93 protein-coding genes and 1 pseudogene (2 of these 94 running past the window's edge) are annotated in these 115,343 nt (G+C 63.9%); 32 read left to right on the forward strand and 62 right to left on the reverse strand.

The window, feature by feature from the left end; all coding sequences use genetic code 11:
* From ASD07_RS00450 to queE, 7 genes are all read right to left on the reverse strand, one after another.
* Positions 1–166, reverse strand: partial view of an ABC-F family ATPase gene (locus ASD07_RS00450; protein WP_055923569.1) — the 5' portion only. Its footprint begins 1,436 nt before the window's first position; the window shows 166 of its 1,602 coding nt (coding positions 1–166); it begins with the start codon at positions 164–166; its stop codon lies beyond the left edge, outside the window.
* Between the two features lie 459 nt (positions 167–625).
* A complete protein-coding gene (locus tag ASD07_RS00455) occupies positions 626–1,909 on the reverse strand; it encodes an FAD-binding oxidoreductase (protein WP_055923572.1) in 1,284 nt (427 codons plus the stop codon).
* The gene (gene ldcA / locus ASD07_RS00460; protein WP_055923574.1) at positions 1,909–2,808 is read right to left on the reverse strand and encodes a muramoyltetrapeptide carboxypeptidase; all 900 of its coding nucleotides are present in this window, start codon (positions 2,806–2,808) and stop codon (positions 1,909–1,911) included. The genes ASD07_RS00455 and ldcA overlap by 1 nt, the downstream gene beginning before the upstream one ends.
* Positions 2,805–3,701, reverse strand: a complete 897-nt coding sequence (locus ASD07_RS00465; protein WP_055923578.1) for an alpha/beta fold hydrolase — start codon at positions 3,699–3,701, stop codon at positions 2,805–2,807. Before ASD07_RS00465 ends, ldcA begins: the two co-directional genes overlap by 4 nt.
* 40 nt (positions 3,702–3,741) lie before the next feature.
* The gene (tadA, locus tag ASD07_RS00470) at positions 3,742–4,194 is read right to left on the reverse strand and encodes a tRNA adenosine(34) deaminase TadA (protein ID WP_055923581.1); all 453 of its coding nucleotides are present in this window, start codon (positions 4,192–4,194) and stop codon (positions 3,742–3,744) included.
* 7 nt (positions 4,195–4,201) lie between these two features.
* Entirely contained in the window at positions 4,202–4,645 is a 444-nt protein-coding gene (queD, locus tag ASD07_RS00475) for a 6-carboxytetrahydropterin synthase QueD (protein WP_055923584.1), read from the reverse strand.
* A gap of 14 nt (positions 4,646–4,659) precedes the next feature.
* Positions 4,660–5,292, reverse strand: coding sequence for a 7-carboxy-7-deazaguanine synthase (queE, locus tag ASD07_RS00480; protein WP_055923587.1), 633 nt, complete (start codon positions 5,290–5,292; stop codon positions 4,660–4,662).
* Positions 5,293–5,435: 143 nt separating this feature from the next.
* On the opposite strand from queE, the gene ASD07_RS00485 reads away from it, so the two are divergent.
* Complete coding sequence (locus ASD07_RS00485) at positions 5,436–6,425, forward strand: diguanylate cyclase (RefSeq protein ID WP_082507079.1); 990 nt, start codon at positions 5,436–5,438, stop codon at positions 6,423–6,425.
* Here ASD07_RS00485 and ASD07_RS00490 read toward each other — a convergent pair.
* The 7 genes from ASD07_RS00490 to ASD07_RS00520 all read right to left on the reverse strand — a co-directional run bounded on the left by ASD07_RS00490 (position 6,406) and on the right by ASD07_RS00520 (position 16,651).
* Entirely contained in the window at positions 6,406–7,329 is a 924-nt protein-coding gene (locus ASD07_RS00490) for a diguanylate cyclase domain-containing protein (RefSeq protein WP_055923593.1), read from the reverse strand. The two genes, ASD07_RS00485 and ASD07_RS00490, sit on opposite strands and share 20 nt — an antisense overlap.
* Complete coding sequence (locus ASD07_RS00495; RefSeq protein ID WP_055923596.1) at positions 7,311–11,435, reverse strand: ATP-binding protein; 4,125 nt, start codon at positions 11,433–11,435, stop codon at positions 7,311–7,313. Before ASD07_RS00495 ends, ASD07_RS00490 begins: the two co-directional genes overlap by 19 nt.
* An 83-nt stretch (positions 11,436–11,518) precedes the next feature.
* Complete coding sequence (locus ASD07_RS00500) at positions 11,519–11,701, reverse strand: hypothetical protein (protein WP_055923599.1); 183 nt, start codon at positions 11,699–11,701, stop codon at positions 11,519–11,521.
* A gap of 102 nt (positions 11,702–11,803) precedes the next feature.
* Positions 11,804–12,793 carry a response regulator gene (locus ASD07_RS00505; RefSeq protein WP_055923602.1) on the reverse strand — a complete coding sequence of 330 codons (990 nt, stop codon included), beginning with the start codon at positions 12,791–12,793 and terminating at the stop codon, positions 11,804–11,806.
* Positions 12,790–13,908: a hybrid sensor histidine kinase/response regulator gene (locus tag ASD07_RS00510; protein WP_055923605.1), complete on the reverse strand. Its 1,119-nt coding sequence runs from the start codon at positions 13,906–13,908 to the stop codon at positions 12,790–12,792. Before ASD07_RS00510 ends, ASD07_RS00505 begins: the two co-directional genes overlap by 4 nt.
* Positions 13,905–15,266, reverse strand: a complete 1,362-nt coding sequence (locus tag ASD07_RS00515; RefSeq protein ID WP_055923608.1) for a sensor histidine kinase — start codon at positions 15,264–15,266, stop codon at positions 13,905–13,907. The genes ASD07_RS00510 and ASD07_RS00515 overlap by 4 nt, the downstream gene beginning before the upstream one ends.
* A complete protein-coding gene (locus tag ASD07_RS00520) occupies positions 15,263–16,651 on the reverse strand; it encodes a class I SAM-dependent methyltransferase (protein ID WP_055923611.1) in 1,389 nt (462 codons plus the stop codon). The genes ASD07_RS00515 and ASD07_RS00520 overlap by 4 nt, the downstream gene beginning before the upstream one ends.
* Positions 16,652–16,856: 205 nt before the next feature.
* Between ASD07_RS00520 and ASD07_RS00525 the strand changes: the two genes are divergently transcribed.
* A complete protein-coding gene (locus tag ASD07_RS00525) occupies positions 16,857–17,045 on the forward strand; it encodes a hypothetical protein (protein ID WP_055923614.1) in 189 nt (62 codons plus the stop codon).
* Here ASD07_RS00525 and ASD07_RS00530 read toward each other — a convergent pair.
* Entirely contained in the window at positions 17,042–18,235 is a 1,194-nt protein-coding gene (locus ASD07_RS00530; RefSeq protein ID WP_156397796.1) for a glycosyltransferase, read from the reverse strand. The genes ASD07_RS00525 and ASD07_RS00530 overlap by 4 nt on opposite strands.
* Positions 18,236–18,342: 107 nt before the next feature.
* Here ASD07_RS00530 and ASD07_RS00535 point away from each other — a divergent pair, with 107 nt between their 5' ends.
* Positions 18,343–20,718 (forward strand): diguanylate cyclase domain-containing protein, encoded by a 2,376-nt coding sequence (locus tag ASD07_RS00535; RefSeq protein WP_229207006.1) that lies wholly within the window; start codon positions 18,343–18,345, stop codon positions 20,716–20,718.
* On the opposite strand, the gene ASD07_RS00540 is transcribed toward ASD07_RS00535, so the two are convergent.
* Positions 20,715–21,605, reverse strand: a complete 891-nt coding sequence (locus ASD07_RS00540; protein WP_055923623.1) for a LysR family transcriptional regulator — start codon at positions 21,603–21,605, stop codon at positions 20,715–20,717. The genes ASD07_RS00535 and ASD07_RS00540 overlap by 4 nt on opposite strands.
* A 120-nt stretch (positions 21,606–21,725) precedes the next feature.
* Here ASD07_RS00540 and ASD07_RS00545 point away from each other — a divergent pair, with 120 nt between their 5' ends.
* Positions 21,726–22,865, forward strand: a complete 1,140-nt coding sequence (locus tag ASD07_RS00545; RefSeq protein WP_055923627.1) for a hypothetical protein — start codon at positions 21,726–21,728, stop codon at positions 22,863–22,865.
* 39 nt (positions 22,866–22,904) lie between these two features.
* On the opposite strand, the gene ASD07_RS00550 is transcribed toward ASD07_RS00545, so the two are convergent.
* Together ASD07_RS00550 and ASD07_RS00555 are read right to left on the reverse strand one after the other, a co-directional pair.
* Positions 22,905–23,921 (reverse strand): AraC family transcriptional regulator, encoded by a 1,017-nt coding sequence (locus ASD07_RS00550; RefSeq protein ID WP_055923630.1) that lies wholly within the window; start codon positions 23,919–23,921, stop codon positions 22,905–22,907.
* The gene (locus tag ASD07_RS00555; protein WP_055923633.1) at positions 23,918–24,823 is read right to left on the reverse strand and encodes a GGDEF domain-containing protein; all 906 of its coding nucleotides are present in this window, start codon (positions 24,821–24,823) and stop codon (positions 23,918–23,920) included. The genes ASD07_RS00550 and ASD07_RS00555 overlap by 4 nt, the downstream gene beginning before the upstream one ends.
* A 135-nt stretch (positions 24,824–24,958) precedes the next feature.
* On the opposite strand from ASD07_RS00555, the gene ASD07_RS00560 reads away from it, so the two are divergent.
* From ASD07_RS00560 to ASD07_RS00570, 3 genes are read left to right on the forward strand one after another with little or no spacing between them, the layout of a single operon-like run.
* On the forward strand, positions 24,959–27,451 hold the full coding sequence (locus ASD07_RS00560; RefSeq protein ID WP_055923635.1) for a TonB-dependent receptor: 2,493 nt from the start codon (positions 24,959–24,961) through the stop codon (positions 27,449–27,451).
* On the forward strand, positions 27,451–29,067 hold the full coding sequence (locus ASD07_RS00565; RefSeq protein WP_055923637.1) for a phytase: 1,617 nt from the start codon (positions 27,451–27,453) through the stop codon (positions 29,065–29,067). Before ASD07_RS00560 ends, ASD07_RS00565 begins: the two co-directional genes overlap by 1 nt.
* 4 nt (positions 29,068–29,071) lie before the next feature.
* Positions 29,072–30,403 carry an NCS2 family permease gene (locus tag ASD07_RS00570; RefSeq protein ID WP_055923639.1) on the forward strand — a complete coding sequence of 444 codons (1,332 nt, stop codon included), beginning with the start codon at positions 29,072–29,074 and terminating at the stop codon, positions 30,401–30,403.
* Here ASD07_RS00570 and ASD07_RS00575 read toward each other — a convergent pair.
* On the reverse strand, positions 30,388–30,651 hold the full coding sequence (locus tag ASD07_RS00575) for a hypothetical protein (protein WP_055923642.1): 264 nt from the start codon (positions 30,649–30,651) through the stop codon (positions 30,388–30,390). The genes ASD07_RS00570 and ASD07_RS00575 overlap by 16 nt on opposite strands.
* A gap of 95 nt (positions 30,652–30,746) precedes the next feature.
* On the opposite strand from ASD07_RS00575, the gene ASD07_RS00580 reads away from it, so the two are divergent.
* Positions 30,747–31,208, forward strand: a complete 462-nt coding sequence (locus ASD07_RS00580) for an Lrp/AsnC family transcriptional regulator (protein ID WP_055923646.1) — start codon at positions 30,747–30,749, stop codon at positions 31,206–31,208.
* Positions 31,209–31,220: 12 nt separating this feature from the next.
* On the forward strand, positions 31,221–31,970 hold the full coding sequence (locus ASD07_RS00585) for a YdiY family protein (protein ID WP_055923649.1): 750 nt from the start codon (positions 31,221–31,223) through the stop codon (positions 31,968–31,970).
* On the opposite strand, the gene ASD07_RS00590 is transcribed toward ASD07_RS00585, so the two are convergent.
* From ASD07_RS00590 to ASD07_RS00600, 3 genes are read right to left on the reverse strand one after another with little or no spacing between them, the layout of a single operon-like run.
* On the reverse strand, positions 31,967–34,441 hold the full coding sequence (locus ASD07_RS00590; RefSeq protein ID WP_055923653.1) for a cbb3-type cytochrome c oxidase subunit I: 2,475 nt from the start codon (positions 34,439–34,441) through the stop codon (positions 31,967–31,969). The two genes, ASD07_RS00585 and ASD07_RS00590, sit on opposite strands and share 4 nt — an antisense overlap.
* Positions 34,438–35,370: a c-type cytochrome gene (locus ASD07_RS00595; RefSeq protein ID WP_055923656.1), complete on the reverse strand. Its 933-nt coding sequence runs from the start codon at positions 35,368–35,370 to the stop codon at positions 34,438–34,440. Before ASD07_RS00595 ends, ASD07_RS00590 begins: the two co-directional genes overlap by 4 nt.
* Positions 35,367–35,759 (reverse strand): cytochrome c family protein, encoded by a 393-nt coding sequence (locus tag ASD07_RS00600; protein ID WP_082507030.1) that lies wholly within the window; start codon positions 35,757–35,759, stop codon positions 35,367–35,369. The genes ASD07_RS00595 and ASD07_RS00600 overlap by 4 nt, the downstream gene beginning before the upstream one ends.
* Before the next feature lie 84 nt (positions 35,760–35,843).
* Here ASD07_RS00600 and ASD07_RS00605 point away from each other — a divergent pair, with 84 nt between their 5' ends.
* Positions 35,844–36,680 (forward strand): c-type cytochrome, encoded by an 837-nt coding sequence (locus ASD07_RS00605; protein ID WP_229207008.1) that lies wholly within the window; start codon positions 35,844–35,846, stop codon positions 36,678–36,680.
* On the opposite strand, the gene msbA is transcribed toward ASD07_RS00605, so the two are convergent.
* On the reverse strand, positions 36,681–38,498 hold the full coding sequence (gene msbA, locus ASD07_RS00610; RefSeq protein ID WP_055923664.1) for a lipid A export permease/ATP-binding protein MsbA: 1,818 nt from the start codon (positions 38,496–38,498) through the stop codon (positions 36,681–36,683).
* A gap of 100 nt (positions 38,499–38,598) precedes the next feature.
* Here msbA and ASD07_RS00615 point away from each other — a divergent pair, with 100 nt between their 5' ends.
* The gene (locus ASD07_RS00615; RefSeq protein ID WP_055923667.1) at positions 38,599–39,396 is read left to right on the forward strand and encodes an isocitrate lyase/phosphoenolpyruvate mutase family protein; all 798 of its coding nucleotides are present in this window, start codon (positions 38,599–38,601) and stop codon (positions 39,394–39,396) included.
* Here ASD07_RS00615 and ASD07_RS00620 read toward each other — a convergent pair.
* A complete protein-coding gene (locus ASD07_RS00620) occupies positions 39,383–39,790 on the reverse strand; it encodes a hypothetical protein (RefSeq protein ID WP_055923671.1) in 408 nt (135 codons plus the stop codon). The genes ASD07_RS00615 and ASD07_RS00620 overlap by 14 nt on opposite strands.
* Before the next feature lie 210 nt (positions 39,791–40,000).
* On the opposite strand from ASD07_RS00620, the gene ASD07_RS00625 reads away from it, so the two are divergent.
* From ASD07_RS00625 to ASD07_RS00650, 6 genes are read left to right on the forward strand one after another with little or no spacing between them, the layout of a single operon-like run.
* Entirely contained in the window at positions 40,001–42,238 is a 2,238-nt protein-coding gene (locus ASD07_RS00625) for a TonB-dependent receptor (protein ID WP_082507031.1), read from the forward strand.
* An 11-nt stretch (positions 42,239–42,249) separates the two neighbouring features.
* Positions 42,250–43,050, forward strand: a complete 801-nt coding sequence (locus tag ASD07_RS00630) for a carotenoid biosynthesis protein (protein WP_055923673.1) — start codon at positions 42,250–42,252, stop codon at positions 43,048–43,050.
* Positions 43,047–44,411 (forward strand): oxygenase MpaB family protein, encoded by a 1,365-nt coding sequence (locus tag ASD07_RS00635; protein WP_055923677.1) that lies wholly within the window; start codon positions 43,047–43,049, stop codon positions 44,409–44,411. The genes ASD07_RS00630 and ASD07_RS00635 overlap by 4 nt, the downstream gene beginning before the upstream one ends.
* Positions 44,405–47,860: a hybrid sensor histidine kinase/response regulator gene (locus ASD07_RS00640; RefSeq protein WP_055923680.1), complete on the forward strand. Its 3,456-nt coding sequence runs from the start codon at positions 44,405–44,407 to the stop codon at positions 47,858–47,860. The genes ASD07_RS00635 and ASD07_RS00640 overlap by 7 nt, the downstream gene beginning before the upstream one ends.
* A complete protein-coding gene (locus tag ASD07_RS00645) occupies positions 47,857–48,753 on the forward strand; it encodes a diguanylate cyclase (RefSeq protein ID WP_055923684.1) in 897 nt (298 codons plus the stop codon). Before ASD07_RS00640 ends, ASD07_RS00645 begins: the two co-directional genes overlap by 4 nt.
* Positions 48,753–49,031, forward strand: coding sequence for an acylphosphatase (locus ASD07_RS00650; RefSeq protein ID WP_055923688.1), 279 nt, complete (start codon positions 48,753–48,755; stop codon positions 49,029–49,031). The genes ASD07_RS00645 and ASD07_RS00650 overlap by 1 nt, the downstream gene beginning before the upstream one ends.
* Positions 49,032–49,042: 11 nt before the next feature.
* On the opposite strand, the gene lnt is transcribed toward ASD07_RS00650, so the two are convergent.
* From lnt to ASD07_RS00665, 3 genes are read right to left on the reverse strand one after another with little or no spacing between them, the layout of a single operon-like run.
* The gene (gene lnt, locus ASD07_RS00655) at positions 49,043–51,454 is read right to left on the reverse strand and encodes an apolipoprotein N-acyltransferase (protein ID WP_229207009.1); all 2,412 of its coding nucleotides are present in this window, start codon (positions 51,452–51,454) and stop codon (positions 49,043–49,045) included.
* The gene (locus ASD07_RS00660; RefSeq protein WP_229207010.1) at positions 51,451–52,080 is read right to left on the reverse strand and encodes a hypothetical protein; all 630 of its coding nucleotides are present in this window, start codon (positions 52,078–52,080) and stop codon (positions 51,451–51,453) included. Before ASD07_RS00660 ends, lnt begins: the two co-directional genes overlap by 4 nt.
* Positions 52,077–53,156: an SGNH/GDSL hydrolase family protein gene (locus ASD07_RS00665; RefSeq protein WP_055923695.1), complete on the reverse strand. Its 1,080-nt coding sequence runs from the start codon at positions 53,154–53,156 to the stop codon at positions 52,077–52,079. Before ASD07_RS00665 ends, ASD07_RS00660 begins: the two co-directional genes overlap by 4 nt.
* Before the next feature lie 173 nt (positions 53,157–53,329).
* Here ASD07_RS00665 and ASD07_RS00670 point away from each other — a divergent pair, with 173 nt between their 5' ends.
* Genes ASD07_RS00670 through ASD07_RS00680 form a run of 3 tightly spaced genes read left to right on the forward strand, consistent with a single transcriptional unit; the run spans position 53,330 to position 55,331 of the window.
* Positions 53,330–54,301: a ribonuclease Z gene (locus ASD07_RS00670; protein WP_055923698.1), complete on the forward strand. Its 972-nt coding sequence runs from the start codon at positions 53,330–53,332 to the stop codon at positions 54,299–54,301.
* Between the two features lie 4 nt (positions 54,302–54,305).
* Positions 54,306–54,680, forward strand: coding sequence for a cupin domain-containing protein (locus tag ASD07_RS00675; RefSeq protein ID WP_055923701.1), 375 nt, complete (start codon positions 54,306–54,308; stop codon positions 54,678–54,680).
* 45 nt (positions 54,681–54,725) lie between these two features.
* Positions 54,726–55,331 (forward strand): DUF3617 family protein, encoded by a 606-nt coding sequence (locus tag ASD07_RS00680; RefSeq protein WP_055923705.1) that lies wholly within the window; start codon positions 54,726–54,728, stop codon positions 55,329–55,331.
* Here ASD07_RS00680 and ASD07_RS00685 read toward each other — a convergent pair.
* A complete protein-coding gene (locus ASD07_RS00685) occupies positions 55,328–56,362 on the reverse strand; it encodes a hypothetical protein (RefSeq protein ID WP_055923707.1) in 1,035 nt (344 codons plus the stop codon). The genes ASD07_RS00680 and ASD07_RS00685 overlap by 4 nt on opposite strands.
* Positions 56,363–57,512: 1,150 nt before the next feature.
* Between ASD07_RS00685 and ASD07_RS32260 the strand changes: the two are divergent.
* Positions 57,513–59,069, forward strand: a pseudogene (locus ASD07_RS32260) (DNA translocase FtsK); the annotation flags it as partial.
* Positions 59,070–59,114: 45 nt separating this feature from the next.
* Here ASD07_RS32260 and tssA read toward each other — a convergent pair.
* The 20 genes from tssA to tssB form a co-directional block, all read right to left on the reverse strand.
* Complete coding sequence (gene tssA, locus ASD07_RS00695) at positions 59,115–60,209, reverse strand: type VI secretion system protein TssA (RefSeq protein ID WP_055923713.1); 1,095 nt, start codon at positions 60,207–60,209, stop codon at positions 59,115–59,117.
* 2 nt (positions 60,210–60,211) lie between these two features.
* Positions 60,212–60,862, reverse strand: a complete 651-nt coding sequence (locus ASD07_RS00700) for a formyltransferase family protein (RefSeq protein ID WP_082507081.1) — start codon at positions 60,860–60,862, stop codon at positions 60,212–60,214.
* Positions 60,863–60,869: 7 nt separating this feature from the next.
* The gene (locus tag ASD07_RS00705; RefSeq protein ID WP_055923716.1) at positions 60,870–64,907 is read right to left on the reverse strand and encodes a type VI secretion system protein; all 4,038 of its coding nucleotides are present in this window, start codon (positions 64,905–64,907) and stop codon (positions 60,870–60,872) included.
* Positions 64,901–65,677, reverse strand: a complete 777-nt coding sequence (locus ASD07_RS00710; protein WP_055923718.1) for a DotU family type IV/VI secretion system protein — start codon at positions 65,675–65,677, stop codon at positions 64,901–64,903. Before ASD07_RS00710 ends, ASD07_RS00705 begins: the two co-directional genes overlap by 7 nt.
* Positions 65,678–65,679: 2 nt before the next feature.
* Complete coding sequence (tssK, locus tag ASD07_RS00715) at positions 65,680–67,005, reverse strand: type VI secretion system baseplate subunit TssK (RefSeq protein ID WP_055923720.1); 1,326 nt, start codon at positions 67,003–67,005, stop codon at positions 65,680–65,682.
* A gap of 14 nt (positions 67,006–67,019) precedes the next feature.
* A complete protein-coding gene (locus ASD07_RS00720; protein WP_055923723.1) occupies positions 67,020–67,511 on the reverse strand; it encodes a hypothetical protein in 492 nt (163 codons plus the stop codon).
* A 9-nt stretch (positions 67,512–67,520) separates the two neighbouring features.
* On the reverse strand, positions 67,521–68,930 hold the full coding sequence (locus ASD07_RS00725; protein ID WP_055923726.1) for a cation:dicarboxylate symporter family transporter: 1,410 nt from the start codon (positions 68,928–68,930) through the stop codon (positions 67,521–67,523).
* A 10-nt stretch (positions 68,931–68,940) separates the two neighbouring features.
* Positions 68,941–70,254 carry a dicarboxylate/amino acid:cation symporter gene (locus tag ASD07_RS00730; RefSeq protein WP_055923728.1) on the reverse strand — a complete coding sequence of 438 codons (1,314 nt, stop codon included), beginning with the start codon at positions 70,252–70,254 and terminating at the stop codon, positions 68,941–68,943.
* The gene (locus tag ASD07_RS00735; RefSeq protein ID WP_055923731.1) at positions 70,251–71,099 is read right to left on the reverse strand and encodes an ABC transporter substrate-binding protein; all 849 of its coding nucleotides are present in this window, start codon (positions 71,097–71,099) and stop codon (positions 70,251–70,253) included. The genes ASD07_RS00730 and ASD07_RS00735 overlap by 4 nt, the downstream gene beginning before the upstream one ends.
* Positions 71,096–71,299, reverse strand: coding sequence for a hypothetical protein (locus ASD07_RS00740; protein ID WP_156397797.1), 204 nt, complete (start codon positions 71,297–71,299; stop codon positions 71,096–71,098). Before ASD07_RS00740 ends, ASD07_RS00735 begins: the two co-directional genes overlap by 4 nt.
* A gap of 40 nt (positions 71,300–71,339) precedes the next feature.
* Positions 71,340–71,726, reverse strand: coding sequence for a DUF4280 domain-containing protein (locus ASD07_RS00745; protein ID WP_055925156.1), 387 nt, complete (start codon positions 71,724–71,726; stop codon positions 71,340–71,342).
* Positions 71,726–72,439: a toxin-antitoxin system YwqK family antitoxin gene (locus tag ASD07_RS00750; protein ID WP_055923737.1), complete on the reverse strand. Its 714-nt coding sequence runs from the start codon at positions 72,437–72,439 to the stop codon at positions 71,726–71,728. Before ASD07_RS00750 ends, ASD07_RS00745 begins: the two co-directional genes overlap by 1 nt.
* A complete protein-coding gene (locus ASD07_RS00755) occupies positions 72,440–74,425 on the reverse strand; it encodes a type VI secretion system Vgr family protein (RefSeq protein WP_055923740.1) in 1,986 nt (661 codons plus the stop codon).
* Complete coding sequence (tssH, locus tag ASD07_RS00760) at positions 74,422–77,058, reverse strand: type VI secretion system ATPase TssH (RefSeq protein WP_055923743.1); 2,637 nt, start codon at positions 77,056–77,058, stop codon at positions 74,422–74,424. The genes ASD07_RS00755 and tssH overlap by 4 nt, the downstream gene beginning before the upstream one ends.
* A 3-nt stretch (positions 77,059–77,061) precedes the next feature.
* Positions 77,062–78,087: a type VI secretion system baseplate subunit TssG gene (gene tssG / locus ASD07_RS00765; protein WP_082507032.1), complete on the reverse strand. Its 1,026-nt coding sequence runs from the start codon at positions 78,085–78,087 to the stop codon at positions 77,062–77,064.
* Positions 78,075–79,853: a type VI secretion system baseplate subunit TssF gene (gene tssF / locus ASD07_RS00770; protein WP_229207011.1), complete on the reverse strand. Its 1,779-nt coding sequence runs from the start codon at positions 79,851–79,853 to the stop codon at positions 78,075–78,077. The genes tssG and tssF overlap by 13 nt, the downstream gene beginning before the upstream one ends.
* Positions 79,850–80,308 carry a type VI secretion system baseplate subunit TssE gene (gene tssE / locus ASD07_RS00775; protein ID WP_055923746.1) on the reverse strand — a complete coding sequence of 153 codons (459 nt, stop codon included), beginning with the start codon at positions 80,306–80,308 and terminating at the stop codon, positions 79,850–79,852. Before tssE ends, tssF begins: the two co-directional genes overlap by 4 nt.
* Before the next feature lie 471 nt (positions 80,309–80,779).
* Entirely contained in the window at positions 80,780–81,265 is a 486-nt protein-coding gene (locus tag ASD07_RS00780) for a type VI secretion system tube protein Hcp (protein ID WP_055923749.1), read from the reverse strand.
* A 67-nt stretch (positions 81,266–81,332) separates the two neighbouring features.
* The gene (gene tssC, locus ASD07_RS00785; RefSeq protein WP_055923752.1) at positions 81,333–82,823 is read right to left on the reverse strand and encodes a type VI secretion system contractile sheath large subunit; all 1,491 of its coding nucleotides are present in this window, start codon (positions 82,821–82,823) and stop codon (positions 81,333–81,335) included.
* Between the two features lie 45 nt (positions 82,824–82,868).
* Positions 82,869–83,411: a type VI secretion system contractile sheath small subunit gene (tssB, locus tag ASD07_RS00790; RefSeq protein WP_055923755.1), complete on the reverse strand. Its 543-nt coding sequence runs from the start codon at positions 83,409–83,411 to the stop codon at positions 82,869–82,871.
* Between the two features lie 212 nt (positions 83,412–83,623).
* Here tssB and ASD07_RS00795 point away from each other — a divergent pair, with 212 nt between their 5' ends.
* Both ASD07_RS00795 and ASD07_RS00800 read left to right on the forward strand, forming a co-directional pair.
* Entirely contained in the window at positions 83,624–86,899 is a 3,276-nt protein-coding gene (locus tag ASD07_RS00795; protein ID WP_229207012.1) for a winged helix-turn-helix domain-containing protein, read from the forward strand.
* A gap of 11 nt (positions 86,900–86,910) precedes the next feature.
* Positions 86,911–87,312: a hypothetical protein gene (locus ASD07_RS00800; protein ID WP_156397798.1), complete on the forward strand. Its 402-nt coding sequence runs from the start codon at positions 86,911–86,913 to the stop codon at positions 87,310–87,312.
* Here the strand turns inward: ASD07_RS00800 and ASD07_RS00805 are convergent.
* Together ASD07_RS00805 and ASD07_RS00810 are read right to left on the reverse strand one after the other, a co-directional pair.
* Positions 87,288–88,070, reverse strand: coding sequence for a hypothetical protein (locus ASD07_RS00805; protein ID WP_057246715.1), 783 nt, complete (start codon positions 88,068–88,070; stop codon positions 87,288–87,290). The genes ASD07_RS00800 and ASD07_RS00805 overlap by 25 nt on opposite strands.
* A gap of 198 nt (positions 88,071–88,268) precedes the next feature.
* Entirely contained in the window at positions 88,269–90,608 is a 2,340-nt protein-coding gene (locus ASD07_RS00810) for a family 43 glycosylhydrolase (protein WP_055923765.1), read from the reverse strand.
* A 136-nt stretch (positions 90,609–90,744) separates the two neighbouring features.
* Between ASD07_RS00810 and ASD07_RS00815 the strand changes: the two genes are divergently transcribed.
* Complete coding sequence (locus ASD07_RS00815) at positions 90,745–91,245, forward strand: arsenate reductase ArsC (protein WP_055923768.1); 501 nt, start codon at positions 90,745–90,747, stop codon at positions 91,243–91,245.
* 49 nt (positions 91,246–91,294) lie between these two features.
* Here ASD07_RS00815 and ASD07_RS00820 read toward each other — a convergent pair whose 3' ends face one another.
* The 4 genes from ASD07_RS00820 to ASD07_RS00835 are packed head-to-tail and all read right to left on the reverse strand — an operon-like array spanning position 91,295 to position 96,600.
* Positions 91,295–92,050 carry a hypothetical protein gene (locus ASD07_RS00820; RefSeq protein ID WP_162246520.1) on the reverse strand — a complete coding sequence of 252 codons (756 nt, stop codon included), beginning with the start codon at positions 92,048–92,050 and terminating at the stop codon, positions 91,295–91,297.
* A 38-nt stretch (positions 92,051–92,088) separates the two neighbouring features.
* A complete protein-coding gene (locus ASD07_RS00825) occupies positions 92,089–92,880 on the reverse strand; it encodes an SDR family NAD(P)-dependent oxidoreductase (protein WP_055923774.1) in 792 nt (263 codons plus the stop codon).
* A gap of 12 nt (positions 92,881–92,892) precedes the next feature.
* Positions 92,893–93,528 (reverse strand): response regulator transcription factor, encoded by a 636-nt coding sequence (locus ASD07_RS00830; RefSeq protein ID WP_055923776.1) that lies wholly within the window; start codon positions 93,526–93,528, stop codon positions 92,893–92,895.
* A 33-nt stretch (positions 93,529–93,561) separates the two neighbouring features.
* Positions 93,562–96,600: a sensor histidine kinase gene (locus ASD07_RS00835; protein WP_055923779.1), complete on the reverse strand. Its 3,039-nt coding sequence runs from the start codon at positions 96,598–96,600 to the stop codon at positions 93,562–93,564.
* A 47-nt stretch (positions 96,601–96,647) separates the two neighbouring features.
* On the opposite strand from ASD07_RS00835, the gene ASD07_RS00840 reads away from it, so the two are divergent.
* The 5 genes from ASD07_RS00840 (at position 96,648) to ASD07_RS00860 (ending at position 101,098) form a co-directional block, all read left to right on the forward strand.
* On the forward strand, positions 96,648–97,589 hold the full coding sequence (locus tag ASD07_RS00840; RefSeq protein WP_307142626.1) for an alpha/beta fold hydrolase: 942 nt from the start codon (positions 96,648–96,650) through the stop codon (positions 97,587–97,589).
* Between the two features lie 106 nt (positions 97,590–97,695).
* Positions 97,696–98,412 (forward strand): hypothetical protein, encoded by a 717-nt coding sequence (locus ASD07_RS00845; RefSeq protein ID WP_055923785.1) that lies wholly within the window; start codon positions 97,696–97,698, stop codon positions 98,410–98,412.
* A gap of 44 nt (positions 98,413–98,456) precedes the next feature.
* Positions 98,457–98,804 carry a hypothetical protein gene (locus ASD07_RS00850; protein ID WP_055925167.1) on the forward strand — a complete coding sequence of 116 codons (348 nt, stop codon included), beginning with the start codon at positions 98,457–98,459 and terminating at the stop codon, positions 98,802–98,804.
* 5 nt (positions 98,805–98,809) lie between these two features.
* The gene (locus ASD07_RS00855; RefSeq protein ID WP_055923788.1) at positions 98,810–99,520 is read left to right on the forward strand and encodes a hypothetical protein; all 711 of its coding nucleotides are present in this window, start codon (positions 98,810–98,812) and stop codon (positions 99,518–99,520) included.
* Positions 99,521–99,649: 129 nt separating this feature from the next.
* Positions 99,650–101,098 (forward strand): hypothetical protein, encoded by a 1,449-nt coding sequence (locus ASD07_RS00860; RefSeq protein ID WP_055923791.1) that lies wholly within the window; start codon positions 99,650–99,652, stop codon positions 101,096–101,098.
* Positions 101,099–101,125: 27 nt separating this feature from the next.
* Here the strand turns inward: ASD07_RS00860 and ASD07_RS00865 are convergent, their stop codons facing one another.
* Positions 101,126–103,744 (reverse strand): M1 family metallopeptidase, encoded by a 2,619-nt coding sequence (locus ASD07_RS00865; protein ID WP_055923793.1) that lies wholly within the window; start codon positions 103,742–103,744, stop codon positions 101,126–101,128.
* Between the two features lie 265 nt (positions 103,745–104,009).
* Between ASD07_RS00865 and ASD07_RS31990 the strand changes: the two genes are divergently transcribed.
* On the forward strand, positions 104,010–104,489 hold the full coding sequence (locus tag ASD07_RS31990; protein WP_255356969.1) for a glycine zipper 2TM domain-containing protein: 480 nt from the start codon (positions 104,010–104,012) through the stop codon (positions 104,487–104,489).
* Positions 104,490–104,498: 9 nt separating this feature from the next.
* Here the strand turns inward: ASD07_RS31990 and lpdA are convergent, their stop codons facing one another.
* The 4 genes from lpdA to ASD07_RS00890 are packed head-to-tail and all read right to left on the reverse strand — an operon-like array spanning position 104,499 to position 109,499.
* Positions 104,499–105,896, reverse strand: coding sequence for a dihydrolipoyl dehydrogenase (lpdA, locus tag ASD07_RS00875; protein ID WP_055923799.1), 1,398 nt, complete (start codon positions 105,894–105,896; stop codon positions 104,499–104,501).
* A gap of 3 nt (positions 105,897–105,899) precedes the next feature.
* Complete coding sequence (locus ASD07_RS00880) at positions 105,900–107,231, reverse strand: dihydrolipoamide acetyltransferase family protein (RefSeq protein WP_055923802.1); 1,332 nt, start codon at positions 107,229–107,231, stop codon at positions 105,900–105,902.
* A gap of 2 nt (positions 107,232–107,233) precedes the next feature.
* A complete protein-coding gene (locus ASD07_RS00885) occupies positions 107,234–108,265 on the reverse strand; it encodes an alpha-ketoacid dehydrogenase subunit beta (RefSeq protein WP_055923805.1) in 1,032 nt (343 codons plus the stop codon).
* A gap of 1 nt (position 108,266) precedes the next feature.
* Positions 108,267–109,499: a 3-methyl-2-oxobutanoate dehydrogenase (2-methylpropanoyl-transferring) subunit alpha gene (locus tag ASD07_RS00890; RefSeq protein WP_055923808.1), complete on the reverse strand. Its 1,233-nt coding sequence runs from the start codon at positions 109,497–109,499 to the stop codon at positions 108,267–108,269.
* Positions 109,500–109,710: 211 nt separating this feature from the next.
* Here ASD07_RS00890 and ASD07_RS00895 point away from each other — a divergent pair, with 211 nt between their 5' ends.
* Positions 109,711–111,123: a hypothetical protein gene (locus tag ASD07_RS00895; protein ID WP_055923811.1), complete on the forward strand. Its 1,413-nt coding sequence runs from the start codon at positions 109,711–109,713 to the stop codon at positions 111,121–111,123.
* A 3-nt stretch (positions 111,124–111,126) separates the two neighbouring features.
* Here ASD07_RS00895 and ASD07_RS30580 read toward each other — a convergent pair whose 3' ends face one another.
* Positions 111,127–111,402: a hypothetical protein gene (locus tag ASD07_RS30580; RefSeq protein ID WP_156397800.1), complete on the reverse strand. Its 276-nt coding sequence runs from the start codon at positions 111,400–111,402 to the stop codon at positions 111,127–111,129.
* Positions 111,403–111,519: 117 nt separating this feature from the next.
* Complete coding sequence (locus ASD07_RS00900; protein WP_229207013.1) at positions 111,520–112,290, reverse strand: ABC transporter substrate-binding protein; 771 nt, start codon at positions 112,288–112,290, stop codon at positions 111,520–111,522.
* A 138-nt stretch (positions 112,291–112,428) separates the two neighbouring features.
* Here ASD07_RS00900 and ASD07_RS00905 point away from each other — a divergent pair, with 138 nt between their 5' ends.
* Positions 112,429–113,553 carry a PHB depolymerase family esterase gene (locus tag ASD07_RS00905; RefSeq protein WP_082507033.1) on the forward strand — a complete coding sequence of 375 codons (1,125 nt, stop codon included), beginning with the start codon at positions 112,429–112,431 and terminating at the stop codon, positions 113,551–113,553.
* Here the strand turns inward: ASD07_RS00905 and ASD07_RS00910 are convergent.
* Positions 113,522–115,343, reverse strand: partial view of an AAA domain-containing protein gene (locus ASD07_RS00910; RefSeq protein ID WP_055923817.1) — the 3' portion only. Its footprint extends 902 nt past the window's final position; only the last 1,822 of its 2,724 coding nucleotides appear in the window; its start codon lies beyond the right edge, outside the window; its stop codon occupies positions 113,522–113,524. The genes ASD07_RS00905 and ASD07_RS00910 overlap by 32 nt on opposite strands.

Genomic DNA, 115,343 nt, shown 5'->3' on the forward strand with positions numbered 1-115,343 from the left:
CGGCAGACGGTTCGAGGTCGCCACCGAGGATTTTCATGAAGGTCGACTTGCCGCAGCCGTTCGCTCCGATCAGGCCGTAGCGGTTACCGTCGCCAAACTTGACGGAAATGTTCTCGAACAGCGGCTTGGCGCCGAACTGCATGGTGATGTTAGCGGTAGAAAGCATGCTGGAATAAATGTGGGTAAAAGCGAATCGGGCATTATACCCCGCCCACCATAGGGACGCATAGGAGCGGCCCTCGGTGGTGATGCAAAATAATCATCAAAAACATCACGAGACGCTACGGGATAGTGCCTCTTTCCGATTTCGCGGAAAACTCTTAAACGCTCTTGACCACTCTTGTTTTCTCTTATTTACTCTTATTCGCTCTTAAATTTCCTTACTTTCTTGCGCAGGAACATCGCCGGCTGCCATTCATTGTCATTTGGAAAGCGGACCCAGATGGTCGTCCATGCATTCCTGAACGAGCCGCCCACGGCATTCACGAACTGTACTGGCGAAACACTTCGTCCGGCGTAGCGCAGTGCCAGCTTCGACCAATTTAAGAGCGAATAAGTTCAATCAAGAGGCAATAAGAGTGATTAAGAGCGAATAAGAATTTTCCTGTATTTCGCGAACACCCCTCTATTGCCGCATCCAGTCGCGCAATTCGTAGTACCAATACGTCATTTGTGCAGCCAGCAGCCCGGCCGGGCCGCCGGTGGTCGGCAGGCCCCAGGCTGCGAACTGCTCGACCTTACTGAGTTCGCCCATGAGGGCAGCCGACAGGACATCGCCGGCCAACGATGTCGGCCCCACCCCGTGGCCACCGAACCCCATGCCATACCAGACCCCATTTGGCAGCTTGCCGAGTTGCGGCATCTTGTGGCGGCCATAGCTCATCAAGCCGCTCCAGGCGTAATCGACCCTGGTGCCCGCGAGCTGGGGATAGACTTTCAGCATATCGTCATACAACAGGCGCGCCACCTCCTCCGGACTACGCGATCGAACCGAGATGCGGCCGCCCCACAGCAAGCGGCTGTCCGCCAGTGGACGGTAGTAATCGAAGGCGAAACGTGTGTCGTAAATGGCCGCATCAGTGGCCAATGCCTGCGGCATCCGGCCGCCGAGCGGCTCGGTCACCATGACATACGTCGCAATTGGCAGGATCGCGCCGGCCAGCGCAGGATACAGGCGCTCGAGGTAGCCGCCGCAGCAGACGACAACTTCCTCGCACAGCACTTCGCCAGCCGCCGTCGCGACACGCCAACCCTTGCCTCCGGCGGCCCGCGGCAGCGCCTCGATCGAGACCACACGGCTGTTTTCATGCACACGGATGCCGCCAGCCTGCAGCGTGCGCGCCAGGCCCTGCGCGTACTTCAGCGGATGAAAGTGGAAGGCGTTTTGCTCGTACAGGGCACCGAAATAACGCTCGCTGCGCGCCCGCTGGGCGAAATCGGCCGGCGAAATCCGTTGCCACTCGACGCCCAGGTGGTCGCGCATGAAGTGCTGGCGCTCATCCAGCACGCGCGGATCGTCAAACCAGTTGGCGAGGTAAATGCCGCCATGCGTAGCGTCGCAATCAATGCCGTACTGCGCGATACGACGGCGGATCTGGTCGACAGCGCCAAGCGTGAGCTGGTAGAGCCGCCTGCCCTGCTGCGCGCCAACGGTCGCCAGCAAAGCCTGTTCATCGAGCGAATAGCCGCCGAACACGAAGCCACCATTGCGGCCGGATGCGCCGTGGCCGACCTGTTCGGCTTCCAGCAGGACCACGTCGCGCTCGCCATGCTCCATCAGCGACATCGCCGTCGCCAATCCCGCAAAACCGGCGCCGACGATGCAGATGCGCGCCTGTTGGCGGCCCGCCAGAGGCGCGCAGGCATCGCCGGGCGCGGTAGCGCGGTAGTAGCTCTCCGCGCCGTTCATCACAGCGTTGGATAGCCGCTTGCCGTCAGGTCAAAGCCTTCGCCGTCGGAAACGAGATGCGCCCGCCCCCCGAATGGCAAGGTGCAGCGCGATTCTCCGTGGCCGAACGGCAGGCCGGTCAGCACCGGCACCGGCAGCAGGCTGCGGATATACGCCAGCATCGTGTCGAAGTCGTAACCGTTATCGTGCGGCGACAACCGGTAACCGGAAAAATCACCCAGCACGATGGCGCGCTGGCGCTCCAGTACGCCGGCAAAATGCAGCTGCAGCAGCATGCGCTCGACACGGTATGGATGTTCGCCGATATCTTCAAGGAACAGGATGCCGCCATCGATCTGCGGCCAGTATGGCGTACCAATCAGGTGGTTGATCATTGCCAGGTTGCCGCCCCACAACGTGCCCTCCACGTCCAGCTGCGGATTGCCTGCCCCCGTGCCGCGCACGGAATGGGTCGGCCCCTTCAGGCAATCCCAGAACTGTTTCAAGGTGTACGCAACCGGCTCCTCGCGAACCAAGTCCGCGCTCATCGGCCCGGCGAAACTGATGCGGCCTGTCGCCTGGTACAGGCCCATATGGAAAGCCGTGATATCACTGAAACCGACAAACAGCTTCCCGCTGTCGGCCATGCTGCGAAAATCAATGTGCGGCAGGATGCGGCTGATGCCGTATTGGCCGCGCAAGGCAATCACGATCTGGCATTCGGGGTCGGCTGCGGCGGCGTTCAGCTGCGCCAGGCGCTCGCCATCCGAGGCAGCGAAGCGCTCGAATTTGCGCTCCGCGTCGTAGTAATTGTGGACGATATAGCCTTGCGACTGGAGGCGGGAAATGCCGCGTGCCAGCGCGGCGTCATCGATGGGGTAGCCGCTGGTTCCGGCAATGGCAATTCCGATATTTTTCACCCGGCCATATTACCCCGGAGATGTTGTTCTAGCAAGGCAAGCAGGCGTCCCACCAAGACCGGCGGCATATCATGGCCCATGCCTTCAATCAGCTCCAGCCGCGCCCCCGGGATCTGGCGCGCCGTGTCGATGCCGCAGGCGCATGGCACCAGGGGATCGGCATCGCCATGGATCACCAGTGCCGGGCAGCGGATCTTGCGCAGCAGCGCGCTGCGGTCGCCCGAAGCGGCAATCGCCACCAGTTGCCGCGCCACCCCGTCACCACTCACGCTGCGCGCCACTGCCTCACCGGCCATCTGCCGCAACAAATCGTCCGGCATTGGGAACGCCGGACTGCCAATGGTGCGGAAGGTATCGACCATCTGCTCCACCACGCGCGCCCGGTGGTGCGCACTTGCCGTGCGGCGCAGCAGGATGCGCCGCGCCGCCGGCGTCGGCCCCGGCAGGCCGCGGCGGCCGCTGCTCGACATGATGGAGGTCAGGCTCAGCGTGCGCGTCGGATAGCGCGCCGCCATGATCTGCGACACCATGCCGCCCATCGACACACCGACAATATGCGCTGCCGCCACGCCCAATGCGTCAAGCAGCCCGAGCGCATCGCCGGCCATATCGTTCAAGGTATACGCCGCGCTCTGGGGCCAGCCGAACAGGTGGCGCAGGTAGGCCAGCCACAGGTTGGGCGCGCCAAGATGGTCGAGATGGGAAGACAAGCCGGCATCGCGGTTGTCGTAACGGATCACATGGAAGCCGCGCTGCACCAGCCCGTCGACCAGTTCGCCCGGCCAGGAAATCAGTTGCAGGGCCAGCCCCATGTTCAGCAGCACAGCCGGGCCGGCCGGGTCGCCGCTGGACTCGTAGGTAATCGTAATACCGTTTATATCAACGCTGGACATAGCTCAGCATAGCACCGCCAAAGCGGCGCGTGGCGCGCGCTCAGGCGACGTTGTTTTTGCGCAAAGCGCGCCGTTCGGCGAAGAAATCCTTCAAGACCTGGCCGCAGTCCTCGGCCAGCAGGCCGCCTTCCACCTCGGCGTGGTGGTTCAGCTGTCCGCTCTCGAAAACATTGACCACCGAACCACAGGCGCCGGTCTTGGGATCGGTGGCGCCGTAAATAATGCGCGACAGGCGGGCGTGCATCATGGCGCCGGAACACATTACGCATGGCTCGAGCGTCACATACAGTTCGCAGCCCGGCAGGCGGTAGTTGCCCAGTGCTTCGGCAGCGGCCCGCATCGCCATGATTTCAGCGTGGGCGGTCGGGTCGTGGCGGCCGATCGGCTGGTTGTAGCCGCGGCCAATCACCACGCCGTCCTTGACGACGACGGCGCCGACCGGCACCTCGCCTTCCGCCCAGGCGCGACGCGCTTCAAGCAGCGCCTCGCGCATGTACAACTCATTCGACAATTTCAGCCCAGCAGTTAGGGGTTTCGTGCAGCACCAGCTTGTGCAGGTGCAGGCCGGTGCCGTAACGGTCCTTGAAGGCGGCCTTCAGGATATCCCAGGCCACCGCCGCGAGGTTTTCCACCGTCGGGATACGGTCGATCACTACGGTCTTGTGGCTCGGCAGCGAGGACAGGAAATCCTTCACCGCGGCGTCCTTTTCGTACACCAGGAAGGCGTGGTCCCAGACATCCACCAGATGCTCTTTGGCGATGGTCTTGACGTCCGAAAAGTCCATGATCATGCCATTGTCGGAATTGCCTTCCGAGTCGATCACCTTGCCGGTCAGGGTGATTTCCAAGGTGTAGCGGTGGCCGTGCAGGTTGCGGCATTGGCTCTTGTGGTCCGGAATGCGATGGCCAGCATCGAATTCCAGTTTGCGGGTAATAGTTAACATCGAGTCAGCAATACTTAAGGTATGTTCAACAGTTTATGGGTTTGCAGGCTCAGTTTCCATTTAGGATTGCGCTTGCAGGTCTCGATCGCCAGCGTGGTATTGAAGGCCGCCAGCGGGCCATCCATCGGCTGCACGAAGAAATTCTCGAAATCCAGGCCTTCATAGGCGGCCAGGTCCTGGTCCTTCTGCGGGATCACAACCTTGATTTCATTGCCTTTGCTGACCACCAGCTGCGCGCCCATTTTCGGGCTGACGCAGATCCAGTCCACGCCCGCCGGCACTTCCATGGTGCCGTTGGTTTCGATGGCGATGGTAAAGCCCGCCGCATGCATCGCGTCGATCAGCTGCGCATCGAGCTGCAGCAGCGGTTCGCCGCCGGTGAACACCACATATTTATGGCCATGGCCGGCCGGCCACAGGCTGTCGATTTTCTGCGCCAAGGCCGCCGGCGCGGCGAATTTGCCACCGTTTTCGCCATCGGTGCCCACGAAGTCGGTGTCGCAAAACTGGCAGACGGCGCTGGCGCGGTCTTGTTCGCGGCCGGTCCACAGGTTGCAGCCGGAAAAACGGCAAAACACGGCGGGCCGCCCGGCGTGGGCGCCTTCGCCCTGCAGGGTGTAGAAAATTTCCTTGATGCTATAAGTCACGGGTGAATCCGGTGGTCGGCAACCCTACATTATAGCGCGTTTCACGAAACGAAATGCCTTTGCGCTTCGTCAACATTTGCCTCTTGCGGCGGCGGCACAATCAAGTTCCCGACGCAGTGAACAACAAACAGGGCCGCCGCCAAATGAATAGTCTCCTCCAGAGCTCCCACCTGATGGAAGCCCCCTGCCCGGACCAGCCGCAGGGTTTCGCATTGAAGCTGATGGAACTGCTGGTCATTCCCACTTTTGTCCTTGACCCCCAGGGCCGGGTCATCATCTGGAACCGCGCCTGCGAGCGCCTGACCGGCGTCCCGGCGCACGAGCTGCTTGGCAGTAGCGCGCACTGGTGCGCCTTCTACGCCAACCAGCGCCCGACCCTGGCCGACCTGGTGATCGCCGGCCGTACCGGCGAGATCCTCGACCTGTACGACGGCCAGTCGCGCGGCCCGGCCGGGACCAGGGACAACCTGTGTGCGGAAAACTGGTGCGAAATGCCGCGCAGCGCCGGCCGCCGCTACCTGGCCGCCGATGCCAGCCCGATCTACGACAGCGACGGGCAGCTGGTGGCCGTGGTCGAGACCTTGCGCGACCTGACCGAGGAAAAGCAGACCCAGATCGCGCTGGAGCAGCTGGCTACGCGCGACGGCTTGACCGGGCTGGCCAACCGGCGCTGCTTCGACCATACCTTGCTGGCCGAGTGGCAGCGCGCCCTGCGCCAGGCGCAACCCCTGTCGCTGCTGATGGTCGACGTCGACAACTTCAAGCAGTACAACGACGCCTTCGGCCATGTCGGCGGCGACGATTGCCTGAAGCGCATCGCCAGCGCAGTAGCGAGCGAAATGCGCGCCAACGACCTGGTGGCGCGCTATGGCGGCGAGGAGTTCGCCGTGATCCTGCCCAACCAGTCGCTGAAAGGCGCCGCCATCGTCGCCGAGCGGATCCGCTGCCGCATCGAAGCGCTGCGCCTGCCCAACAGCGGCGCGTCCCAGCGCTACGTCACGGTCAGCATCGGTGCCGCGACCGCGATCGCCTCGCACGAGCAGCAGCCGGCGCAGCTGGTGGCCACGGCCGACGCGGCGCTGTACCGCGCCAAGCATATGGGCCGCAACCGGATCAGCCTGCCCGGCACTTAGCGCGCTGCGCTCCGCCCAGCATGGCGCGGTTGCGGCCGGAGCGCTTGGCTTCATACAGCGCCTTGTCGGCCGCCTCCAGCAAGCTGGCCGGCGTGTCGTCGGTGTCGGGGGGCAGCGAGCACAGGCCGACGCTGATGCTCACATGCGGCGCCACCAGCGAAGCGGCGTGCGGCAGATGCAGTCCCGCCACGTGCTCGCAGATCCATGTGCCGTAGCGCTGCACCTCTTCCTCGCAGCTGTTGGGCAGCAGCACCACGAACTCTTCGCCGCCGTAGCGCGCCACCAGTTCGCCCGGCCGGCGCGTGCACTGGGCCAGTGCCTGCGCCACCGTGCGCAGGCACTCATCGCCCACCTGGTGGCCATAGTGGTCGTTGTACAGCTTGAAATGGTCGACGTCGACCAGCGCCACGCCCAGTGCCGCGCCCTGGCGCCGGTGCCGCGCCACTTCGACCGTGAACTGTTCGTCGAAATAGCGCCGGTTGTGCAGGCCGGTCAGGCCATCTTTGTGCGCCAGCGTATCGAGGCTGGCCAGCGCCGCCTGCAAGCGCAAATGGGTGCGCACGCGCGCCTGCACCACCGGCCCGCTGAGCGGCTTGGTGATGAAGTCCACCGCGCCGGCATCAAGGCAGGCGATCTCGTTTTCCACGCCGCTGCTGGCGGTCACGAAAATCACCGGGCAATGCCGCAGGTCGGGATCGGCCATGATGCGGTCGCATACGGCAAAACCGTCCATGCTCTTCATCTGCAGGTCGAGCAGGATCAGTTGCGGGCGCTGGGCCCGTGCGATTTCCAGCCCCGCCATGCCGTTGGTGGCAAACAGCACCCGCGCCTGCTCGCGCAGCATGGCGCTCATCAGGCGGATGGTGTCGGGGTTGTCGTCGATGATCAGGATGGTGCTTTCCATGCTTCCTCACTCAACACATCAAGCGCGGTACCGAAGTCCAGCGCCTCGATCGCCGTTTCCAATTGCGCCGCAGCGTCGTCGCCGCGCTCGCTGGCCAGTTGCGGCCGCAGCTGGCGGAACTGCTCCAGTGCATCCAGGTCCTGCCGGCGCAGCATTTCGGCCAGGGTATGCATGGCCGCGTGCAAATCCTGCTGCACGCCGGCCGCGCGCGCCGGCTGTTCAAGCTGCAGCCAGCGCGCGCCGGCCTGCAGCGTCGCCGACAGCGCCATCTGCGCCAGTTCGAACTGGCGCCCGGCCTCGGCCCCATCGCCGTTGCGCAGGGCCGCCTCGGCCGCCAGTGTGGCGTCGGCGAAGTTGCGCGCGCCCAGGCTGCCCACACCGCCGCGCAGCGCATGCAGGCCCGCCGCAGCGGCCACCGCATCGCCATCCTGCCAGTGCGCCCGGGCCGCGTCCAGTTCCCCTTGCGACTGGCGTACCACGCGCTCCACCAGTGAAACAATGTTCTGCCGCTGCGGGCCGTGCCCGATCACCGCCAGCAGCTTGCGGATGGCGAACACGCCGGGTTGCTGCTCGGCGTCGCTGTGCGCCGCCGGCGCTGCTGCCGCCTGCTGCAGCAGGGCCGGCGGCGGTGGCGACGGCGCCCGCGCCGCGGCGCCGCCCAGGTGGGCCGCAATCGTGGCCAGCATCTGCGTGTACTCGACCGGCTTGGGAATGAAGCCGTCCATGCCGCATTCCTGGCACCTGGCCTGCTCGGTATCCAGCACACCCGCGCTCATCGCCAGGATCGGCAGGCGCAAGCCCATTTGCGCGCGCAGGATGCGGGTCGCCTCGAAACCGTCCATCACCGGCATCTGCACATCCATCAACACCAGGTCGAACGCCGCCGGCTCGGCGCGCAGCATGTCCACCGCCTGCTGGCCATGCTCGGCCACCGTCACCAGCGCGCCGGTCGGCTCCAGCACGCCGCGCGCCACCACCTGGTTGGTCAGGTTGTCTTCCACCAGCAGGATGCGCGCGCCGCGCAGCACGCTGGCATAGGCTGCCTGCGCCGCCTCCGGCGCCAGTTGCGGCACGGCGCCGCGCTGGCGCAAGCCCTGCAGCAGCAGGCGCAGGGCGCCGGGCATGACCGGTTTGGCCAGCGCTGCCGCTTCGCCCGCCAGCGAATGACGGTCCAGGCTGCGGTTCAGCGCTACCAGGCAGAGGCCGTCAAACGGCGCCGTGCCCTGCGCGTCCAGCAGTACCGAGTCGACCAGCGCCACGTCCCAGTTGGCGGCATCGGCGGCCGGCGCCGCCGCATGCGCCTCCACCACGCAGCCCCAGCCCCGCAATTGCGCCTCCAGGTAATGCAGCGTCGGCACATGGTCATCCACCAGCAGCACGCGCAGGCCGGCCAGCGCGCCGTCTGCGCAACCTTCCAGGCGCTGGCGGCGCGCCACTTGCAGCGGCACGGACACCACGAACTCGCTGCCGCGACCCGCTTCGCTGCTGACCGTGATGGTGCCGCCCATCAGCTGCACCAGCTGCTGCGAAATCGACAGTCCCAGCCCGGTGCCGCCGAAGCGCCGTGCAGTCGAACTGTCGGCCTGTTCGAAAGGATTGAACAGGCGCCCCAGCTGCTCGCCGCTCATGCCAATGCCGCTGTCGCTCACCACCAGCTGCAGGATTTCCATCGAACTGCCCGGCGCACTGCTGCCGATATGCACCCGCACCTCGCCTTCGGCAGTGAACTTGATGGCATTGCCCACCAGGTTGAGCGCCACCTGGCGCAGGCGCTGCAAGTCGCCCACCAGGCTGGGCGGCAGGTCCGCATCCAGCGTCAGCAGCAGGTCGAGGCGCTTGCCCACGCTGGCCGACTGCATCGCCGCCGCCACCGCTTCGGCCAGCTCGTCGACCTGGAACGGCGCGGCCACCACGGCCAGCTTGCCCGCTTCGATCTTGGACAGGTCGAGGATGTCGTTGACCAGGGCCAACAGCGCACTGCCGGAGGCGCGGATCAGGCGCACGTATTCCTGCTGTTCGGCGCTGAGCGGCGTGCGCTCGAGCAGTTGCCCGATGCCCAGCACCGCGTTCATCGGGGTGCGGATCTCGTGGCTCATATTGGCCAGGAAGGCGCTCTTGGCGCGGCTGGCTTCCTGCTGCTGCAGTTCGGCCTTCTTGCGCGCCGTGATGTCCAGCGCCACGATATGGAAGCCGCACACCTCGCCCTGCACATCGGTGTCAGGGATGTAGTCGGTCATGAAGTGGCGCTGCCAGCCGGCGCGCTCGGTATCGGTCTCGAAGTGCACCCGCTCGCCGCGCAGCGCCGCCGCCGCCTGCGGCTCGATCTGCCGGTACAGCTGCTCGCCCAGTACTTCCTTCATGCTGCGCCCGATCATGGCGGCCGGATCGATCCCGAGCAGGGTCTGGTAGCTGCGGTTGGCGAAGCGGAACACCTCGTCCTGGTCGACGTAGCCGATGGCGGCCGGATTATGGTCGGCCACCGTGCGCAGGAAGCGCTCCTTGTCCGCCAGCTCCAGCTGGGCACTGGCCAGCGCCGACAACTGTTCTGCCGCCGCCTCTTCGCTGCGCCGGCTTTGCGTGGCGTCGGTCACAAACACCGCATACGCTTGCGCGCCATCGAGCGCATGGCGCCGCAGCGTCAGTTCGGCGTCGAAGCGCGTACCGTCGCGGCGCCAGCCCGTCAGGGCCACCGGCTGGCCGACGCTGCCGTCGCCCAGGCCGGCCAGCAGGCCGGCGCTGGCCTGCAACAGCTGGTCGACCGGCTTGCCCAACGCTTGCGCGCGCTGCCAGCCAAAGATTTCGCTGGCACGCCCGTTCCAGTCGCTGACGATGCCGGCTTCGCTCAGCCCGATAAACGCTTCCTGCGTCCCATCGAGCATGGCATGCATGCGCGCTGCCAGGGCCCGCCCGTCGCCCTGCGCCAGCGCCAGTTCTGCACTGCGCTCCTCCAGCTGCAGTTGCAGTGCGCCCTTGTCGCGCTCGAGTTGCTGCAGCAGATCGCGCTGGCGCAGCAGCGCGCCGTTGCACGCCAGGCGCAGGCTTTCCATTTCGCCGAAGCTGCCCGCCAGCGGCGCCACTTCGCGCGCCGTGCCCTGCTCCACCGCGTGCAGCGCCGCCGTGGCCTGCTGCAGCGGCCGCAACAAGGCGCGCGCGGTGCGCCAGCCCAGCAGTGCAAACAGCAGCGCCAGTACCATCCCGCCCAGTGCCAGGGCGGCCTGCAGGCGGCGCACCGGCGCCAGTGCGCTGGCCGTATCCTGGCGCACCAGCACCGTCCAGCCGAGCCCCGGATAGCCGTCGTAGCCGCGCGTGCGCCCATAGCCGACCAGGTAGCTGCGCCCATCGGCCCAGCGTTCTTCCACATAGCCGGAATGCTGCAAGCGCGCCTGCGCCAGCGCGCTGCTTGGCAGGGTCTGCTCGAGCAAGCCGTCCGGGCCCGCCAGCACCTTGCCCTCGCGCGCCACCACCATGGTGTTTTCCGCCAGCAGTTCGCGCGCCCAGTTCCAGTGCAATTGCACCCCCAGCACGCCCGCCGGGCGGCTGGCGCCGTCGTAGTAAGGGAAGGCCAGGTCCAGCACGCGCAGGGGGCGGCCACCGTTGGACGGCAGCAGGCGTCCCAGCAGCGGATCGGCATGCACATCGTGCACATACACTCCGCTGGGCGCCTCGGCCCACCAAGGCTGTTTCGAAACGTCGGCGCCTTCCAGCACGCCGCCGGTGGCGGCGCTGACTTTGCCTGCCGCATCGGCCAGGCCGATCCAGGCATACAGGGGATAGGTGCGCTGCAGGTCTTCCAGCAGGTGGCGCCGCTGCGCCGGCGTGTGCTGCTCTGCCAGCGCACCGGCGCGCCGCGCCAGCAGCTGTATTTCGCGATAGCGCTCGAACATGGCGGCGTCGAGCTGGTCGGCGCTGTCGCCGGCACGCTGCGCCAGGCCCTGGCCGATGCTGTGTTTGAGTTCGCCGGCAGTGCGCCAGCCCAGCAGGGCCGCCGCCAGCAAGGCCAGCAGCAGGACCGAGATTGCCATCAGTCCGGCCAGCACCGTCCCCAGGCCCGCCGGGCCAATCCTGTGTCGCAGGTCAGGACGTTCGGGCAAGGCATGGTCTGGCATGGCAGCTCCGGTTCTCCGAAGCCCCGAGTATAACCGACTCTCCAGCGCAAAGTTGCCAGAAAGTCTTGCTCAACGTGCCTTCATTAATGCACTTTACGTCCCGAACGCGACTTCTGCGCCTTGGTTTCGCCGTGCTCGCGGCGCTGCTTGTTTACAATGCGCGCTGCGACCTCTTCCTCGCGGCCGGGGTAGCGGTGCTCTTCCTTGAACTCTTGCTTGAGTTCCTTGTATTCGCGCTCCCGCTTCGGGCTGGCTCCTTTTGGCATGACTGGCCTCCTGATGTCCGTTGCTGCCCCCATGCTAGCCAAGCCTTGCCAGGCACAGCGCACGTAACGAGAGCGGCTCCCGGCGTGCCGGCGCTGCACCGCTCAGAACTGCTCGACCCAGGCCGCCAGCTGCGACGGCGTCAGGGCGGCGTCGGCCTGCACCAGGCGGCATTCGACGCCCAGTACATTGCTGGCCATTTGCAGCGACGCGCCGCGCTTGCCCAGCCACAGCAGGCATGCCAGCCAGAACGCGTGTTGCGACGAGACCGGCGCGCTGGTTGGCGTTTCCAGGAATTCGGTGAGCTGGGACGCCTTCAGGAACAGTGCATGGCTGGCATCGACCGCGCGGAAGGTCGGGCCGAAGGCCTCCCCCAGCAGCGCAAAGGCATGCGCCGGGTCGGCATCGGCATAGCGCTGCTCCAGCTCCAGCAGGTGGTCGCGCACGGCGCAGCCGAAGGCGGCGCTGCGGAAGGCCTCCGAGCTGATCAGGTCGGAATGGTCCAGCATCAGCCAGTCCGGTTCCGGCGGCGTCATGCCGGCGCTGAGGGCGCCTGCCAGGTAGCTTTCCACCGGCACGAAGGACGGCCCGGCCGACAGGCTGGCCGCCAGCGTGTACAGGGTGCCGATGCGGCTGGCCACGGCCTGCTTCTGGCGTACCAGCAGCTTTTCGCGCAGCAGTTGCGAATGTTCCTTCTGCAGCTTGGCCAGGGCCAGTGCCTGTTTCAGTTCCATGCGCAGCGCGGCAATATCCCATGGCTTCTGGATATAGCGGTGGATCTGGCCCTGGTTGACCGCGTCCACCGTGTGCTCCAGTTCCGAATAGGCGGTGGTGAGGATGCGCACGATATGCGGGTAGCGGTCCCAGGCGTAGAACAGCAGCTCATTGCCATAGGCGCCGGGCATGCGCTGGTCGGACACCAGCACCGCGATCTCGTCGGCGTGCTCGTCGAGCATACGCTTGCCCTCCTCCACCGACTCGGCCACGTACACGGGCGCCAGCGCGCCGAGGGCGCGCTGGAAATATTTGAGGGCGGTCGCCTCGTCGTCGACGTAGAGGATCGCCGGCGTTTGTTTGGTCGGTTGTTCTGTCATGCTCGTTCCTTCTCTAACTCCGGGAAATTCATGGTGACGGTGGTGGCGCGACCCGGTTCCGACTGCACCCGCAGGTTGCCGCCGAACGATTGCATCACGCGGTTGCAGAAGATCAGGCCCCAGCCGCTGCCGCCTTCGCTGCCGTGCATGGACACCGGGTCCAGCAGCAGGCGGTTCAGCAGCGCCGGCGCAATGCCGGGGCCATTGTCCTGCACGATAATATACGGCCGCTCGGCAACGCCCACGGTGAGCCTGATGCGCGGGCCGGACTGGCCCTGCAGCGCGCGCAGCGCGTTGCTGAGCAGCGAGGACAGCACCAGCGCCACGCAGTTCGGCGAGGCGCGCACATTGAAGTCGGCCTGCACATCGACTTCGATCATCTCGCGCTGGCCGGGCGCCAGCGGATACACGCCCAGCAGGGCCGCGACCATCTGCTGCGCGCTGCCGCTGGCCAGGCGCGCGGTCGGCACCACGCTGGCGCGCTTGACCGATTCGACAAACGAAGCCAGCACCGACAGGCAGTAGCGCGCATTGTCGTTCATGTGCGCCGCGGCGTTGCCGATATCGGCCCGCAGCGGCAAGCCCTTGTCTTCCGCCTGGGCGTTGACGCGGCGCTGGATATTGCGCGCGAAATTGGCGATGGTGGCCAGCGGCGTATTCAGTTCGTGCGCCAGGAAGGCCACCGTCTCCTCGATCGCCAGCAGGCTTTGGCGGCGCATGGCGCGCTCGCGCGCATTTTCACTGGCCAGGCGCAGCGCGTCGCGCACCATATTGGCGTCCAGCGGCTTTTCCAGGATGCGGAAGATGTCGCCGCCGTTGATGGTTTCCAGCAGCACCTCCTTGTCGGCATAGGCCGTGACCAGGATGCGCACCAGGTGCGGGTAATCGCGCTCGACCTGGCGCAGCAGCTCGCCGCCGACGCGGCCCGGCATGCGGTAGTCGGTGACCAGCACGTCGATATCGCTGTCGGGCCTGGCCAGGATCACGAGCGCCTCGTCCACGCTGGGCGCGGTCAGTACCGTGAAGTCGTTCTCCACCGCGCGCGCAAAATACTTGCGCGCCAATTCCTCGTCGTCCACATACAGCACCGTTGCCTGCTGGCTGCGATCGCTCATTTCTCGCCTCCGCTCACGCGCGGCAGGTCAAAGGTAAACCGGGTCCATTCGCCCGGCACGCTTTCCGCCGCCAGTTGGCCGCCGTGGCGCTGGATCACGCTGTAGCAGATCGACAGGCCCAGGCCCAGGCCCTGCCCCACTTCGCGCGTGGTGAAAAACGGTTCGAAGACGCGGCCGATATTCTCCGGCGCGATGCCCGGGCCGTTGTCGCGCACCGTGATCTTCAGGCGCTCGCCGCGCGCTTCCGCATAGACATCGATGGCCGGATCCTGCGTCGCGCCCTTGCGCATGGCCAGCGCCGCATTGCTCAGCAGGTTGATCAGCACGCCGATGATGGCCGCTTCGTCGCCGCGCACCAGGGTATCGGGCTGCAGATGGCGATTGACCTTGATGCCCTTGATCTCGTGGCCTACCAGGCGCACCGACGATTCCAGTGCGCGCTCGAACAGGAATTGTGCGCTCTCGTGGTCGCTGCCGGACTTTCGGTAGGCGAAAGTCTTCAGGTCGGACACGATGTACTGCACGCGCTGCATGCCGGACTTGGCATCGGTCAGGCATTCCAGCAGCACTTCGCTGCCTTTTGCGCCCGGCTCCTCCATCGCGATGTCGATCGCCATCATGCAGAAGTTGACCGGGTTGTTCACCTCGTGCAGCAGGCCCGCAGCCAGCGTACCCAGGGCTGCCATCTTTTCCTGCTGCAGCATCTGGCCCTTGATCTCGGCCAGGCTGCGGTTGTTGGCTTCCAGCTGGGCGTTCTTGTCGGCCAGTTCCGCCTTCAACTGGAACAGGTTGAAGCGCGCCTGCTCGTTGTAATAGGTGCAGACCGCGCTGGCAATGGCGCTGAAGGCCAGCAGCAGCGAATTGACGGCAAAGGCGCCGCCCACCGGCGCCTGGCCGTCATGCACCCAGCAGGCGGCCGCGTACAGCAGGTAGGTGAGCAGGCCCAGCGTCAGGTTCTGCCACATGCGGAAGGCAAACGCGATGGCCGAGGCGAACACGCCCAGGTTCAGGCCCGCATAATAAATCGAGGAGGCGCCTTCGGTCACGGCAATCATCCAGGCAATCATGATCTGCGGCAGCATCAGCCAGGTGAAGCTCATCGCTTCCACATGGCGCGCGCCCCAGGGCTGGCGCATCAGGCCGATAATGCCCAGGATGGCCAGGGACACCAGCACCCGTGCCAGCGTAAAGGACCCCAGGTGGTCGGGATACAGGCTGAAATCGAGGCCGATGCCAAGCAGCACCAGGCCGATCGCGGTCCAGGCGCCGCCGCGGCTGAAGCGCAGCCGGTAGGCGCGCAGGTCCGACTCATAGGCCGCATGCAGGTGTGGGCTCACGTAGGGTGCCGGTCCGGTCATGGCAGCGACGCTTCGGCAAACACATTGACGCCGGTCGCATCGACATAGGTGAGGCGCGCGCGCGATTGCGGCGGCAGCAGTTGTTCCATCTTGGCTTCGTCGCGGTAGATCAGGTACCACTCCAGCAGGTGTTCCATGCCGGGGCGCTCCGGATTGTTGCTGTGGACGTTGGTCACCAGCAGGCGCCCGCCGCTCTTCATGCAGGAAGCGAAATAGTTCAGCAGGCGGTGGCAGACCTTGTCCGACAGGTAGTCGAACAGGCCGGCGCAATACACCACATCGAAGTCGGCCCCCGCTTGCGGACCGTCCACGCGGCGTTTCAGCAGGTTGTGCACGGAGTCCTGCACGAAGCGGATGTCGGGCTGGCGCGCCAGCCCGGCGCTGATGCCGCTCAGTTGGCCGCGCGTCCAGGCCAGGGTTTCTTCGCTGAAGTCGACCAGCTCGAACGACAGCCAGTGCGGCTCGTCGTACTCGCGCAGGAAGCGCTGGATCTCCTGCGCCGGCCCGCAACCCACGTTCAGCACGCGGTAGGGGCGGCCCACGCGCCGCGCCGCGTCGGCCTGGCGCTTCAGGAACTCGACCAGGATTTCGATGCGGTTGCGGTGCGCCACCGCCACCGCCGTCTGCAGGAAGGCGGCGTTGACGATCTGGAAGTAGGTGCTGGGGCCCTGGCGCGGGTCGCCCAGGATCTGGTTCACCATCTCATAGTCGCCGGCATAGCCGAGCGGCTTGCTGAAGGTGCGGAACACGAACGGCGCGCGCAGGATCAGCGGGTGCAGCGCGCCCTGGGCAAAAGCGCGGTGGGCCGCAGCCGCATCGGCCTCGACCAGGGCGGCTTCCTTGTTCAGGTCGTCGAAATAGCGGCGCACGCGCATGATCAGCGGCTCGGCCAGCTCGGCAAAGACGTCGGCGCGCAGGCGGCCGCCCTCTTTCGGCAGCGAATCGGACAGGTCGACCTGCTCCACCCAGCGCGCCACCTCGGCCAGGTAGGCGCGCGACTCGTTGACGGCAATCTGGTAATCGCGCCGGATGCGGAAGCGCTCGTCCCAGTCCGCCACGAACTTGCTCGCTTCGCGGCCCACTGCGCCCGGCAGCATCACCACCTCGCTCAGCTCGCGCCATTCGTCGATCAGCGTCACCGACACCACGGCAGTCAGGCCGGTGTTGACCATGCTGATCACTACCGCCTTGCCGATGTAGGCGCTGGCCGTTCCCATGCGTACCGTCAGCTCGCTTAACACTTCGCTGACCTGCACGATGGAATACGGGTTATACACTTCCATCACCAGCGACTTGCGCTGGAGCGTCACGATGGTGCCGCGGACCGCTTCACCTTGCGTGTTCAGGAAACTGACGACCGGATCGATTTGCGCCTGTGAATACACTTTTATTCGGAACTTAAATGGTTGCCGTGAATTAAATTGAGTGTACTGACTTGTGGCGCAAATCGCAACGTTTCACTATGAAGAATTGGCTGCATAACAGTAAGGCTTATATAAATGATAAGCGTACCCACTTGCCAACAGTACGCTGCCGCACAGACGCGACCATTTCCCGCTGCCAAAATGGGCCCAAGTCTTGGAGAATACGATGGAGCAGTCACGCAAGCAGCCACGCAAGCAGCCGCCCGCCGAACTGGAGCGGGTGGAATTCCACGAACGGTTTGCCCGCAGTTTCACCGATGCACGTTTTGACGGACTGCGCGACGCGGTGGCCGCGCTGGAAGAACTGGCCTGGCGCCAGTATTGCGATCAGCACCGGCCAGGCGCAGCACATTAAGCGTTCGCCGCCAGCAGTTCGAGGCGGGCAGCCAGCCGGTCGGCCATCTGCGCCGGCGTGAAGCCGGCATAACGGTTGGCGACGCCGCGCGCCGCCATCAGGGTACGCCCGTCCATCAGCAAACTGCGCACCACGCTGCGCCAATCCACCGCCCCCGGCAGGCGACCGCCGTTGACCGCCACGCCGGCCTGTTCCAGGCGCGCCGCCAGCAGGTAGCGCTCGAGCTGGGTCGGCAACAGCAGCATGGGCACCGCGGCCAGCAGGGAATGCGCGATGCTGCCCTCGCCCGCCTGGCTGACGCAGATGCGCGACTCGGCCAGCGCTGCCGCCAGGTCGACCGGCCCGCGTGCATATGCCAGGCTGGTGGCATGTACCGGCGGCACCGCGCCGGCAGCTACTTCCGGTTGGTAGCAGAGCACCCGGCAGCCTTCCATCACCAGGGCGTGCAGCACCGCGACGTGGGCCGGATGTTCCTGGCGCAGGTAGACGAATACCTTGTGGCCGTGGCCGGGCGGCCACTGCGGCGCTTCGCCAGCCGGCGCCACGAAGGCGGGGCCGTACCACTGTTCGCGCTCGGGCGGGCGCCCATAATGGTCCAGTTCAGGCCAGGCGCACAGGAAATGCTGGCGCCCCAGCAGCGCATCGGCCGCCTGCACATATGGCACGCCGCCATGGTGCACCAGTACCGTATTCATGACTTTCAGGGCATGCATTTCGGCCGCAGCCAGGCGCTGCAGGTCCATCGCTTCCCACGGGCGGAAATTGGGCAAGGGCTGGCCCGGCGGCGGCAAGGTGAAACCGGCACCGATTGCCGCCGAAGGAATGTCCAGGGTGCGCGCCGCCAGCAAGGCCGTGGGCGCAAACTCGGCCACCACCACGTCGGGCTTCAGCAACTGCAGCGCCGAGCGCCAGCCGCGTACCAGGCCGTCCAGTCCCTGCGCTTCGCGGTAGCCGGAACTGAGCATGATTTCGGCCAGGCTGGCCGCATGCTGGGCGGCGCCGTGCAGCCAGAGCGGCGCCTGCAGCATCGTCACCTCGAGTCCGCCCAGCAGGCGCCGGGCCTGGCCCAGGTCGCGCACCGACAGGCTGACCGCATGGCCGCGTGCCAGCAGGGCTTGCGCAATGACCCGCAAGCGTCCTGCATGGGCCAGGTCCCCCCCTAATTCCCAAGCCAGGTGGAAATGAGCCATTCTCAGTTCACCCAGCCAAGTGTCATTGCATTTTTCACATTATTTCCAGTTAAGGCTGTGCCTTGGATTTTAGAACACACTCGCAAACAGGTGTGCAATACTAAGCCATGGCCCTCACCCGACTGCTACCCCAGAGCTTGCGTGCGCGCATGACCTGCGTGGTCATCTTGTTCGTGCTTGCAGCCACCAGCATCGTGACCTGGCTGGCCCTGTCGATGTCGGAACGGGACATGAAAAGCGTGATCGGCCAGCAACAGTTCAGCCTCCTGTCGGTCGCCGCCGCCCATATCGACGAGCAACTGGCCAGCAAACGCCTGCTGCTAAGCTCCATCGCGGACGCGATTCCGGCGACCCAGCGCACGCCCTCCGCGATTCACGCCGCCATCGAGCGCCATGCCTCGGCCTCCGCCGAATTTGCCAACGTGGCGGCGTTCGACAGCAATGGACGCTACCTGGCCAGCCTGCGCACGCCGCAGCAGGACAAGCCCAACGTGGCCGACCGCCCCTATTTCGTCCAGACCCTGGCGCAAAAGCGGGCCATCATATCACCGCCCCTGCGCGGTCGCGTGTCCAATTTGCCCGTCGTCGTATTGACCCATCCCATCATCGACAGCGGCGGCGACGTGCAGGCGGTCCTGGTGGGCAGCATCGACTTGCTGAACTCCGACTTCTTCCACCATTTCAATACCATGAAGCCGGGCAAAACAGGCTTCATGTTCATCATGACCACCGACGGCCTGCTGGTCAATCACCCCAACAAGTCACGCCTGCTGGAGCATATCAACGCGCGCCCCGGCCTTAACCTCGGTACCCAGCGCGCGCTCGATGGCTTTGAAGGGTGGATGGAGGCGAGCAACAAGGATGGCGTGGACGGCATCTATTCCTATAAGCGGCTGAACGCCACCAACTGGATCGTGGCGGCGCGCTACCCGACTGCCGAAGCATTCGCGCCCATGATCAGCATGCGCCAGCAAGCGGTGCTGGCGGCAACGGTGTTTGCGGCGGTGGCCGGGGTGCTGAGCTGGCTGATGATCAACGCCCTGCTGTCGCCGCTGCAGAAACTGCGCGCCAACCTGCATGCCATCCGCAACCGCGGCGGCGATATCAGCCTGCTGCGCAGCGGCGGCAAGGACGAGATCGGCGAGCTCAGCGAAGCCCTGTATGAACTGACGGCGGAACGCCAGGCCGCGCAGGACCGGCTGGCCGCAAGCGAAAAACGGGCGCGCGTGATCGCCGACAACATCCCGGCCCTGGTGGCCTATATCGACCGCGACCTGCGCTACCATTTCACCAACGAGCATTACGAATTCCTGCTCGGCATCGACCCGCGCACCATGCTCGGCAAGCGTTTCGATGAAGTATTTGGCACCGAAGCCTGCGAACGCTGGAAGGATTGCTTCGATATCGTGCTGGCCGGACGCCGCGTCCACGTCGAGCGCCCCGGCGAGGAACTGGAGCGCCACCTGCACCTGATGGCCGAACTGGTGCCGGACCTGGCGCCCGATGGCAGCGTGCCTGGCTTCTACATGATGTGCACCGACATCACCGAGCGCAAGACTGCCGAACTGGCGCAGGCTGCCAGCGAGAAGCGCCTGCGCCTGATTGCCGACCATTTGCCGGTGATGATCAGCGCCATCGACCGCGAGCACGTCCTGCAGTTCGGCAACGCCACCTACCGCCGCTGGCTCGATACCGATCCCGATACCCTGCCCGGGCGCCCGATGGCCAGCGTAGCCGGCGGCAGCGCCTACCAAGAAGCGCGCCCCTGGCTTGACCGCGCCTTCAGCGGTGAAGTCACGGAATACGAATCGACCGCCCGCCTGCACGGCGAGCCGCGCGTGCTGGAAACCATTTTCGTGCCCGATGTGCGCAAGGACGGCAGCGTACCTTTGGTCTACGCCCTGACCACCGACGTTACCCGCAGCCGCGAGGTGGAAGCGGAATTGCTGCGCCAGGCGCGGCGCGACCCGCTGACCGGCATCCCCAACCGGCGCCAGTTCGAAGACGTGCTGGACCAGGCCATCGAACGCGTGCGGCGCCAGGACAGCCAGATGGCGCTGGCCTACCTCGACATCGACAATTTCAAGCACATCAACGACAGCCTGGGCCACGCCGGCGGGGACGAAGTGTTGAAGGAATTCGCACTGCGCCTGTCCGGCAGCGTGCGCACCACCGATACCGCGGCGCGCCTGGCTGGCGATGAATTCGTGATCGTGTTTGAAAATATCCGCCATGCCGGCGAGGTCCAGCTCCTGGCGGAGAAGGTCATGGCTGCCGTGGCGCACGATTTCACCGTGCTCGACGCGCCACTGCGCGTCACCACCAGCATCGGCATTGCACTGTATGCCGGCGGCACCGAAACGGCGGGCGGCCTGATCGGGCGCGCCGATATGGCGCTGTACGATACCAAACGCCGCGGCCGCAACGGCTTCACCATCGACAATGGCCGCGGCCTGCCGGAAGCGGCGATATCCCAGCCCTAGGCCGCGCGCAGCAACTCAATCAAGCGGCGCCCGGCCGGCCCCGGCGGCAGGTCCTTGCGCCAGCTTGCATACATTGAAAATGCCTGGCCCAGAACCGGACTCGCTTCCAGCGACAGCTCGACCAGCGTGCCGCGCGCCAGCTCGTCTTGCACCATATGGCGCGGCATGCCGCCCCAGCCCAGGCCCGCGCGCAGGAAAGCATGCTTGGCGCCCAGGTCCGCCAGGCGCCAGCCTTGCTGGTTGACCACACCGAATTGACGTCCCGCGGTGAGCGTCGAGCGGTCGCTCAAGATCAGCTGCACATGGCGCGCCGCCTCGCTGCGCGCAATCGGCGCAGGCATGGCGGCCAAAGGGTGGCCGGCCGCCGCCACTGCCACCACCGGCACCTCGAACAGGAAGTCCGTTTCGCACTCTGGCGGCACATCGGGATAAGAACCGATCACGGCTAGCCGGCAGCGCCGCTCCAGCAAGGGCTGCACCACGGCGCCCAGGGCTTCCACATCAAGGCGCAGCGGCGTGCCGGGAAACTCGTGATGGAAGACCCGCACCGCCTCCGTCAGCCGCCCGATCGGGAACATCACGTCGACCGCGACCGACAGTTCCGCTTCCAGTCCCTCGGCTAGGGTACGGGCCCTGGCCTTGAAGCCATCCATGCTGCTGGCCGCGGCGCGCGCGCAATCGAGCAAGGCGCGCCCCTGTTCCGTCAATTGCGGATAGCGGCCGCTGCGGTCAAACAACTGGAAGCCGACTTGCATTTCGAGGTTGGCGAGGGTCTGGCTGACCACCGATTGCGCGCGCCGCAGCTTGCGCCCCGCTGCCGAAAAACTGCCCTCTTCGGCGGCCGCGATGAAAGTACGCAGCTGGTCCATCGACATTGCGTCAAGCATGTGCGATCCTGTGTTTTACCAATGGCGGCCGATTTTACACGACCATGTAAGACTGGTCCGACATGGCGGCGCGCTTCTCTCTGCTTGGAAACACTGCCTTGCAATTGGATACTGGTTGACATGATGACCACACTTCCACTTAGCCGTAGCCCCCAGGCCGCAGCCAGCGGCCCCTCGCAACAGCTGTATATGCTGCTGCGCGAGGCGCCCGACCGCGCCGCCGCAACTGGCTACCTGCAGCGGCGGTTGGCCGAGGCGGCAGCCCTGCCATCATCCTGGAGCGGCGGCCTGCACGGCCTGGAAGAATGGCTGGAACTGCGCAGCCGCAACCGCGCCGAGGAGTTCCGGCAATACCAGCAAGGACGGCAGGAAGGCGCCCCGCGCCGCCACTTTGCGACGCTGGCCCAGGCACGCCGCTTCCTGAGCGTGCAGGCGCCCGGCTTGCTGGTCGAAGGCGCCTGGCTGCATAGTGTGCTCGACCATTGGCGGCAGGCGGCCTATATGCCGCTGGTCAAGCTTTACCTCGATTACCTCGGCAAAGGCATTCCGGCGGCTAATCATGTTGCGCAAGTGCGACAAGTGCTTGCCGTCCAGGCCTGCAGCACCTGGCAAGACCTGGAAGACGGCGGCTTCGTGCAAGGCGCTATCCGGCTCGCGCTGGCCAGCGCGGGCGAACCCTACGTGGCTGAGCTGCTTGGCTATCAGCTCGCCGTCGCGGACCAGCCCGCCGCCCAGCCTTCGCTGCTGCTTGAACTGGCAGAACTCGGCATCGCATTGCCGCCCCCGCCGCCTTCCGACAGCGTCATCCTCAATGTGCTGCGCGCCATGCTCGGCGAGGCGCCTGAAACAGCGGCCCAGTTCATGCAGCAAGTCGAGCTGGGCTATGCCCTCGGTCGCATCGGCCTGCAAACCATGCCGGCGACGCCGGAAGACGGCGCGCCACAGGACCCGCCGGTTGCCAACGGATCCGCCATGCCTGCCATCTTCGCTGCGCCTGCGGCCGGCATTACGGAGGCCGCCGAGGCGCCGCCGGTGCCGGAAGACCCCCGCCCCATCCTGCGCCACCGCTTCGACGGCGACGAGCACGCCTGGGAAACCATCTCCAGCGAGCTTGGCCTGCTGGAAGCCCAGATCGCAGCCTGCGGCGGCAAGGCCGAAGCCATGACCCTGCTCGCCCGCCACATGGGGCCAGCCGTGCATCACCAGCCGCTGGGACTGATGGCAGCCCGCGTCTATTCGCAATTGTTCGCACTTGCCTGAGCCTCGCCCCGGCGGGCCAATGCTTCCGGCATGCCGGTCCTAGCCCGCCAGGGATGCCCTCAGCAATGCCGGTGTCAGCCCGGTCCAGCGCTTGAAGGATCGACGGAAATTGGCTGCATCATGGAAGCCCAGGTAATCCGCTACTGCCTCATTGTCGGCCCGCCGCGATTGGAAAAGGTACAAGGCCACGTGGGTGCGGACCTGGTCCAGCTCCGCCACGAAGTGCGTGCCGTAGCGAGCCAGGTGTCGCTTGAGCGTCGCAGGGCTGACACCGAAAGCCGCACTCGCACTTTCCAGCGTGGGAGCGCAGCGTACTTCGGCCAGCAGGTAGTCGTACAGTGCATCGGCCAAGCTGGGCGCGCGCCCACGCCCGCCTGCGGCAGCCAGGCCGGCCGCGCATGCATCGGCATTCCCGCCCGGCCATGGCTGCGACAGCAACGCAGCATCCAGCAGCATGGCGTCGAGCTGGCAATCGAAACGCAGGTCGCCGCCAAGATGCACCTCATGCTGCTCGATGTGGCGCGGCCGGGCGCGGTTAAAACAGAAGCGCCACGGCAGGCGGCGGCCGCCCAGCCAGCGCGCCAGCGACACCACGGCCGTCATATGCATCTCCACCAGCGCCGCGCGCAGGCCGGGCGCGCCATGGCTGTCGCTCCAGTACAGCACAGCCTGGCCGTCGCCAACGTGCAGGCGTGGGCGCAGCAATGGCGATAGGAACGACGGCCACTCGCACAGGATCGCGAGCGCCTGCCCAAGCGACGCGGCCTGGCGCAGTGCGCCCGACAGAGCGGGATCTGCGCCGGGCAGCATGTGTTGGCCGAGCATAAAGCCGGTGTCCGGGCTATCCAGTTCGCGCAAAGTGTTGCCGAGCAGTTGCAGGCATTGCTGCGGGCTCAGCAGCGTACCCTGTAACGGCGCGCCGCCATCGCCGGGCATGCCTGTGCCACGCGCGATCGGCGCCGGCAGCGCATCGCGTTGCAGTGCGTATTTCAAAAAGTGCCATGGCACGCCTTGCGCGGGAATGGTCGCCTGGTCCGGCAGCGTGTAGCGGATCACGACGCGTAAGCCGCCTGCGACCGCGGCAAAAGGACCTCCCCGGCGCCATCGACTGCGGCGGACAGGCGCGCCAGCAGGCAATCTGCATCGCCTTGCGCCGCATCGCTCGCAAAACGAAGGCTCACCGGCAGTGGACCTTGCGGCCCATGATGGCGCATCGCCGCCACCATGCTGCACAAATGCTGTGCCAGCGCGCGCGCCTGGTCGTCCTTCATGCCGGGCAACAGCAATGCAAATCGGTCACCGGCGTAGCGGCACAGCAGGTCTTCATTGCGCAGGTTAAGCAACAGCATGTGCCCAACCGCCTGCAACACGCGATCGCCCTCGCGCGCGCCATGTTCGCGGTTGATCCGGTGGAAGCCGTCGATGTCCAATAAGACCAGCGCGCATTGGCCGGACGGGTCGCGTTCCTGCTCCAGCCGGATCTGGTGCCGCATGTAGGCAGCATCGGCCAGTTGCGTCACGCGGTCGAATGCGCGGTGCTGGCGGAACAGCCGTTCGCGCTTGGCCAGGTGGTCGTTCAGCATGAACTGCTCGTGGCGCCAGTAATAGATGCCGGCCGTCAGGACCAGCATCCCGAATGGCACCAGGGCCTCCAGCCAGTTGTCCCAGCTTGCTGCCTTGTCGATACGGAAGAATTCATCGAGGCAGTCGGCCCAGGAGCCGAGCATGATGGCGGCCAGCCCGCCGGACAACAATCGCGTGACCAGCCCTCCCGGCCGGCTGCTCAGGGTCATGACGAACCACAGCCCCGCCATGGCCGCCATGCCGCCTTCGGCAACAATGTCCATCCAGCGCCACGCGTTGAACGGTTTGGCCTGGCCCGCGCCGGCATACAGCAGCAGGCACGCAATCACGGCAAGCGCCGCGGCCACCAGGGAATGTCGATGAAGTTTCAGCATAACCGCGCAGCTTAGTCCTGCCGTGTGACCGGCGCATGACAGGCACGGGGTCATTTCAGCTCACCGCCGGGTAACCAGGCTGTCATCCAGGCTTCACATAATCCGCTGCATTCTTCCACTCCAAACAGAATGCAAATGAAAACCCAATTGAGCGCTCTCGCCGCCGGCGTCCTGACACTGGCCAATGCCATCGCCGCCGAGGGTGCGGATGCTTCGCTGGCAGGCGCCAGCGTCGTCATTACCGGCCAGCGCGCAGTGCTGGCCAAGTCCATCGCGGCCCAGGACAAGGCTGACAACATCATCAACGTTTTGAGCAGCGACGATATCGGCAACCTGCCCGACAAGAATGCCGCCGAAGCGCTGGCCCGCCTGCCGGGCGTCTCCGTGCAGCGCGACCAGGGCGAAGGCCGCTATATCACCGTGCGCGGCCTGGGGCCCGACCTGAACGCGGTCACCATCAACGGCGCGCTGGTGCCGTCGCCGGAAGCGAGCCGCCGCGCAGTGGCGCTCGACGTGCTGCCGGCGGGCCTGATCCGCTCGCTCGAAGTCACCAAGACCCTGACGCCGGAACAGGACGCCAGCTCGCTTGGCGGCACCGTCGAAGTCAAGTCGCTGTCCGCCTTCGACCTGCCAGGTTCACTGCTGACCGTGAACGCGGCCGCCTCGCACGACCAGAACACCGGCAAGAACAGCCCCAGTGCAGGCATGTTGTGGGCGAGCCGTTTTGGCGACGGCAAATTTGGTGTGGCGGTAGGCCTGGGCGGAGAAAGACGAAAATTCGGTTCCGATAACGTGGAAACGGGCGGTGCGTGGGACGGCGAACGCCTGTCGGGCTTCGAACTGCGCGACTACCTGCCGGTGCGCGAACGCCGGGCTGCGGCACTGAACCTGGACTACCTGCCGCAAGCCGGCAATAGCTGGTTCCTGCGTACCTTCCTGAGCCGCTTCAGCGATGACGAGGTGCGCGACCGCCTGACCGTCAGCAACGTCAGCGGCGGCACCCTGGCCGAAGGCGTCCCGGCCAGCGCCCGCCTCGAGCGCCGCATCCGCCAGCGCAAATATACGCAGGAAATCCAGTCTGCCGTCCTCGGCACCCAGCAAAAACTCGGCGCCTGGCTGCTCGGCGTCCAGGCCGGCCGCAGCAAGGCTGACGAAGATACGCCGGAGGCGCTGAACGATGGCCGGTTCCGCGGCGCCGCCAATTTCAAAGGCATCAGTTTCACTAACGGCGAACGCCCGGCATTGACTGCGCCGGCCTCCGCCTACGATCCGTCCAGCTACAGCCTGAACGCGATCACGCTGCAGCAGCGCTACTCAAAGGATACCGGGCAGCACCTGAAGTTCGACCTCGGGCATGTCTTCGAACTGGGCGAAATGCACGCGGCGCTGAAATTCGGCGCCAAGGCAAGCCGCCGCGAAAAAACCAGCGACAGCAACCAGTGGAGCTACGGCAGCAAGGCTGTCAGCGGTTCCCTGTCGATGGCATCGTTTGTGCAAGGCCGCCAGCTTGATTACCCGTTCGGCCAGATCGGGGCCGCCATCGATCCGGCCGCGATCCGCGCCCGCGTTGCAGGGCTGGACCGTAATGCCGCCCGCCTCGCAGCCGAATCCGCCATCAACGACTTCGCCCTGAATGAGGATATCGATTCCGCCTACTTCCAGAACACCCTGTCGCAAGGCGACTGGCGCCTGCTGGCGGGCGTGCGCGCCGAGCACACCGCTTTCGACGCCTCCGGCGTGCGCGTCAATGGCAGCGCCATCACGCCGTTGCGGCGCAGCCGGTCCTACACCAGCTGGCTGCCATCGCTGCAACTACGCTACGATCTGGACCGCAGCACCAGCCTGCGCAGCGCCTGGACCAATTCCGTCGTGCGCGCCAACTTCAGCCAGTTGGCGCCCGGCGTCGCGCTGGCCAGCGCGACCGAAGCCACGATCGGCAACCCCGACCTGAACCCGCTCAAATCGCACAATCTTGACCTCGGCGTCGAACGCGTGATCGGCAACGATGGCATGCTGTCGGCCTACCTGTTCTACAAGGACATCAAGGATTTCACCTATACCACCAATCTCGCCGGCAGCGGCCAGTGGGCCGGCTACACCAGTGCCACCACTTACGCCAATGGCGACACGGCCAAGGTGAAGGGTCTCGAGCTGTCCTGGCAGCAGCCGCTGCGCATGTTGCCGGCTCCATTCAATGGCCTGCTGGTCGGTGCCAATGGAGCCGTGACCGGCTCGCGCGCCAATATCGCACGTTTCGACAGCAAGGCCGGCGCAATGCTCGGGCGCCGCATCCCGATGCCGGGCCAGTCTGATCGGGTCATGAACCTGATGCTAGGCTACGAAGCCGGCCCGGTCAGCACCCGTATTGCGCTGAACACCAAGTCGCCCTACCTGCTGGAACTGGGTTCGGACCTGCTGAACGGCGCACAGGACCGCATTGTCGATACACAGAAGCAGGTCGACTTTTCCCTGTCCTGGCAGTTGTCCAAAGGCTTGCAACTGGGATTCGATGTCGCCAACCTGGGTAACGAGAAGTACTACGTTTATCAGGGCGTCAAGTCGCACAACGCCCAGTACGAGCAATACGGCCGCACCTATAAGCTGGGCCTGAAAGCGAGCGTGTTCTGATGCGCCGTCTCTCTTGCCTCGCGTTCCTGCTGGCCTGCGCCTTGCCCGCTGCCGCGGCTGACACCATTGCCCTCCCAGGCGGCGCCACCCTGTCGCTCGACAAACAAGGCCTGCATTTGCGCGCCGCGGATGGCGCCGAGCGCGCCCGGATGGCCTTGCGCGGCCGCCATCTCGATTACCGCGCCGGCACCGCGCTGGTCGTCGACGCCAATACCGAGCGCGCAATCGCCGTGGCAGTCGACACTGCCAGCGCCACGCTGGCAGGCAGCGCGGTACTTGACGGCTCCGCCCTTGCTCCCGAAGCCGCCTGCCTCTACCGCGATGGCCAGGGCCTGCTGTACGCATTCCTGGCCGGGAAAGACGGCCAGGCCGAGCAATGGCTGCTGCACGGCCGCCCACAATTGCTGCGCAAGCTTGCCCTGCCTCCGCACAGCGAACAATGCGTGGTGCACGATGCGAGCGCCAGCCTGGTCGTTGCGGAAAAAGGCATGGGCGTCTGGGCCTACAATGCCGACGCAGAAGGCCCCCCTGGGCGCCGCGCGCTGGCGATTGGCGCGGCCTACGGCCTGGCAGCAGCCCGGGAAGGCGTGTCCCTGCTTGGCCGCGACGGAAAGGTCCGCCGCACCATTGCGTTGCACACCGACTTGCCGCCAGCAGTCGTCGTGCAAGCGCAGGTGCAGACCGAAAACATGCCGCGCATGGGCGATGCGGCCGACGATCCGGCGATCTGGATCGATCGCCAGCATCCCGCCGAGGGCCGCGTGCTCGGCACGAACAAGAAGCAGGGGCTGCATGTCTACGACCTGCAAGGCCGCCAGCTGCAAATGCTCGAATCGGGCCGCCTGAACAACGTCGACCTGCGCCAGGGCGTCATGCTGGACGGCCAAGCCTACGACCTCGCCGCTGCCACCCAGCGCGACGAGAACTCGCTGGTGCTGTACACCATCGACGCCGCTGGCATAGTGGCGGAAGCCGCCCGCTTCCCGACCCCATTGGAGAAGATTTACGGCATCTGCCTGTACCAGCCGGCCAGCGGCGGCCTGCAGGCCTTTGTCAACGACAAGGACGGCAGCTACCTGCAATACCGCATCGGGCGCCAGGCCGGATCCTTCACCGCCGCCGAGGTGCGCCGATTCAAGCTGGCGACCCAGCCTGAAGGCTGTGTTGCCGACGACCGCAACGGGCGCCTGTTCGCCGGTGAAGAAAAGCGCGGCGTCTGGAGCATCGACGCCCGCGCAGATGCCAAGGCAGAGCCGAAAATGATCCTGCCGGTCGGCGGCCCGCTGCGCGCTGACGTCGAAGGCATGGCCATCTACCACGGCGCCAGTGCCAGCTACCTGGTCGTCTCCAGCCAGGGCAGCAACAGTTACGTGGTGGCCGACGCCATGCCCCCGCACCGCATCCGCGGCAGCTTCCGCATCGGCATGAACCCCGAAGCAGGCATCGATGGCGCCTCGGAGACCGACGGCCTGGATGTCACCTCCGCCAACCTCGGCGGCCGCTTTGCGCGCGGCATGCTGGTGGTGCAGGACGGGTACAAGCGCCTGCCCGATGGCGCACAAAATTTCAAGTATGTTGCATGGGACGATATCGCCCGCGCGCTGGGCTTGCTGTAGTGGTATGCTCCCCGGTAGTTCAAACCGGGGAGCAGTCGTGTCGATTGTAGAAAAACTATTCAAACTCAAGGAAGCCGGCAGCGACGTGCGCACGGAAGTGGTGGCGGGGATCACCACCTTCCTCACCATGGCCTATATTATCTTCGTCAATCCGGCCATCCTGGGCGACGCCGGCTTGCCGAAAGAAGCAGTGTTTGTCGCCACCTGCCTGGCCGCCGCACTCGGTACGGCCATCATGGCCCTGTACGCCAACTACCCGATCGGCATGGCGCCAGGCATGGGCCTGAATGCCTACTTCGCCTACGCCGTGGTACTCGGCATGGGCATCAAATGGCCGGTTGCATTGGGCGCCGTCTTCATTTCCGGCTGCCTGTTCCTGCTTGTCAGCCTGCTTGGCCTGCGCGAAGCCATCGTCAACGGCATCCCCCGTTCGCTGCGCATCGCCATCACCGTCGGCCTTGGCCTGTTCCTCGGCCTGATCGCCTTGAAGAGCGCCGGCATTGTCATGGCCAATCCAAACACCATGGTCACCGTGGGCGACCTGCATAAGCCTCCTGCACTGCTGGCCGTAGTCGGTTTCCTGCTCATCGTTACGCTGGACCGCCTGAAAGTCAAAGGCGCGATCCTGATCGGCATCATGGCCGTCACTGTGCTGAGCTTCTTCTTCGCCGGGAATCAGTTCCATGGCGTGTTCTCCGCGCCGCCATCGCTGGACGCCACCTTGCTGAAACTGGACGTGCCGGGCGCGCTCGGCGTCGGCGTACTGAATGTGGTGCTGGTGTTCTTCCTGGTCGAACTGTTCGACGCCACCGGTACCCTGATGGGCGTCGCCAGCCGCGCCGGCTTGCTGGTCAGCGGCAAGATGGAACGCTTGAATAAAGCCCTGCTGGCGGACAGCACCGCCATTGTGGCCGGCTCCATCCTCGGCACTTCCAGCACCACCGCATACCTGGAAAGCGCCTCGGGCGTGCAAGCTGGCGGCCGCACCGGCCTCACCGCGCTGGTGGTGGCATTGCTGTTCCTGGCGGCCCTCTTTATTGCCCCGCTGGCGGGCGTGGTGCCTGCCTATGCCACGGCGCCGGCGCTGCTGTTCGTCGCCTGCCTGATGCTGCGCGACCTCGGCGACTTCGACTGGAATGAAACCACCGAATGCATTCCAGCCGCGATTACCGCCCTGCTGATTCCCTTCACTTATTCGATTGCACACGGCATCGCCTTCGGCTTCATCACCTACGCCGCACTCAAACTGCTGACCGGCCGTTTCCGGGAAGTCAAGCCGATCGTGTGGGTCATCGCCATCGTCTTCAGTTTCAAATACGCTTATATCGGCGCGTAGGCGCGCGGCTGCACGCGAATTTTCAGCACGCCGATCAGGTTACACAGGCGCATCCGGGCCAGCACGAGGGCATCTTCGCCCTCGGCTGCCACATCCAGGTCCAGGTTCATGCCGTGCACACCCGGTGCCATGCGCATCGCATGGAGCTGGACGCCGCCGCGGCGCAGCGTCGCCAGCACCGCCTCTGCAGCATCCATGGCGGAGCAGCGGTCGAGGCGCAGGCGGAAGGTTTTCTTTTCGGTATTCATATGAAGATTATCCGGCTGGCAGGCCGGAATAGGCATCCAAACTTTGCCCCGATTTCCATGTAAAATAGAAGAATCTTCTTCATTTATCCGAATTCATGGAACACCTTGATGAAATGGACCGCAAAATCCTGCGCGAACTTCGCCGGGATGGCCGTCTAAGCAATACCAAGCTGGCCGAAACCGTGGGCCTGTCCACCACTCCGTGCTGGAACCGCGTCAAGGCGATGGAGGAGCGCGGCGTGATCGAGGGGTATACTGCGCTGCTCAACCAGCAGGCCCTCGGCCTGCCGGACACCGTCATCATCGAGGTCACACTGGACCGCCACGACGACGACATGCTGCACAAATTCGGCCTCGCGCTGGCCGAGCTTCCGGAAGTGATGGAGGCCTACCTGCTGACCGGCGAATACGACTACCTGATCAAGGTTGCCGTGGCCGGCACGGCGGGTTACGAAGAGTTCCTGCGCCGAAAATTGTATAAACTGCCCGGCATTCGCCACAGCCGCTCGACCTTCGTGTTGCGCTGCCTGAAGCGGGCACATTCTGTAGAGCCCTGATAGAATTCAGTTATGAAATACCTGATCCCCCTGATTTTCGCCTCCGGCCTGGCCGCTGGCAACGCACTGGCAGAAGACAACGAAGTCGATCACACTGGCAACCTGATGCTGTCCGCCGAAATCGGCGCGATTACCACCAGTGGCAATACTGCCGGTACATCCGTCACCGGCAGGTTCGAAGTCCTGCACGATACCCTCCGCTGGAGCAACGAGTACACCGGCAACGGCTACTTCAAGGAAGACCGCGCGCGCGTCAACGGCGAAGAGACCAGGCAGCGTTCGGCTGAACGCTACCAGTTTGGCGCCAAGGCCGGCTACAAACTGCTCGAAGAAAATTCCACCCTGTTTGTCCTGGGCGCCTTCTCCGAAGACCGCTTCGGCGCATACACCCGCAGCGCCAGCGTCGGTGTCGGTCATGGCTTCCGCGTCTACCAGAGCGACAACAAGACCCTGGACATGGAAGCCGGCCCGGGTTTCTTCAAAGCGACACGCGCAAACGGCGAGGAAGATCGCGGCCTGGTGCTGCGTGGCCGCGCAGCTTTCCGCTGGAAGCTCAGCGACAGCGCGACGTTTGCGCAGATGCTGACGGTGGAACGCGCCTCCTGGAACACGCACTCGACTTCCGAAACTTCGCTTAGCGCGCGCATCAACGGTTCGATGCACATGAAGGCCGCTTTCAGCGCCATCAACGACTCCACCGTACCGATCGACAAGCAAAACACCGACACCCAGACATCGGTAACGCTGGTCTACTCTTTCTAAAGCCAGTACAGCAAAGCCAGCCCTGCCAGCGCCTGCGCAACGGCGCAGTGCCACAGCAGGATCGTGTTATCCAGCGTGGCACGGCTGGCCGCCCGCAGTTTCCCCCGTGCCGCAAGGTAGATCGCTGCCGGCGCCAGCACGGACGCATGCAGGCCTTCGTAACACAATAAAGCTGCCACAGAGGCACTCCAGGCATCGCCCGACGGGGCAAGGCCAGCATGCCGGTGCGCTCCCAGGTCTGCCGCAAAAGCACCCAGCAGGCACGTCGCCGCCGCCAATATCGGCCACCATTGCAGCGGCCGGCGCCCGCTCCACCAGGCCAGGACCGAACTGGCCGTGAGCAAGGACGCCTGCAGCCATGGCCACGGCCTGTCCGGCAAGTGCGCGCCCGGCGGCGGACACACCTCCAGTTTCATCGACAAGTGCACCAGCGTGAAGGCCAGCGAAGCGAAAATCGCCACATCCACTACAACCAGCACCCAGGTCGCCCACCAGGAATGCGATGCACGCCCTTGTGCCCCGATCGGCACCGCCACACCTTCTGCGACCAACGCCTGGGCAGCAGCGGGCGGCCGGTCCGCCGCCCACAGCCAGGCCACGAGCGTCGCGATGGCAAGGGCCCCGAACAGCCAGGCGGCGATGGCTAGCTGCAGCGTCAACAACAGGAAGAATGCCGCCGTGCCGAAGGCGCAAAGGAAAGGCAGCCAGCTATCGCCCGGCAGCACCAGCAAATGCCTGGGGCGCGCATCGCGCCAGCCGGTCACCAGCGTCTCGCGCCTGCCGGTCACGCTGCCTGGCAGCCAATGCATGCCTGTCTCCACCTCTTGCTCCAGGAGCGGCTGCCGCCACAGCGGTTCCGCCGAACGCACTTCCGGCTGGCTGCGTGTCGCATATTCATCCTGCGGCAGCCACTCCAGCGAACTCGCTCGCCATGGATTGCCGTGCGCCCGTTGCGGGCGGCGCAGGGTTCGCACCAGGTCGATCAGGAACAGAGCGGCCCCGCCAGCCAGCAGCAAAGCGCCCACTGTGCTGGCCATGTTCAGGCCCGTCCAGCCCATTTCCGTGCCATAGCTGTAGACCCGGCGCGGCATGCCGAGCAGCCCCGATATGTGCATCGGGAAGAACGCCACGTTAGTGCCGCCAAATACCAGGCCAAAGACCCAGCGCGCCCATGGCTCCGACATGCGGTGCCCCTTGAACAAGGGCATCCAGAAATAGGCGGCCGCAAACATGGGGAACACCAGCCCGCCCACCAACACGTAGTGAAGGTGGGCAACGATGAAGTAGCTGTCATGCGCCTGCCAGTCGAACGGCACTGCTGCCACCATCACGCCTGTCAGGCCACCGAATACGAACACCAGCAGGAAACCGAGAATGAACAGCGTCGGCGCGTTCAGCTGCACCCTGCCCCGCCATAGCGTCGCAATCCAGGCGAACACCTGTACCGCGGTCGGAACCGCAATGGCCATGCTGGCAGCCGACACCAGGGAAGTTTCCAGCTGCCCAAGGCCGGCCGTAAACATGTGGTGCATCCAGAGGGCGAAGCTCAGCGTGCCAACCGCCGCCAGCGAGACAATCACGGCACGGCGCGCGACCAGGGGTGTCTGCACCAGCGCAGGCAGCATCGACGACACCATGCCGGCCGCCGGAAGGAAGATGATGTACACCTCCGGATGCCCGAAGAACCAGAACAGGTGCTGCCACAGCACGGGATCGCCGCCGCGCGCAGGGATGAAGAATGGCCAGTCGTAAGCCCTTTCCAGTTCCAGCAGCGCAGTACCGGCAATCAGTGGCGGGAAAGCGAAAACCACCATCGCGGCCACCACCAGCATCGACCAGGCGAAGACCGGTATCCGCGCCGGTGTCATACCCGGCGTACGGGTGAACAGGATGCCGATGATCAGCTCAATTGCCCCCGCAATCGCGGAGATCTCGATGAAGCCGATGCCGAGCAGCCAGAAGTCTGCATTCAAGCCGGGTGAATATTCCTTGCCGGTGAGCGGCGGATACATGAACCAGCCGCCATCCGGCGCCAGTCCGAAAGCCAGGGTCGCGATGAAGCCGGCGCCGCCAAAGGCATAGGCCCAATAGGCATAGGCCGACAGGCGCGGGAATGGCAAGTCCCGTGCGCCCAGCATGCCAGGCAGCAGGAACACCGCAATGGCCTCCACCATCGGGATGGCGAACAGGAACATCATCACCGTGCCGTGCATGGTGAAGAACTGGTTGTAGGTGCCGGGCGCCAGGAAGTCGTTGCCGGGGACGGCCAGTTGCAGGCGCATGGCCAGCGCCAGGGCGCCAGCAAACAGGAAAAAGCCAAACGCGGTTGCGAGGTACAGGCGGCCGATCCGGGTATTGTTGACGGCGGTCAGCGCGCGCCAGCCGGCCGGTTTGCGCCATGCGCGCTCAAGCGCCTCGTACTCGCCGGGCGGGCGCGGGAGGCTGTTCGGAGTAGCGCGCGCTTCGCTCATTGCAAGGTCTCCAGCCAGCTGGCCAAGGCTTGCAGTTGGTCCGGCGGCAGACGGCTGTGCGGCATGCGGGCACCGGGTTTGGCAGCCTGCGGGTCAGCGATCCAGCCGGTCAATGCGGCGCGGCTCAAGGGCAGCGCACCGGCCGCAATGTGGCTGCGGCTCGCCAGGTGCGTCAGGTCCGGCCCCAGTGTGCCACCCTCGCTTACGCCGCGCACCGTATGGCAGGCATTGCAGCGCGCCGCGAGAAAGACTTCGCGGCCGCGGCGCGCAACAGCTCCCGCCGCCGCGCCGCTTACGGCAGGGGCAGCCTGGCGCGCCAGCCAGCCATCGAAATCCCCGGGTGCGAGCGCCACCGCATCCAGCGCCATGGCGGCATGCTGGATGCCGCAATATTCGGCGCATTGGCCGCGATAACGGCCGGGCGCATCGGCGCGCAGCGTCAGCCCATGGATGCGCCCCGGCACCATATCGACCTTTCCCGCCAGCGCCGGCACCCAGAACGCATGCAGCACGTCCACCGAAGCAAGCGCAAGATACACCCGCTCGCCTACCGGCAGCCGCAGCTCATTCGCAAGTACCGCCTCCCGGCCAGATACCGTGTCGCGGTAGCGCACCTCCCACCACCACATGTGCGCCGTTACGGTCACCTGGATGCGGGTCCCCGAGAACGGCCAGGAGATAAGCGAGGCCTGCCAGCCCGACCATCCCATGAGCGCCGCCAGCAAGGGCACGGGCACCAACAAACCGCCGCCCACCACCAGCCTGCGCGACCACGACCTGCCGCGCTTGCGAACAACGCTTGCCAGGACCAGCAGCGCAACCAGCAGGAAGATGAGGGTTCCGGCGCCAAACAGCATCCAGCCAAAGCGGCTAAGCAGCGCCGCATCCGGCCCTGCGGGCGACAGGACCGATTGCAGGGCCGGCGTCATTTGAGCGAATAGAGATAAGCCGCGATATGGCGGGCGTCGTCGGCAGACACGCCCATGTCCGGCATCAGGGTCGCGGGATCCATGCTTTGCGGCGCAGAAATCCAGCGCACCAGGTTGGCCTGCTGGTTCGGCCAGCGCCCGGCGATATAGCTGCGCAAGCCGAATTCGGCGAGCGATGGTGCGGCTTTGCCGCGTGCCGCCTCCACATCCGGAATAAAGTGGCAGCTGCCGCACTGGAACTGCGCAAGCAGGGCCTTGCCACGCCGCGGGTCGCCGCCGTCACCGGCTGGCGGGTACGGCTTGCGCGGCTGGCAGGCACACAATGCGAACGGCAGCAAAAGCGCGGCCATGGCGGTGCGCGCCGTCAGCCCCTTTTTCCATAAACGCATAGTGATTGCTTGCACGAATCGTCCCTGCCTTCCCGCTGCCGGCCCCTATAATTCATTCAAGACATCATCGCCCCTTTCCCGATTGTGCGTCGCCTTATTGCTACCGCCGCTGCGAGCTTGTGCCTGGCCCTGCTGGCCGGGGCGCTGGCGGCTGCGCTGGTGCTGCAAGCCGGCTGGTATGACGCTTCGGCGATAAGGCCGCATTTCCAGTTCGTGCACACCCTGATTGAGCGCGGCATGCAGCAGTCGGTGCGCTTCCATGCGCGCGATATCGTTGCGCCGCCGGCGGCTGCGGGAGCCGTAGCACGTGGTGGCGCCGTCTTTCGCCAGCACTGCGAGCAATGCCATGGCGGGCCTGGTATGCCGATGGGCGTGATCGGATTGAGCATGCAGCCGGTGCCGGGGCCTTTGGCCGATGCGGCGCGCCGCTGGAAGGCGCGTGAGATGTACTGGATTACCTCGAATGGGATCAAGATGAGCGGGATGCCTGCCTGGCGCTTCCACCTCGGCGAGCAGGAAGTGTGGGACGTGGTCGCCTTCCTTGGTGCGCTGCCGGCCATCACCCCCGCAGAATATGCCGCCATCGCAAAGCCGGCACCGCTGCCGCGGCCAGGAACGTTGCAGGCGCCGGCCGGCGCGCCGGATCGCGAGCGCGGCAGGCTGGCGCTGACCCAGTTTGCCTGCCAGTCCTGCCATCACATCCCCGGAGTGACCGGCCCGCTCACTTACGTCGGACCCGACCTGGGCGGACTGGCGCACAGGAGCTTCATTGCCGGCAAGCTGCCCGCAACGCAAGAAAACCTGGTGCAATGGATCCGCACGCCGCAGGAGGTCAAACCCGGCACCGCCATGCCGCAGCTTGGGGTGCCGGAGCGCGATGCGCGCGACATGGCGGCCTACCTGCTGCAGCCCGCCAGGTGATTATTGGTCCAGCTGCTTCTGCGTCTGGTACAGGCGCGCATAGATGCCGCCTTTCGCCAGCAGCGCTTGGTGGCTGCCCTGCTCAGTAATCGAGCCGGCCGCCATCACCACGATGCGGTCGGCGTTCTCAATGGTGGACAGGCGGTGCGCGATGACGACCGTAGTCCGGCCTTCCATCAGCTTTTCCAACGCAGCCTGCACCTGCCGTTCGGTCTCGGTATCCAGCGCACTGGTCGCCTCGTCCAGGATCAGGATCGGCGCGTCCTTGTACAAGGCGCGCGCGATGGCCAGGCGCTGGCGCTGGCCGCCTGACAGGCGCGTAGCATTCTCGCCGACCTCGGTCTGGTAGCCCTGCGGCTGGCGCATGATGAAGTCGTGCGCATTTGCCGCACGCGACGCCGCCTCAACCCGCGCCATGTCCGGCGCAGGATCGCCGTAAGCGATATTGGCCGCCAGCGTATCGTTGAACAGCACCACATCCTGGCTCACCAGCGCGATCTTGCTGCGCAGCTCGGGCAGGCTGTATTCGCGCAGGTCCACGCCATCCAGCAGGATGCGGCCGCTGCCAACGTCGTAGAAGCGCGGCAGCAGGCCGGCCAGCGTCGTCTTGCCGCTGCCCGAGCCGCCAACCAGCGCCACCGTTTCGCCGGCTGCAATGTCGAGCGACACGGAACGCAGCGCCGGTGCAGCTTCCGGGTCGTCCACGTTGTAGCGGAAGCCGACGTCGACCAGCTCGATGCGGCCTTTGACGTTTTCGGCGCTGCGCGTACCGGTATCCGCCTCCATCGGCGCATCGATCAAGCCGAATACTGACTCCGCCGCAGCCAGGCCGCGCTGCAGCGGTTCGTTGAGCTTGGTCAGGTTCTTGATCGGGCCCTGCAAGGACATCAGGCAGGTGATGAAGGCAACGAAAGCACCCGGGGTCAGTGCGCCGGCCTGCGCGCGCAGCAAGGCGTAATAGATCACGGCCGACAGCGTGGCGCCGACCATCAGCATGATCAGGCCCGAGTTCATCGCGGCGGTCGAGGCGTGCTTCACCGCCAGTTGGCGGTTCAGCTTCACGACTTCTTCAAAACGCTTTTCCTCGTAAGGCTGGCCGCCGTAAATCTTCACCACCCGCTGGCCGCCGATGCTTTCGTCCAGCACGCGGGTCAGTTCGCCCATTGCCTGCTGGGCGCTGGAGCTGAGGCGGCGCATGCGGCGCGCCGCAATCGTCACCACCAGCGCCACCAGCGGCAGCAGCACGAGGCAGAACAGGGCCAGTTTCCAGTCGATATCGAACAGGTTGCCGAGGAAGCCGACCACCGCCACCGTATCGCGCACGGCGATGGTGAACACGCTCAAGCCGGCCTGGGTCACCTGGGTCGCATCAAACGCAATGCGCGACAAGGTGGTGCCGGTCGAAGACTGGTCGAAATAGCGGTTCGGCAGGCGCAACACGCGCGCGAACATCTTCTCGCGCACATTGGCCTGCACGCGTTGCGTCAGCCACGCCGAGCCGTAGTCGCCAATGAACGTGCTGACCATGCGCAGCAGCGCAAGAGCCATGATCAGGGCCGGGATCGCCCACATGGCAGCAGCGCCGGGGTCGCTCGGCAGGATGCGCTCAAGCCAGCCATGGATGGTCGCCAGCGCGCCGCTCTGCGGCGCGGCGCCAGCCGCGCCCGGCTGCACCGCGTCGACCACGTTCTGCAGCTGGCGGATCAGCAGCACATCGGTCAGCGAAGCCACGCCCACGCCGACCAGGGTCATCAGGGCGGCCCACTTATAGGGGAGGAATTCCTTGAGCAGGCGGACGTAGAGTTGGCGGCTTTGCACTATGGTGTGGGGAGAGATTGGCAAGCCCGAATTGTACCAAAGCAGGAATGCGGGAACCGTGGCAGAATGGCCTGCTCCCCAATGTTAAGGAAAAAACCACATGCGCAACGACACCCAATTCCACGCGCTGCACCAGGATGGCCTCCTGCTGCTCGCCAATTGCTGGGACGGTGGTACCGCCCGCATCGCTGCCCTGGCCGGCGCCAAGGCGCTTGCCACCAGCAGCGCCGCCGTCGCCTGGGGCCACGGCTACGCCGACGGCTCCCAGCTGCCGACCGCCCTGCTGCTGGAAACCGTACGCGACATCGTCCGCGCCAGCGCCCTGCCGCTGACGGTCGATATCGAAGACGGCTATTCTTCCGATCCGGAAGTGGTCGGCCAGTTTGTCGGCCAGCTGGCACAGGCCGGCGTGGTCGGCATCAATATTGAAGATGGCAGCGCAACGCCAGAGCTGCTGGCGCGCAAGATCAACGCGGCACGCGCGGCGGCCAAGGCGGCCGGCATCGACCTGTATATCAATGCCCGTTGCGACGTCTACCTGCGCGGCTTGGCCGAGCCGGGCGCGCGCGTGGCGGAAACGCTGCGCCGGGCGGCCCTGTACCAGGAGGCAGGCGCCAGCGGCCTGTTCGCGCCGGGCGTGAGCGACGAAGGCGAAATGGCCGCCCTTGCCAAAGGCACAACGATGCCGCTCAATGTGCTGGCCCGGCCGAACCTGCCCGCGCCGGCGCGCCTGGCAGAACTGGGCGTACGCCGGCTCAGCGCCGGTTCGGCCCCGGCTGAGGTAATGATGGGCCGCTTGCGGGTGTACATGGAACGCTTTCACCAGACCGGCGCCATCGACGATGAGCAGGCCTTTGATTACGGCCCGCTCAACGCCTTGATGTCTACTGCACGATAGTGGCTGGTTCGCTCCAGTAGAAGTACAGGTCCTTGGTCCGTCCCGGCTGCACTTGCACCTCGCGGCGCTGGACCTGTCCATCGGCAGCCGTTGCCGTCACCCGGTAGCGGCCGGGTTCCAGGTTGACAAACATCAGCGGCCCGGCGTCATGGGCGTTGACGTTGGTGTGCCCCTTCGTGTCGGAGATTTCAACCTGCACGTCGGAACGGTACTCGCCGGTGCCGCGCGTCGCGAAGGTCATGCGCACGTTGTAATCGGGCTTACTGGCCAGCATCTGGCCGCGCTCTTCAAGGCCAACGCCGCCGGTAACGAATTGCGGCTCATCGGCCGCCACTGCTGCGCCAAGGGCGCTGCAAGCCAGGGTGAAGGCGAAAGTTATGTTTCGTACAAGCATGATGCACTCCTTTCCTTTTTCAGGCCTGCCGCCAGTATTCGCCCGTCGCGGCCGGCACGCTATCAGCCATCGTGTCGTATCCATGTCGGGGAAAGCCTACATAACCCTATTTCCGGAGTTGCCAAACTGATAGACTCTTGAACTTTGCTAGCAACAGTTTTAATCAACGTTGCAAAAATAATCATATCCAGCAAGGCACTAGGGGTAATCATGTCGAATTGCGGGGCGAATCTGCGCCCGACCATGCTGGCGGCCGCCGTCTCCAGCATACTTTGCGCGCCGGTACTGGCGCAAAGCCAAACCGAAGAGCCGCTGCCGGAAGTCCTCGTGACGGCCCAGCGTGTCGTTGCGCCCGAATCGCGCACGCCGGTCGCGATGTCGGTGCTGACCGCAGGGCAACTCGACAAGCTCGGCATCGACAATGCCGCCGGCATCGGCAAGCGCCTGCCCAATGTGCACCTGGACGGCGCCCCGGACGGCCTGCGCATCACGATTCGCGGCGTATCGAATTCCGACGTGACCGAAAAAGGCGACCCTTCGGCCGCCTTCATGCAGGACGGTATTTATATCGCCCGCCCGCAAGCCCAGACCCTGGGCTTCCTCGACGTCGACCGCATCGAAGTATTACGCGGCCCGCAAGGTACCCTGTACGGCCGCAATACGACGGCCGGCCTGGTGAACGTGATCAGCAATGCACCGGTCCAGCATTGGGAAGGCGCGGCCAGCCTCGCGCTGGGCAATTTCAACGCGCGTACGGCATCCGGCATGTTGAATGTCCCGCTCAACGACAAGCTGGCGCTGCGCGCCGCAGTCGCGGTCAACAAGCATGCCAGCTACCTGCGCAACGGCCAGGGCACCGGTTACGAACTGGGACAGGACCGCGACGACCGTGCGGCGCGCCTGTCGGCCAAACTGGCGCTGGGTCCTTCGGCCTCGCTGCTGCTGCGCTATGAGCATGCCACGCAAAACGGCAATATCGACAACGTCGTCCCGGACAGCAATTTCTACAAAGGCGTCGGCGCGGGACAGCCGCAATGGTTCGACGCCGGCAGCGATGCGCAGCTTACCAACGCCTTTACGCCCTTCAATACGCGGCTCGAACAAGGCTACAGCCACAAATCGACCGACAGTCTTGGCGCCGAACTGTCATGGAAACTGGGCCCGGCTACGCTGGATTACCTTGGTTCGCACCGCAAGAATGACCACGACTTCCTGGCCAATTTCTATTACCGCGTGCTGCCGACCCTCGCGATCGGCGTGCACGAAAATTTCTGGGGCGACCAGCGCCAGGATTCCCACGAATTGCGCCTGTCGTCCAACGGCAGCGGGCCGCTGAAAGCCCAGGGCGGCGTTTACTACTTTCGCGAAGAGTCGCACCAGCTCTATGTCTTCCGCGACCTGCAGCTGGTGAAGCTGCCGCCGTATTACGTCTTCCCGCATGGTCCGACCGTTTCGCGCAGCAAGGCCGCTTTCGGACAGCTCACTTACAGCGTGACGCCGGCGCTGCGCGCCACTGCCGGCCTGCGCTACACGGATGACGAGAAATCGCGCGTTGGTTCGACCAATTTCCAGCAGGCGCGCGAATTCAACGCCGCCACCGACTTCAAAATGCTGAACGACGCCAAACTGGCCACGCATAAGGCCACCTGGAAGCTTGGCGCCGAGCTCGACCTGGCCCCGGCGACGATGGCCTACGCCAGCGTCGCCACCGGCTACAAGTCCGGCGGCTTCAATGACGGCTGCCTGGCAGGATCAAGCGCGCTGGGCATTCCCTGCCCCGCGGTGATCGCAGTGCCGGCGGAAACCCTGTTCTACCAGCCGGAAACGCTGAAATCCTGGGAAGCCGGCCTTAAAAGCCGTTTCTGGAACAGGCGCGCCAGCCTGAACCTGGCGGTCTTCCATTACGACTACACCAACCTGCAATTGTCCGGCGTGGCCATCGTTGCCGGCGCGCCGCGCTTCGTGACCCGGAACGCCGGCGCCGCCAGCGTCAGGGGGCTCGAACTGGACGGCCAGCTACGTGCGACTTCCGCCGACAGTTTCAGCTATGCCCTGACGCTGCTCGATGCCCATTACGTGAGCTACAAGCCGGATGGCGTGGTGTCATGGGCCGGCCAAGCGCTGGACCGGGCGCCCCATTCGGTCCTCTCTCTTGGCTGGGACCATACTTTCCGCGTGCCTGGCGCAGCGCTTACCTCCAGCATCAATGCACGGCGCAGCGCGGCTTACAACATCAGCGTCTCCAGCCAGCTGCTGCAGTACCGCGTTCCGTCGCGCACCTCCGGCGACCTGTCGCTGGCGTACCGTCCCGATGGCGCCAGCTGGAGCCTCTTGGCGCATGTGAAAAACCTTGGAAACAAGGTGCAGCCTGTCACCATCGACAGCTTCGGCATGGCTGCCCCAAGCGAACCAAGGACGTTTGATATTCGATTCGACTACCATTTTTGACCCGGAGACTTATGAAGTCGCTGCTGAACCAACTACCCCGCCTCACCCTCGTTCTCCTGGCGGGCTTCCTGGTCGCGCTTGCATCGCGCAGCTGGGGTGAGACGACGACGCTGCTGATCGTCAGTTCGATCCTGATGTTTGCCTGCTGCTGGGCGAGCGCGAGCCATTTCCTCGGGCATGCGCCGGCTTTCCGCTTCGTCGTCATCGGCCTGGTGGTGGGCTGGTTCGCCGAGGAGATGGGCGCACGTTATGGCTGGTTCTTCGGTTCGTACACTTACACCGAGGTGCTGGGCCCGAGAATCGGCTCCGTGCCTTTCATCATTCCGCTGATGTGGTTCGCCCTGTGCTACGTCGCTTATGTGATCGCCAACCTGATCGTCTGGCAAACGCCGACCGACGGCGTGCCATCGACCCTGATGACCTTCATCATGGCCTTCCTTGGCGCCATGATCGTCACCGCCTACGACCTGGGCGCCGATCCCTATATGGTATTCACGCTCAAGGCCTGGATCATGACCAGGACCGATGGCGGCTGGTTCGGCGAAACCCTGCAGGGCTTTGTCGGCTGGATGACTGTCGCATTCGTGATCATTTACGGCTTCCGCCTGACGTTGCGCAAGAAGCCGTCGGTTCCAAGCAGCCGCATTACGCCGCTCTACGCACTGGTGCCGCTGCTGATTTACGGCGGCAGCATGGTATTCCAGGCCCTCAAGGGCAATCCGATCGAGACCCGCACCATCGCGCTGTTCGCCATGGGCATTCCAGTCCTGACCGGCCTTTGCGGCTGGATGCGCTGGAAGGAAGGAAAATGAACGCACCCGTTGCGATAGCGCCTACCCTGCGCGCCGATCCGCTCGCCGATGACACCATAGCGGCTATCCTGCATGGCCATGACGGCAGCCAGTGGGACGCCATTGCAATCGTCAATCGCCTGCTCGGCCAGTGGCAAAGCAACGCCATCATCGGCGATTGGCGCGCGCCGGAAGGCACGCCGGCTCCGATTGCCTCGGCACTGGAAGCCTTCCTCGCCGCCGGCTCCAGGCTGCCTGAATGGGCCGATGGCGCCCGCATTGCACGCGCGGAAGAACTGTTCTTCGACATGAGCATGCTGTCCTGCAGCCTGCTGTTCTGCGCCAGCCTGCCCGAATGCTATGTGGTGCCGGACCTGGCGGGCGTGCTGCACGTCGCCGGCCAGCTTGAGGCGCACACCGATTACCGCGTGCGCGCCACTGCAGCCATGATCTTCCCGGTCATGATGCACGGCGGCCTGACCAGCGCGGAAGGCGGCGGCGTGGCGCAGATCCTCAAAGTGCGCCTGATCCACGCCACCATCCGTCACCTGATCTTGCGCGGCAATCCTTCCGACGCCGTGCTGGATGGCGGTGGCGCCGTGGCGCCGATGGATGCGCCTTGCCGCAATGTACACGACACGCTGTATAACCATGGCTGGGATGTCGCGGCCGACGGCCTGCCTTGCAACCAGGAAGAACTGGCCTACACCCTGCTCACCTTCCATTACATCTTCCTGCGCGGCCTGCGCAAGCTTGGCCTTGGCTTGCCGCAGCAGGATGAGGAAGCCTACCTGCACACCTGGAATGTGGTCGGCCATATCCTCGGCATCGAGTCCAGCCTGATGCCGCAGACCATGCAGCAGGCCGAAGCCAGCTTCAACGAAATCCAGGCCCGCGCCAGGCTGTCGCCCTACCTGCCCGATACGCGTCCGGAGCTTGGTGCGGCCTTGATGAAGGCCATGCAGGACCAGATCCCGCTGCGCATCCTGAAGCCGTTCCCGGTCCTGCTCACCCGCTACCTGTGCGGCAAGTCCGCCCGCGCCGACCTGGCGCTCAACCAGCGCGTCAACCTGCTGTCGCGCGCCCTGTTCATCAGCGGCATGCTCGCGGTGCGCGGCGTGGACGCCCTGGTGCGGCTGGTGTTCCCCAACTTTTCGATCTGCCGCATGATTACCCGCGTCTTCGGCTACCAGTTCACCGTGAAATTCCTGATGGACCAGACCCGCCCCCTGAAACTCCCGCCCGCGGTCCTGAACCAGGTCGACCACGCCGTGCGCGGCTGGGGCAAGGATCCCAAGGCTCCGGCCTGGATGAATGCTTTGGAAGCGCGCCTGGCCGGCCGTGGCCCGGCCAAGCCGGCAGGAGACCAGCAGCCATGCTGACGCGTTTTTTCCTGGCGTTGTTCCTGGCGCTGGCGACAACCCTTTGCCAGGCCGACGCCACGGCTACCGCACCGGCCGCACCCCTGGTGCTCGACGAACAAGCCGGTTCGCACGACGCCTGGCCCGCAGCCACGATTTTGAAAGACCCGGGCGGCACCCTGAGCGCGGCCGAAGTGCTGGCCGCCGTTTCCGGATTCAAGAAGCCGCAATCGGCGTATGCCACCCTGGGCGTCAACAAGGGCACCGTCATCTGGGTCCGCATCCCCGTATTCGTACCGGCCGACGCCAGCGGCGAATGGACGCTGAACATCGATTATTCGCAGATCAACCGGGTCGACGTGTTTGCCGCCACCGATGGCGCGCTGCACAGCCACACGGTGACCGGCAACCTGCAGCCGGTAGTCGCCCCGGGCGGCGGCGGCCGCACGCCGGCGGCGGCGCTGCGCCTGACGCCCGGCGCCGACCATGTGGTCCTGCTGCGCGTTGAGAACGTCGGCTCGATGATCCTGCCGATCCACTTTTCCAAAGCCGCGGTATATCACGCTTCGGCGCTTGCCGAGCAGATGCTGCAAGGGATACTGATTGGCCTCAGCCTCTGCCTGCTGCTGTACAGCATGGCCCAGTGGGCCAACCTGCGCGAGCCGCTGTTTGCCAAATATTCGCTGCTGATCGCCGGCACCACCCTGTTCTCCTTCGAATTCTTCGGCCTTGGCAGCCAGTACATCTGGCGCGACAACGTCTGGATGACGCTGCACGCCGGAGGCCTGTTCGCGCTGATGGCGTCCTGCGGCGGCTACCTGTTTGTCGAACAGTCGCTGGCGCGCCCTGGCGTCGACCGCACGTTCTCGATCCTGATGAAGGCCGGCGCCGCGCTCGCCGCCCTGTTCGCCGTCGCCTATTGCCTCGACGTGATCAGCGTCGAAGGCCTGGTCATCATCGTCAGCACCCTTGGCCTGCTGCCGATGCTGCTTGGCTTGCCGGGCGCTTACAAGCGCGCCCGCGCCGGCGATTCGGTCGGCATCTACTTCATGGTGGGCTGGGCGGTCAGCTTCCTGTCGTCCGTCGTCCTGAGCCAGGTGATCAGCGGCAAGCTGGCAGCCAACTTCTGGACCATGCACGCGCTCCAGTTCGGCAACGCCTTCGACATGGTAGTCTTCATGCGCATCCTCGGCCTGCGCACCAAGGCCATGCAGAATGCCATGCTGCGCGCCGAAGCGGCCACCCGCCTGAAGTCGGATTTCCTGGCCAATATGAGCCACGAAATCCGCACCCCGATGAATGCCATTATCGGCATGAGCCGCCTGGCGCTGATGACCGACCCCAGTCCGAAACAGCGCAACTACCTGGCCAAGATCCTCGGCGCGGGCGAGCACCTGCTCGGCATCATCAACGACATCCTCGACTTTTCCAAGATCGAGGCCGGCAAGCTGGCTTTGGAAGCGGTGCCGTTCAGCCTGGATGAAATGCTGGACCACCTGTCCACCCTGACCGCCATCAAGACCGATGCGCGCAAGGTGGAGCTGGTGTTCCGCGTCGAACGCGGCGTGCCGCAAAAACTGGTCGGCGATCCGCTGCGCCTGGGCCAGGTGTTGATCAACCTGACCAACAACGCGGTCAAGTTCACCGAACGCGGCGAGATCGTGGTCGCCGTCAGGGCTGCCGAACGTTCGCCGGATGGCGTGGTGCTGCAATTCAGCGTCAGCGATACCGGCATCGGCATGAGCGAGGAGCAGCTTGCGCGCCTGTTCCAGTCCTTCAACCAGGCGGACAGTTCGATCACCCGCAAATACGGCGGCACGGGCCTGGGCCTGAGCATTTCCCGCCAGCTGGTGGAACTGATGGGCGGCAGCATCAAGGTCTCCAGCACGCCGGGCGTCGGCAGCCGCTTCAGCTTCACTGTCAAACTTGGCGTCGGCGATGCGAGTGCGGAGCCGCTTTCGTCGCCGACCGGGGGCCTGCAGCAGGCCCGCGTCCTGGTGGTGGACGACAGTGCCACCGCGCGCGAAGCGCTGGTGGAAATGCTCGGCACCTTCGCCGTGGCAGCGCACAGCGCGAGCTCCGGCGAACAGTCCCTCAATATGCTGGTGCGCGGCGTCGAAACCGGGATGCCTTACCAGGTGGTGCTGATGGATTACATGATGCCGGGATGGGACGGCGTTGAAACCATCCACCGCATTCATGCCGACCCGCGCTTCGCCGCACCGCCATCGATCCTGATGGTCAGCGCCTGCACCCGCGAAACCGTGCTGCAGGAAGAAGGCGAACTGCCGCTGCAAGGATTCCTGACCAAACCGGTCGGCCCGGCGCTGCTGTATCACAGCCTGCTGCAGGTGCTGCGCCCGGAGATCGCACAGCCCGCTTCCCTGCAGGGCGAGCAGCGCGGCGTGCCGGCCGAGGAACTGGCCAGGCTGCGCGGCGCCCGCGTCCTGCTGGTGGAAGATAATGCCAATAACCGTGAAGTGGCGGTCGATTTCCTGGAAACCGTACGCGTGCACGTCGATGTTGCCGTACACGGCGGCGAGGCTGTGCAGATGGTGCAGCAAGGCGACTACGACCTGGTGCTGATGGACGTGCAGATGCAGGTGGTCGACGGACTGAGCGCCACCCGCCAGATCCGCGCCATCCCGGCGCTGCGCGACCTGCCGATCCTGGCCATGACTGCCCACGCCATGCCGGACGACCAGGCCAAGAGCCTGGAAGCAGGCATGAACGCCCATATCACCAAACCGATCGACCCGGACGTGCTGTTCCGCGCCATGCTGAAATGGATCGATCCGTCGCGCCTGGTGGGGCGCGCCATTCCCGGTGCCCCGGCGGCTGAAAGCGGCGCGGACCCGGTCGCCGTCGCCTATCCGCCGCTGGCAGGCGTGGACTGGCAGTACGCGCTGGCGCGCGCCGACCGCGATCCCGCCATCCTTGCCAAACGCATGCGCAGCTTCTGCAGCGAATATGGCGACGGGCCTGCCTTGCTGACTGCTGCGCTGGCCGACGGCGACTGGGCCCAGGTGGAACGCCTGGCCCACAACCTCAAGTCAAGCGCCACCTATCTTGGCGCCATCGGGCTCGCCCAGCTTTCCGACATCGTGGAAGCCGGTATCCGCGACGGGCGCCCCGAGCGCTGCACCCGGGAGGCGGCAGACATGGCCAAGACGCTGGGAATCATCCTGGCCGGCTTTACCAATGCCCTGCAGCCGGCAGCCGGCGCCGGCGCAAGCCAGGCCGCCGATTTTGGCCGCCTGCTGCGCGAACTCGATGGTTTCCTGCGCGCCGACGACGCCCGCGCCGAAGACTTGCTGACCGAATTGAGCGCCCTGCTCGCAGGTTCCACCCACGCTGCCCTGCTGGCGCGCATCCAGCGTGCGGTGGATGAAATCGAATATCATGATGCCCTGAAACCGCTGGCCGAACTGGCGCAGGCACTCGGCATCGACATGGAAATGAACGCATGAACCAAAAGGTCTTGATCGCGGATGATGACGGAATCAACCGCCAGGTTCTCGCCACCTTGCTGAAACCGGAGTACGTCGTATTGCTCGCCAAGACAGGCGAGCAGGCCATCGAGCGGGCGCAGCGCCACCTGCCCGACCTGCTGATGCTGGACGTGATGTTGCCCGACATGGACGGCTACGAAGTATTGCGCCGCCTGCGCGCCGATCCTGCCACCGCCCAGATTGAAGTCATCTTCATCACCGGCATGGGGCGGCCTGAGGACGAGGCACGCGGCCTCAAGCTGGGCGCCGCCGATTACATCACCAAGCCCTTCAACAGCACGGTTGTGATGGCGCGCGTCGCCACCCACCTGGAAGTGGTGCGCCAGCGCCGCATGCTGGAACACCTGGCGCATATCGATGGCTTGACCGAACTGGCCAACCGCCGCCGCTTCGATGAAGTCTATGAAAGCGAATGGCAGCGCGCCTCACGCCATGCGCACACGATTTCAGTAGCGCTGCTGGACATCGACTGCTTTAAGCAGTACAACGATCATTACGGTCACCCGGCCGGCGACCGCGCCCTGCGGGCCGTGGCCCGCGTCGCACGCAGCGCCATGCGCCGTCCATGCGATGTAGCGGCCCGCTACGGCGGCGAGGAACTGGTGGTCCTGATGCCGGAAACCGATGCCGCGCAAGCCTTGTATGTGGCTGAAGGCATCCGGGAAGCGGTGGCACAGCTCCTGATTCCCCACCAGCAGTCCATCGCCAGCCCGGTCCTGACCGTCAGTATCGGCGGCGCCACCCTGCCCGCGGGAAGCCAGGAAACGGCGCCGGCACTGTTCGATGCCGCCGATGCTGCCCTGTACCGCGCCAAGGAGGCCGGCCGCAACCGCGTCAACTGGAGGATGTGATGGCCAAGCGATTGATGATCGAAGGTCTGGTGCAAGGCGTCGGCTACCGCTACGCGCTTGCGGAACGGGCAACCGCGCTCGGCCTGGCGGGCTGGGTTCGCAACCGCGCCAACGGCGCCGTGGAAGCCAGCGTGCATGGTCCAGCCGACGCCGTGAAAGCCATCATTGAATGGGCGCACCGTGGCCCGGGCGCTGCGCGTGTCAGCCACGTCCATGTCGCGGACGACCCGGAAGCGGCGCCGCCGGGCGCCACCTTCGATATCCGTCCCACGCTCTAGTACGCCAACGCCTAGCCGCTGAACACCCGCAGCAGGAGCCAGCCCGGCAAGGCAAGGTAGAGCGCGAAGTGCCCTGCGCGCTCCAGTCCGTGCCGGATGCCAGGCGCATTTCCAGGCCGCAGCGCTTCCGCCAGCAGGGTTACCGATTCAATTACCGTACGCAGCAAAGCAGCGCCCAGTACCACTCCAATGGCCCAGGCTGCCCACCACATTCCAAAGGCGCCCAGGTAGGCAGCCAGGCCAAAACTGTAGAATTCGCCCAGTGCGCTGCCATACGCAATGTGCTGGTGCAGGTGGAAGGCCGGAAGCGCCAGCGCAAACGGCAGCAGCACGAACTTGGCCAGCGGATGATCGAGCCGCGTTCCCGGCGCCGCTAACGTGCGCCAGCGGCGCGGCTTGGCAGGCATGGGACCGCCGGCGGCCGCCAGACCAGCGGAGAACGCGGCTGGGTCCGGCAGCGCCAGGCCAAAGTTCGAATAGCGTCCAGAGCGCAGCCGCAGCGTCACGCCCGGGCCCGGCACGGGCAAGCGCCAGGGTTCAACTGCAGCCAGCTCGGCCAAAGCGAGTTCAAGCTTCTGCGCCCCGCGTTCCAGCACCAGCCGCCCGTCGACAATTGAAGCCCGCGCCGAAAATGCCATCAGCACGCACCACGCTATCGCTTCCGGCAGCAGGAAGAACAGGGTAAACATGCGCATCTGCGCCAGGGTATTGGTACGCAGCGGCTCGTTCAACAGCAGGGCTGCACACATGCCCAGCAGGCCGGCACGTGAAGTCACGCGAAGAACACCCGCCACGATGCGCGCCGCAGCCGGCAACACGGCCAGCCGCACCGGAAAAGCCGGCCGTGACGCACGCGCCCGTGCTCCTTCAGCATGCGGCCGCCACAACTGGCTGAGTGGCCTTACGGTCAGCACCAGCAACATCGCGCAGCAGGCCAGCCCGACCCAGTCGCCCCACAGCACCATCAGCGTCGGCGCCGGTGAGCGCACCGGCAGGTCGGCAATCACGATACCTGGTTGGCCGACGCCGGTTCCGGCCAGCACCTCGCCGTATTCATCGATCGCGGCGCTGAAACCGTTGGTCGTCACGCGAAACTGCGGCAAGCGCGTTTCAATGCTGCGGAACGCTGCCGCCGCCTGGTGCAGCCGTGCCCCCGGTCCGTCGCCACTGAACCAGGAATCATTCGACATCGTGAAGATGACCTGCCCGCCAAGCCGCGCGCCGGCGATGGCCAGGCCCGGATCGACATCGTCGCGGCAGATCAAGGGCAACACTGGTATTTCGCGGCCGTCGGCAAGACGCAAAGGGAAGACCCGCGCGCCGCTGCCGGGCAGCCAGTTGCCGGCCCATGGCAGCAGGGTTCGTACCGATGGGCGGTCCAGCAATGGCGGCAGGTACTCGGTGAACGGGAACAGCCGCGACTTGCGGTACATGCCCACCAGGCCGCGGCCGGGCTGCACAAAAGCCGCGGCGTTGTACTCGCCCCGCTCATCGCGGTCGTAGGTGCCGAATACCAGCGGCACCGCTGCCGCATTGGCGTATTCGCCGATCTCCCGGTCGAACTCCGCTCCCGCCGCGCTTTTGGGCTTGCCGAATGTAGTGGGATAGGCGGTTTCGGACCACAGCAGCGCCTCCGCGTGCTGGCGCGCGACCGCGTCGTAACCCATCGCGAAGTGCCGGTCCAGCACTGCGCGCACAACCGCGTAAGTGCCCTTCTCCTGCCGCTGCCGTTCGTAATCCGCCATATCCGCCTGGATCAAGCCCATGCGAAGCGGCTTGCCTGCAGCTGCCGGGCTGCCCGACAGCGCCAGCGCGCCGTAGGCGGCGAGGACTGCGGGAACCAGCGCCGCCATCGCCAACGGCCTGGCGAATGCGCGCCATCCCTCACGATAGCGCGCCAGGCTGGCGGCCACGCCCTCATTGGCAAGCAGGAGCAAAAACGTCAAGCCAGCCGTCCCGCCCACATCGGCCGCCTGCCGCAGCAAGCGCGAGGGATACAGGCCATAACCAAGCGTATCGCCCAGCATGCGCGGCACCAGCCATTCCGTCGCGCCCCAGGCCGCGGCCGCCGCCAGCGCGCTCACGGCTCGCCCGTACCAGCGCCGCGCCGCGTAGCGTGCCAGCGCATAAGCAAAGAACTGCGGCTGGAAGAGCGGCGCGGCAAGCAGCAGCAAAGCGAACCCGGTCGCTTCCCCGATCTGCGTATAGCGCCCAAAGGCCGCGCCGAACCACGCAAAGCCGGCTGCCGTGTAAGCCAGCGACATGATCCAGGCGCAGAGCAACGTCCAGCTAAGCGAACTGCGTCCGTCGAGCGCCCGCAGCCATGGTACGAGCAACACAAAACCCAGCACGCAGGCCGCGCCGCCGCGCGCATACAGGGCAGTCATCGCAGCACTGGCGAGAATGCAGGCAAGTATCTTCATTTTCCGGAGCTGTCGATCGGGGGAGGAATCACAATGCGCCGCAAAGGCAGTCCGGGCGGCGCCAGTTCAGGAGGAACGACGCGGTCTTTCGGCATTTCGAGCGGCCGGTTCGATGCATCGTAGAGCTGGAAATCCGGGGCGAACATCAAGATGGGCTCTATGTTCTGGCCGTCGTCGGTCACCTGGTGGTGGCGCACATACCCCGGCGGCAGCGCGAAATCCTTCGGTACCGCCAGCCCTGCGAGCGGCGGGTTCGTGCCGGGCGGGTTGAACGCGCCCAGGCCGGTATGCACGCCCTGCTCGTGCAAGCGTTTGATGACCTCATTCATGGTCGGCTTCTCGCCCCGCATGACGTAACTGCGCAAGTCGCGCGTTGGATCGGCATCGCCTTCAGGCGCAGGCTGCATTTGGCGCCGGGGCGCTTCGCGCGCAACCGGTGGCGCGGCTGTGGCAGCCAAGGCTGGTCGTCCGGCAGCCGCCACATTTGCCGGGGCCGGCGGTTGGCCCGCCCCGGCTGCCGCGTCACCGCGCGCAAAGTACCAAAGAAAGAAAGCCAGGCTGGCCGCGCCAACGGCCAGCAGCAGCGCCGCCGCCAGGTAACCCGGGCTGGGGCGCCAGGAACTCACGGCGTTGGCGAGTTGAAGACCGAGACCGCCCACCCCATGCGTTCATGCCCGAACTGGTTCCAGATCGGGTTCTTGCCCGAACTGAAGGAAGTGTAGCGAGGCGCCCCGCTGCCGGTGGTGCCGCCGAACAGCCCTGCCGTCACAGTGCTGCCGGTGTAAGTCGGGTGGGTATCGTCCGACTGGATGTAGTCGTAGCTGCTGCCCGCCGACACGAAGTGCGTATTGGCGTCGCGCAGGGTCGAACGCAAGGTCGACGTGATGCGCGTGACGTAACTGGCCTGGCTTTCACCCGCCACATAGCGCAGCGCGTCGGAATCGGCAATGCCATCGCCATTGCTGTCGTAATCTGCGCCCATGTACTGGGCGAAGTTGTCAGCGCACTGGAAGCCTTTCTGGCGCGCCGTATCGCACATCATGAAATTCATACGGGCCAGTGCAGGCAGGAACTTCTGCTGCATATTGACGGTGGCGCCGGTGTTCGGATCCTTGCAGGAGCTCTGCACATTGTCGGCCGTGTAGCCCGGATAGTGCAGGTTCGAGATGACCTTCACCTTCACGCCCGAATAGGCGTTGGCATTGATGTAGTCCATGGCTGCGGCAACGTAGGTCTTGCAGCTATTCTCGGCAGCCGTCAGCACCGAGTCATCGCAGGTACCGCTCTGGCCCTTGAAGGCGGAGCGGGCCTGCAGCCCGTCGTTGCCGCACATTTCGAAGGTGACCACGCGCGTATTGCTGGCCTGCATATAAGATCGCTCGGCGACAATTTTATTGTTGTAGACATCGGAGGCCACGGCGCCGGATTTGGCGCGGCGTACGCTTTCGATATCGGCATTCCATGCTGCCGACAGGTATTCCGCATCAACCGTCGGTGCTGAATACTTGGCCGCGCTGGTGATCGAGCCGTTATATCCCGCATAAATTGAATCGCCATAAGCGACAACGCGGTACTTGGTGCTCGTGCCGGCACGGTCGATGGTCCAGGAAACGTTTTGGGTCAGGGTGTTTGCTGCTGCCTGTCCCCCTAGGGTAAACAAGACTACTGCGGCCAAAAGCGTACTGCGGATGCGAGTTTGCATAGAGTGTCTCCGATCATTGAAGTATTTTTCGAATCGACCAGCCAACAACTCATCTTAGCGCCGGCCTGCGCGGCAACAACCCCGTGGCTCGCAGGGACAAGCAAATGGCCTGGAAGGCCTTAGCGCTTGTCGCGCGCTGGCCACGAACCGGCGCCGATGCGGCATAATATGGCATGCTGAAACTGACCTTCCTTGGCACCTCATCCGGCGTGCCAACTATCCGGCGTAACGTAACTGCGCTGGCCTTACATACAACAATGAACCGCGACTGGTGGCTGGTCGATTGTGGCGAAGCCACCCAGCACCAGCTGCTGCGCATCCCGCTCACCGTGCATGACCTGGCGGGGATCTGCGTCACCCACATCCATGGCGACCATAGCTACGGGCTGCCGGGCCTGCTCGCAAGCGCATCCATGAACGGCCGCAAGAAACCGCTTATCCTGATCGCCCCGGCCCCGGTCAAGGCCTGGCTCGATGCCACCATGCTGCATACCGAACTCTTCCTGACGTTCGAGATCATCCACATCGACGTGGCTAGCGAGCAGTCGGTCTACCAGCAGGATGGGCTGACGATCGAACGCTTCCCGCTCTCGCACCGCGCTCCCAGCTTCGGCTTCAAGTTTAGCTTCGAAAAGACTACATGGAAGGTTGATAGTGAGGCGCTGCGCGCGCGCGGCGTGCCGCCCGGTCCGGCCTGGGGCCAGCTCCAGCATGGCAAGGACGTACATATGGACGACGGTACCGTGCTGGCCGCAGCCCGCTACCGCTCGCAGCACACCGAACGGGCGACCGCGGTCATCGGCGGCGACAACGATACGCCGTCGCTGCTGGCCAAGGCTTGCCAGCATGCCGACGTGCTGGTCCACGAGGCTACCTACACCGAGGCCGTGCTGCAAAAAGTCGGTCCCGGCCCTCAGCACAGCTCGGTGCAGCGCACCGCCAGCTTTGCCGCCGATGCGCAAATACCGAACCTGGTCCTGACCCATTTCAGCGCCCGCTACGACAGCCTGGAAGGCATGGCTGAGGTGGCAGCCGAAGCGCGCCGGCATTACAGCGGCACGCTATTCCTGGCGCAGGATTTCAATACCTATGAACTGAGCAACGGCGCCCTGGCGAAACTGCCCCCAGCGCCGCGCGCAAAATAACGCCATGACAGCAATCACCGAATTCCGCACCGCATCCCCGGCACCTGAATACGACCATCCGCGCGAAGAACGCCGGCTGGAGGGGCATCCACAGCGCACCACCTGGAACCATTTCACCAATGCCAGCGGCGAAGTCCATGCCGGCATCTGGGCCTGCGAAAAAGGCAGCTGGCGCATAGAGTTCGCACCTGGCAAGGATGAGTATTTCCATGTCCTCGAAGGCCGCTGCCGCGTGATTGACGAGCAAGGCCGGGCCGCCGAAGCGGGACCGGGTGACGCGCTGGTGATACCGGGCGGTTTCAAGGGGGTGTTCGAGGTCGTCGAACCGGTTCGCAAGCACTATGTGATCGTAGAGCGCAACACGGGCGCCGCATCCTGATGTTTTTTTGCTATTATTCGCTCCTTTTCCCAACAGGAGCATCGAATGAAACTCACTATCCGGGCACTGGCCCTTACTGCCGGCCTTGCCACCGTTTGCCTGACTAGCCACGCCGAGGTGATCCCTCTCAAACTGGCCCCGGGCCTGTGGGAAGAAACCCGCGTCACCCTGATCAACGGCCAGAACGTCGAGGAAGCGATGCGCAAGGGCCGCGAAAAGATGATGGCGCGCCTGACGCCGGAACAACGCAAGCAGATGCAGGAACAGATGGGTCGCGGCAGCAACGCTGGCGGAACCCAAACCTGCCTGACACCGGCACAAGTGGCCAAGGGCGTCGACACCGAAGTCATCAAGCGCAAAATGGAACAGTCGTCCCAGGGCTGCAAGCTGGACATCATCTCGGCCAGCAGTTCCGGCGCCAAATTCAAGGCCGCTTGCATGGGACCGCAGGGGAACAACTACAACGGCAGCGGCGAGTATATCGTCGCCAATAGTAAGGAATGGCGTTTCAAGATGGTCGGCGACGGCAAGGTCACCGGCCCGAATGGCGCCCCCGTGCCGCAAGCGGGCGACTTCCATGCCACCCAGGAAGTGACCGCCCGCTGGAAAGGCAGCGACTGCGGCAACGTGCCGCCGCAGCAGGAGGGCTAACGCCCTATTTTAATGGTAAGCGGAGGGATCTTTTTCGGCGACTGGGCCTTAGCCGGCAAATACTCAGGAAGAGGAACCTGCTTGAAGATCGCCGCTGCCTCATTGGTAAGCTCTTTGCCGCTGGCATTGATCATGATGGTGGCGGTGCATCCCTCTTTCACCTTTTCCACAACCTCTTTCAGCTTGCCCTCCGAAATGCCCTGATCGTCGGAATTATTCAACAGGTAGTCCCGGAAAATCTTGCCGTGGTCAAGCGCGAAGGATTGACGTAGAGATCCATCTGAGTCCTTTTCATTTCCAATTTCCTTCAGCACTGTATCCAATTCTTCATACAGGATGGGGTTGTCTTTTGGCCTGGCTTCGGTCGGCATCGCGGGCCAAGCCACATAAAGAATAGATGGTCGGTTCTCGTCACCATCGAACTTTTTCATTAACGCTATAAGCCTGGTCAACTGCCAGTTCGGTGTCTCTAGTTGATTTTCGAAGGATTTCGAGGACAATGCCGCCCTGAGATTACAGTCAGCCTTTGCCTTCCAATCCTCTTCGGCGTCCTTGCTTCTGGACTTCGAGAAAGCTTTACGCTTCACATTAAGGCGCTCCGGCTCGAGTGCATCCAGCCTTTTGGCCTGCACGACAATCACGCGATACCGAGTTCCGCCCGACGGAGCATCGATGATCACCATGCAGAAGTCAGCACCAATGACCGTCTCGCTCTTGTCGTTAAAGTGCGTCCAGACCAACTGATAGTCGGTGGGCGGCTCTTTCCAGATCCAGTGCCTGCGCCAAAGTACTGCGGCCGAAGCAAGCGATGCGGCGAAAGTGGCGGTAACGCCCTCTTCTCCTAACCCTGAATAAAGTGAGCTCGCATGGAGCATAGCGAACGCTTCTTCAATAATTAATTGCCCTATCGCACAGGGTGCGGCGGCTTCCTGCGCTTTTTGCGTGACGCCCGTAACCGCATCGACTGCCGCTTTATACGGGGACGGGAAGTCTGTGCCTAAAATTTCCGAAGTTTCATTACTCATCTTCATTTCATATTCATCTCGAATTTGACTTTAAGTTAATTGAACTTACTTTTTAACAAGTATGACCACGAATTAACCGCCCGTCCATACCGACTCGCGCCAGATCTGGGCCTAATGCAAACATTGCTCATGTTAAACTTCAATGCTTGGCGCCCCTGAGTTGAGAAGAAGGATTTGAATGGCAGTGATGTCGTGGTTTGGCTGGTCCGTGCTGTGCACCCTCCCCCTGGTCTGGCGCCTGGTGAAGGTGTTTGTGCTGAAGAGGGCAACCCTGCTTGGACAAGGCTTCATTCGCCTGGTCCTGGGCACCCTGCTTATTTTGCTGGCCAACGCGATTGCCGCCTCGCTCAGCCGTCCTGCCGGGATAGCCATGGTCCTCGCCACGGGGATCGTGGCCGTTCCCTGGCTGTTCGGCTATCGGGCCCTCGAATTCCTGGCTTGGTGCAGCCGCCTCGCGCGCTTGTCCAAGCGCCCGGCCGGGCCAGACCGGCGTGCGGCGCCGAGACCTGGCCCCGTCACTGCCGCGACGGCTACCCCGCAGCGCACGAGCGACCGTTTTATCGACAAACGTCCGGCGTGGGAAGCTCCCCCGGACGCACCACCGGCGCGCTTCTTCGGAGCGGATGCCCTGGAGAAGGCGCGCGCCGCTGCGCCCCGTCCGAGCGAAGAATGGGCGGAAGTCGAAAGCCTGCGCCCAACCCCGGCAATGCTGGCCCGGGCCAGGGCCAGGGAAGAATCCGAGACGCGTCCCAAGCAGGCACAAACCATCAGGATCGTGAAGCTGCCGCCGGCGTCCGAGCCGGTCCGCACCATGAAGGCCGCTTCCCCGCCGGCGCCGGGCGTGCAAGCGGCGATGGTACAAGTACAGCTGGTGCAGACAGCTATAGAAGTGCGCACGATTGCCGCTACAATGCCCGAGCCGGCTTGGCTGAGCGACATGGCAGGCGTGCAGTCCACGCTGGAACATGCGCCGCACATCACCGGGCAGCCGATCGAAGTCGAATACACGCCGTTTGCGCCTGTGCCGGATGCTGCGCCGCGATTGGACTGGCATCCGTCCCCTCCAGTCATTCAAATTGAGCCTGTGCCGCTGGTTGCTGTGCCGAACGTGCAGCAGCTGGAACCGTCCATCACGGTTTTCGCCCCGCCTCCCGCCGCGCCAGAGCCCGCGCCGGCATCCGCTCCGCCAGCCCCGCCTGCCGAACCGGCCGCGCACTGCACGGCGTCGGAGTTCGATATCGAAATTCCTGGACTGGACCTGCTGGACGCCTTTTCCGAAGCCAGGTTCGAAGTGTCCTCCACCGAACTGGAGGAGACGGGCCGTCTGATCGAACAGCGCCTGAAGGAATTCAAGGTCCCGGTCACCGTACTTGGCGCCTCCGCCGGTCCTGTCATCACCCGTTTCGAGATCGAGCCGGCGGTGGGCGTGCGCGGCGCGCAGATCGTGGCGCTGGTGAAGGACCTGTCGCGCGCGCTCGCCGTGACTTCGGTGCGCGTGGTCGAGACCATTCCCGGCAAGACCTGCATGGGCCTCGAGCTGCCCAACACCCGCCGCCACATGATCCAGCTCTCCGAGATCCTGGCATCGGATGCCTACCGCGCCTCCCGTTCGCAACTCACGCTGGCGATGGGCAAGGACATCACCGGCGCCCCGGTGGTCACCGACCTGGCGCGCGCGCCGCACATGCTGGTTGCGGGCACCACCGGTTCCGGCAAATCGGTGGCAATCAATGCCATGATCGTATCCCTGCTGTACAAGGCCACGCCAACCGATGTGCGCCTGATCATGATCGATCCGAAGATGCTGGAACTATCGGTCTACGACGGCATCCCGCACCTGCTGGCGCCCGTGGTCACCGACATGAAGCTGGCGGCCAATGCGCTGACCTGGTGTGTCGCCGAAATGGAAAAGCGCTACCGCCTGATGTCCGCCCTGGGTGTGCGCAACCTGGCCGGCTTCAACCAGAAAATCCGCGACGGCAAGGCGGCCGAGAAATACATCACGAATCCGTTCTCGCTCACACCGGACGCACCGGAACCGCTGTCGACGCTGCCGACTATTGTCGTAGTCATCGACGAGCTGGCTGACCTGATGATGGTGGCCGGAAAAAAAATTGAAGAATTGATCGCGCGCCTGGCGCAGAAGGCCCGCGCAGCCGGCATCCACCTGATCCTCGCGACGCAGCGCCCTTCGGTCGATGTGATCACGGGCCTGATCAAGGCCAATATCCCGACCCGCGTTGCCTTCCAGGTGTCGTCCAAGATCGACTCGCGCACCGTGCTTGACCAGATGGGGGCCGAGACCCTGCTGGGCCACGGCGACATGCTGTTCCTGCCGCCAGGCAGCGGCTACCCGCAGCGCGTGCATGGCGCCTTCGTATCCGACGAAGAAGTGCACCGCGTAGTGGACTACCTGAAGCAGTTTGGCGAACCCGAATATGAGGAGGCGATCCTGGCCGGCACGCCAAGCGAAGAGCCGGCAGCCGACCTTCTCGGCGACGTCAGCGCCGGGGAAACCGATCCGCTCTACGACGAAGCGGTGGCCTTCGTCATCCGTACCCGCCGTGCCTCTATTTCTTCGATCCAGCGCCAGTTGCGGATCGGATACAACCGTGCAGCGCGCATGGTGGAAGACATGGAGGCAGCCGGCATCCTTTCCTCCATGTCGACCAACGGCAGCCGCGAGATCCTGCTCCCTGTCTCAGCGGAATGAGCAAGCGGTTGCGGCACGCTGGTGCGGCCGCGGCTCGGGCCGGCACTAGAACTTGATGCCGATCACGTTCATCAGGCGATTCAGGTCTCCTTCTTCCTGCATGACTTCAGCCAGGACTTCCGGCAGGGGCATGCGGCCCCACCGGGCGGCACGGCGCAACAGGAACGGCGTTGGGCTGTGCGGTTCCACCGCCACCAGGTAGTCGGCCAAAGCATCCAGCGTCACATAGGCTTCGTTGCGGTCCCGCCATTGGCCGACGACGATCGGCTCCTGCTTTGGCGCTGGTTCCGGCGCCGTTTCAGCAGCCGGCGCTTGCGGCGCTTCCCCAGCGGCGGCTGCCGCGACACTTTCCCGCTGCTCCGGCTGCAACTGCTGCAGCACGCGCTGGACGGCTTCCAGCGCGCCTTGCAGCTTGCCCAGTTTGGGCGACTGCTCCTGCAATTGATCGTGCAGCATGGCCGACATCGAGTGCAGGTAGTCCAGGCTATGCAAAACGGCGGCCCGCGTGACTGCCATTTGCGCACCTTGCGCCGCACCAGCGGCCAGTACATCGGCGCGGGTCGCCACCGGTTCGCCGCCCGGCGCATCGGCGCCCGCTTCACGCGCCGTCGCCATGCGTTCCCAGTCGGCCAGCGTAGCGCGCGGCGGCTTGAAGCCTTCCAGCATCAACAACGGCGCCTGGACGCGTACGCTGACGCTGAGCGAGTCGTTCAGCCACTCCAGCGACGCCAGCCGCGCATCGCAATCACCGTCGTCCTCGATCAAGGGATGCAGCACCGGCCAATAGCTGCGCAACAGCGCATCCAGCAAACGCAGGCCATGCAGCAAGCCGACGAAGCCGCGCTGGCGCATCCACGCTTCGGCCAGCCAGACGGCAAGCTGCAAGTCTTTTGAGCGCGTGGCGAGCATCGTGCCGCAGCGCTGTGCCACCTGGTCCCAGTCGGCGTATTTCAGCGGCCGGTCCCAATGGCCCATGGGCAGGCTCGGGTCGTCCTCTTCGCGCAGCAGGCGGATCTCGGTAAACGCGGAGTCGTCGCGTGCCGGTGGACCGCATGGCGCGTCTTGCGACACGGGCGCCAGCAACTGGTCCAGCAATTGCTGTTCGGAGGCGCTGACCAGGAAATCGGGGATCGCTTTCATCGCTAAGCCTTTAGGGAAGTGACGGCAAGCAGCTTGCCAAGTTGTTGCACCAGGAATTTGGCCGCCAGCGGAGAGGTGCACTTGTGCAGGTCTACCACCGAAGCGGCGGGCGGAAAGTAGATCCGCTCCGACAGGGCCACCAGCCGGCCGGTATCGAAACCTTCGTCCACCTCGTGCAAGGCGATCACGGCATGGTCGGAACCATCGTCCAGCAGCGCCTGGAAGGGATTCGGGCCCGCATAGCCGGATGGCCAGCCGTCGTCGATGCAGGGATGCAGGTTGAAGAAGCCGAAACGGGGAAAACTGCGCAGGCGGGCATCGATGCGCTGGCCGAAAGTGGCGGCAATGCACAGGTCGGGGCGCCATTCCTCTTCATATTCACGGTAGAAAAGTTCACTCTTGACGCGCCCTTTGTAGACCGGCAGTCCATGTGCACCCGCCAACGTCTCCACCATTGCCGCTTCGCAGGCGCTGTGTGGATAAGCCCAGACGCGGCGCGCGGGGCTGACAAAACTGGCGCCGGCATCGTCGGTGGCAACACCCACCACCATTACCTGCAGCCCGACCGGGCCTTTGAGCAGTTCGCTCAGCACATGAAAACCGCGATAAAAGCTGCCGAACAGCGCGATCCTGGCCGGCCTTGTCATGTCCATGCTGCCCTCACTCGGCCAGGACCGCCTGCGCCGTGCGGCGCGGCGCTTCATTGGCCCGGGCCGGCTCATCCCAGGCGGGCGCCTGCGTCGGCCACGCCAGCGGCCAGGCCAGCGGCGCACGCTTGCCCGGAGCGCTGACCAGCAGGCGCACGAAGACGCGGGCGCGTGTATCAGGCGCGGCCGGTTCGCTGTGCGCCAGCGGGAATTCGAAACGCAGCAAGGGAACCCGGCCGTCGCCGGCACTGGTGTCGCCGTCGCGGTAGGCGCCGATAAGGCTGAACAAGGCCCACGGATCGTCGAAGCGGTAGCTGACCGTGCGCGCCTCCACCGTCATGTTCGGATGGCCGGCTTCCGCCTTCGGGACCACGGTGCCATCGCGCGCCAGGCGCAGGGTCAGCAGCACCGGCATGCCCGGCTCCCAGCGCAAGGCGCGCACCTCGCCCTGCCTTACCGTATTGGCGCCGATCGCCAGGCTCCATTCGATGATCTTGTTTCCTTCCGACTCCGCCGCGACGTTGACGCGGAACTGCGCCGTCACATCCAGGCCGCCGGCCTGGCCTTCTTCCGCCGGGAACAGTGGCGCCAGCACCTCGCGCACGCGGCGCCATTGCAGGTCCGCCTGGCGCACCGCGGCACTGGCCACCGGCGCGCCGGGATCGCGCTCGGCGCGTGCACCTGCGGCGCGCACCCGTTCATACTGGCGCAGCGCCGCCCCTACCTCGTCGACGGCGGCAGCGGGAGTCTCGCTGCCACTGCCGGGCCAGGCCACAAACGGCAGGCGCTTGCCGAGGTCGCGGTTATAGGCGTCGGCAAAGCGCTCCCATTCCACCTTGTACTGGTGGGCAGACAGCTCGCGGCAGCGGGCTTGCAAAGCGTCCTGCAGGCTGGCCAGGCGTTCGGCGAACAGGTCGGCGCCGCGCCGCTGCGTCGCGCGCCCTGCCAGCTTGTCCAGGCAGTTGCCGGCCTCGATCTCGCTGCCGCCCTGCAGGATGAAATGCTCCAGTGCGATCAGCGAACTGGTCGGGCTTTTCAGGCGGTAGCGCCGCAAGTCGGCGGCGATACCCTGCCAGCGCGCCAGCGCCGGTGCACCGGCTGCAGTGGCGCCGGCCAGCGGCAGCACGCCTTCCACCTGTTTGCCGGCCACCTCGATGAACTCCAGCTGTTGCGCGACGTAGTCCGGCAGGGCGCCTGCATCGCCGCCGGCAAAGGCGTCGGCCAGCGGTCCTTTACCGCCTTTCCACGACAGGAAGCTGCGGTCGCGCGGCTGGAACACTTCGGCCGCCGTAAAGTAGTCGTCCATGCGCTGCAGGCGGGTCAGCGCGTCGCGCGCCAGCGCCGCATCCAGTTCGGCCAGCGCCGCGCGCGCACCCAGTTCCTCAAGGAAGGCGCGCACGCGCAGCGCCGCCGCGCGTTCGGCATCGCTGGCCGCGCCTGGCAAGGCTGCCGGGGCAATACTGGCCGCCTGCGCCAGCGCATTATGCGTGCTCTCGGCCAGCGCCAGGTCGACCAGGGCTGCGCTGGCGGGCTGCAAGGCGGCCGGCAAATGCAGATAGCTGCCGGCTTGAAAGGCTTTGCGCGCCTCGGCCATGCTGGCAGCGCGTTCCAATTGGCCTTTGTCCCAGGCCAGCGTGGCGCCGGGCGGCACCTCCGGCAAGCGTGCAGCGGCGCCCTCTTTCATGTAAGGCTGCGCCAGCAATGCCGATACCGTCTCGTGCAGCAGTTTGCGCTCCGGCGTGAAAGCCCAGTGTCCCTCGCTCCAGGCCAGGCCGGTGCTGCCGCCATCGATTGCCAGCGGGGTCGCCAGCAGCCCGTCCCATGCAGTCTTGAAGGCCGCGAAGCCTTGCGCCGCCCGTTCCTTCAACTTGCGCGCCGGCTCCGGCCCGAGCAGCCCATTGCCGGAAATGCGCGCCAGCAGCGCATCGTGGGTGGCCCCCAGGTTGACTGTGCCTTCGCGCATCCAGCCGCCCTTGGCCGTGGCCAGCATGGCTTTTTCATCGTCCAGGGCGCCCCGCAGCGCTAGCCAGAGCTGCAGCTGCCCCCCCAGTTCGGGGGCGCGGGGCGCGGTCTCCAGCAGGCCGGCCGTGCTGGCCGCAACTGCCTGTTCGGCACGCAGCAGGCCATTGCCCTCGAACAACCGCCGGTAGAGCGCATGGCTGGCCAGCTTCAGCGTGCAATAGGCGGCCTGCTGCATCACTGTAGTGTCCAGCGCCGGCAGTTTCTGCGCGGTGGCGCGAAACATCGCTGCCGTGCGCGGCGGCAGCCCTTGCAGCTGCACGCCGAGCAGGTCGCGCACCGCCAGCGCCAGGTCGTCGCTGGTGGCCGGCGGCGCGCCGGGATCCTGCAGCCGCCGCAGGGCCTGCAGTGCGCCGTCCAGCCGGTCGAGCTGGTCCAGGTACTGCAGCAGGCCAAGGTACTGCGGCAAGTCTTCCAGGTTGAGGGCGCGCGCCGATCCGGCCGACTCGCTCCAGCGCGCCGGCAGGCTGCATTGCGCGCCAGGGATCAGCTGTCCGGCAGGATCGCGCGGCACGCCGGTCAGGACCGAAGCCTGCGCCAATGCTGCGCGGCGCAACGGTTCGAAAGCATGTTCGGCAAAATCCCTGGCCAGGCGCCGCTGCAGCCGCACATGCAGGTCGTCGAATACGGACCAGGAACCGGGCATGAAGACCGAGGAGAAACGGCGCGCCCCCAGCTGTTCCAGGCTGCGCAAGGCGTCGACTGTGCGCTGCTGGCCGGCTTGCGCGCTGGGCGTGTCGGCGGCGCCATCGGCCAGCGCCTGGCGCTGCAGGTACTCGTGTGCCGCGCTGCCTTGCTGCGACAGCTGGATGGTGGCGACCACCAGCCCGACGCTCCACGCCGCCGGCAGCGCCCACAGCGCAAGCTGGCCGGCACGGCTCAGCGCCGGTCGCCGCAGGCGCGAGGCGCCGCGCAGCAGGCCCATCTCAGGAAAGATCTTGCGCTCGAAGATATCGCGCAGGAAGGCCGGCATGCCCGGCGCCTGCTCCAGCGCCGCCGTGCCGCCCTGCTCCGCCGCCCGGGCCTGGCCCGCCGGCATGGCCGCGCTGCAATCGCCGCTCAGGAAGATGCCGCGCAACAGGAACGGCTCATGGTAGGCGCTGGGGCGCATCAGCTCCCCGCAGAACAGCTTCAAGCCGGCACGCAAGCGTTCCAGCTGCGCCGGGAGCAGGAAATAGGCGGAGCTGCCGCCATCGCCGCCCTCCAGCGCACACAGTTCGGCGCAGGCGTCGGCTACGCTGCCGGTCACCTGGTCCATGGCGGCGTCGACCCATGTTTCCCGGAACGGCGCCACTACTTCATACGGCGCGGCCCAGCCCAGCATGCAGCGGCGCAGTACCTCGGGCAAGGCGGCGGCAAAGCTGGCAAAGCCGGGCACCTGCTCGCATTCGGTGATGACCAGGTGCAGCGGGAAGCGCAGGGCCAGCCGGTTTTGCGCCAGCCACAGGCGGCGGTGGATCGCCTTGGCGCGCGCGGCCAGTTCCTGCTGGCCTTGCGCATCGCCGGCCAGCAGGGCCGAACAAGGCAGGGCCAGGACGATGGCGTCGAACGGCCGCTGCGGGCGGTACTTGCGGCACAGCGCAATAAAGTCGTCCCAGATGCCGGTATTGGCGGCACTGTCCGGATCGGGAGAACCGAGCTGGCTGGCCTGCAACTGCGCCACCACGCCCTGGTCGAAGAAATGCCAGCTTACCCCGAGCGCTGCGGCGCGCTGGCTGCTGTCGGCGCTGAGTGCGCTGGGCAGGCCCGATTGCGCCAGCGGCAGCCCGGCGCCGCTGCCTTCATCCAGCACCAGCGTCCAGCATAGCTTGTAACGTTCGGCACGCGTGGCAAGGCTGCCCTCGATCAGCTCGAGCGCGGTGCGGAAAGACTGGCGCAGCGAATCGCTGCCGAGTTTTGCGACGGCGGCGCCGGCAGGCTGGCCGGGCCCGCGCAGCGCGGCGCTGACCACCACCGCCAGCAGGGCCAATACCAGCAGCGTCACCAGCAGCAGGCTGACGATGGCCAGGTTATCGGACAGGAAGTTCAGCATGGCAGCCCCCTTGCCGCCGGTGCGGCGGACCAGGCAACTGCCGGCGCCGCAAGCGCGTCACGCACCGGCCACGATTGCCACAGCCAGAACACCTCGGACAGGCCGAGCAGGATCAGCAGCACCAGTCCCAGCGCCAGGTAGCGCCGGCTCAGGCTCGCCAGGCGCCGCGTGCCCAGGTGCGCCAGCGTACTGGCATAGGGCTGGTCGCTCAGCACCGCGTCGCGCCCGCCCAGCCCCGGCGCACGCTGGTAGGCGAATTGGAACAGTTCGCGGCGGTAAGCGGCCAGCGGGGCCAAGGTCGGTCCGTCGCGATAGCTGCCCTGGAATCCGAGCGCCAGCACGTGCAGGAACATGCGCGCCTGGCTGCGCTGGGCCGGCTCGCGCTCGCGCAGCAGCTGGTCGATGTCGGCAAACACGCGCTGGCCGGCCTGGCTGCTGTGGAACAGCAGCGCCTCCAGCAGCACGTGCTGCCAATACTGGCGGCCGGCCCAATCGGTGTGCAGCAGCACTTCGTCGGCCAGGGCCGCCTTCAGGTAGCGCGCCTGCGCCGCCGCGTCGGCGCCGCTGCGGCCGGCGACCCGGCCCGCCTCGCGCGCCTGTTCCTCGATCAGGGCACAAAGGCGCTGGCTCAGCGCATCGGCGCCGGCGCGGCCGTCCGCTTCGCCCAGGCGCACGGCAGCGGCCACCTCCTGCTGCAGCACGCCGACGAAGGCGCGCAACTGGGCCGAGGCAAAGTCGTCGCCGCCGGCACTGGTGTCGTGGGTAGCCATGTTCAGTCTTTCACGAAGAGCACCACTTCGCGCGGGCGCCCTGCTTGCGAATGTTCCAGCAGGTTGCTAAGCAGCAGGTCCTGGCCGGCGACGATAAACTGCGGCGCGGCTTCAATGGCAAACAGGTTCCAGCCGGCGCCGCCGCGCAAACCCAGTTCCGGTGCGCAGTCGATCGACCAGCGGGCCGCACCCGGCACCCGGCGTTCGGCCAGCGAAGTCGAAACGGTGCGCGAGCCGATCACTGCGCGCTCCATCCAGTCCTGCAGGCCGCGCTCGTCCTGGCCGCGCAAGCCGACGACCAGGCGCGCGCCCAGCCAGGCTTCCTCTATCGGCAAGGCGAATACGCGCCCCTCGTCGCGGAAGGTGTGGCTGCGCCATTCCTGGCTCACCTCGCAGGCCAGGTCCTCCAGGTTGTCCAGCACTTGCTGGAAAGCGCCGTGGCTGTCGGCGTGCACGTACACGGGAGGCACCAGCGGCACGGCGCCGGGGCGCAGCGCGCACAGCGGGCCCAGTTGCGCGCAGAGGGCCAGGTAGAGCGGCAGCGGCTGCACCTGGGGCGCAAAGACGGCCGCTTCCAGCAGCGGCAGGTGCAGCGTCAGGCTGGCCAGGCGCGAGCGCAGTTCCAGCAAGGCCAGCCTTTCTTCCGGCAGCGACGACCCGGCTGCACTCTGGCGCGCCAGGAACAGCGCCTTGCTGCGCATCTGCGCTGCCAGCGCCTTGGCGCGTTCCAGCAGCGGCGCCTGCGGCGCCACCGCCAGCTGCGCCGGCCAGAACGGGGCGCGCCGCACCTCTTCGTTCTCGCGCAGCAGTTGCATCAGCTGCAGCGAAACGTAGGCTGCGCCAGGCACCGTGCCAGCCATCAGCGCCAGGTTCGACGCCATGCGCGGCACCTCTTCCGCCAGTGCCTCCGACACCTCGTCTTCGACCAGGCTGCCGGCGATGCGGCGGAAACGGGCCGGCTGGCCCGCCAGCCGCAGCGAGCGCGCGCTGCCCACCGCCAGGTAGACCGGCACTGCCTGCTGCTCCATGGCGCCGCGGTATGGCGCCAGGTCCAGTTCCAGCGCATGGCCCTGCGCCAGCGCCGCGTTGTAATGCACCGCCATGCCGTCCGGCAGGATAGCCTCGATGGCAGTGATGCGCAGCAGGCCATTGCCCAGCAGCGCTTCGTCAACCTCGAGGCGGCGCACGCCCCAGGCAGCGGGCTGGCCGGCAAGGGTTTGCCAGCCCACCAGGGCGTCGACCCGCGCGCTCTCCTGCTGGAAGTGCTGGGGCGCCAGCAGCATGCCCTCATGCCACTGGATATGTTCGGATAAGCGTGCTTCGGCCATGGCACTTTCCTCCTCTAGTGGGCTGTACCGGGCTGGATGTCGCTCGCGACAAAGCCCTGGGCGTTCAATTGCAGGACGTAGCCGCCGCGGTCAAGCAGCAGGCGCGCGCGGTGTTCGCCCGGCACGGCGTAGTTGGCAAAGGCCAGCGCGGCCCAGGCACGTTCTGCGCCGAAGCGCTTTGGCTCGAGCTGAATCACCTGGCCCGGCGTTATTTCCACCGCCAGCACGGTCAGGGCCTCGGGAAAAGTGCGCTGCAGGTCGGCGCGCGCGGCAAAATAGCGGGCGGCAGGCATCGCGGCCAGCGTCTCGAGCACGCTCTTGTCCTTGACCAGCACCACGTCGACCGCCAGCGCACTATTGCCGTTGGCGTTGTCGGCAGCGGCCAGGGCCAGCGTTTGCCAGCGCGGTGCCTGCGGCCGCGGACCGCCGGCAAGGTTGGCCAGCGTGCTGCAGCCGGCCAGCAGGATAGCCGCCAGCAGGGGGACGGCAGGCTTCGCATGTTTCATGGCGCCTCCTTAAAAAGTAGCCAGCAGGTTCTTGCGCAGTCCGGCGCCCATGCCGGCGCAGAACACCAGCAGGAACGTGCCGCCCAGCAGCAGCAGGCTGAGGACCGCCTCGCGCCGCCCCAGCACCAGCAGCACCGGTGCCGCTGCGGCGCTGCCGCCCGCTGCCGCCGCCGGCATCCGCCCGGGTTCGGCCGACAAGGCAACCAGCGCGGCGGCAGCCAGGTAGGACACCAGGCTGCGCGTGCCTTGACACAGCAATTCCACAGCCACCATCACCGGCAGCAAGGCATCGAGCGGCAGGCCGAAGCGCGCTTGCAGCACCCCAGCCCACAGGGCTGCCTTCGCGCCCGGCAGGCCGCTGGTCGCGAGCGTGAACCAGCAGGACAAGATGGCCATCAGCACGATCTCCTGCGCGCCCAGCGCGTGGCCATAGAGATTGGCTGCATACACCGCCAGTACCGCGTAGAACAGCGCCTCGCCGCTGCGCACGAACACCGGGAACGCGGACGCCAGCAGTTCAACGCTGCCGCGCGCAAAGCCCAGCCTCCCGCTGAGCGCGGCGATGAATTCCGGCAGTGCAGCGGTACCTACCGGCGAGAACAGGCAGACCGTCAGCGGCGCGCGCAAAGCCGACAGCACCGGACCCGGGGCCGACTTGAGGCGCCAGCACAGGGCGGCCAGCGCCAGGCTTGCTGCCAGCAGCGCCGCCACACCCCAGCTGGCGAGGAATCCGCCCAGCAGGCCGGCTTCATTGCCGGCAGCGCCGACGGCTGCCGCCGCCAGCACAAAGGCGATCAGCGGCAAGCCGCGATTGACCAGGCCAATCACCCCTTCCAGGCCGCGATAGACGGCCTCCAGGATATGGCCAAGATGCGCTGCGCGCTCCATTTTTTGCGCGGCGACGGCTGCGCCAAACAGCAGCACGCCCACCAGCACCGATGGCACGGCACCCGCCGCCAGCGCCGCGTACAGGTTGGACGGCACCAGGTCCGGCGCCACGGGCATTGCCGCTTGCGCCGCGTCGGCGCCGCGCAGGCTGACCGGGGCGGCAAGTTCGGCCTGCAGCGTCAAGCGTCCCAGTGCTGCCGCCTGCCCGGGCGCCATGCCGGCGCCGCCGGCCGCCGCGCTGGTCAGCAAGGCTCCCGCCAGGGCGCACAGGAACATGCCGCCCACGCCGGCCGCCAGCAGCAAGGCGAAGCGGCCCCACGGCGCGCCGCCGGCAACGCTGCGCTGCAGGCCGAAATACACCGCCAGGGCCAGGAACGGCAGCGTGGCTGCCTGGACCAGCGACAGGTAGAGCGCTGCCAGCGCCGCCAGCACGGGGCTCGCTCCCGGCCACGCCAGGCCGCACCACGCGCCCAGCAGCATGGCGGCCAACAGGACCGCTGGCTGGTGCAGGATCGCCTGGAGCAGCTTCATGGTGTTTCCCTCACAAACTGAGTGGCCGTGCGCAGATCAGCGATACCGCCGCGCAACTCACCAGCACGCTGACCGCAGTACGCGCCATTGCGCACAGCGGGTCGACCGCAACGAACAGCACGAACGCGGCCTCGAACGGCAGCGACAGGCAGGCGCATACCGTGCCCATCAGCCCAACTGTCGCCACCCCGCCCATGCCGGACGAAGCGAAACCGGTCAGCGCAGCCACCGCGGCCAGCAGCGCCAGTTCGCCGCCCCCCAGCGTGCGGCCGTACAGCGCCGCGATGAACATGGTGCCGCTGACGAAATACACCACCGGTCCGGCGCGCAGCAAGGCCGTACACAGGGGCACCAGCAATTCGACGCGGGTGCGCGCAAAACCCAGCGGCCCGGCCAACGCCTGCACCATCGCCGGCATGCAGGCGGCGCTGCTGTTCGTGGCCACCCCGAGCGCAAACGGTTCGCGCATGGCTTTCAGGACGGGTTGCAATTCGCCCCCTGCGCGCTGGCGCAGCAGCAGCAGGGCCAGGCAGATCACCAGCACGCTGGCGAACAGGAAGCTCACCACGTAACCGGCCATCGCAGCCATGGCGGCGACGTTGGTATGCGCCACCTGGCCCGCCGTCATGCACACCACTACCAGGGGCAGCGGCAGGTTGATCCAGCGCGTCAAGGTCTGGCAGGCCTCGTACACCGATTGCAGCGCCTGCTGCAGGCCGCCGGCTATGCGTTCCGGCACCTGGCCCACCGACATCCCGAACAGCAGCGCGAAGATCAGCACTTTCAGGGTTTCGCCTTCGGCCAGGGCGGCAAAGATATTCGACGGCACCAGGCGCCGCACGATCTCCTGCGCATTGACCGTTGCCGGCGGCGAATCCGGCTGGCGCAAGGCCATGGCAGTGTTGGTCTGGTCGGCGGCGCCGCCGACGATCTGCCCCAGTTCAAGCCGGGTGGCATCGGACAGGTTGTCGCCCGGATGCATGGCCAGCGTGCCCGCCGTGGCCAGCATCGCCGCCGCCAAGGCAAGCAGCACGAAAACCGCCACCACGCGCTGGGCGATCCTGCTGGTCCCGCCTTCGCGGTACAAAGTCTGCAAGCTCAGGACCACGGCCGAGATCATGAACGGCAGCACCACCATGGTCAGCAAATTGACGTAAATGGCGCCAACCAGCGCCAGGCGCTGCCCGATAGCCGGCGCCGACCAGCCGATCGTCCCGCCCAACAGCACGCAAGCGAGAACCACCAGCGGATTGGTGGCGAGGGACTGCACGCGGCGCCATGCCGCGGCCGGCGGCGCTCCTGCCGGTTGTACCAGGGAGCTCATGGTTTCATTCTCCGCTCTTCAGGCTTGCGCCGGCTGGCCTGCATCGCAATCACCTCGTTGACGAAGGACAGCAAGGTGCCGTCGCGCACGCCAACCATCACGCTCAGCGCGGTTTGCGCGTCGGTAAACGTCACGGTACGCAGGCTCAGGGCCAGGCGCGGGTCCTGCTCCAGCACCTCGCGCACGGCCAGCTCGTCGCGATAGGCCGCCAGCACTTCGCCATGGCGCACCGCCTCGACCAGCGCCTGCCAGCTTGGATATGGCTGCAATTTTGCTGCCGGGAAGTCGCGCCGGGCAAACTCCACCCATGACGTATTGGCAATCACGCCCAGCGGTCCTTCGAAGCTGCGCAGTGCTTCCTTGAGCGGCTGCTTGCCGTATTTTTCGGCGAAGCGCACCCGGTGAATCAGCATCGCGTGGCCCAGCATCCGGTAAGGCGTGGAGAACGCCACCATCTGGCTGCGCCGCAGTGTACGGCCGAGGCGGCTGATACCCAGGTCGGCCTGGCCGTTGCCGACCATTTCCACCACCGCATCGACAGTGGCTGAAGTGCGGTCGAAGCGGACTTTCACGCCAAGTTCACCGGCGATTGCCTGCGCCAGGTCGATATCGATGCCGCGCAGGACGCCATCCTTCTGCGCGTAGAACGGCGGACTGTCGGTCTGGTACATGGCCACAACCAGTTCGCCGCGCTCGACGATGCGCGCGATTTCGGGCGCCAGCAGGCGGCCGTCGGCGGTCCGTACCAGCGGCGATGCCGCCGCTGGCGCCGCATTGGCAGCCAGCGCTGCCGGCGCGACCAGCAGGCAAGCCACTATCGCCAGCCAGGCCAGGCGCGCGTTCATGGCGACTCCTGCCCGGCCGCTGGCGGCGTCGCCGCTTCGACGTTTTTGAATGCCTGCGGCGCAGCAGCCAGCACTTGCGGCGGCTCCGCGGTCTGCGCCGACATGCGCAGGCCGACCTGGAAACCCAGCGCAAACAGCAGCACCAGCAAGGCCAACACGCCGCACAGGCCGACCGCCAGCAAACGGGGAGTAAGGCTCAATCGGTATTCCATCATCGCACCTGTCAGTTGGAATTGCAGCTCAGGGGACCGCCACCGTCGCCTGCCCCGGCATGCATACTTCGATCACGCCGCCGGCCATGCACATCAGCTTGGAGGCATTGTTCAGTGCCGGCAGCTTGCCCAGCAAAACAGTGGGCGAACCCGGCATCCACGGTGCGCTGGTCATCGGCACGCACGGCATTGGCGTCAGCACGCCCAGGGCCGCCGCCGTGGCAGCCGCCACCTGCGGGTTGCCCAGCGAGGTGCACATGCCGAACGGCAGTATGTTCACCATCGGCTTGCAGTCCATTACATTCGCGTCCGGCATGGTCGACATGACCTGGCTGGCCGGAGGCACCATCAGCGTGCCGGGCGCCATCCCGAACGAGCATTTGAGCATCGCTCCAGCGCATACTTGTTGTCCCATCATTCGCCCCTCAAAAGTCGTTTGATGCGCTCCATCAAGGCCGGCGCCGCCTCGGCATTGCCCAGGCGCCCCCCCTGCGCATTGAAGCGCACCGGTACTCCCACCGGCACGCCGTCGTGGTACAGCACTTCCTCCATCAGCGCCCCGTTCGGCCAGTAGCGGCGCAGCGAACCATGCAGGAGGTTGGCGCGGTAGCTGCAGCGTTGCACCACCTGGCCCTCGGCGTCGAGGTCGACCGACTCGCCCTCCAGCAAACCGCCCCGGTACACCGAATTGCGTACCTGCCTGCCTTCGTGGAAGAAGGCCGCGGGTCCTTCAATCTGGCCGGACTGCAGCGACAGGCGCGCCGTGACCTGGCCCGCCTCGTCATACGACAGCGACGGTCCGCAGGCAATGCCTTCGGCCATGGTCTGTGCCATCACGCGCCGGCCATGCACATAAGTCTCCACCACGCCATGCGCCAGGCCGCGCTGGAAGGCGCTGCGCTGCACCAGTGCGCCGTCGGCGTCGTACAGCGTCATTGGACCGTGCAGCTTGCCGTTCTCGAAATTGGCCTGCATTGCGAGCTGGCCGCCGGGCCAGAACTGTTCCAGCGGCCCATGCAGCACACCGCTGGCCATGGCGCTGCGCAGCAGCACATTGCCGTCGGCATCGTGCTCCTCGACCACGGTCGGCGCCGGGCTTTCGTTCACTGCCTGCAGTTGCGCTTCCATTCAGTTCACCTTCGCCATCGCGCCTTTGAGCGTCAGCACCGCGCCCGCTTCCACGGTCTGGGTGGCATCGGCCTTGCTGTTGATGATCGGCGCCTTCTGGTCGATCTGCAGGCCGGCCTGCAGCAGCAAGGCCTTGCCGGCCTTGCTGCTCAAGTCCGTACCGGCTTCGCACTGCAGCGCGGTGCCTGCCTTATTGCTCAATTCCGTGCCCGCCTTGGCCGACAGTGCTTTCGCCGCCTCCAGCGCCAGGCTGTCGTCCGATACCAGCTTGATGCCGCCTTTGACCGAGATGGTCAGGCTGCCATCCACCGTGAGCTGGTAGTCGCCTTTGACGGTATGGGTGAAAGCTGCCTGGTTCGCATGGCTCTCGGCCCCTGTCACAGCCAGCTCCCGCGTACCGGCCACCTGGCGCAACTCCTTGCCTTTTTTCAGCACAATGGTGCGGTCGCCCTCTTCCAGCGTGCGCAGCTCGGCGCCCTTTTTTACCGTGGTCGTCAGCGCGTTCTCGATCTCCACGTCCATATCCTTCTGCGCATGCAGGTAGAGCTGCTCGGCGTCCTTCTTGTCCTCGAAGCGCAGTTCGTTGCCGGCGCTGCCCTGCTTCGACGACAGGGTGCGCAGGATGGATTGGGTCTGGTTGGCGGGCAGCGTCGCCGGCGGCATGTTGTTGCCGTTATAGACGCTCCCGGTCACAAGCGGGCGGTCAGGGTCGCCGTTCACATAGCTGATCACCACTTCATGCCCGACGCGAGGCAGGAAGAAGGCGCCGACGCCCTTGCCCGCCGTGGCCTGCGCCACCCGTATCCACGGCGCCCGCTTGTCGTCGGCAGCCGCGCGGTCCCAAGGGAAGCGCACCTTCACGCGTCCATGCTTATCGGTCCAGATTTCTTCCCCCGATGGCCCAACCACCACGGCCGTTTCGCAGCCCGCGACACGGGGAATCGGCGCCTGGCGCGGCGGACGGAATGGCACCGGGGCCGGAAATGCTTCAAAGGCATTGCTGTACAAGTCGCCGCGTACCGTATGTTGTACCCGGCGCAGCACGAAGGAGGCATTCAAGGCAGCGACGAAGTGCCCGGCCAGCGTAAAACGGGTGCCGGCACTGAACGGGTAGCAGAAGCTGTCGCCGTGCAGTACTTCGGAGGCGCACTGGCTCTCCTCCACCTGCAGTTGAGCCAGGGCCCGGCCTGCGTCGACCGTCGCATGCCCGGTGGCGAATTCGTAGCTGGCGCCAACACCGCCCGTGGCGGAGAAATCGCCCTCCAGCGAAGTATCCGGCGTATCGAAATCGTAATCGCTGACTGTCGCCTGCTGCAGCACGATGCGGTGCTCGTGGGCAAAGCGCGAGACCGCATCGACCGGCCGCAGCATGCCCGTTTCAGGCCAGAAGCGCACCTTGGCGCCACCGCTGCAGTCGGCAAACTGGCTGGAAGTATCGGCCAGCACCATGGTGTGCCCGCTGGCGCCAAAGGTGAAGAAGTAGCAGATGCCGGCCTGCTCCATCAGGCGCGAAACGAAGTCGAAAGCGGTTTCGTCGTATTGCACGCAATACTCACGCTTCGCGTAGCTTTTGCTGAGCCGGGAGTCGAATGCCACGCCAAAGGCAGTCAGCACATCCTTGATAATGGCATCGACGCCGAGATTGGAGAAAATCTTGCGGTCGCGCGACAGCGTCAGCTTCCACAGCGTCGGCACCAGTTCCGCCTCGTAGAGCGAAAAATCCTTATCCTGGCCGCTCTGTACGAAACGCATGACCATGCCGCTGATATGGCGCGTGCCGCCCGACCCGCCGATGCTCACCGTCATTTCCTTGCCGACGGCCGTTGCCGCACGCAGGCTGGTGCTGGAAGAGCGCATATGCAGGGTGAACTTGAACAGCTCCGACAAGCCTTCGCTGCCCGCCAGGCTATCCAGCAGCAGGTCGTTGGCGCCGAACGGCGACGTCAGGTGCATCAGGCCGCCGGCCTGTTGAAAACCGGTGTTCATGCCGCCCTCCCGATCGGACTATCGCGGAAAATGTAGGAAAATTGCGTGCCCGCCATTGCCATGTGCACCCCCGAAAATGCCGAGGCGGTGGCGATGCGTTCCAGGACCTGGCTGGCAAGCTGCGGCAGCACGGTCTGGGTCAGTATGAAATCGATATTGCGCGCACCGCTGTCGACCTCCGTGCAGCGCGCTGCGATGGCAGCCGTTACCGCATCGTCCCAGCTGAAACGCGCATGATGGTGGGCGGCAAAGCGTTCGGCCAGCCGGGCCAGCTTCATGTCGACAATCAGGCCGATGCCGGCATCGTCCAGCGGGTAGTACGGGACCAGCACCACCCGTCCAAGGAAGGCAGGGCTGAACTGGCGCAGCAAGGCCGGCCGCAGCTGCTCCACCAGGGCGGCGGGATCGGGCGCCACGCCATTCTGGCAGGCACGCGTGATCACATCCTGCGCTGCATTCGATGTGAGCAGGATCATGCAATGCCTGAAGTCGATCGGCACGCCCTCGCCATCTTCCATGGTGCCCTTGTCGAACACCTGGAAGAACAGTTCCAGCACGTCCGGGTGCGCCTTTTCCATCTCGTCCAGCAGCACCACGCTGTAGGGCCTGCGGCGCACCGCCTCGGTCAGCACGCCACCCTTGCCATAGCCGACGTAGCCGGGCGGCGCCCCCTTCAGGCTGGAGATGGTGTGCGCCTCCTGGAATTCCGACATATTGATGGTGATCATATTGCGCTCGCCGCCATACAGCAGCTCCGCCAGGGCACAGGCGGTCTCCGTCTTGCCAACGCCGCTTGGCCCGACCAGCATGAACACCCCGGCCGGCTTGCCAGGATCGTCGAGCTCCGCGCGCGAGGTGCGCACCCGGCGCGCGATAGCGTCCAGCGCCTGGTCCTGGCCGACGATGCGCTCGCACAGGCGCTCGTTCAGTTCCAGCACCGTGTGCACTTCGTCGGCCAGCATCCTGCCCACAGGGATCCCGGTCCAGCCGGCAATTACACCGGCCACCATGGCCGAATCGACACAGACCGGCACCAGCGGTTCATCGTCGCGGATAGCCTCCAGCCCTTTTTGCAAGCGTTGCAACCGGGCGGCCTGCGCCAGCTGTTCTTCATCCCCGCTGCCCCCGGCATCGGCACAGGCAGCGATCTCGCGCCGCAGCGCCAGTATCTCCTCGACCGCGTGCCGCTCCTCGCCCACCTTGGCCAGGACGCTTGCATGGCGCGCGGCGAGGCGTTCCAGCGCGCCTGCCAGTTGTGCCGCCGCGGCGGCATCGCCTTCGCCGCGCCCGAGCTCCTGGCGTGCCAGGCGCAACCCTTCCTGTGCCAGCACTATCTCGTGCTGAAGCGCTTCCAGCGCCGGCGGCGTGCCCGCCTGCGCGATGGCCACCCGCGCGCAGGCCGTATCCAGCACGCTGATCGCCTTGTCCGGCAACTGCCGTCCGGCGATGTAGCGCTGCGACAGGCGCACCGCATCGCGCACTGCTTCGTCCAGGATTTCCACCTTGTGATGCCGCTCGAGCGTAGCGACCATGCCGCGCAACATGCTGACCGCCGCTTCCGGTACCGGCTCATCCACTTTCACCACCTGGAAGCGCCGTGCCAGCGCAGGATCGCGCTCGACATGCTTCTTGTATTCGGCCCAGGTGGTCGCCGCAATCGTGCGCAGTTCGCCGCGCGCCAGGGCCGGCTTGAGCAGGTTGGCGGCATCGCCCTGCCCCTCGCTGCCGCCGGCACCGATCAACTGGTGCGCCTCGTCGATAAACAGGATCACAGGAGAGGCGGCGGCGCGCACCTCCGCGATCACCGACTTCAGGCGCTGTTCGAATTCACCGCGCACGCCGGCGCCCGCCTGCAGCAGCGCCAGGTCGAGCGCGCATACGCGCACATCGGCCAGTACGCCCGGCACGTTGCCGTCGGCGACGCGCTGGGCAAAGCCTTCCACCACCGCTGTCTTGCCCACGCCTGCCTCGCCGGTGAGGATGGGATTATTCTGGCGCCGCCGCAGCAGGATATCGATGATCTGGCGGATTTCGTCATTGCGGCCGCGCACCGGATCGATGCGGCCCGCGCGCGCCAGCGCCGTCATATCGACCGTGTACAGGTCCAGTGCGGGCGTCGTTGCACTTGGCAGCGAGGCTGCTCCGCCCTGTCCTGCGCCGCCGGCGCTGCCAGCCAGCAGCGTGGCCAGCTCGGTCTTCAGGCGTTCGCGCGGGATCTCGAGCAAGGCTGGTGCAGTTTCGATCAGCATGCCGCGCAGGCTGTCCAATTCCAGCATGGCCAGCAGCACCACGCCGGAGCGGATCTGCTGCGTGCCCAGCAGCATGGATCCAGTCAGCCAGGCTTCACGGAACAAGGGGGCAAAATGCGGCGAAAGCGCCGGCGTACGGCCATTGCCGCGCTTGAAGCCATCCAGGCAGTCCTGCACCTGGCGCCGCACGGCGTCGCCGCCCACGCCATAGTGCCGCAGCAGCAGCAGCAGGTCGGAGGCGCCGCCATCGATCAGCGCCGCCAGGAAGTGCTCCACCTCGACGTTGAAATGGGTCTGCTGGACACACAGTTCGGCAGCGGCATCCATCGCCCGCCGGCATTCCGGGTCGAGGCGTGTCAACAGGCTGCGGATATCGACTTCCATGCCTCAGCTCCCCGGTGCCGGCAGCACGAAACGTGCTGCCTGGTATTCGCATTCCCGGCGCCCCGGGGCGGCACGGCCGCACAGCCATGCACTGCGCCCCAGCCGCGGCGCAAGGGCATCTGCCTGCCGGGCCCCGAGGCGGGATTTCGGGGAAGTTGCCAGCTTCAGCTCCAGCGTCACCTTCATATCGCGCTGCAGGTGCCGCGCCACCAGCCAGGCCAGCAGCCCGCACTGCCGCCCACCGGGCAGCAGCTCTGCGAACCGCTCGTGCGCCAACGCCGGGGCACCAAGCGCGATACCGGCGCACTGGTCCCAGGCGCGCGCACCAAGGCTGCCGCCTCCACCCAGGCGTTGCGCCAGGTGGCCGCCGCCCAGTCCCTGCAGGCGCGCACGGTCGCTAACTGCCAGCGGGTGCCAGCCTCCGACGAATTGCTGCCCTTCGAACTGGACGCCGAGGCGATCGCGTAACAACGCCAGCAAGCTGGCCAGCGAACGCGGTGCGGCCCCCTGCAGGCCCGCATGGCGCAACCATGCCAGTTCGCCGCCCGGCCCGTGGGCGCCTTCCGCCAGGCCAAGCCCCGACAGTGCATCCAGGCTGTGCGGAAGCGGCGCCGGGCTGGCGATGCCCTGCAGCGGCAGGTGGTGCTTGCAACGGGCGCGGTACCAGAATCCGATCAGGCGCTGGTTGAAGATGTCCAGGAAATCCAGCCCGGCGCCGTCACGCGCTCGGCGGCGCGCCAGCAGCAGCTCGGTGAACGCCGCTGCCAGCGGTCCCTGCGCGCCGGCCAGGGACAAGGCTGGTGTGCGCAAGGTCAACGGCGGTCCGGGCCTGGCACTCTCGTCCAGGCTGGCGATATCGCTCGGCGCAAAAGCCATCCCGACCTGCGCCGCCAGCCGCAGTGCTTCATTGGCGCCGATACCGCGGCCAACCCGTGCGCGCGCCGGCTCGCTGCGCTCCAGCAGGCTGATGGCCTGGAACAGGTTGAAGTCATGCGGCGCTGCCCGCAGCTGTGAGATCAGGTCAGGCATTGCCGCCCCGCCATCGCAGGCCACTGCTTCCAGGTCTCGCCGGTGCGCTGCACGGACAGGCGCACGAAAGAATTGGCCGTGGTGTACATCGCAAAGAAGCGCGCCAGTACGCCCGCCAGCACCAGCGGCGAAGTACCGTCGAATGCAGCGGCATCGAATTCCAGCGTGACGTCGGTGCCGCGGCAATGCCCGCGCCAAGATTCGCTGCCCAGGCGTGCCGTAGCTGGCTGGGCGTGCAGGCGCTTGATGCCGCGCACCTGCAACTGGTCGCGCGCACTGCTGCCGGCGAACAGCGACAGCATTTCGCGCAGTGTGGCAGCCCCGTTCGAGCCGTCGGCCAGCGAGCGGTGATTCAGGCGCAGCAGCCCCACCAGGGCCCACAACGCATCATTGCCAAGTGCCGGCTGGCGCTGAGCGCTGGGCTGGTAGACGGCGCGGACCGAGGTCGAAGCGGCGACTCCATCGCCCCGGAAACGCGTGCCGGGTGCGACCTGCTCGGCCAGCAGCCGGTTGGTGCATAGCAGGCTGGCGTAGACTACAAATTCGCCAAGTTCCGCGCGCACATCGCCACGATCGACAAAACCGAGGTAAACGTCGCTGCCGTTGATACCCTTGCGCAGGCTGGCTTCGCGCCGCATGCTCCAGCATACCTCCGCGCCGCCTGCGCCGGGCTCGGCATCAGCGAACGCGCTAGGGATTTCCAGGCTGCGCTCCCCGCGCGGGTCGGCCGCACTGACCGAGACGATCGAATGCACTTCCAGCACCGCGTCGCGGCGACGATCCGGGATCAACAGGTACTCATAGTGGCGCCGGTCAAGCACTATCGGCTCGCTGGTAACAGGGAACAGGTTCAGAGCCGGCACACATCCCAGAAGCACGTTCTCGGGACGCAATTGAGACAAGACTGCCGCGCTGCGGGTGAACACCAGGCGGACCGAAAAGCCGGTTCCCCGGCCGAGGCGCCCGCGCAAACCGGATAAGTCGAAGAACTGGAATTTACGCGGGAACGCGAAGTACTCCTGCAACAGGCAGTATGCGGGATGGACGTGCGCCGGCCGCGCCAGCAGCGCTTCATCCTCGGCGAAGCCCACATCCACCAAATGGTGCGCAGACATGCGGTAAACGCCCGCACTGCCGACCACCTCGATATATTCCAATGCACTGATCAGCAGTTCGTGCAGCGGCATTGTAATCAGCAGGTCGCCCGACAAATGCAGGCGCAGCGTATCGAGCTCCAGCTCCGCCACGTCGACACCGCCTTCGCACAGCAGGTCGAGGCGCAAGGTTCGCGCGTCCTCCTGCATGATGGCGCCAATCCTCAGCGGCCACAGGATCGTGTTCCATCCCACCTGGAAGCGGCATTGTTCTCCCGTCGCGGCGGTCGCCGACAGCATTGTGCCGCGCTTCACCGGCATTCCCGCCGTGACCTTGCCCTCGCTCGGGTCGAGCGCCATCTGCATGACCGTCATGGCAGGAACAGGCTGGGTCAGGCTCGGACACAGGTTGTCGAGCATGGCGGCAGCCACGGTCGGAAAGTCGCGCTCCAGTTCGCGATGTACGCGCGCATTCAGGTAGGCCACCGACTGGATCAGGTGTTCGGTATGCGGATCGGCCGCTTCGTCACCGGTCAACACCAGCCGATGTGCGACCTTCGGGTAGCGCGCCGCGAAGTCAGCCGACTGAACGCGCAGGTAGGCGAGTTCGCGGCGGTAGTACTCCAGCAGGTCGTCCTGCGCGCGCATGGCAGGCTTCTCCCTCGGGTTCATGCTGCCGGCTCCAGCGAGGCCGCACGGCCGTCGAGCAGGCAGTCGAAATGCACCTGGCGCTGCTGCAGCCCAAGCGTCACGGCACCACCGATCCGGATACGCGCAGCGACCGGCTTGCCGGGATCGCGTTCCACCTTCACGACCACCTGCGACAGGCGCGGCTCGTACAACGCCACTGCACGCGCCACCACCCGTTCCCATTGCGCCAGGTCGGCCGCCGACTGCGGCGAAAGGCGCAAGGTGTCGGGCAGGCCGTAATGCAGGGAGCTCGCCTGGTCGCCGAGGAATTGCTCGATCGTCAGGCCGTTGCGGGAGTTGAATAGCCGGGACAGATCGGTCAGCACCGACTGCTGCAAACCGTCGGCGTCAAGCAAGCGGCCGTCACCTGCCGCATCGGATATTCCCGCGAGGCGGTCGAACAACGGTGAAACGGAATTCGCTGGCATGAGCTTCATGGGGGCACCAATTCAAGGCTGCATCGGTCAAAAGGGCTTGAAGTGATGTTAGGGTTGGCCCGGTACGTTACACAAGTATCACGTGGGTAACATCGGAGTTTACAAGCCGGAATTTGCGGAGGTTGCTACCAGCCTGCAGGCCCCGGATTCGGAACAGCGGCTCGTGTTCCTCCTCCGGCTAACGCCGCGGGCGAATTCCCTGAAGATTGGAAGAATTGTTGAGTTGGTAGCATATGTAGCCCACGATTTGTCTCCGCATGAGACCGTACTCAGACTTGCCAGTCCAGCGAGGTATGCACTGCGATCACCTTGAGCAAAGGCTGGCGGAAATGTTGTTGAGCCCGTCCGCCTTGAAGTTGGCGACGATGCTTTCGTGACCGCTGCGATCGGGTAATGAATTTTTTGGGAGTCAAAACACGGCGCTGCATCTCTCGATCCTGCCGAAAGATGCAGGCCATCCGCGGATCCTGGTTAATCCGCCTTCATCGTCTCCAGGTTCCAGTTCCAGGTACCGGTACCTTTGGACGTCGAATCGGTTTTCTGCTGCGTGAAATCGGCCTTGATCTTGGTGAAATTCACCGAGAACGAGTCGTTCGGGATACCGCCGCCGCCGCTGCAGCTCATTTGCGAGACCATGGCGTTATCCATCACATAGGTCATGAAGTTCATGTAGGCGCCATTCTCCACCCGGCCGATGTTCAGCTTGGCCGGGCCGATCTTCGTACCTTTCACGCAAGCCTTGAACAACTCGGTGGTGGACAGGTCGGAAGACTTTGAAAAAGACATTTCCGACAGCACGGCACGGCCCAGGGTCCGTTCGGTATTGCCGGCGTCGCTGCCCATCGGCAGGTAGGCGTTGTGCGAGAACGAATGGACGATGATCTTGTCCGTAAAGCCGGTGATGGTGCAGTTGCCCTTGATGTCGGCACCCAGGTCGAGAATCAGTACGTCTGACATAGCAAGCTCCGTAAAGTGAATGCGGCGGCAGCGACTGGCGCATGCCGCGCGCAGGATCGATGGTCAATCAGGCAGCCGCGGCGGGCAGTTGCGCCACCAGCCGGATCGAGGTAGTCAGCTCCTCCATCTGGAAGTGCGGCCGCAGGAATACCGTGGCCGAATAGGCCCCCGGCTTGCCGGGCACCTCGGTAACGTCGACGCGACCTTCCGACAGCGGGAAGCGCGCCTTCTCGCCCTGCGAAGCGTTCGGGCTCAGGAGGACATAGTCGCTCAGCCAGTTGTTGAGGAAGTTCTCCACGCTGCCGCGGGTCTGGAAGCTGCCGATCTTGTCGCGCATGATCACCTTGATATAGTGCGCAAAGCGCGAGGCGGCCAATACATACGGCAGGCGTGAAGACAGCGCCGCATTGGCGTTGGCGGCATCCTTGTTGTACAGCTTCGGCTTGTTGACCGACTGCCCGCCGAAGAAGGCGGCCATGTCCGAACCCTTGGAGTTGACCACGGCGATGAAGCCAAGGTCGTTCAATTCCTTCTCGCGGCGGTCGGTGATCGTTACCTCGGTCGGGCACTTCAGCGCGATGTCGCCTTCGTCGGTCTTGAAGGTGTGCGCCGTCAGGCCCGTAATCTTGCCGCCGCCTTCCACGCCGCGGATTGCCGTGGTCCAGCTATGTTTGGCGAAAGCATCGGTGATGCGCAGGCCTAGCTGGTAAGCGGAGTTCGCCCACAGGTATTTGTTGTGGTCCTTGCCGTCCACATCTTCTTCGAAGGCGAACTGTTCGACCGGATTGGTCTTTGCGCCGTAAGGCAGGCGAGCGGCGTAGCGCGGCAGCACCAGGGCGATATAGCGCGAGTCTTCCGTGTCGCGGAAGCCGCGCCAGGAGACCAGCTCATCGCTTTCGAAAATCTTCGCCATGTCGCGCGGCACGCCCAGTTCGGTGAACGAACCCATGTCGAACAGCGAAGGCGCTGCAGCGGCAATGAACGGCGCGTGCGCAGCCGCGGCGACTTTTGATAAGCGTTCCAGTAGCGCGATGTCCTGCGGATGGCGGCCGAAGTAGTAGTCGCCGATGAACAGCGAGTAAGGGTTGCCGCCAAACGTACCGTATTCTTCTTCGTAGACTTTCTTGAACAGTACGCTCATATCGTGATCGACCGCGCCTTCCAGGTCCTTCAACAATTCCTTCTTCGTCACGTTGAGCAAGCGCAGCTTGAGCATGGTGCCTGTCTCGGTACCGAACACCATGTCGTGCAGGCCGCGCCACGATCCTTCGAGCGCCTGGAAACGCTCGTCGTGCAGGATGGCATTGACCTGGTCGCTCAGGATCTTGTCGATCTGTGCGACGCGTTCATTGATCATGGCAACGACGCCCGCGTCGGGCGCCTTCTTCATGCCTTCGTCCAGTACCTGGGTGGCGAACTGGCCAAGAAGTTGGCGTGCGTACTGGCTTTGCGATGGCTCGACGGCCATTTTTCCTTCTTGGACGATGCGATCCAACAGGCTCGATTCCTGGTTGGTCGTACTGGCACCGGCCTGGACTTCCTCTTGATTGCTGGCCATTTTGGACTCTCTCTGAATGGTAGGGAAAACAGCGCGCTGGCGCTATCAGGACTGGACTTCTTCGGCTTTTTCTTCCGCTGCAGGTTCGCCCGCGGAAGCAGCACCGCTTTCGGCCTTCAGCGCCTTCAGTTCTTCCGTGTTTTCGACAATCTTCTCGAGCAGCGTATCCAGTTCATCGTTGCCATCGAGTTTGCCGAGCAGGTCGCGTAATTGCTGGCGCACCACCAGCAGCTTCGCCAGGCGTGGCACTTGTTGTGCAATGGACTCCGGATGGAAATGATCGATCTCGCTGAACTTCAATTCGATCTTCAGGTTGCCGTCTTTCTTGTAGGTGTCCGGCACCGACAGGTCGAGGCGCGGGGCAATCTTCGCCATCACTTCCTTGAAGTTGTCGCGGTCGATTTCCACCAGGCGGCGCTGCTTCAGCTTCGGCAACGGCACCAGTGGCTGGCCCGACAGATCGGCCAGCAAGCCCACCACTAAAGGCAGTTCCTTCTTCTCGACCGCGTCGCCGATTTCCACATCGTAGGTAATTTGCACGCGCGGGGGACGGTTCCGTCCCACCCATTTTTGCAAGCTGTCTGACATCACGCCCTCACTGGAAATGTTATAGGGGACAAACCGGGTGTTTCGGTTTTGAGATTAGGACTGCGCGCTCGCGTAACACAAGTATCAGCGCAGTATCAAGCGATATTGGCCCAATTCTGCGTCGCAACTTTTGAGGGCAATCGTGTTAGCATGCGGCTTCGTCCCTCCAGCGATCTTCCGACATGCCCGACGCTAGTGTTGCAGCAGCAGGATTGAAAGGAACAAGAAGCCCCTTCCGCTTTGGTGCATGGCTGATCGACCCATCCACCAACTCGATTGAGGGCACGCAAGGCAAGCGCCAGATGGAGCCGCGCACGATGGATGTATTGCTTGCTTTGTGCAATGCACGCGGCGCGGTGGTCAGCGCAGAAGAATTGCTGGAGCAGTGCTGGGGCAACGTCGTCAACAGCGACAGCTCCCTGCACAAGAACGTCGCTCAGTTGCGGCGCCTGCTCGGCGACGATGCAAAATCCCCCGAATACATCGAGACCATCCGCATGCGCGGCTATCGCGCGGTGGCCCCGATCGACTTTGAATCGGTAGGCGCCAGGAGCTGGCAAGCTGGTTCGCCGTTCCGTGGCCTGATGGCCTTCGACGAAGCACATGCGGATGTCTTCTTCGGCCGCGACGAAGCAACCCGCAACCTGCTTGAAACAGTGATGGAACAGGCCAGGCACGGTTTTTCCCTGACGATGGTGCTCGGCCCCAGCGGCGTTGGCAAGACGTCGCTGATCCAGGCCGGCCTGCTTCCAGCCTTATCGGACCTGGCATCAGGTCACGAAGTCGGCGTATTGGCTGCGACTGGCTTCGACCTGGTGGAACTGGGCGAGCAAACCCTGTTCACCGGCCTGGCCGGCGCCCTGCTCGACCTGCAGTGGGGCGAGGACTGCGCCTTCCCTGGCGAGAACGCTATTTCCTTGGGCATCCGGCTGCAGCAGTCCTGCGACTCGGTGATAGCAGGAATGGAAGCTGCGCTCGAAGCGCACTCCCAGCTCCACAAGCGACTGCGATTCGCCATTTTCATCGACCGCTTCGAAGCCTTTTTCAACGAAGGCCGCATCGCCGAGACTGAGCGCCGCGCCTTCCTGTCGGTGCTGGGGCAACTGGCACGCAGCCATGCCGCACTCCTGGTGATCGCCTGCCGTAACGACTTCTATCCCAGCATCGCCAAATACGCCTTGCTAACCGAAGGCAAGCGGCACGGCGGCCACTTCGACCTTGGCGCCCCTGGCTTCAGCGACATCGCGCAAATCATCCGCCGGCCGGCGGCGGCGGCCAAACTCAGTTTCGGTATCGACCCGTTGACCAATGCGCGGCTCGACGACGTGTTATGCGAGAGCGCGACAGACAGTCCGGACGCCCTGCCCCTGCTGCAGTATTGCCTGCAGGAGCTGTACCGCCTGCGCACGGAGCAAGGAGTGCTCAGCTTCGAGGCCTTCCACCAGCTGGGCGATCTTGAGGGTGCAATCGGCCAGCGCGCCGAACAGGTGGTACTGGAGCTCGACGACGCCCAGCGCGCGACCATCCCGCACATCATGTCGCTGCTGATTGTGCTCTCGCTCGACGGCGACACTGCGACCAGCCAGCGTGCCCCGTGGTCGGCGCTGCGCAGCACAGCCGCGCAGGAAGCGGTGCGCGCGCTGGTCGAAGCGCGCCTGTTCGTCAGCGACCTGGCCGACGGCAATCCAGTCTTCGGTATCGCGCACGACGCCATCCTGCGCCGCTGGCCGCGCATGACCGACTGGATAGCGGCGCACCGTGTTGCCCTGCGCACGCGCGGCCGCCTGGCGCAGCAGGCGACACGCTGGCGCGACGAAGGGCGGCCAGCCGACTTGCTGCTCCCGCACGGAAAACTGCTGGATGAAGCACGCGACCTGCAGCACGCCGGCGTGCTCTCGCTGTCCGAAAATGAGTCGGAGCTGATTCGCGCGTCGCACCAGCGTGCACGCCAGCGCGAGCGCCTCCGCGTGCTGGCGATGTCGGCAATTGTCGCCCTGGCTCTACTGGCCACGGGCCTTGGACTCAGCGCCATGGCCGCCAAACGTTCGGCGGAGCTGCGCCGCAACGAGGCGGAAAGCCTGATGGACTTCATGCTCGGCGACTTTGCCGACAAGCTGCGTCCGCTGGGCCGCCTGGACTTGCTGGAAAGCGTCAGCGGCAAGGCAATGCAATACCTGCGCGGCTCGGATGGCGAGGACCTGAGCCCCAATGCCCTTACCTTGCGTGCCAAGGGCTTGCAGGTAATCGGCGAGGTTGGCCGTTCGCGCGGCGATTCCAAAGTAGCCATTGATGCGCTAAACCAGGCCAATGTGATCCTGACACGCCAGCACCAGGCTGCGCCCAAGGACATCCAGGTGCTCAAGAGCCTGGGAGCCAACGCCTACTGGGTCGGCCAGATGCACAAGGACCGCAACGACTGGCAAGCGGCGGGAGAAGCGTGGCGGGACTATCTCACCTATTCCGACATGCTGCACCAGATCGAGCCGCAAAATACCGAATGGCTGATCGAGCAGTCGTATGCCCACAATAATCTCGGTAACCTGGCCTTCAAACGCGGCAAGCCAGCATTGGCGGTTCCTGAATTTGTGGAATCAATTGAGCTGAAACGCAAGGTATTGGCCATCAGACCAGACCTGTACCCGATCGTCGTCGAGCTGGCGAGCAGCTACTCCTGGCTGGCTTCGGCCAAGGAAGCCTCGGGCGAGCTGCAGGAAGCGCAACGCCTGTATGCGCAGGAGATGCAATTGATCACCCGGTTGCGTGAACGCTTCCCGAGCGAGACCATGTGGGTGCACAGGCATGCCTTGGCCCTCCAGCACCGTGCCAGCATCGGCCTGGCGCTTGGCATGGATAAGGAAGCCCTGCGCGATTATGAGGAAGCAAGGAGCCTGCTCATGCAGGTGACGGCGCAGGATCCGAACAACCGCGCCTGGCAAGTGGAGCTGGCGAGCCTGGACCTCGAACTGCTGCGCATCACCGCACGCCATTCCCCGCCCGATGGATTGCTGCCCAAGGTAGCGGACTCACACCGCCGGTTGCAGGCAATCCTGGCTCTCGACCCCAGGAATTCGGACTGGAAGCGCCGCGAAGCCACCGCGCGCACACGGCTCGCGACGCTGCTGTTTGCCAGTGGCAAGGCGACCGCGGCGGAAGAGGAAGTCAAACGTTCGGTCGCGAACCTCGAGGCGATTTACGCCAGCAATCCGTCGAACCTCAATGGCAGGCTGGCATTGATCGAAGCCTTGCAGCTGCAGGCTTCGCTCCAGCAACAGCAGAAAAACACACAGGCTTCGGTTGCGACTTGTTCGCACATCCGCGAACTGATCGCAGGTGAAGCGGCAGAGTCAATGAACCATCAAATCCTTGATCCATGGGTGCGGGTGAATGCATGCTTGCAGAATCAAGTCATCTTCCAGAAAGGAGCAAAACAACTTAAAGAGATAGGCTACCGTGATAGTTCGTACTTCCAATTTGTTTCTAGCCATTAGAAGGGAAATACATGCAGCCAATTGACAGACCAACTGTTCAACGACTCATCGTTGTCAGTATCTTTGGTATCGAGAACGATGCCAATGCAACGTACACATACACCGAACCGGTTTCCGGCATATTCCACGATCGGTCCGACCGGTGCGACATGCAGATCAACCGCCCGACAATATGCAACTTCGTGCTGGACGACGATGCATCGGTAAATGGCTGGACCATTACCAAAATCTCGCCCAAGCCTGAAAATGCCGAGTCGCTGCCGTTTGAGAACGGAGCTTACGGCTTGTCGATCGCCACCTACAATGACCACGGCAACCATTCCGAAGTGTTCAATTACTACATACACTTCTACAATTCGGTGACTGAGGCCAGGTTCAAGGAAGACCCTCAGGAAGCTAACATCCCGCCTTGATAGTCGGCGAGATAGTGCCGTAGTTCGTCACAGATCGCCGCGGCCAGCTCCTCCTGTAATGACATGCAGAGCTCGCCGCAGCGATCAAATTGCGAAAGCCAGGCGATGCTGCCGGCCACAGGCTCCACCAGCCTGATTGAAGCACGCACATGCTTGTCTTCCACGCGTACGCTCCCTTCCAGCCTCGGAGCCTGGCTGGCATTGCCGGCTTCGCACATCGTGCCGGCGGCGCTGAATTGCACACCATTGCCAAGCGACTGGAACAACCTGGAGCCGAGTTCCTCGTCAAGTCCGCAAACAAAATTGCTGCTTGCACCGGGGCCGGTCAGGTTTCGTAACGGAGCAAGCTGGATTCGCTTGTAGCGCAGGAGCTTCGGCACCGCTCCGGAATGCGAGATGACAGGAACGTAGCTCCCCATCGGGATCGAAATATGGATCGCCGCCGCATGCTCCGTGGCCGCATAGTAGGTTGCCAGCCGAGTTCGCAGGCGCCCGATCTGCACCCGCACTTGCGGATCGAGCGTTGTATCGTATGTGCTCGCATCGCGATCGAATAGGTCCAAACCGATCGCATATTCGTTGATCTCGTGCTCATGTCCACCCAGCTTCTTCTCAAGCAGGAAAGTCAGCAGGCGGCACATGCGGGGCGCTTTCGCGAAGGTCGGGCTGGCCAGCAACTGTTCAACCTCGCGCCAGAGGTCATCGTTTGACAGGGCGACTCCATTCTCTTGCAGTGGCTGCATCAATCGTGCGTTCATTTCCGTTCCCAGTCAGGAGTGATCGAATTGCACTTGCGGCGTGCTGCAGCTACTCTAACCAGGCGCCCTGCTTATTGCCTTACGACGATCTTACGGCTGAAAATTGTTGCGTTCTTCGCCTTTCAGCGATGGTTTGATAAAAATCAAAGCGGCTTGGGAAGGTGGCCAAAGCCGGGCATTCGTTGTACCTGCAAAAAATCAGCGCGCAATGCTTGCGACTTCCGAATCGCTTAACGCCGTACCGTAAATGCGCAAGTCATCCATTGAGCCCTTATACGGCGTATCCCACCAGTTGACGCCCAGCGCAAACACGCCTGTGTTTGTCGTAAACACATTCGGGAAGTTCGCCCCGCTGAAGCGCTTCGTCCCGTTGACATACACGCTGACAGCCCCATTCTTGACCGTGAATGCCACGTGCGACCATTGCCCGACGGGGATGTTCATCCCCAGCCCCGCGTCATACCAGGCGGTCCCGGACCACAGCATGCTCGCCCCGCCGGCAAAGTCATGGCCTTTCGGCAGGAAGCTGATCCACGACTCGGCATTGCGGGCGCCAAAGAAAGTGGTCGAGAAAGCAGCCAGCTGCGCAGGCTTGAGCCACATCGCCACCGTGTAGGCGTTATTCGATATGAGCCCATCCGGCAAGCGCACGCCGGTTGCTCCGTTGAAGACGGCAGCACTTCCTTTCATGCCCGCTTCGTAAATCAGGCTGCCACCGGCAACATCGATTTTGCTAGCGACGACTGTGCCCGCGCCGAAAGTTCCGGTCGAATCGCCCAGGTTGCCGTCAAACGTGTAGTGCGCAAGCATGCCGCGCAGCTTGCGCACTGTGACAGCGAACGTTTTGACAACGCGCGCGTGTCCCTTCGTGATAGTGGCCGTAAGTGTTACGTTCACGTCGCTTGCAGGACTGCTGACCTGTCCGGTACTGCTTAACACCGAAGGATTGGAAGAAGCCCAGGAGATGACCGAATCGCGCGCGGCACTGGTCGGCAATGCGATATCTCCCGTGACCGCATTGGTATTGCCCAGACTGAGTTCGCCGTATACCGCCTGCACGACCTGCATGTCGCTGCGGGCCGGCAAGCGGCTGCCCATGATGGACACGCCGTCGCGCGACGTCGCACTGAACGCCACGGTATAGCTCTTGGAAGTCTCATCCCATTGGTTCAGGAAGACGCCTTTGAATGGCGGCGAGCCGGCCAGGTTGATCTCGGCCTGGTTGCCGCCCTGGAGCGTCCAGGTGCCCGATGCAGCCCCGCTGATCGTGCCATTCGCATTAAGCGTGACCAGCTTCGACTTCTTGATGCTGGCGGAAATGTCCTTTCCATGGTTGACGAACATATAGTCGCCAAAGACGAACCCGCGCGGTATAGGCGCCAGCGTTTCGTTGGTATTGCGATACGGCGCCAGCACCGGCCATCCGTCAGCGTTCATGAACATCTGGTGCACGCGAATCTCATGCTGCTCGCCGCGCTCCGGGAAACGGCTATGGAAAACCAGGAAATGTTTGCGGGTGGCCGCGTCGTAATACGCCGAATTGTGGCCGGCCGATACATAGCCGGTGCCGACACCGGTCCCAGCGTCACCAATTCTTCGCTCAAACAGGAAGTTCCCCATGATTTTCACGCCATAAGGGGAAATCGAGGCATCGTCAAACAGGGGCTTCGCCGGGTCCGCCTTGACGTTCGCCATGTTCAGCCCTTGGGCGTCGACATAAGGACCATCCGGGTTCGTGGAGCGTGCCACGCGCATATTGTAGCCACCTGCGGCGTCCAGCCCGCCAAATGAACTGAACAGGTAGTAGTACTGCGTTGCAGGGCTGTACATCACGTAGGCGCCTTCGATTCGGCTGTGATTACCACCCATCAGGCGCTTCCCATAACCCTGCCCCGGCAGGGGCATGCCGTCCGCTGGATTCATCTGCATGATGAAGATACCGCCGGAGTAGGAACCGTACACCATCCACAGCCGGCCGCCATTATCGAAGAACACGTTTGGATCGACTGTGTTCGGATGTTTGAGCGCGTCGTAAACAGTGCCGTCGTAGCTTGCCTGGCCCCACATGCCCGACTTCAGGATGATGCCCTTGTTCACATAAGGGCCCTCGATCTTGTCAGCCACCGCCACACCCAGCGCCGAGCGTGGCGAATCACCCTCGCAGGCGTTGTAATACATATAGTACCGGCCATCTGCCAGCCGGATCACGTCCGGCGCCCACAAGGTATTCGTTTGGGCCCAGTTGAAGGTCTCCGCCAGTTCCGTTAACACGTTGCCGGAACCGTTCAGGAACAGCTTATTGGTCGCGCTGACGGAACTGGTGACTTGTGTCCAGTTCATCAGGTCCGTAGATTTGGCCGATGCCAGGTGGGAGCCGAACACATAGTAGGTGCCGCCAGTCCTGATCACGGAAGGATCATGTACCGACGCGTTCTGGAAAGCCACCGGGGCATAGGGAACACCAGCCGTTGCATCAAGGGACAATATGGAGCAGGCCAATACGGCGGCAGCCCATAACAGCGAGAAGGGTTTGGTCACGTTCGTCTCCAATTATGTTTTTACGCAAGTTAGCGCGCAAGAACCGGGGTGTCCAATGACCTTTTCCTCTGCATTGATAGCGAAACAAATATGTCATGAAACTGTAACCTTGCTTCGCTATGATTGGACAATTTGCATGAGCAACCGAACCTACAACGTGCTGTTCCTCAGCACACAGAATACTGCCCGCAGCATCATGGCAGAGGCAATGCTGAATGCCGTTGGCGGCGGCCGTTTCCGCGCCTTCAGCGCAGGCAGCCAGCCCGCCGGCAAGCTGAATCTGTTCGCCGTTGAACAAATCAGGGCCCTCGACGATTCGCTGAATGGCCTGCGCAGCAAATCCCTGGATGAATTTTCGGAGCCCGGCGCACCGGAGATGGATTTCGTGATCACCATGTGCGACGTGGCGGCGGGCGAACCATGCCCGGTCTGGCCGGGCCAGCCAGCATCGGCGAACTGGAACTTCCGCGACCCGGCTGCCAGGCAAGGGCCGGTGGATGGGATCCGCCAGGAGTTCTTCACGGTCTGCCGCGAAATCAAGACGCGGCTGGAGATCTTCCGCAACCTCCCTGCGGAGGCATTGGACGAAATGGCGCTGCAACGCAAAATAGCGAGGATTGCCGGCGTCCAACTTTAAAAAAAGACAGCCACATCGGGCTGCCTTCGGCTTACGTACAACAACGGTCTTACTGATTCTTTGGCACGGCCGGCAATTGTTCTGCCCACTGGCGCGCGGATACATCCAGCACCTGGCGTCGCTCAGCTGCGACCAGCGGCAGCAGGCGCGCCTTTGTGGAACGGACGGAAGCACAGCCTGCATTGCGGTCGCGCCGCCCGAACTGGCGCTTCAGCACGCAGTCGTATTCATAGACCGCAGCCGCATCCGCATAAGCTCCTTCCAGTTGCTCCGGCAGCTCGGCCGCATAACGCATCACCTGTTGCGCGGCCGCACCCTTGTAACCAACATCGAAAGCGCCCGCCTGGTGGCCGTACTTGACTGCCTGGTTCAGCGCGCGCCATGCGGCAGCATGCTTGCGGATGTCGGTGATGATGGGTGGCAGTTGCGATTCCGAGCTGCCGTCCGCAGAAGTCATCGTCACACCCCAACCGGAACTTCCGGTAAGTACTTCTTCATGACAGGCCAGGCGATTGTTCGCTTCCGCCGCGCGCAGGCGGATCGCGTCGCGGTTACCGCTTTCAGCTTCCTTATGGTTTTCTTTCATCCAGCTTTTGTAGGCAGCATTGGACTTCTTTCCAAGCAGGACGTCGCAGTCATCCAGTTCCAGATCGGCAGCGTGAACGCTGGCGCAACCAAGGGTGGCCAGGAGCAGCGTGCAAAACAAATTCTTCATTTCTTTCCTATCGTGTTTTTCAAGTTCCATCCGCCCGTCGCGGCCACTGCGCATCGCGCAATGCCTCCCCGTGCAGCCTTGCGCAATCATAATGCACGAGCATATATTTACGGCAACACGATTGCCCGTCAGAACGCACTCTTGACCACACCCCCATCGACACGCAATGCTGCGCCGGTCGTTGCCGACGAAAGCGGGCTCGCCACATAGGCGACCAGCGAGGCCACCTCCTGCGGCGTGGCGAAGCGCTTGATCAAGGACGTAGGCCGCACATGGTCGAAGAACTCCGCCTCCACCTGCTCGAAACTCTTTTCGGCGGAACGCGCCATGCCTTCCACGAAGTCGCCGACGCCGCGCGACTTCGTCGGTCCGGGCAAGATACTGTTGACCGTGATGCCGGTCCCCGCAACCGATTCCGCCAGCCCGCGCGACACCGCTAGTTGCGCCGTCTTGGTCATGCCGTAGTGGATCATCTCGGTGGGGATCTGGATCCCGCTTTCGCTGGAGATGAAAATGATGCGTCCCCAGTTGGCCCGCTTCATATCCGGCAGCACCAGGCGGGCAAGGCGCACCCCGCTCAGGACATTGATGTCGAAGAAGCGCTGCCAATCCTCATCCGGAATGTCCTCAAAGGCCTTCGCCTCAAAGATGCCAAGGTTGTTGACCAGGATGCTGATGCCGGGATGGCGCCGCACCACTTCCTGTGCGGCATCGGGCTGGCTCAGGTCACCAGCAAAGCCGAGGACCGTTCCACGCGTTTCGGAGCGCATGCGCTCCACCGCCTCATCGACCCCGGCCTGCGACCTGCCGTTGACGATAACATTCGCACCTTCCTGCGCCAGGGCGTATGCGATGGCATTGCCAATTCCTGCCGTACTACCGCTAATCAATGCAAGCTTGCCTTCGAGTTGCAGATCCATGGTGTTCCTCCTCTAGTTTTCCCAATAGCCGCGACGCAAGGCGATCGTCACCGCATGGGTGCGATCGCGCGCATCAAGTTTTTGCAGGATGGTCTTCATATGCGCTTTGATGGTGTCTTCCCTCACCCCCAGGCACTGGCCAACACGCTGGTTGGAATTGCCATCGGCGACATGGCGCAACACTTCCAGCTCCCGCTTGCTCAGCGAATCCTGCTGGAAGCAGCTGGCCAGGCTGGAGGCGACTTGCTGCGGTAGCTGTCGCTGTCCCGCATGCACGGCAGCTATATAGCTGCCTAATTCGCTCCGGGCCAGGTTTTTCAGGATATAGCCGCTCGCGCCCGCTTTCAAGGCGCGTGCTACCTGCACGTTGCCGGCGTATGTACTCAGGACAATGACGCGTGCCTGCGCGTCTAAGCTGCAGATCGCCGCAGTTGCCTCTATCCCATCGCGGCGCGGCATCTGCAGGTCCATCAGCGTGATGTCGGGGCGAACGCGCTTGTACTGTTCGATGGCTTCATCGCCGTCGGCGGCTTCTGCTACAACCGAAAATGCCGGATCTGCGGACAGCACAGCAGCAATCCCGCTGCGCATCAGGGGGTGATCGTCTGCGACCAGAATCCTGATCGTCCTGCCGCGTTCGCTTTCCATAACAGCGCTCCTTTTTTCACCTGCATGAGGGTATCACCTGAAAATGCCGTTTTGATCACCCTTTCGGGTATAGGCCAGCGCCGCCGGCAGCGTTAACTGCCACTGAGTGCCATGGCCGGCACTACTTAGTACTGTAAGCTTGGCGCCGATCCGGGCCGAACGCTCAGCCATACCACGCATTCCCCAGTGATCCTGGCGCCCGCCCTCGCTCAGCACTTCCACTGGTATGCCTACGCCGTCATCGCGTACGACGCAACGGAATTCCCGCATACCGTATTGAAATTCGACCTCGATCCGGCCTGCGCCGGCGTGCCTGTAGGCGTTGGCGATGGCCTCGATCACAATCGCCAGGACGTCTTGGTAAATGGCACCGTCGATCAGGCGAAGCACGCCACTCATTTTCATCCGGATCGCGCCGGCTTCACCAACTCGCAAGCGGGCCGCTGCAGCCAGCACCGCATCGGGGAAGCTGAGCCTGTGGTCATCCGCCCCCCGCAACTCGCGAATCCGTTCGCGGCCTTCATCCACCACGTCGTCTGCTTGCTGTAACGCAGTCTCAAGTTGGATCCGCAAAATATCTTTCGCCGGCAATTTCGTAACGGCTGCATGGATATGCAGGATCAAGCTTTGCACCGATTGCAGCAAGGTGTCATGCAACTCCCTGGCAATTCGCTCACGCTCATGCATCCGTGCCTGCAGGCGATAGGCCATTTGCCTGGCCAAGCGGTTAACATGCCAGCGATATGCAATGTAGGCACCTGACAGAAGCAGCGCTACGCATAGCACCTTGAACCACCATGTTTGCGCCATGGTCGGGACGATCGTGAAGCGTGCCACCGTGTGCTGATCGCCCCACTTGCCGTTGTAGTCTGAGGCAGCAAGGCGGAACTGATAATCACCCGGCGCAAGGTTGCTGTAATAGGCACTGCGACGGGTGCCGACATCCTGCCATTCCTTATCCACCCCATCCAGCCAATAACGAAACCGCACCCTTTCCGGCATGGCCAGCAAAGGGACGGTGTAGTCGACCTGCAAGGACGTCACGCCTGGTGCAAATTGAACATCTCCCTGCAAGGCCTTGCCTTCACCCGGAGCGCCGATTGTCTTGATGATCGGGGGCAAGGCGGGCGATTGCGGCAGTTGTTCCTCCGGATCCAGCCGGAACAAGCCGGTCGACCTGACTATCCACAAGCGCAAATCCGACGAGAGCACCAGCGAAGGCGATGGGGTAATGCGCGGCGCACTGCCCTCCAGCCCATCCGACTGATCCAGCCTTTCGAAATGCACGCGGTATGCCGGTTCCCGCCGCGCCTTGGCGACCTCTCCACCCGCAATCCGGAACAGGCCTGCCGTGGCATTCAGCCATAGATCGCCATTTTCCATTTCGACTATGCCAGAAATGCCGTCGAAGGACTCGCCATTGATGCCGCTGACCTGCTTGAACCGGCCGGCCTCGAACAGCGCTAGTCCGTTGTCCCCGCCCGCCCACACGTGCTTGCCATGCAAATGCAGCGACATTACCAGTCCAATCGCAAGGCCCTCGGCTGCTCCGTAGCTTTGCCATTTGCCATCCTCGGCGTGCACTACGCGGCCCGGAAAGTATCCAAGCCATAAGCCTGCGGCATCGGAGCGCGCCATTACATTGACTTCACCATTTTCCCCGGTTTTCCCCCAGCCGCCGCTGGAATCCAGGCGGTACAGGCCCATCTGCTGAATCGCCGCAAGCAACTCTCCGTTTCGGTCAGCCGCCACACTTGTTATTACCCGTTCGCCAATGCTGGCCGGCAGTTCGATTCGGCGATTGTCCGCACCCTGGATACGCCGCAGCGCGCCATATGACGCGCCCCACAACGTACCATCGCTGCTACGAGTGAAGCTGGTCAGCATATCCGCCCAGCCCTCACGCCTGGCAGGCCACAACGGCGTAATCCTCGGATCGCCAGCATCGCCTGCAGCAATGTGAAAGCCGCCCACCCACGCACCGCCGTTGTCGTCGGCCAGGATGGCGGCGCCAATGGCCGACTCAGGCACTTCGATTCTTGCAAAGCGCCTGCCGCGGAAACGATCGATTCCTGTAGACGTGGCGGCCCATACATTGCCCTCCCTATCCTCGAATATCGCACCTACGGCAGGGCCGCTCAGGCCTTGCGGTGGCGTAGTCAGGTACGCCCGATCCCGCGTACGGTATTCAAGTCCGTCCTTATGTCCTACCCACAGGTTCCCCCGGTGGTCAATTAGCAGGCTCGTAGGGTCGCCCAAGCGCTCCCACAACGAGGGATAACTATCTTGTCCAGGGCCTGACAAACGATTGAAACGGGCGCGGGCGGCATTCCAACTTACTACGGCGCCGTCCGCCAGGTTGAACAGGACGCCAGTGCCGCTATCGATTGGAGCCTTGCCGAAATGCGTATTGCCCGGCCGGAGGAAGTAGACTCCGCTATCGCCTTGCGCCCACAATACGCCATCCCGGTCGCGCATCAGGGTTTTGTACGTATCAGCGGGGAGCCGCCACGAAGTGGGAGACGCATGCCAACGATCGTTTTCCAGGTAATACATCCCCTGAGCGGTCGCCGCCCATGTCCGGCCGTTGCCATCTTGCTCAATGCCCCATACCGCGCGCTTCGGCAGGCCGTCCGGTTCGCTGTAATTCCGGATGCGTCCATGTTCAATCCTTGCGGCGCCGCCGGTGCGATAGCCTATCCATAAAGAGCCATCGACGAACGCGTTGACCAGGCTGACGTTCCTGGTCAATAAGGGCGTGTTGGCCGGTGTGAACTGTTCAAACCGGATTCCGTCAAAGCGATGCAGTCCGGCCGGGCCGCCAAGCCACAGCCAGCCGTCCTTCGACTGGGTCATCGACAGGACCATGGCCGGGGCGCCATCGCGCGCAGTCCAGCTGGTGTGGTGCAGGTTGATCTGGGCCCCTGGCCAGCTGCGGGCTTGAGACGACGCGCAGCAAAAAAGAAGCACCAGCACCGAAACCAAGCTTCTATAACTCAGCAATGAACTCTCCATAGCGTGCGCGATCGGCAATGTATTGTCGTTTCTGAACTTTCTTGCAATGACGAACATTGTATAGAAACAAACTACCCGATAGTGGGTATGCCGCTTGTACAGGCATGGATATTCTGGTGGTTCAACCACTGGAGATCATCATGCTACGAACTATGGGCAATTTGCTTTACATGGGCTTACTCTTGTTTTGCAGCGTCGCCGGACACGCTCACGCGCAAACACCCAAGAGTAATTTTGCGGACGTAAATGGCGTTCGCATCCACTATCTGGCAGCCGGCAAAGGCGATCCGGTGATCCTGCTGCATGGCTACACCCAGTCCAGCCATATGTGGTTGCCGCTGATCGCCCAGCTATCGAAAGAGCATTTGGTGATTGCTCCCGACTTGCGCGGATTCGGGCAATCCGGCCTGCCGCAAGGTCCCTATACCAAATCGGTCATGGCGCAGGACGTGCACGCACTGGCGGTCAGCCTTGGCATCAAATCGGCCAAGGTGGTCGGGCACGATATTGGCCTGATGGTTGCTTACGCCTATGCCGCGCAGTACCCGCAAGAGGTCAGCAAGATTGCCTTGATGGATGCCTTCCTGCCTGGTGTGGGCAATTGGAAGGACGTCTGGCTACTGCGCGACTTGTGGCATTTCCATTTTTATGGCGAGACGCCGCTGGCCCTGGTCAAAGGGCGTGAACGCACTTACTTCGAACATTTCTGGAACGATTTCGCGGCGGATAAAACGAAATCTCTGAGCGAGGCTGATCGCAGATTCTACGCTGCTGAATACGCACAACCGGGCCATATGGCGGCGGGCTTCGAAGTCTTCCGGGCTTTTGCCCAGGACGCGGAAGAATTTGCGACCTATATGAAAACGCCGCTGACCATGCCGATGCTGGTGCTGACCGGGGAAAAAGCATCGGGTCAATTCCTGATACAGCAGGCCCGCCTGGTCGATAACAACGTCGAAGGCGTGGTGATCAAGAACAGCGGACACTGGCTGATGGAGGAAGCGACAGCCGATGTACTCCCCAGGCTGGTCCAGTTCCTGAAGTAAGGCGAATCTGACGATTCCACACGCCTCTTTTCTCTTGAAAGACGGGTGCTGCGCTGCGCGCCACGGATATAATCACAAGCGCGCACCAGAATCTACAGAAAAACCTATGAGCGATACCGTATTACCTTTCAGGGCCACCACCGATGAAGCCTGCGCCTGGCTGGCGCGGCAGACCGGCTCCCCGTGGACCCTCGCCCGCCTGCTGGAGAACGGCCTGAAACCGGTGATCTGGCTCGATTACGATGCGGCGTACCCGGAGTTGTTCGGCGATGCCAACGGCGGCTATGCGGCGCCAATCTTCTTCCAGGACGATATCGCACGGCTGGTAGCCGGTAGCGACGATGTCCTGATCACGTTCACGAAAGATGCCTATCAATTGCCGGCACGATTGCCTGCCCCGGGATTTCGGCGCTCACTCGACGAATTGCGTTTCCCCAAGAAGGACCTGCAGCGCCTCGCGGGGAAGCTGAAGCACGAGAACCGTCCGACGCCCCCACAGGGTGAGGCCGCAAGTACAAGCGAATCGCAGTATGGCATCGGCAAGGCCGAAGTATTGACCGCTTTTTCTGCTTTCGTGCGACTGGACCTGGCGCGCGAACTGGATACGGCGCTTGGGATCTTCGGTGACGACGGCGCCCGCGTCAAAGCCAGCGCCCGCAAATCGAAACGTAACGCGGTATGGAATCCAGTCACCCTGGCGCTTGGACTGCACGACGTTTACCGTGTTCCGCTCGGACCGTTAAAGCGCGCATTCAAGGCGCACGACTTCCTCTATGCCTGGGAGAATGATTGGGAAGAATCCCTTCGTTTGCTGGGCAAATGAGTTTTCACTACGGCGCATCCGATCAAATGGTGTATGCTGCCGGCATGACTCAAGACACCGATATCCAGCTCAGCGGCCCTTTCAAAGCAGTGGACGGCAATGGCCGCACCGTCGACATCAAGTCCCTGCGCATCTTCGATGAAGGTTATGGCGTGGTCGACCTTTATGCCGACCTGGCGGCACCGGCCAGCGACGGCTTGCACAAGGATCATAAGCTGCTTGCCGAAATCAGCGCACGCTTGCGTACTCTGGGCTACAGCGGCCCTGATCTGACGCCGGGCGATCCGGTCATTCAGGAAAAGCGCCTGATCGTGCTCGATACGCCGGACGAATTCCTGCCCTTCGCAGTGCGTAAGGGCTTCAAGGACCTGAGTTCGGAATTCGACGAATAATAGTCATGAAGCCCTTGGCCATTTTGCTTGCATCGATCCTGCTTGCAGCCTGCGGCCAGAAGACGGCAACATCGCACGCGAAGCAATCGGAAACGCCGGGCAAGGGCAATACGATGAACTGCGTTGCCGGCGATATCAAGCTGGCTGGCACCGGTGAACCGGAAGTCGGGCTGGCCAGTTTCGGCATCCAGGGCAATACCATCACCGGCTTCGGCCTAAGCCTGGACGTGGAGCATGACGGCAAGGCATACCAGGTTTCCAGCTCACTGATGCCGCTGCCAATGGAAACCGGCACCTTCCACTTCCCATCGCTGACCGAGCCGGGGATGACGCTGGCTTCTTTCAACGTCAGGACCTCTGATCGTGATCTGCTCAAGGGGTACAACGGCGGCACCTATAGCCAGCAGTACTCAGCGGTTGAGAATGATCCGGAGGCGAAGCTTAAAATCCAGGTCGACAAAATGACTGTCTCGGACGCTCCGCTGCCAGGGTTCAAGCGCGTCCACGCAGTCGGCCAGTTCGAGTTCAATGCGGCCGCCCTGCCCGCCTCGTCCCCCAGCGATGATTGCGTCAAAAATGGCATCGCGCGTTCAATCATCGGCGCCAACTCCGGCAAGCGCACGCTGCCGCTCTTCGATGCCGCCATCTGCGGTGCTGAAAAGAAGCACGTCCAGTGCGACTTCGACGTTGTAGCCGACCTGGTAAAGCTCCAGTAGCAGGCCGCAGCGCGGCCTCTCGCAGCGACGCTTTGATACTGCATTGATACTTGAAACAGCGCTGGCAATCAGCTAAAACTGGGCAGGATGGATAACGGCGCCAGGCGCCATCTTCGGCTCGGAGGCATCATGGCACGCTATTTGAAGCTGCGCAACGGCAACGTCTTTGTGGATGGCTTCCACCTGCTCGCCCTGATCGAGAAGCTGATTCATGAAACCAGGCTGGCTCCGGATCTCGCTGGCACCGGCGCGGCCAACGATCCCTACGTCATGGACAGTGCATCGGATTGGATCACACGCTGGAAAGCATCGACACACGAAGCTGTCATTTACTATAAGCTGGCCGGCCGCCTGATTACGAAGAACAAGCGCGTCTATATTGGCGATGCCGGCCCAGCCTATCTGCAAGGCGCGAGCATCCTGGAGGCAGCATGCAAGTCGTTTCGCAGCCTTTACGGCCGCTTGCCACGCTTGCGCACTGAGACAGGATTTTTGATGACGATTCGCTTGGGCATCGAAGAAACGCAGCCGGGCGTCAACTCCAGGCAGGTACTGCGCCAGGTTACGGCCAGCGGAACGCCGCCCGCGAACTGGACCGCGGTCGTCCTCAGCAAAGTGGTGGAAGCCGCGGCAAAGATAAGCGGCGGCGCATCTAACGACTCGATGGAATTCTTTCATGCAGAGGACAGGGCCAGGCTGCAGGGCTGGATGGTGAAAAACTCGCATCGCGATCCCGAATACCAACTGCTGGCTCAACGTATGGTGGACCCGGGATTGATCTACGATCAAAGCCGGCAGGCGCTGGCAGCCGGGCGCGGGGTGCCGCGCGCGATTTCCTGGAACGATATTACCCGTTCCCCAGTTATCGCCGGCGCAATCCGCAAGTTAATGAAGGGGGAAAAGCTCGCGTTGGGCAAGGACTATTCGCGCATGCAGTTTCTATTGCCGGTCACGACGATGGCAATATTCCATGCCGAACCCGCGCGAAACGCCCGCGCCTGGCCAATCAACTTGATGGTGCTTGACCTGGCCGAAGCCAGCACACCCAATTTCACCTGGGGTGCCATCCTGTGGCACCCCCTGGCCATCCCGCGTGATGCCACCACGGGAGTTGGCATGCCCGTTCCGCCTCAAACCGTGATCCACGGCCCGATCGGCAATGGGCGCGCCATGGGACAGATCGACAATACGCTCAAGCTGCACCTGGTCGGCGGCATTTTGCCGGCAAGCCCCACCAAGGGCGGCGAGATCGGCGGAAAGCAACTCTTCAAGCCCGCCAAGCCACTCACTGCGCAAGCAATTCTCCACAATGCGAAGCAAGGTCACGGCGACATGCACAATTCGCCATACGATTTCATCCACCAGAAAGAAGTCGACGTCGTACTGCGGTGGCTCACGAAGTTTCCGATCATCGCGGGCGCCTGGGAAGTCGCGGACCCTGCCGACGGCGGCGCTGTCCTGTTGAACAGCCAGGCGATACTAAGCCGCATCATGCCGAACGATCAGGTCGTGTCCAACTCCTTGCGCTGGATGGGCACGATCCTTTCAAATCGCATCGAAAGCCTGGACCGAATGTAGCCCGCGGCTTGTCGCCCGGCCTCGCCCTTATTTCATCTCATCGAGGGCCGGACCAATCTGCGAAACGAGCAGCGCCCTTTGCTTGGCACGCACCCTGACGCCGTTGCCAATTCGCTTGGCATCGACCAGAGCGTCGGCCGAGAAGTGCTCCTTGACATAGGCTTCCATCCGGTCCGCATCGGCGGCGTCGACCGAGCTGGCGACAATGGCCGAATACATGCGGTTGCCCGCCACCGAATCCTGGTTCTTCAGCAGCGCCTCGCGATTCGCAACCGCGAAGGTCCAGGCCTGCCCGACGTGTTCCGCCGAGGCCACGCTCGGTAACACCATGCTGGTCAGCTGGATCGGCAGGTCGGGCAACAGTGCGATTTGCAGCGTGCGCTCGGACAGCTTGGGGTCGATCGCCATCGCCAGCGAGCGCGCGAAGCGGTTGCGCTCTTCCACCGACTGCGCCTTCAGTGCCAGTCCTTTCAGCGCATCGTAGGTCGTCTCGTCCGCATAGCGTCCCACCACCGACATCACGAAGCCCAGCGAGGAAGGCGGCAAGCTGGCCGGATCCGCCAGGTAACGCTGGAAACGCGCACGGGCTTCGGCGATCACCTTCTCGTCGCCGGTACGGGCCAATACGCCGGCCAGCGCAGTGCGCAGCTGGCGGTCCTCGACCGATTCGCCCGGCTTCTCTTCCCAGCCCAAGGCCTGGAACTTCGGCAGCACCAGCGTGGCGATGTAGCGGCCAAGCTTGGCGCGTTCCGGCGTACCCTGCGCCAGGTTATACAGGTTGCCCAGGTTGTTCAGCATTGCGCCCCAGACGGCAAGGCGCGGCTCGTCCTTGAACTGGCTGGCCAATGACAGGTAGCGCGAAAGGGGGATGCGTTCACTCACCACCATGGCCCAGGCGTCGCCCAGCAGCTTGACGCGGCTGGCGTCCGGCAGCCCGGTGGCCATCGCAGCCAGCGCATTGAAACTGGCATCGTCGTACTGCACGCGATAATAGCCGACACTGTCAGGGTCGACGATCAATTGGCCGTCGCAGCCGGGACGGGTCACGGTGCTGCTGGCGCCCGACAGCATGGTGTACTCCACCTTGCCGCCGACGGTGCCGAGCGCAACCGGGATATGCCACTGGCGCGTCGGCACGGGGCTGCCGTCCAACACGAAAGGCTGCTGCGTCAGCGTGACCTTGCGCTGGCCGTTCTCGCAGCTTTGCGCCACTTTTACAACGGGCACGCCTGCCTGGGTGGTCCAGTCTGAAGCCAGCATGGCAACCGGTTTGCCGGACGCCTTCTCCAGTGCCGCCCACAGGTCGGCGCTCGTCGTGTTGGAGTATTTGTGCTTGGCCATGTAGGCCCGGATACCTTCGCGGAACGCATCCTCGCCCAGGTACGCCTCCAGCATGTGCAGGAAGGCCTGGCCCTTGCCGTAAGTGATCGCATCGAACACGCTGTTGGCCTGTTCTTCGTTCTCGACCTTGGTCTGGATCGGATGCGTGGTCGCGCGCGCATCCAGGTTCATCACGCTCTCGCGGTCCACCATCGCGTCGAGCTGCATACGCCATTCAGGATGGAAACGGGCGGTCGCCTTGGTGCCCATCCAGGAAGCAAAGCCTTCGTTGAGCCAGAGGTTGTCCCACCAGGCCATGGTGACCAGGTTGCCGAACCACTGGTGTGCCATCTCGTGCGCCGTGACGGCGTATACGGTCTGCTTTGTGGTCTCGGGGTTCTTCTTCGCGTCGTACAGCAAGGTCGCTTCGTTGTAGACGATGCCGCCCCAGTTCTCCATCGCGCCGTTCATGCCGGGGATGGCGATCTGGTCCAGCTTTGCCAGCGGGTAAGGCACGCCGAAATAATTGTTGTAGTAATGCAGGAGTTCTTTGGAGGAGTCCAGCGCGAACTGGGTCGAACCCTCCTTTCCGATGGTGGATACAACGCCGATCTCAACCCCGTCCTGCGCGGCCACATTGCGCGCCATTTCACCAGCGACCAGCACGAAAAGGTAACTCGGCATCTTTGGCGTGACACCGAAGGATACGCGCTGCAGGCCGCCAGGCAGGGTTTCCTGCTTTTCAGCCGGCGTGTTCGAGAAGGCTTTGAAGCTGGCCGGCACGTCCACGGTCAGCTTGAACCTGGCGCGGAACGAAGGTTCGTCCCAGGTAGGCAGCAAGCGGCGTGCATCGGTCGGCTCCATGGTGGTTGCCAGCAGGGACTTGTCGTCCGCGCCGCTCTTGTACTTCAGGTAGAACAGGCCGCGCGGTTCACGATTGACCACGCCGCGAAACTTGAGCGCAAGCGTGTATTTGCCCGGCAGCAGCGGCTTGGCCAGCTTGAAGCTGAGCGTTTGAGCCTTTTTGTCGAGCACCGGGTCCAGCCTGGTTTCCGGCAATCCCTTGCCGCTCAGGGCGGCGGCGTCGATCTCCATGTTCAGGGCATTGAGCATGATGCTGGAAGTGGCCTGCTTCACCTCGACATCAATCGTTTCGGAGCCGCTGAATGTGTTGTTCGCAACATCCGGCACCAGGTGCGCCGTATATTGGAGCGGAATCACGTCCTTGGGCAGCTTGCCCGGGGTGGCGGCGAACTTGAACGGCGATTCGGCATGGGCGCCCATGGCGGACAGCGACAAGGCAAGGACGGTCAGGGGAATTCTCATGGATTCTCTCTTCTAAAGCGGCTCGGATTGGCCAGCTTGAATTTTATGAGAGGTGGCAGGTTGCTGTCCTTCGCTTGCGACGAATGGTCGAATTCCTGCCTCGAATTGCCAAATATGCTACTTCAACCGCTTACATTTACTTACCCGTGAAACACTTTTTGCGTCACCGCCTTGCCTTTCCCAGCCGTTTAGTGAGCAAGCGCCAATGATGGCGAATTCACGAAAGAAGAAAATGGAAAACAGCGCCCGCACCAAAATTCATCCAATGATTATCGCCGCAGCCGCCTCGGTTGCGCTCGTGAGCCTGGTTGGAGCCGCATCCATCGCCGGCCTGCTGCCGAACTCCCAAGCGACCACCATGCCAAGTGCGGCAGCCGCCCCGATAGCCGCCGTCGCAACGCCGGCAGCCGTTGCGGTCTCGGCGCCGGCGCCTGAACCCGAAGCACGCAAGGTAGTGGAGCACAGGACGCCGGCGCGCCGTAACTACCCGCCGGCGCAGCAGGTGGCGGCCGCTGAACCGCAAGCGCAAGCGCCAGCACCGGCCACGGTCGCTGCGCCACAGAATAGTGCTTTAGGCATCGGCATCGGCGCGGTGGTGGGTGGTTTGATCGGCAACCAGGTTGGCGGCGGCAATGGCCGCAAGGTGGCTACCGTGGTCGGTGCGATTGGCGGCGGTTATGTTGGCAACGAAATCGCCAAGCGCAACCAGCAGCAACCGCAGCCGCCGGCACAGCCGCAACAGTAACAAGGCCGATCAGATATGCAGCGCATGCCCCAACGCCCGCAGCGCTGCTTCCTGGATCGCTTCGCCCAAGGTGGGATGCGCGTGGATCGTCCCCGCCACGTCTTCCAGCGTCGCCCCCATCTCGATGGATTGGGCGAACGCCGCGGATAGCTCCGACACGGCCTTGCCCACTGCCTGCCAGCCGACGATCAGGTGATTGTCGCGGCGCGCTACCACCCGGACGAAACCGTCCTTTGATTCGAGTGACATGGCGCGCCCGTTGGCGGCAAACGGGAACACGGCCTCGATGAAGTCGATCCCCTGCACTCGTGCCTGCTGGGGCGTGGCGCCGGCCACCACGACTTCCGGATCGGTAAAGCACACCGCCGCAATAGCGGCAGGGCTGAAATGGCGGCGCTTGCCGCTAATGACCTCGGCCACCATTTCGCCCTGTGCCATGGCGCGATGCGCCAGCATCGGTTCGCCGGTCACGTCGCCGATCGCCCACACATCGCGCATCGAGGTGCGGCACTGGTCGTCGACCTTGATGAAGTGGCCATCCATGTCGATGCGCAGCTTTTCCAGGCCGAAGCCGCGTGTATTCGGACGGCGCCCGACTGCGACCAGCACCTGGTCCGCCGCCAATGCCGACTCTTCGCCGGCGGCATTTCGAATGCGCACCGCCACGCCCCCTTGCTCCAGCCCGAGCACCGAGCACCCAAGATGGGTCTCGACATCCAGTCCCTTGAGTGCAATGGCCACCGGACGGATCAATTCCGTATCGTAGGCGGGCAGGATCCGCTCCTGTGCCTCCACCACGGCAACCTGCGCCCCCAGCTTGGCATAAGCAATACCCAGTTCGAGACCGATGTACCCTGCTCCCACCACCACCAGTTTGCCCGGCACGGTCTTGGGCGACAGTGCTTCCGTTGCACTGATCACTTTCCCGCCAAACGGCATGAAGGGCAATTCGGTAGCATGCGAACCGGTGGCCAGCAGCAGGTGTTCGCAGCCGATACGCTGCGGGCTTTCGCCGTCGCGAACCACTTCGACCGTCTTGCCATCGACGATATTGGCCCATCCCTTGACGACGCGCACCCCGCTTTTCTTCAGCAATGCCGCCACGCCGCCGGTCAGGCGAGCGACGATGCCGTCTTTCCACAGCACGGTCTGGCCAATGTCGATGCGCGGCGCCTGCACCGAAATCCCGAGCGCCGATCCGCTCGCGAAATGGCTGGCTTTCTCAAATTCCTCCGCCGCATGGATCAGCGCTTTCGATGGAATGCAGCCGACATTGAGGCATGTGCCGCCAAGTTCCGCAGCTTCGACCAGCGTGGTCGGAATACCCAGCTGCCCGGCGCGAATGGCCGCAATATAGCCGCCGGGACCGCCGCCGATTACCAGCAGCGTAGTGGTGTGTTGATTCATTGATTACTCCACAAAGAGCATGGCTGGGCATTCGAGCAGGCCGCGGATGGTTTGCACGAACTGGGCGGCATCCATTCCGTCGACCACGCGGTGGTCGAATGAGGACGACAGGTTCATCATCTTGCGGATTACTACCGCCCCCTGCCGTACCATGGGCCGCTCCACGATCTTGTTGACGCCGATGATGGCCACTTCCGGATGGTTGATCACGGGGGTGGTGACGATCCCGCCCAGCGCACCGAGGCTGGAAATGGTGATGGTCGAACCGGACAGCTCGTCGCGCGTGGCCTTGCCGGTACGCGCAGCATCGGCAAGGCGCCCGATCTCTGCGGCACAGGACCACATATCGCGCGCCTCGGCGTGGCGCAGCACCGATACCATCAGCCCCGAATCGGTCTGCGTCGCAACCCCGAGATGGACGGCACCGTACTGCGTGACCACGCCCGCGTCGTCATCGAAGCGTGCGTTCATCTGTGGAAACTGGCGCAGCGCAACCACCAGGGCGCGCGCCAGCAACGGCAGCACCGTCAGTTTTCCGCGATCCTTGCCCCATTGCTCGTTCATGCGGAGGCGCAGGTTCTCCAGCTCGGTGACATCGACCTCCTCGACATAGGAGAAGTGAGGGATGCGGCGCTTCGATTCCTGCATTTTCTGCGCGATCTTGCGGCGCAGCCCTATCAGGGGAATCGCCTGTTCCGTGTGGATCTCGCGATAACCGCGCGCGACAGCGGCTGGTCCACCCTGGACGCCGCGCGCAGCATAAGAGTCGAGGTCCGCGTGCTGGATGCGGCCGGCTGGACCGCTGCCATGCACGAACTGCAGTTCAACACCCATGTCCCAGGCCCTCTTGCGCACTGCCGGCGAAGCGAGCGGACGTTCGCCGGGCTCACGCGCAACGCGGGTCGACGCAGGCGTGGACGCGTGCGCTGCCGGCGGCGCCGCGGCCTTGGCTGCAGCAGGCGCAGGAGCAACCGCCGCCGGCACAGGCGCAGCAGCGGCAACCGGCGCCGGTGGCGCAGCCTGCCCCGGTGCTGCAGCTGCAGCGGAAGCGGCAGCGGCAGCGCTTGCAGCCTGCGGTTTCAGGTTGCCCGCACCCTCCACTTCAATATGAATCAGATCCGCCCCAACAGCCATCACCTGCCCCGCCGCGCAACCCAGCATGGCCACGGTGCCGTGCACCGGCGACGGGATCTCGATGGTGGCCTTGTCGGTCATGACATCAGCCAGGATCATGTCCTCCGTAACGGCGTCGCCCACCTTGACATGCCACATGACCAGCTCAACTTCTGCAATGCCCTCGCCAATATCAGGCATCTTGATGACGTGAATACCCATCTTTATGCCTCCACCGTACGTTTGAACGCCGCGCCAACACGCGCCGGCCCAGGGAAATACGCCCACTCCTGCGCGTGCGGATAAGGCGTGTCCCAGCCCGTCACACGTTCGATCGGCGCTTCCAGGTGGTAGAAGCAATGTTCCTGCACCAGCGACACCAGTTCGGCGCCGAAGCCGCAAGTACGGGTGGCTTCGTGCACCACCACGCAACGGCCGGTCTTCCTGACCGACTCGACGATGGTCTCAAGGTCCAGCGGCCACAGGCTGCGCAGGTCGATGATCTCGGCATCGATGCCGGTCTCCCGCGCGGCGGCCTCGCATACCCACACCATGGTGCCGTAGGCAAGTACGGTGAGTTGCTTGCCCGGCCGGAAAATGGCCGCCTTGTCCAGCGGGACGGTGTAATAGCCTTCGGGCACTTCGCCCAAAGGATTCTGCGACCAGGGCACCACCGGCTTATCGTGGTGGCCGTCAAACGGGCCGTTGTATAAGCGCTTCGGTTCGAGGAAGATCACCGGGTCGTCGTTCTCGATCGAAGAAATCAGCAGTCCCTTGGCGTCGTAAGGATTCGACGGCATCACCGTGCGCAAGCCGCAGACGTGGGCGAAGACCGCCTCCGGGCTTTGGCTGTGCGTCTGGCCACCGTAAATGCCGCCACCGCATGGCGTACGGATGGTGATCGGCGCGGTAAAGTCACCGGCCGAACGGAAGCGCAGGCGCGCCGCCTCCGACACGATCTGGTCGTAAGCCGGGTAGATATAGTCGGCAAACTGGATTTCGATACATGGCCGAAGGCCGTACGCCCCCATGCCAATGGCCACGCCGACGATGCCGCCTTCGGAAATCGGTGTATCGAACACGCGCGATTTGCCGTATTTCTTTTGCAGGCCCTCGGTGCAGCGGAACACGCCGCCAAAGTAGCCAACGTCCTGGCCGAAGACCACGACATTTTCATCCTTCTCCATCATCACATCCATCGCCGAACGCAGCGCTTGGATCATGGTCATGGAAGTTTTTACTGTGTTTTCCGCCATCTCAGATCCCCAGTTGCTGACGTTGCACGCGCAAGTGTTCCGGCAATTCCTTATAGATGCCGTCGAACATTTCCGCGGGACTGAAGGTATGGCCGCTGGCCATGGTGCCGTACTGCTCGGCCTCCTTCTGCGCCGCCAGGACTTCCGCCTCCAGCCGTTTCTGGGTTTCCTCGTGCTCCTGCTCGGACCAGGCGCCGGCCTTGATCAGGTACTGCTTCAGGCGTGCGATCGGATCCCCAAGGGGGAAATGCGACCAGTCGTCGCCGGGTCGGTACTTTGATGGGTCGTCGGAGGTCGAATGCGGGCCCGCGCGATAGGTAACCCATTCGATCAGGCAGGGGCCGAGGTTGCGGCGCGCCCGCTCGGCGGCCCAGCGCGACGCCGCGTACACCGCCAGGAAGTCATTGCCGTCGACACGCAGCGACGCGATACCGCAGCCTACGCCACGCGCAGCGAATGTGGTGTCCTCGCCGCCGGCAATGGCCTGGAAGGTCGAGATGGCCCACTGGTTGTTGACCACATTGAGGATCACCGGGGCGCGATACACGTGGGCGAAAGTCAGTGCGGTGTCGAAGTCCGCCTCCGCCGTGGCGCCGTCACCGATCCATGCCGATGCAATCTTGGTATCGCCCTTGATCGCAGACGCCATGCCCCAGCCCACTGCCTGGATATATTGCGTCGCGAGGTTGCCGGAAATCGAAAAGAAGCCCGCCTTCTTCACCGAGTACATGACGGGCAACTGGCGGCCTTTGAGCGGATCGCGCTCATTCGACATCAGCTGGCAGATCATGTCCACCATCGGGTAGTCGCGCACCACCAGGATGCTTTGCTGGCGATAGGTGGGAAAACACATGTCGTCCACATTGAGCGCCAGCGCTTGCGCGGTGCCGATGGCCTCCTCGCCAAGGCTCTGCATATAGAAAGACATCTTCTTCTGGCGCTGCGCCATCAGCATGCGGCTATCGAAGATGCGCGTCTTCATCATGGCGCGCATGCCTTTGCGCACGGTTTCGATATCGATTTCGGGGACCCAGGGCCCGACTGCGTTGCCTTCGGCGTCGATCACGCTGATCAGGGAGTATGCGAGATCGCGCGTGTCCATGGGAGCCACGTCAACCTCGGGACGGCGCACGGCGCCGGCCGGCGAAAGCCGGAGATAGGTAAAATCAGTTGCACAGCCTGGACGTCCCGTCGGTTCGGGCACGTGCAGGCGAAGTGGTTCGCCCTTGCTCATTCAGATTCCTTCAATTGCGATGGTGACGCAGGACCAATCCTGGCGGGCCCGCAGCGGGTAGCGGCAGCCGGCCTGGATTGTGGAACCGCCCGCTGCGGATCGCAAAACGGGCACGAAAAACATTTCCTCAAAAGCAATGGTAGGGTAGCACGCTTTGCAATGCCGAAGGGTCACAATTAAAGTTTCACTAATGAATTGCCGTTAAGTGGGAATGAGCTCAATTTCCACTCTCTCCAACTGGCAACCAGCCAGCCGCTACGCGGCGCCGGCATCCGGCCGGAGCCTCAATCCGGTCGTCGCCAGGCTCGACGCGGCGGCCGGCACGTCGCCGCCGTCAACCATCGTCGCACTGAGCCCGGAAGCGCTCGCCGCTGCCGCCGCCCCGGTTTCGACGGGTCAGCGTTACCATGAGCTTGGTGCGGATATCCTGAAGCAGCTCGGCACCGGTTCGGTGATTCCGCCCGACCATACGAAATTGCCCGACACCGTCGACAACAGATTCGGGCTGAGCGTCACGACACGAAGTGGCGCCAAGCTTGAACTGACGCTGGCCAATATGGATGACGAAATGATCTTCCAGGTCAGTTCAAGCGCCGAGTTGAAGGATGATGAGCGCAAAGCCCTTGCCGGGCTGGCGGACGCATTCCAGGCCGCCATTGACGGAATGGCCGAACCGAATCCGCAAGTACGGTTAGGCGGCCTGACCCGGTTCGATCACCAGTTTGTGCAGTCCATCGACTTCCATGCCGAAGTGAAGACAGCCGACGCCACCACGCAAACCCTGGATTTCAGCATTGACGACGCGCGGCGCAAAGTGAGCATAGGCGGGCCCGATGGCAAGGCTGAAGTGAATGTGGATACGGGCGCCGTGGAGCACGTCGGCACCAGGCAGCAGCAGGCAAAGGCCATCAACAATTACCTTGCCCAATTCGACCAGGCAGTGTCGCGCGGTCACGGCGACAAGAGGTTGATGGCCATGTTCAAGGACGCTTTCTCGGACATGAATCGAACCGCTACCAGCGAGGAGCGCAAGGATGCGCTTGCTGCGGATTCCCGCTGGCAGCTGAACTCCGACCGCAGCACCCTCACCGGCCTTTCCGATTTCAGTGCTTCCGTCACCCAGACACCAACATCGAGCAATCCGCGCAAGCCGCTGGAACAGGATAATTTCTCCTACGATGTTTCGCAGTCGACCACGGTGAAGACCCCAACGCTCAACGAGCGCGCCATCAGCCAATCGCAGCAATCACACCTGGGGGCCCAATTCCATACCGCCATCGAAAAATCCAGTGCGCCCTTTTTCGACGGAACGCCGCAGACCCAGAACTATGAATACCATCAGATTGACGACAGCGCGCGCAGCAATGTCTCGCTGAACTTCAGGGACGGAAAGTTGAACAAGGCGACGTTGGAACAGATGGCAAATCAGTCGGAGCGGGTGCAGACGTTCCTGCTCGGCAAGCTGACAAAGGACAAAACCACCCCGAGCCAGCAGTCACTGGTGCGCGACCTGCTGCCTTCCCTTACCACCTATGAGCGCTACAAAACCGAAGAGGCGCTGAACGACAATATTTTCTTGCTCGGCTCCCCTGGTGAACTCGTGGCGCGCAACGAGCAGTTCTGACTGTTAGGCGAGCGAACAAATGCTGGTCGAGATGTTCGGCAAGCCCCGTTTGCGCAATTGACTCCATGATGTCCTGCAGTACCAGGTACCCTGCGCCGGAACAGCGCCAGCCCAGGCCAGGTTCGGAAATGAACGCCAGCGGTTTCCCGGACCCGAGTCGCGGGCAGTGCGCCGCAGCGGGTCGTGAAAATGCCGATAGCCGTCGGGAAGATAATGCGCCGCGGGCGCAGCCAGCTCGAGCCGGCCGGCCTGCGCCATCTTGCTGCCCGCATTGGCCATCCTTCTCAGCAAAGGCAGGAATTTGACGAACCTGGCGGCATCGTCGTTTACTTCGTAGAACCATACTTGCGCACAAGGTGTGGACCTTGTGCGCCCGCTGGCCGGAAGCGCGAAATTTCAGGATGGGCCATGCGGCCGGTAACGCGCCAGGATCGATTGGATGGTGCCACGCGCCTTAAGCGTCGCAATCGCCTGGTTCAGGTCCTTGATAGCAAGCTTGCCATGCGCGGGGATTGCACAGTAAGTATCAAAGTCCGTGATCTTCAGGTCGTAGGGAGCCAGGCGCTCCCGTTCAGGATGCACCTTGCGCTGCCAGTCGAAATAAATGCGGTTCGTGAAAATAAAGTCAAAGCGCCCAAGCAGCAGCTTCTCCAGGTTCTGGCTATCGTTGGCAGCGTTATCACGCGCGATCGCCGGCTGCAAGCGCTCGACTTCCGGGTAGCGGTACCCCCGGACAGTACCGACGCGCAGCCCTGCGATGGCATCCAGGGACGCTGGCAAAGGTCTTTCGCGGCGCATGGCAACAATCATCCGATTCGAGATGATCGCGTCGGACCAGAGGAAGGTCTGGTTGTCGAGCCACTCGGGCCGCAGGTCGCATAGCAAGTCGGCGTGCCCGCGCAAGAGTGCGCCTTCAACCCTGGTGCGTGGCAAGATCAGGTAGCGCGGCTGGAGATGCAACTGTTCACCCAATGCATCCCCGAACTCCTTGAGTATCCCGCCTTTCAATTCCTCGGCACGAATGTCGGTCATTGGCATGCCGCTGCCGTTCGAGATGGCCATCACCAGCTCCGCCGCATAGATGGTCTTTGGGATGAGAGTGATGGCAAACAACAGACGGAGTGAAAAGGACATCTTGATAGCGTTCCGGATGGCAAGCGCTACCATTCCTCAAATAGCGCCACGCCTCATCAGGGTGATGAAATCGATTATTGCACAGGATGGAGAGGCGCTGCATATCGGACGCTCCGGAACGGGCCGGGCGGGGTAACATACTGCAGCGCAGCAAAAACCGGCGGAGTCCTGATGGCAAAAGCAAATCCAGTATCCCAATTGCTGCGCAGCCTGGCACGCGCCGGTAAAGCACAGCAGCGTTTAGTCACCAAACTCGTCGCTGCCTCAGCGCCCAAAGCCGTAAAACGGACTGGCTCATCGTCCAGGAAGGTGCCAATCCGTTCGCACGAACGTAAGGATGTCCATCCCGCCCCGGGTAACTGGCAAGCCGGCCAGTTTGCATATCCGCTGCAATCCCGAAGCCATCTCGCACGGATGAACTATTGGCTGTATACGCCTGAACAGATCCCCGAAACTGTAGTCCGCCATGGCTGGCCCCTGATTGTGATGCTGCACGGTTGCCATCAAAGCGCTACCCAGCTCGCCAAAGGGACGCGAATGAATCACCTGGCAGAGGGCAAGGGATATGCAGTGCTGTACCCGCAGCAACCGCTCAGCATGCAGGCACAGCGCTGCTGGCGTTGGTATTCCTCGTCGGTACAGCAAGGCAGCGATGAAGCCGCTGCCTTGGCGGGACTGATTGAAAAGATCTGCACACAGTACCCAATCAACCGCAGCCGGATCTACGCCTGCGGCATTTCCGCCGGCGCCGGAATGGCCGCCATACTGGCGCTCAATCATCCTGAGTTGATTGCAGCGGTCGGCCTGCATTCGAGCCCGGTCTTTGGCGCCGCAAGCAATGCGGTGGATGGCCTGCGCGTGATGCGGCACGGTTCGGCAACGCCCGCCGAAGGCCCGATCGAACGCATCCTGGAGCATCGCAGGCGGCCTTCGCTGACTGGAGTTGCCCTGCCGATGCCGCTCATGCCGGTCCTGACCATCCAGGGCGACGACGATAAAGTGGTCCATCCGGTAAATCAGCAACAGCTCATACGCCAGTGGCTGCGATTGAATGGCATGCCCCATGACACAGGAGCGCAGCGTATAACGATCAAGCCATCCCTGCGCGGCGGCAGCCGGAACGCACACGAAATTCACGACTACCTGCTTGGCAATAAACCCGTGGTACGTTCAGTGCGCATTAGCGGCCTTGGCCACGCGTGGAGCGGAGGCGATCCATCGGAACGGTTCAATGCGAAAGCAGGTCCCGATGCTGGCCGATTGATCATTGATTTTTTCGGCAAGCATCGCCGCTAGGGCCCCTCGCCCATTGGAACAGGAATCGCCCCACCTTTTCTTCAATTTCCGATTCCACCGTCTTTAACCGCAAGATAGGGATCGCGTATTTTTTAAGGATGCTGTCCTTAAGGGCGTCAAGCTCGGCCTGGTGCGGCAAGTCATGCGAGCCGCCATCGACCTCGATCACGCCGAGAGGTGCCTTGCCGACCTTAAAATAGAGCACGAAGTCACAGCTCGCGCGATTCCGAATGAATTCCTTTTCGCGCGGAGTCAACGGCAGCCGGCTCGACGCCACCAGCTGAATCAGCGGCACCTGGCTGTGGAATTTCATCGTCTGGTGCGCTTCGTGCTTCAAGGCATGGCGCAGAATGGCTGCTACGATACGTTCGGACTTGAACTTTGAATCGCTATCGCGCAATTTATCATTGAGCCTCTCAAGGGACTGGTCATACTCTTCATATAGCAGGTCGAAGGCCGATACGACCGGAGCACGATAGACTTGATCAACGTCGGCATAATATTCCATGTAACGCAAAAGCGCAGCCACGTGCCCGGTACCTCCGCTGAAAACGCCGTCGCCAGTGACAAGCGTAAATCTTTCCCTGGCTCGCGACACAGCGACATTGACCAGGTGAGGATCGTCCACAAAGGCCAGCTTCTCCGAACCGCTGGTCTTTTTGTCCAGCACCGTGGAGAAGACGATCTCATCGCACTCCCGGCCTTGGAATTTGTGCACAGTTTCCTTCACAAAGTCCGATGGCAACAGCCCGCGCGATAGCGAAACTTGTGCCTTAAATGGCGCGATGAAGCCCCGGCTGTTTGCACCATCCCAGTCACTCGGTCCACTCCAATCGAGTGTTTCGAGGAATGAGTCCAGCTCACGACGATTGGCATTCCTGCGTTCATGATTTCCCTTGGCGGTCACAATCAGCCTCAGCGGCTTCTCGCCAGAGTCCAGGGTCATCGGTACAAGCTGATTGTCGTAGAACTGCTGGTTGCAGAACTGGATGATCCTTGGATGGCAACGATAGTGCTCCTTCAGCAGCGTCATTGGCATGGCGCTTCCAAATACCCCGATGCACGAATCGAGCAGGCTATATCTGTCGCAATCGTAAAACTCTGCTGGTGCGGCAAGGCCCGTTTTTGCAGGGATATGCGGCAACTGTTTCCTGTCACCGACGATGATCAGGTTTCTGGCGCAGCCAAGCGCCAGGATTCCTGGAACAATGTCCTGTTGCGACGCCTCATCGATAATGACGTAATCGAGTATCGTCCCCGGCGCGAGGGAATTGACAATCGAGTGTGCGCTGCTGCCGAGTACAGGGAATCGTTTCAGGAAAGCGTCAAAATCCTTGCGGTAGGTCTTTGCGCCGAACTCCACAGGAGGCTGCGGCGTTCGAGCCAGTTGCTGTTTCAGATATAACATCGACCCGGCGCTCAGCTCCTCCAGCAGCGCCTCGAAATTGCCCCTATCGAGCGCCTGTTGGCAGTCATCGAGTTCCGCCCCCTTCATCCGGAGCAGCTCTTCGTAGAAGTGCCGCTGGAGCGCGTAAATTACCGCCTTGCGCTTTTCCAGATTATCAAAGGGCTTCATGCGCAGGATTCTGAAATTGAGCAGGAGTTCGATCCTGTCTTTAATCCTGAGGCGCTTGTCTTCGAGGCAGGCCAGGTAAGCCATCAAATCCGTCGACTTTCCTGGAGAGAGCTTGTACTTCGTCACAGACAGCGGCGCCATCACCTCGTTTTCTTCCTGCCATTGCTGCAGGTACCGGAGTTCGATATTGATTTCATCGATCTCCGCCGTCAGC

This window comes from Duganella sp. Root336D2 (assembly GCF_001425005.1).
In the GTDB taxonomy this organism is placed as follows: domain Bacteria; phylum Pseudomonadota; class Gammaproteobacteria; order Burkholderiales; family Burkholderiaceae_D; genus Rugamonas.

Coding starts and splice junctions, on each gene's coding strand:
- ASD07_RS00455 (WP_055923572.1), bottom strand. CDS start 1,909: ATGAACGGCGCGGAGAGCTACTACCGCGCTACCGCGCCCGGCGATGCC.
- ASD07_RS00465 (WP_055923578.1), bottom strand. CDS start 3,701: ATGTCCAGCGTTGATATAAACGGTATTACGATTACCTACGAGTCCAGC.
- tadA (WP_055923581.1), bottom strand. CDS start 4,194: ATGCGCGAGGCGCTGCTTGAAGCGCGTCGCGCCTGGGCGGAAGGCGAG.
- queD (WP_055923584.1), bottom strand. CDS start 4,645: ATGTTAACTATTACCCGCAAACTGGAATTCGATGCTGGCCATCGCATT.
- ASD07_RS00485 (WP_082507079.1), top strand. CDS start 5,436: ATGAATAGTCTCCTCCAGAGCTCCCACCTGATGGAAGCCCCCTGCCCG.
- ASD07_RS00490 (WP_055923593.1), bottom strand. CDS start 7,329: ATGGAAAGCACCATCCTGATCATCGACGACAACCCCGACACCATCCGC.
- ASD07_RS00495 (WP_055923596.1), bottom strand. CDS start 11,435: ATGCCAGACCATGCCTTGCCCGAACGTCCTGACCTGCGACACAGGATT.
- ASD07_RS00500 (WP_055923599.1), bottom strand. CDS start 11,701: ATGCCAAAAGGAGCCAGCCCGAAGCGGGAGCGCGAATACAAGGAACTC.
- ASD07_RS00505 (WP_055923602.1), bottom strand. CDS start 12,793: ATGACAGAACAACCGACCAAACAAACGCCGGCGATCCTCTACGTCGAC.
- ASD07_RS00510 (WP_055923605.1), bottom strand. CDS start 13,908: ATGAGCGATCGCAGCCAGCAGGCAACGGTGCTGTATGTGGACGACGAG.
- ASD07_RS00515 (WP_055923608.1), bottom strand. CDS start 15,266: ATGACCGGACCGGCACCCTACGTGAGCCCACACCTGCATGCGGCCTAT.
- ASD07_RS00525 (WP_055923614.1), top strand. CDS start 16,857: ATGGAGCAGTCACGCAAGCAGCCACGCAAGCAGCCGCCCGCCGAACTG.
- ASD07_RS00530 (WP_156397796.1), bottom strand. CDS start 18,235: ATGGCTCATTTCCACCTGGCTTGGGAATTAGGGGGGGACCTGGCCCAT.
- ASD07_RS00535 (WP_229207006.1), top strand. CDS start 18,343: ATGGCCCTCACCCGACTGCTACCCCAGAGCTTGCGTGCGCGCATGACC.
- ASD07_RS00540 (WP_055923623.1), bottom strand. CDS start 21,605: ATGCTTGACGCAATGTCGATGGACCAGCTGCGTACTTTCATCGCGGCC.
- ASD07_RS00545 (WP_055923627.1), top strand. CDS start 21,726: ATGATGACCACACTTCCACTTAGCCGTAGCCCCCAGGCCGCAGCCAGC.
- ASD07_RS00555 (WP_055923633.1), bottom strand. CDS start 24,823: ATGCTGAAACTTCATCGACATTCCCTGGTGGCCGCGGCGCTTGCCGTG.
- ASD07_RS00560 (WP_055923635.1), top strand. CDS start 24,959: ATGAAAACCCAATTGAGCGCTCTCGCCGCCGGCGTCCTGACACTGGCC.
- ASD07_RS00565 (WP_055923637.1), top strand. CDS start 27,451: ATGCGCCGTCTCTCTTGCCTCGCGTTCCTGCTGGCCTGCGCCTTGCCC.
- ASD07_RS00570 (WP_055923639.1), top strand. CDS start 29,072: ATGCTCCCCGGTAGTTCAAACCGGGGAGCAGTCGTGTCGATTGTAGAA.
- ASD07_RS00575 (WP_055923642.1), bottom strand. CDS start 30,651: ATGAATACCGAAAAGAAAACCTTCCGCCTGCGCCTCGACCGCTGCTCC.
- ASD07_RS00580 (WP_055923646.1), top strand. CDS start 30,747: ATGGAACACCTTGATGAAATGGACCGCAAAATCCTGCGCGAACTTCGC.
- ASD07_RS00585 (WP_055923649.1), top strand. CDS start 31,221: ATGAAATACCTGATCCCCCTGATTTTCGCCTCCGGCCTGGCCGCTGGC.
- ASD07_RS00590 (WP_055923653.1), bottom strand. CDS start 34,441: ATGAGCGAAGCGCGCGCTACTCCGAACAGCCTCCCGCGCCCGCCCGGC.
- ASD07_RS00595 (WP_055923656.1), bottom strand. CDS start 35,370: ATGACGCCGGCCCTGCAATCGGTCCTGTCGCCCGCAGGGCCGGATGCG.
- ASD07_RS00600 (WP_082507030.1), bottom strand. CDS start 35,759: ATGCGTTTATGGAAAAAGGGGCTGACGGCGCGCACCGCCATGGCCGCG.
- ASD07_RS00615 (WP_055923667.1), top strand. CDS start 38,599: ATGCGCAACGACACCCAATTCCACGCGCTGCACCAGGATGGCCTCCTG.
- ASD07_RS00620 (WP_055923671.1), bottom strand. CDS start 39,790: ATGCTTGTACGAAACATAACTTTCGCCTTCACCCTGGCTTGCAGCGCC.
- ASD07_RS00625 (WP_082507031.1), top strand. CDS start 40,001: ATGTCGAATTGCGGGGCGAATCTGCGCCCGACCATGCTGGCGGCCGCC.
- ASD07_RS00630 (WP_055923673.1), top strand. CDS start 42,250: ATGAAGTCGCTGCTGAACCAACTACCCCGCCTCACCCTCGTTCTCCTG.
- ASD07_RS00635 (WP_055923677.1), top strand. CDS start 43,047: ATGAACGCACCCGTTGCGATAGCGCCTACCCTGCGCGCCGATCCGCTC.
- ASD07_RS00640 (WP_055923680.1), top strand. CDS start 44,405: ATGCTGACGCGTTTTTTCCTGGCGTTGTTCCTGGCGCTGGCGACAACC.
- ASD07_RS00645 (WP_055923684.1), top strand. CDS start 47,857: ATGAACCAAAAGGTCTTGATCGCGGATGATGACGGAATCAACCGCCAG.
- ASD07_RS00650 (WP_055923688.1), top strand. CDS start 48,753: ATGGCCAAGCGATTGATGATCGAAGGTCTGGTGCAAGGCGTCGGCTAC.
- lnt (WP_229207009.1), bottom strand. CDS start 51,454: ATGAAGATACTTGCCTGCATTCTCGCCAGTGCTGCGATGACTGCCCTG.
- ASD07_RS00665 (WP_055923695.1), bottom strand. CDS start 53,156: ATGCAAACTCGCATCCGCAGTACGCTTTTGGCCGCAGTAGTCTTGTTT.
- ASD07_RS00670 (WP_055923698.1), top strand. CDS start 53,330: ATGCTGAAACTGACCTTCCTTGGCACCTCATCCGGCGTGCCAACTATC.
- ASD07_RS00675 (WP_055923701.1), top strand. CDS start 54,306: ATGACAGCAATCACCGAATTCCGCACCGCATCCCCGGCACCTGAATAC.
- ASD07_RS00680 (WP_055923705.1), top strand. CDS start 54,726: ATGAAACTCACTATCCGGGCACTGGCCCTTACTGCCGGCCTTGCCACC.
- ASD07_RS00685 (WP_055923707.1), bottom strand. CDS start 56,362: ATGAAGATGAGTAATGAAACTTCGGAAATTTTAGGCACAGACTTCCCG.
- tssA (WP_055923713.1), bottom strand. CDS start 60,209: ATGAAAGCGATCCCCGATTTCCTGGTCAGCGCCTCCGAACAGCAATTG.
- ASD07_RS00700 (WP_082507081.1), bottom strand. CDS start 60,862: ATGGACATGACAAGGCCGGCCAGGATCGCGCTGTTCGGCAGCTTTTAT.
- ASD07_RS00705 (WP_055923716.1), bottom strand. CDS start 64,907: ATGCTGAACTTCCTGTCCGATAACCTGGCCATCGTCAGCCTGCTGCTG.
- ASD07_RS00710 (WP_055923718.1), bottom strand. CDS start 65,677: ATGGCTACCCACGACACCAGTGCCGGCGGCGACGACTTTGCCTCGGCC.
- tssK (WP_055923720.1), bottom strand. CDS start 67,005: ATGGCCGAAGCACGCTTATCCGAACATATCCAGTGGCATGAGGGCATG.
- ASD07_RS00720 (WP_055923723.1), bottom strand. CDS start 67,511: ATGAAACATGCGAAGCCTGCCGTCCCCCTGCTGGCGGCTATCCTGCTG.
- ASD07_RS00725 (WP_055923726.1), bottom strand. CDS start 68,930: ATGAAGCTGCTCCAGGCGATCCTGCACCAGCCAGCGGTCCTGTTGGCC.
- ASD07_RS00730 (WP_055923728.1), bottom strand. CDS start 70,254: ATGAGCTCCCTGGTACAACCGGCAGGAGCGCCGCCGGCCGCGGCATGG.
- ASD07_RS00735 (WP_055923731.1), bottom strand. CDS start 71,099: ATGAACGCGCGCCTGGCCTGGCTGGCGATAGTGGCTTGCCTGCTGGTC.
- ASD07_RS00745 (WP_055925156.1), bottom strand. CDS start 71,726: ATGGGACAACAAGTATGCGCTGGAGCGATGCTCAAATGCTCGTTCGGG.
- ASD07_RS00750 (WP_055923737.1), bottom strand. CDS start 72,439: ATGGAAGCGCAACTGCAGGCAGTGAACGAAAGCCCGGCGCCGACCGTG.
- ASD07_RS00755 (WP_055923740.1), bottom strand. CDS start 74,425: ATGAACACCGGTTTTCAACAGGCCGGCGGCCTGATGCACCTGACGTCG.
- tssH (WP_055923743.1), bottom strand. CDS start 77,058: ATGGAAGTCGATATCCGCAGCCTGTTGACACGCCTCGACCCGGAATGC.
- tssG (WP_082507032.1), bottom strand. CDS start 78,087: ATGCCTGACCTGATCTCACAGCTGCGGGCAGCGCCGCATGACTTCAAC.
- tssF (WP_229207011.1), bottom strand. CDS start 79,853: ATGAACCCGAGGGAGAAGCCTGCCATGCGCGCGCAGGACGACCTGCTG.
- tssE (WP_055923746.1), bottom strand. CDS start 80,308: ATGAAGCTCATGCCAGCGAATTCCGTTTCACCGTTGTTCGACCGCCTC.
- ASD07_RS00780 (WP_055923749.1), bottom strand. CDS start 81,265: ATGTCAGACGTACTGATTCTCGACCTGGGTGCCGACATCAAGGGCAAC.
- tssC (WP_055923752.1), bottom strand. CDS start 82,823: ATGGCCAGCAATCAAGAGGAAGTCCAGGCCGGTGCCAGTACGACCAAC.
- tssB (WP_055923755.1), bottom strand. CDS start 83,411: ATGTCAGACAGCTTGCAAAAATGGGTGGGACGGAACCGTCCCCCGCGC.
- ASD07_RS00800 (WP_156397798.1), top strand. CDS start 86,911: ATGCAGCCAATTGACAGACCAACTGTTCAACGACTCATCGTTGTCAGT.
- ASD07_RS00805 (WP_057246715.1), bottom strand. CDS start 88,070: ATGAACGCACGATTGATGCAGCCACTGCAAGAGAATGGAGTCGCCCTG.
- ASD07_RS00815 (WP_055923768.1), top strand. CDS start 90,745: ATGAGCAACCGAACCTACAACGTGCTGTTCCTCAGCACACAGAATACT.
- ASD07_RS00820 (WP_162246520.1), bottom strand. CDS start 92,050: ATGATTGCGCAAGGCTGCACGGGGAGGCATTGCGCGATGCGCAGTGGC.
- ASD07_RS00825 (WP_055923774.1), bottom strand. CDS start 92,880: ATGGATCTGCAACTCGAAGGCAAGCTTGCATTGATTAGCGGTAGTACG.
- ASD07_RS00830 (WP_055923776.1), bottom strand. CDS start 93,528: ATGGAAAGCGAACGCGGCAGGACGATCAGGATTCTGGTCGCAGACGAT.
- ASD07_RS00835 (WP_055923779.1), bottom strand. CDS start 96,600: ATGTTCGTCATTGCAAGAAAGTTCAGAAACGACAATACATTGCCGATC.
- ASD07_RS00840 (WP_307142626.1), top strand. CDS start 96,648: ATGGATATTCTGGTGGTTCAACCACTGGAGATCATCATGCTACGAACT.
- ASD07_RS00845 (WP_055923785.1), top strand. CDS start 97,696: ATGAGCGATACCGTATTACCTTTCAGGGCCACCACCGATGAAGCCTGC.
- ASD07_RS00850 (WP_055925167.1), top strand. CDS start 98,457: ATGACTCAAGACACCGATATCCAGCTCAGCGGCCCTTTCAAAGCAGTG.
- ASD07_RS00855 (WP_055923788.1), top strand. CDS start 98,810: ATGAAGCCCTTGGCCATTTTGCTTGCATCGATCCTGCTTGCAGCCTGC.
- ASD07_RS00860 (WP_055923791.1), top strand. CDS start 99,650: ATGGCACGCTATTTGAAGCTGCGCAACGGCAACGTCTTTGTGGATGGC.
- ASD07_RS00865 (WP_055923793.1), bottom strand. CDS start 103,744: ATGAGAATTCCCCTGACCGTCCTTGCCTTGTCGCTGTCCGCCATGGGC.
- ASD07_RS31990 (WP_255356969.1), top strand. CDS start 104,010: ATGATTATCGCCGCAGCCGCCTCGGTTGCGCTCGTGAGCCTGGTTGGA.
- lpdA (WP_055923799.1), bottom strand. CDS start 105,896: ATGAATCAACACACCACTACGCTGCTGGTAATCGGCGGCGGTCCCGGC.
- ASD07_RS00880 (WP_055923802.1), bottom strand. CDS start 107,231: ATGGGTATTCACGTCATCAAGATGCCTGATATTGGCGAGGGCATTGCA.
- ASD07_RS00885 (WP_055923805.1), bottom strand. CDS start 108,265: ATGGCGGAAAACACAGTAAAAACTTCCATGACCATGATCCAAGCGCTG.
- ASD07_RS00890 (WP_055923808.1), bottom strand. CDS start 109,499: ATGAGCAAGGGCGAACCACTTCGCCTGCACGTGCCCGAACCGACGGGA.
- ASD07_RS00895 (WP_055923811.1), top strand. CDS start 109,711: ATGAGCTCAATTTCCACTCTCTCCAACTGGCAACCAGCCAGCCGCTAC.
- ASD07_RS30580 (WP_156397800.1), bottom strand. CDS start 111,402: ATGGCCAATGCGGGCAGCAAGATGGCGCAGGCCGGCCGGCTCGAGCTG.
- ASD07_RS00900 (WP_229207013.1), bottom strand. CDS start 112,290: ATGGTAGCGCTTGCCATCCGGAACGCTATCAAGATGTCCTTTTCACTC.
- ASD07_RS00905 (WP_082507033.1), top strand. CDS start 112,429: ATGGCAAAAGCAAATCCAGTATCCCAATTGCTGCGCAGCCTGGCACGC.